Annotated in this window: 80 protein-coding genes, 1 other RNA gene, 2 pseudogenes, 1 riboswitch and 1 other annotated feature (1 of these 85 only partly in view); of the genes and pseudogenes, 6 read left to right on the top strand and 77 right to left on the bottom strand. The window is 40.2% G+C overall.

Annotated elements, in window-relative coordinates:
- Positions 1–96: 96 nt before the first annotated feature.
- The 6 genes from ptsP (DW125_RS11910) to ptsP (DW125_RS11885) form a co-directional block, all read right to left on the bottom strand.
- Positions 97–1719: a phosphoenolpyruvate--protein phosphotransferase gene (gene ptsP / locus DW125_RS11910; RefSeq protein WP_117538273.1), complete on the bottom strand. Its 1623-nt coding sequence runs from the start codon at positions 1717–1719 to the stop codon at positions 97–99.
- A gap of 16 nt (positions 1720–1735) precedes the next feature.
- Positions 1736–1993, bottom strand: coding sequence for an HPr family phosphocarrier protein (locus DW125_RS11905; RefSeq protein ID WP_021861265.1), 258 nt, complete (start codon positions 1991–1993; stop codon positions 1736–1738).
- Positions 1994–2069: 76 nt separating this feature from the next.
- The gene (locus tag DW125_RS11900) at positions 2070–4007 is read right to left on the bottom strand and encodes a PTS fructose transporter subunit IIABC (RefSeq protein WP_117538272.1); all 1938 of its coding nucleotides are present in this window, start codon (positions 4005–4007) and stop codon (positions 2070–2072) included.
- 11 nt (positions 4008–4018) lie between these two features.
- A complete protein-coding gene (pfkB, locus tag DW125_RS11895; RefSeq protein WP_021861263.1) occupies positions 4019–4939 on the bottom strand; it encodes a 1-phosphofructokinase in 921 nt (306 codons plus the stop codon).
- Positions 4936–5685 (bottom strand): DeoR/GlpR family DNA-binding transcription regulator, encoded by a 750-nt coding sequence (locus DW125_RS11890; RefSeq protein ID WP_021861262.1) that lies wholly within the window; start codon positions 5683–5685, stop codon positions 4936–4938. The genes pfkB and DW125_RS11890 overlap by 4 nt, the downstream gene beginning before the upstream one ends.
- A 209-nt stretch (positions 5686–5894) precedes the next feature.
- Positions 5895–7520 (bottom strand): phosphoenolpyruvate--protein phosphotransferase, encoded by a 1626-nt coding sequence (gene ptsP / locus DW125_RS11885; protein WP_117538271.1) that lies wholly within the window; start codon positions 7518–7520, stop codon positions 5895–5897.
- A 253-nt stretch (positions 7521–7773) separates the two neighbouring features.
- Here ptsP (DW125_RS11885) and DW125_RS11880 point away from each other — a divergent pair, with 253 nt between their 5' ends.
- Positions 7774–7971: a cold-shock protein gene (locus DW125_RS11880; RefSeq protein ID WP_021861260.1), complete on the top strand. Its 198-nt coding sequence runs from the start codon at positions 7774–7776 to the stop codon at positions 7969–7971.
- Positions 7972–8162: 191 nt separating this feature from the next.
- Here the strand turns inward: DW125_RS11880 and DW125_RS11875 are convergent, their stop codons facing one another.
- The 18 genes and pseudogenes from DW125_RS11875 to DW125_RS11790 all read right to left on the bottom strand — a co-directional run bounded on the left by DW125_RS11875 (position 8163) and on the right by DW125_RS11790 (position 27488).
- Positions 8163–8903: an SseB family protein gene (locus tag DW125_RS11875; RefSeq protein ID WP_021861259.1), complete on the bottom strand. Its 741-nt coding sequence runs from the start codon at positions 8901–8903 to the stop codon at positions 8163–8165.
- A gap of 32 nt (positions 8904–8935) precedes the next feature.
- Positions 8936–9751: a YitT family protein gene (locus DW125_RS11870; protein WP_442873168.1), complete on the bottom strand. Its 816-nt coding sequence runs from the start codon at positions 9749–9751 to the stop codon at positions 8936–8938.
- 126 nt (positions 9752–9877) lie between these two features.
- Positions 9878–10555: a hypothetical protein gene (locus DW125_RS11865; protein ID WP_021861257.1), complete on the bottom strand. Its 678-nt coding sequence runs from the start codon at positions 10553–10555 to the stop codon at positions 9878–9880.
- Between the two features lie 8 nt (positions 10556–10563).
- Positions 10564–11331, bottom strand: coding sequence for a hypothetical protein (locus DW125_RS11860; RefSeq protein ID WP_117538270.1), 768 nt, complete (start codon positions 11329–11331; stop codon positions 10564–10566).
- 27 nt (positions 11332–11358) lie between these two features.
- Positions 11359–12384: a tRNA preQ1(34) S-adenosylmethionine ribosyltransferase-isomerase QueA gene (queA, locus tag DW125_RS11855; protein ID WP_117538269.1), complete on the bottom strand. Its 1026-nt coding sequence runs from the start codon at positions 12382–12384 to the stop codon at positions 11359–11361.
- Entirely contained in the window at positions 12359–12874 is a 516-nt protein-coding gene (locus DW125_RS11850) for an RDD family protein (protein WP_021861254.1), read from the bottom strand. Before DW125_RS11850 ends, queA begins: the two co-directional genes overlap by 26 nt.
- Complete coding sequence (gene sppA, locus DW125_RS11845; protein WP_021861253.1) at positions 12855–13841, bottom strand: signal peptide peptidase SppA; 987 nt, start codon at positions 13839–13841, stop codon at positions 12855–12857. The genes DW125_RS11850 and sppA overlap by 20 nt, the downstream gene beginning before the upstream one ends.
- Positions 13842–13877: 36 nt before the next feature.
- Positions 13878–16298, bottom strand: coding sequence for a phenylalanine--tRNA ligase subunit beta (pheT, locus tag DW125_RS11840; RefSeq protein WP_117538268.1), 2421 nt, complete (start codon positions 16296–16298; stop codon positions 13878–13880).
- Positions 16299–16331: 33 nt separating this feature from the next.
- Positions 16332–17351, bottom strand: a complete 1020-nt coding sequence (pheS, locus tag DW125_RS11835; RefSeq protein ID WP_021861251.1) for a phenylalanine--tRNA ligase subunit alpha — start codon at positions 17349–17351, stop codon at positions 16332–16334.
- 110 nt (positions 17352–17461) lie between these two features.
- Positions 17462–17703, bottom strand: a binding site (T-box leader).
- Positions 17704–17764: 61 nt separating this feature from the next.
- The gene (locus DW125_RS11830; protein WP_021861250.1) at positions 17765–18592 is read right to left on the bottom strand and encodes a YihY/virulence factor BrkB family protein; all 828 of its coding nucleotides are present in this window, start codon (positions 18590–18592) and stop codon (positions 17765–17767) included.
- Positions 18593–18705: 113 nt separating this feature from the next.
- Positions 18706–20061 carry a SpoIID/LytB domain-containing protein gene (locus DW125_RS11825; protein WP_242992985.1) on the bottom strand — a complete coding sequence of 452 codons (1356 nt, stop codon included), beginning with the start codon at positions 20059–20061 and terminating at the stop codon, positions 18706–18708.
- A 155-nt stretch (positions 20062–20216) separates the two neighbouring features.
- Positions 20217–20400: non-coding RNA, 6S RNA (gene ssrS, locus DW125_RS11820), on the bottom strand.
- Between the two features lie 47 nt (positions 20401–20447).
- Entirely contained in the window at positions 20448–22052 is a 1605-nt protein-coding gene (gene pckA, locus DW125_RS11815) for a phosphoenolpyruvate carboxykinase (ATP) (RefSeq protein ID WP_021861248.1), read from the bottom strand.
- Between the two features lie 217 nt (positions 22053–22269).
- A complete protein-coding gene (locus DW125_RS11810) occupies positions 22270–22611 on the bottom strand; it encodes a hypothetical protein (protein WP_021861247.1) in 342 nt (113 codons plus the stop codon).
- A 42-nt stretch (positions 22612–22653) separates the two neighbouring features.
- Positions 22654–24141 (bottom strand): annotated as a pseudogene (gene thrC, locus DW125_RS11805) (threonine synthase).
- Positions 24142–24172: 31 nt separating this feature from the next.
- Positions 24173–24664: a 3-isopropylmalate dehydratase small subunit gene (locus DW125_RS11800; protein WP_117538267.1), complete on the bottom strand. Its 492-nt coding sequence runs from the start codon at positions 24662–24664 to the stop codon at positions 24173–24175.
- On the bottom strand, positions 24664–25938 hold the full coding sequence (gene leuC / locus DW125_RS11795) for a 3-isopropylmalate dehydratase large subunit (protein ID WP_117538266.1): 1275 nt from the start codon (positions 25936–25938) through the stop codon (positions 24664–24666). Before leuC ends, DW125_RS11800 begins: the two co-directional genes overlap by 1 nt.
- A 20-nt stretch (positions 25939–25958) precedes the next feature.
- Positions 25959–27488 (bottom strand): isopeptide-forming domain-containing fimbrial protein, encoded by a 1530-nt coding sequence (locus tag DW125_RS11790; RefSeq protein ID WP_117538265.1) that lies wholly within the window; start codon positions 27486–27488, stop codon positions 25959–25961.
- Positions 27489–27792: 304 nt separating this feature from the next.
- Between DW125_RS11790 and DW125_RS11785 the strand changes: the two genes are divergently transcribed.
- Positions 27793–28017 (top strand): FeoA family protein, encoded by a 225-nt coding sequence (locus tag DW125_RS11785; RefSeq protein WP_021861242.1) that lies wholly within the window; start codon positions 27793–27795, stop codon positions 28015–28017.
- 1 nt (position 28018) lies between these two features.
- Positions 28019–30109 carry a ferrous iron transport protein B gene (feoB, locus tag DW125_RS11780; RefSeq protein WP_117538264.1) on the top strand — a complete coding sequence of 697 codons (2091 nt, stop codon included), beginning with the start codon at positions 28019–28021 and terminating at the stop codon, positions 30107–30109.
- Positions 30110–30241: 132 nt separating this feature from the next.
- Here feoB and DW125_RS11775 read toward each other — a convergent pair whose 3' ends face one another.
- From DW125_RS11775 to DW125_RS11715, 13 genes are all read right to left on the bottom strand, one after another.
- On the bottom strand, positions 30242–31069 hold the full coding sequence (locus DW125_RS11775; protein WP_117538263.1) for a PHP domain-containing protein: 828 nt from the start codon (positions 31067–31069) through the stop codon (positions 30242–30244).
- 87 nt (positions 31070–31156) lie between these two features.
- Positions 31157–31351 carry a hypothetical protein gene (locus DW125_RS11770; RefSeq protein WP_117538262.1) on the bottom strand — a complete coding sequence of 65 codons (195 nt, stop codon included), beginning with the start codon at positions 31349–31351 and terminating at the stop codon, positions 31157–31159.
- Positions 31352–31417: 66 nt separating this feature from the next.
- A complete protein-coding gene (locus DW125_RS11765; RefSeq protein ID WP_117538261.1) occupies positions 31418–32155 on the bottom strand; it encodes a TMEM198/TM7SF3 family protein in 738 nt (245 codons plus the stop codon).
- Between the two features lie 50 nt (positions 32156–32205).
- On the bottom strand, positions 32206–32724 hold the full coding sequence (locus DW125_RS11760; RefSeq protein ID WP_021861237.1) for a DUF6465 family protein: 519 nt from the start codon (positions 32722–32724) through the stop codon (positions 32206–32208).
- A 106-nt stretch (positions 32725–32830) separates the two neighbouring features.
- Positions 32831–33691, bottom strand: a complete 861-nt coding sequence (locus DW125_RS11755; RefSeq protein WP_117538260.1) for a YitT family protein — start codon at positions 33689–33691, stop codon at positions 32831–32833.
- Positions 33692–33732: 41 nt separating this feature from the next.
- A complete protein-coding gene (locus DW125_RS11750) occupies positions 33733–34242 on the bottom strand; it encodes a transcription repressor NadR (protein WP_117538259.1) in 510 nt (169 codons plus the stop codon).
- A 69-nt stretch (positions 34243–34311) separates the two neighbouring features.
- Positions 34312–36624: an ABC transporter permease gene (locus tag DW125_RS11745; RefSeq protein WP_117538258.1), complete on the bottom strand. Its 2313-nt coding sequence runs from the start codon at positions 36622–36624 to the stop codon at positions 34312–34314.
- Positions 36625–36637: 13 nt separating this feature from the next.
- Positions 36638–37336 (bottom strand): ABC transporter ATP-binding protein, encoded by a 699-nt coding sequence (locus DW125_RS11740; RefSeq protein ID WP_117538257.1) that lies wholly within the window; start codon positions 37334–37336, stop codon positions 36638–36640.
- Positions 37337–37532: 196 nt separating this feature from the next.
- A complete protein-coding gene (locus DW125_RS11735) occupies positions 37533–38855 on the bottom strand; it encodes a sodium-dependent transporter (RefSeq protein WP_117538256.1) in 1323 nt (440 codons plus the stop codon).
- A gap of 22 nt (positions 38856–38877) precedes the next feature.
- On the bottom strand, positions 38878–39099 hold the full coding sequence (locus DW125_RS11730) for a tautomerase family protein (protein ID WP_021861231.1): 222 nt from the start codon (positions 39097–39099) through the stop codon (positions 38878–38880).
- A gap of 268 nt (positions 39100–39367) precedes the next feature.
- Positions 39368–40030, bottom strand: a complete 663-nt coding sequence (locus DW125_RS11725) for a hypothetical protein (RefSeq protein WP_147323703.1) — start codon at positions 40028–40030, stop codon at positions 39368–39370.
- 87 nt (positions 40031–40117) lie between these two features.
- A complete protein-coding gene (locus tag DW125_RS11720; RefSeq protein WP_117538254.1) occupies positions 40118–41215 on the bottom strand; it encodes a zinc ribbon domain-containing protein in 1098 nt (365 codons plus the stop codon).
- 1 nt (position 41216) lies between these two features.
- The gene (locus DW125_RS11715; RefSeq protein WP_117538253.1) at positions 41217–42056 is read right to left on the bottom strand and encodes a zinc ribbon domain-containing protein; all 840 of its coding nucleotides are present in this window, start codon (positions 42054–42056) and stop codon (positions 41217–41219) included.
- A gap of 200 nt (positions 42057–42256) precedes the next feature.
- Between DW125_RS11715 and DW125_RS11710 the strand changes: the two genes are divergently transcribed.
- Positions 42257–42460 (top strand): helix-turn-helix domain-containing protein, encoded by a 204-nt coding sequence (locus tag DW125_RS11710; protein WP_117538252.1) that lies wholly within the window; start codon positions 42257–42259, stop codon positions 42458–42460.
- A gap of 414 nt (positions 42461–42874) precedes the next feature.
- Here the strand turns inward: DW125_RS11710 and DW125_RS11705 are convergent, their stop codons facing one another.
- The 8 genes from DW125_RS11705 to tdh all read right to left on the bottom strand — a co-directional run bounded on the left by DW125_RS11705 (position 42875) and on the right by tdh (position 52300).
- Positions 42875–43846: a helix-turn-helix transcriptional regulator gene (locus DW125_RS11705; protein ID WP_117538251.1), complete on the bottom strand. Its 972-nt coding sequence runs from the start codon at positions 43844–43846 to the stop codon at positions 42875–42877.
- A gap of 434 nt (positions 43847–44280) precedes the next feature.
- Complete coding sequence (locus tag DW125_RS11700; protein ID WP_117538250.1) at positions 44281–44589, bottom strand: hypothetical protein; 309 nt, start codon at positions 44587–44589, stop codon at positions 44281–44283.
- Positions 44583–45089 carry a hypothetical protein gene (locus tag DW125_RS11695; protein WP_117538249.1) on the bottom strand — a complete coding sequence of 169 codons (507 nt, stop codon included), beginning with the start codon at positions 45087–45089 and terminating at the stop codon, positions 44583–44585. The genes DW125_RS11700 and DW125_RS11695 overlap by 7 nt, the downstream gene beginning before the upstream one ends.
- Positions 45052–45369, bottom strand: a complete 318-nt coding sequence (locus DW125_RS11690) for a hypothetical protein (protein ID WP_207658361.1) — start codon at positions 45367–45369, stop codon at positions 45052–45054. The genes DW125_RS11695 and DW125_RS11690 overlap by 38 nt, the downstream gene beginning before the upstream one ends.
- A gap of 366 nt (positions 45370–45735) precedes the next feature.
- Positions 45736–48366, bottom strand: coding sequence for a pyruvate, phosphate dikinase (gene ppdK, locus DW125_RS11685; RefSeq protein WP_117538247.1), 2631 nt, complete (start codon positions 48364–48366; stop codon positions 45736–45738).
- Between the two features lie 103 nt (positions 48367–48469).
- Positions 48470–49867 carry an aminopeptidase gene (locus DW125_RS11680; RefSeq protein WP_117538246.1) on the bottom strand — a complete coding sequence of 466 codons (1398 nt, stop codon included), beginning with the start codon at positions 49865–49867 and terminating at the stop codon, positions 48470–48472.
- 168 nt (positions 49868–50035) lie between these two features.
- Entirely contained in the window at positions 50036–51238 is a 1203-nt protein-coding gene (locus tag DW125_RS11675; protein WP_117538245.1) for a glycine C-acetyltransferase, read from the bottom strand.
- A gap of 21 nt (positions 51239–51259) precedes the next feature.
- Positions 51260–52300 carry an L-threonine 3-dehydrogenase gene (gene tdh / locus DW125_RS11670; protein WP_117538279.1) on the bottom strand — a complete coding sequence of 347 codons (1041 nt, stop codon included), beginning with the start codon at positions 52298–52300 and terminating at the stop codon, positions 51260–51262.
- Positions 52301–52667: 367 nt separating this feature from the next.
- Here tdh and sstT point away from each other — a divergent pair, with 367 nt between their 5' ends.
- A complete protein-coding gene (sstT, locus tag DW125_RS11665; protein ID WP_117538244.1) occupies positions 52668–53906 on the top strand; it encodes a serine/threonine transporter SstT in 1239 nt (412 codons plus the stop codon).
- Between the two features lie 159 nt (positions 53907–54065).
- Here sstT and DW125_RS11660 read toward each other — a convergent pair whose 3' ends face one another.
- The 4 genes from DW125_RS11660 to DW125_RS11645 all read right to left on the bottom strand — a co-directional run bounded on the left by DW125_RS11660 (position 54066) and on the right by DW125_RS11645 (position 57297).
- Complete coding sequence (locus DW125_RS11660; RefSeq protein ID WP_021859921.1) at positions 54066–55466, bottom strand: glycine--tRNA ligase; 1401 nt, start codon at positions 55464–55466, stop codon at positions 54066–54068.
- A 55-nt stretch (positions 55467–55521) separates the two neighbouring features.
- Positions 55522–55821: an FMN-binding protein gene (locus DW125_RS11655; protein WP_117538243.1), complete on the bottom strand. Its 300-nt coding sequence runs from the start codon at positions 55819–55821 to the stop codon at positions 55522–55524.
- 154 nt (positions 55822–55975) lie between these two features.
- Positions 55976–56188: a hypothetical protein gene (locus tag DW125_RS13945; protein WP_147323702.1), complete on the bottom strand. Its 213-nt coding sequence runs from the start codon at positions 56186–56188 to the stop codon at positions 55976–55978.
- Between the two features lie 20 nt (positions 56189–56208).
- Entirely contained in the window at positions 56209–57297 is a 1089-nt protein-coding gene (locus DW125_RS11645) for an FAD:protein FMN transferase (protein WP_242992984.1), read from the bottom strand.
- Between the two features lie 240 nt (positions 57298–57537).
- On the opposite strand from DW125_RS11645, the pseudogene DW125_RS14600 reads away from it, so the two are divergent.
- Positions 57538–57765, top strand: a pseudogene (locus DW125_RS14600) (penicillin-binding Tp47 domain C-containing protein); the annotation flags it as partial.
- Between the two features lie 68 nt (positions 57766–57833).
- On the opposite strand, the gene recO reads toward DW125_RS14600, so the two are convergent.
- From recO to priA, 28 genes are all read right to left on the bottom strand, one after another.
- On the bottom strand, positions 57834–58577 hold the full coding sequence (gene recO, locus DW125_RS11635; RefSeq protein WP_021859917.1) for a DNA repair protein RecO: 744 nt from the start codon (positions 58575–58577) through the stop codon (positions 57834–57836).
- A 177-nt stretch (positions 58578–58754) separates the two neighbouring features.
- The gene (era, locus tag DW125_RS11625) at positions 58755–59651 is read right to left on the bottom strand and encodes a GTPase Era (protein WP_117538240.1); all 897 of its coding nucleotides are present in this window, start codon (positions 59649–59651) and stop codon (positions 58755–58757) included.
- Positions 59644–62592, bottom strand: a complete 2949-nt coding sequence (locus tag DW125_RS11620; RefSeq protein WP_117538239.1) for an insulinase family protein — start codon at positions 62590–62592, stop codon at positions 59644–59646. Before DW125_RS11620 ends, era begins: the two co-directional genes overlap by 8 nt.
- A 133-nt stretch (positions 62593–62725) precedes the next feature.
- Positions 62726–64360: a Na+/H+ antiporter NhaC family protein gene (locus tag DW125_RS11615; protein ID WP_117538238.1), complete on the bottom strand. Its 1635-nt coding sequence runs from the start codon at positions 64358–64360 to the stop codon at positions 62726–62728.
- Positions 64361–64481: 121 nt separating this feature from the next.
- Positions 64482–64651, bottom strand: a riboswitch (Lysine riboswitch).
- 188 nt (positions 64652–64839) lie between these two features.
- Positions 64840–68376, bottom strand: a complete 3537-nt coding sequence (nifJ, locus tag DW125_RS11605; RefSeq protein ID WP_117538236.1) for a pyruvate:ferredoxin (flavodoxin) oxidoreductase — start codon at positions 68374–68376, stop codon at positions 64840–64842.
- Between the two features lie 82 nt (positions 68377–68458).
- A complete protein-coding gene (gene lgt / locus DW125_RS11600) occupies positions 68459–69367 on the bottom strand; it encodes a prolipoprotein diacylglyceryl transferase (protein WP_021859911.1) in 909 nt (302 codons plus the stop codon).
- Positions 69368–69411: 44 nt separating this feature from the next.
- Positions 69412–70512, bottom strand: a complete 1101-nt coding sequence (gene ychF / locus DW125_RS11595) for a redox-regulated ATPase YchF (protein ID WP_021859910.1) — start codon at positions 70510–70512, stop codon at positions 69412–69414.
- Between the two features lie 83 nt (positions 70513–70595).
- Positions 70596–71726: a tyrosine-type recombinase/integrase gene (locus DW125_RS11590; protein WP_117538235.1), complete on the bottom strand. Its 1131-nt coding sequence runs from the start codon at positions 71724–71726 to the stop codon at positions 70596–70598.
- A 104-nt stretch (positions 71727–71830) separates the two neighbouring features.
- The gene (locus DW125_RS11585) at positions 71831–72031 is read right to left on the bottom strand and encodes an excisionase (protein WP_117538234.1); all 201 of its coding nucleotides are present in this window, start codon (positions 72029–72031) and stop codon (positions 71831–71833) included.
- A 41-nt stretch (positions 72032–72072) separates the two neighbouring features.
- Entirely contained in the window at positions 72073–72888 is an 816-nt protein-coding gene (locus DW125_RS11580; RefSeq protein WP_117538233.1) for an ATP-binding protein, read from the bottom strand.
- On the bottom strand, positions 72888–73415 hold the full coding sequence (locus DW125_RS11575; protein ID WP_117538232.1) for a replication initiator protein A: 528 nt from the start codon (positions 73413–73415) through the stop codon (positions 72888–72890). The genes DW125_RS11580 and DW125_RS11575 overlap by 1 nt, the downstream gene beginning before the upstream one ends.
- Positions 73416–74167: 752 nt before the next feature.
- Entirely contained in the window at positions 74168–74632 is a 465-nt protein-coding gene (locus tag DW125_RS11565) for a hypothetical protein (protein WP_117538231.1), read from the bottom strand.
- Between the two features lie 13 nt (positions 74633–74645).
- Positions 74646–76664, bottom strand: coding sequence for a HaeIII family restriction endonuclease (locus tag DW125_RS11560; RefSeq protein ID WP_117538230.1), 2019 nt, complete (start codon positions 76662–76664; stop codon positions 74646–74648).
- Positions 76651–76836 carry a type II toxin -antitoxin system TacA 1-like antitoxin gene (locus tag DW125_RS11555; RefSeq protein ID WP_117538229.1) on the bottom strand — a complete coding sequence of 62 codons (186 nt, stop codon included), beginning with the start codon at positions 76834–76836 and terminating at the stop codon, positions 76651–76653. The genes DW125_RS11560 and DW125_RS11555 overlap by 14 nt, the downstream gene beginning before the upstream one ends.
- A 154-nt stretch (positions 76837–76990) precedes the next feature.
- Entirely contained in the window at positions 76991–79330 is a 2340-nt protein-coding gene (locus DW125_RS11550) for an AAA family ATPase (protein WP_117538228.1), read from the bottom strand.
- Entirely contained in the window at positions 79323–80063 is a 741-nt protein-coding gene (locus DW125_RS11545; protein ID WP_117538227.1) for an ABC-three component system middle component 1, read from the bottom strand. The genes DW125_RS11550 and DW125_RS11545 overlap by 8 nt, the downstream gene beginning before the upstream one ends.
- A complete protein-coding gene (locus tag DW125_RS11540; protein WP_117538226.1) occupies positions 80060–81634 on the bottom strand; it encodes an ABC-three component system protein in 1575 nt (524 codons plus the stop codon). The genes DW125_RS11545 and DW125_RS11540 overlap by 4 nt, the downstream gene beginning before the upstream one ends.
- Before the next feature lie 1840 nt (positions 81635–83474).
- The gene (locus DW125_RS11535; protein ID WP_021859623.1) at positions 83475–84137 is read right to left on the bottom strand and encodes a thiamine diphosphokinase; all 663 of its coding nucleotides are present in this window, start codon (positions 84135–84137) and stop codon (positions 83475–83477) included.
- Positions 84130–84792 carry a ribulose-phosphate 3-epimerase gene (gene rpe, locus DW125_RS11530; RefSeq protein WP_021859622.1) on the bottom strand — a complete coding sequence of 221 codons (663 nt, stop codon included), beginning with the start codon at positions 84790–84792 and terminating at the stop codon, positions 84130–84132. The genes DW125_RS11535 and rpe overlap by 8 nt, the downstream gene beginning before the upstream one ends.
- Positions 84793–84794: 2 nt before the next feature.
- Complete coding sequence (rsgA, locus tag DW125_RS11525) at positions 84795–85673, bottom strand: ribosome small subunit-dependent GTPase A (RefSeq protein WP_021859621.1); 879 nt, start codon at positions 85671–85673, stop codon at positions 84795–84797.
- 25 nt (positions 85674–85698) lie between these two features.
- Positions 85699–87822, bottom strand: coding sequence for a Stk1 family PASTA domain-containing Ser/Thr kinase (gene pknB / locus DW125_RS11520; protein ID WP_117538225.1), 2124 nt, complete (start codon positions 87820–87822; stop codon positions 85699–85701).
- The gene (locus DW125_RS11515; RefSeq protein WP_021859619.1) at positions 87816–88559 is read right to left on the bottom strand and encodes a Stp1/IreP family PP2C-type Ser/Thr phosphatase; all 744 of its coding nucleotides are present in this window, start codon (positions 88557–88559) and stop codon (positions 87816–87818) included. The genes pknB and DW125_RS11515 overlap by 7 nt, the downstream gene beginning before the upstream one ends.
- Positions 88560–89606, bottom strand: a complete 1047-nt coding sequence (gene rlmN / locus DW125_RS11510) for a 23S rRNA (adenine(2503)-C(2))-methyltransferase RlmN (protein WP_021859618.1) — start codon at positions 89604–89606, stop codon at positions 88560–88562.
- On the bottom strand, positions 89599–90909 hold the full coding sequence (gene rsmB / locus DW125_RS11505; RefSeq protein ID WP_117538224.1) for a 16S rRNA (cytosine(967)-C(5))-methyltransferase RsmB: 1311 nt from the start codon (positions 90907–90909) through the stop codon (positions 89599–89601). The genes rlmN and rsmB overlap by 8 nt, the downstream gene beginning before the upstream one ends.
- 33 nt (positions 90910–90942) lie before the next feature.
- The gene (locus tag DW125_RS11500; RefSeq protein WP_117538223.1) at positions 90943–91644 is read right to left on the bottom strand and encodes a zinc metallopeptidase; all 702 of its coding nucleotides are present in this window, start codon (positions 91642–91644) and stop codon (positions 90943–90945) included.
- A gap of 18 nt (positions 91645–91662) precedes the next feature.
- Positions 91663–92595 (bottom strand): methionyl-tRNA formyltransferase, encoded by a 933-nt coding sequence (gene fmt, locus DW125_RS11495; protein ID WP_117538222.1) that lies wholly within the window; start codon positions 92593–92595, stop codon positions 91663–91665.
- Positions 92595–93071 carry a peptide deformylase gene (gene def / locus DW125_RS11490; protein ID WP_021859614.1) on the bottom strand — a complete coding sequence of 159 codons (477 nt, stop codon included), beginning with the start codon at positions 93069–93071 and terminating at the stop codon, positions 92595–92597. Before def ends, fmt begins: the two co-directional genes overlap by 1 nt.
- Before the next feature lie 16 nt (positions 93072–93087).
- On the bottom strand, positions 93088–93677 hold the end of the coding sequence (gene priA, locus DW125_RS11485; RefSeq protein WP_117538221.1) for a replication restart helicase PriA. Its footprint extends 1639 nt past the window's final position; the window shows 590 of its 2229 coding nt (coding positions 1640–2229); the start codon falls outside the window, past its right edge; the stop codon is at positions 93088–93090.

Below are 93677 nucleotides of genomic sequence, written 5' to 3'. Positions count from 1 at the left end.
ATGCCTCGCAAACCCGCATAAATACTGAATGTGTGGAGTTTTGCTCATGGCTACTATATTATTTTTAGGAGGGGTTTATATTTTTTTATTTTGCTTCTAATCTGCTTCTCTTATTCGTTTGCGGAGCGGGAGAATCATTCCCGGTGCAACGGATAATTCATCAATTCCCATCTCAAGGAATGTCTCTGTCAGACTTAAGTCTGCTCCGAGTTCTCCGCAGATTCCAATCCATTTTCCTTCTGCATGTGCATTTTCTGCTGCCATACGGATCATAGATAATACTGCCGGATGATGGGAATCATAAAACGGTTCCAGCTTCTGATTCTGACGGTCGATCGCCAATGTATACTGTGTCAGGTCATTTGTTCCGACACTAAAGAAATCCACTTCTTTTGCAAGGTCACGACTTACCATGACTGCTGCCGGTGTCTCGATCATAACACCAAGTTCAACATTCTCGCGGAAATCAATTCCTTCTTCCTTAAGTTCCTGCTTTACTTCCTCAATAATCTTTTTGATCTGCTTTACTTCATCTACAGATATGATCATTGGGAACATGATTGCAATCTGACCGTAAGCCGATGCACGATACAGCGCACGGAGCTGTGTCTTAAAAATCTCCTGTCTTGTCAGGCAGATACGAATCGCACGATATCCAAGTGCCGGATTTTCTTCTTTATCCAGTCCGAAATAATCTACCTGCTTGTCGGCTCCTATATCAAGCGTACGGATAATGACACGTTTTCCTGCCATATTTTCCGCAACCTGTTTGTATACCTTAAACTGCTCTTCCTCAGTCGGGAAAGTTTCACTTTCCAGATATAAGAACTCACTTCGGAACAGCCCAATACCGCCTGCATCGTTTTTAAGAACAGCACCAACATCTGAAAGATTTCCGATATTGGCATATACCATTACTTTCTGACCGCTTTTCGTAATATTTTCTTTACCCTTAAGCTGCTCCAATAGTGCTTTCTGCTCCTGATCTTCTTTTTGTTTCTCGCGCATACGCGTAAATGTCTCTTTATCCGGATCGATGTAGATTACACCTTCCATTCCGTCTACGATTGCTTCTTTTCCGTCATATTCCTTTTTCAGGTCTTCTCCGATGCCAATCACTGCCGGAATGTTCATCGTTCTTGCCAAAATTGCAGTATGTGAATTTGCAGAACCGAACATTGTAATAAAAGAAAGAACTTTTTCTTTATCCAGCTGTACTGTCTCGCTTGGGACAAGATCATCTGCTGCAATGATCACCGGTTCATTCATTTCCATGGATGCACTGTTCTGGTCACTTAAAACCTGGATCAGACGTTCGGATACATCTTTTACATCCGCTGCACGTCCCTGCATATATGCATCATCCATCGCCGCAAACATTGCCGCAAAATTATCGGCTGTTGTCGCAACTGCATATTCTGCATTCACTTCCTGAGAAGTAATAATATTTACAATAGACTCTACATAGTCTAGATCTTCCAGCATCATCTGGTGAATTTCAAAAATCATGGCATTTGTCTCGCCAACGTCATCCAGGGCCTTGTCATGTAATTCCTGAAGCTGTGAGACTGCTTTTTCTTTTGCAGCCTCAAAACGCTTCACTTCCTGTTCGGTATCTTCTACACGGCTCCGCTTGATCTGGATTTCATTTCTTTTGTAAAATGCGATTTTTCCAATCGCAATTCCTCCAAATACACTTTTTCCTGATAAAGTAATCATAGCCTTCTACCTCTTCTTACAGGTTCTCTTTGAAAAACTGTTCCATTCCTTCGATTGCTTCTGCTTCGTCAGCACCTTCTGCTGTCATGAAGATTTCTTCTCCGTTTTTCACTCCAAGTCCCATAACACCGAAGATTCTCTTAGCGTCTGCGCTCTTTTCACCTTTGCCGATCATAATTGTTGATGCATAGGAGGCTGCCTTCTTTACTAAAAGTCCTGCCGGTCTTGCATGGATTCCTTCTGGATCTGTGATTACATACTTAAATTCTTTCATTTTTTTGTTCTCCTTTTCTCTTTATTATAATTTTTTGTTACTTACAACTAAAATACTTCTATATCAATTAATTAACTTATTTTGTCTGATCTGTCAATGGTTTCTTCAACAGTACAATTCCTGCCATCGTTATAATAGAGCCAATAACAAGTGCCAGTAAAAACATCGGTGCATGTTCCATAATACCAACTACGAAAATTCCTCCGTGAGGTGCTCGGGAACCGCATCCAAATGCCATAGATAATGCTCCTGCTACAGCAGAACCGACTACGCAAGGTGGGATGATACGAAGCGGATCGGATGCTGCAAATGGAATGGCACCTTCTGTAATAAAGGATAATCCCATGATGTAGTTTGTAATACTTGTCTGCTGTTCGCTCTTTGTAAATCTGCTCTTGAAAAATGTTGTTGCAAGTGCGATTCCGATTGGCGGAGTCATTCCTCCGATCATAACCGCTGCCATAATATCAAACTGTCCGCTTCCGATCGCCGCAGTACCAAATACATACGCTGCTTTGTTAAACGGCCCTCCGAAATCAATGGACATCATTCCTCCGAGAAGTGCTCCCAAAAGAACTTTGCTGGATTCTCCCATTCCTGCCAGTCCGTTGTAAAGCCATGTGTTAAATGCTCCAACCGGCGGATTTACGAGAAAGATCATGATTGCACCCATTGCCAGAATTCCAAAGAATGGATATAACAGAACCGGTTTGGTCCCTTCCAGTGCTTTTGGAAGTTTCTCCAGCAGTTTTTTAATCAGCAACATCAGATATCCTGCTACAAAACCTGCGATCAGTGCTCCGAAAAATCCGGATGAGATCCATTTCTCTTCCGGAAGGAAGATAGAGGTTCCTGCTTTTGCGAGCAGACCACCGACAATACCTGGCATTAGTGCCGGTCTGTCTCCGATCGCCATTGCGATATATCCCGCAAGTACCGGGAACATCATTCCAAAGGATGTATTTCCTACTGTATTCAGGAAATGTGCCAATGGAGTTCCGTTACCAAAGGTATCTGTTCCGGCGTTTCCGGCATCTACCAGGAAAGAAAGTGCGATCAGAATACCGCCGCCGATGACGAACGGAAGCATATGGGAGACACCATTCATCAAACTCTTGTAGATCTTACGTCCAAGGCTCTCACCTTCACTGCTCATGGAAGCTTCTTCGCCACCTTTGTTGTGATAAACCGGAACTCCGCCACTCATTGCCTTTGTGATAAGCTCTTCTGCTTTGCTGATTCCGTTTGCTACCTTCGTCATGATTACCGGTTTACCAGCGAATCTTGCCATTCTGACATCTTTATCTGCTGCAATGATGATACAGTCACATGCTGCGATTTCTTCTGCAGTCAACACGTTCTTATCTCCACCGGAACCATTTGTCTCAACTTTGATCGTATACCCCATCTCTTTTGCTTTATTCTCCAGACTCTCCGCTGCCATGTATGTGTGTGCGATTCCAGTCGGACATGCCGTAACTGCAAGGATCTGGTAGCCTGTTTTTTCTGCCGGTTTTTCTTCCCGCTTTTCTTCCTGTTCTGCTTCATCCGGAAATTTTGCTTTTTCTGCTGCATCAATATATCCAAGAAATTCCTCTACTGACTCTGCACTCTGCAGATTCGCGCGGAAGTCATCATCCATCAGAAGCATGGACAGACGACTCAGTACTTCCAGATGTACATTATCTTCTGTGTTCGGTGCCGCGATCAGGAAAATAAGATGTACCGGTTCTCCGTCCAGCGAATCATAATCCACACCATCTTTTACAACCATTGCTGCAAGTCCGGGCTTCGCTACTGCATCTGTCTTCGCATGCGGAATCGCAATTCCTTCACCGATACCGGTTGTTCCTTCTTCTTCTCTTAAGAAAACTCCTTCCTTATAACGCTCCACATCTGTGATGTTTCCTCCAGCTGCCATCAGAGAAACCATTTTCTCAATCGTCTCTTTCTTATCTGAGACAGTTCCGTTCAGATCAATACTTTCTTTTTTCAGCAAGTCTACGATCTTCATCTTTCTTCCTCCTATAATCCATAAGTTTCTGGTTTATCTTCCATCAATGCAACGATATCTTCTTTTGTCGCCAGCCAGTATTGAAAAGCTGTCGCACTTCCAGTCACAACACCAAGCCGGAATGCTTTTTCATATTCTCCGGTATTCAAATATCCGGTCAGAAATCCTGCCACCATAGAATCTCCTGCTCCCACTGAGTTCAGAACTTTTCCTTTTGGTGGTTTTGCTTTATATATAATGCCATCTTCTGTCAAGAGAATGGCGCCATCACCTGCCATGGATACGAGTACATTTTCCGCTCCCATCTCCTGCAGTTTCTTCGCATAAGTCACAATCTCGTCCCTGGTCTTTAATGTCACTCCGAACATTTCGCCAAGTTCATGATTGTTTGGCTTGATCAGGAACGGATGATACTTTAATACTTTCAGGAGAAGTTCCTTCGTCGCATCCACCACAAAATGAATTCCTCTTCCCTGTAAATGTTCCAGAATCCGTTCATAAATATCAGACGGAAGTGTATTCGGAATACTTCCTGCAAGTACGAGTATATCTTCTTTTTTTAATGCATCCAGCTGTTCAAATAATGCCTGCTGTGCTTCTTCTGTGATCACCGGCCCCTGTCCGTTGATCTCTGTCTCTTCGCCTGCATTAATCTTCACATTGATTCTTGTGGAACCTTCCGGGAGTCTTATAAATGCAGTATCACATCCAAATTCCTTCAGCATATTTTCTAATGCCTCTCCTGTAAAACCAGCGGTAAAGCCAAGCGCTTTACTGGAGTGTCCCAGATTCGACAGGATTACGGAAACATTATTTCCTTTGCCCCCCGGATAAACAGCCTCATGTGTTGTCCGGTTAATCTCACCCGGCACAAGCTTATCCACCTGGATTACATAATCCAGAGAGGGGTTAAAAGTAACTGTGTAAATCATGCCTCAACCTCCATAACATTTTTATATTTTTTATATTTTTCATCTGCTATTCCTATTGTGAGCAGCTTTGCATCTTCAAATGCAGAAAAAGTAACCGATGAGATCTGATTGATCTTCGTCGCGTCCGCAAGAACAAAACATTCACGGCACTGCTCCATTGCTTTTTCTTTTACCATTGCTTCAGCAATATCCGGTGTGGTATATCCTGCATCCGGATGTACACCGTTTGTTCCGAAGAAACCTTTCGTAAAATTATATTTACGAAGTCCGGAAATGGCATCGGCTCCGACGATTGCTTCTGTTATCGCTTTCAGCTCTCCACCGATCAGAATGACACGAAAGCCTTTCTGCAGCAGCTTTTGTGCATGGCCAATGGAATTCGTTACATAGACTGCATCTGCCTGTGTCAGATAATCAATCATTATATCCACGCTACTTCCGGCATCCAGATATACAAAATCATCTGCCTGAACAAGTGTCGCCGCATATTTGCCAATTTTCTGCTTTACTTCACGGTTCAGGTCTCTTCGTACAGACAACGCCGCATCCTTTGTTGTATATCCAGATTCTACTGCGGTTGCGCCACCATGTACTTTCACCAGCTCGCCCCGCTTATGAAGTGTTGTCAGATCTCTTCGTATTGTAGATTCCGAAGTGTCCAGAAGTTCTGTCAGTTCCTGGACTGTAACCGCATGTTCTTCATTTACAACACGAAGGATTTCGCTATATCTTTCTTCTGCAAGCATTCCCTTCATCCTTTCATTTTCAATCACTTTCATTCATCTTCATTCATCTTTATGCTTATACTACAACCATTTTCAGTCAAAGTCAATCATTTTCAGTCAAAAATAATCATCAAAAAAGGACTTTTATCTTCGTGCAAACTGCACAAAAAACAAAAATCCTTTTATAACATCTATATATTTTTAACTGCTACGCTCCTGGCAATCATAAACTACTGGATCTCGCGGATCTTCTTACGAAGCGCCAGTACCTGCCCCGGTGCTACTGATAATTCATCAATGCCAATCTGCAGGAAAAATTCTGTCAATGACAGATCTGCCGCCATATCTCCGCAGATACTGATTGGCTTTTCTTCCAGATGAACGTTATTAGCTACAATACGCAGCATCTTAAGTATCGCCGGATGGTGCGGATCAAAATATTTCTCCATCCGCTCATTCTCACGATCCATTCCGAGTGTGAATTGCAGCAGATCATTCGTTCCGATACTGAAGAAATCAACCTCTCTTGCAAGTTCTCCGCTAATCATGACTGCCGCCGGTGTCTCTATCATTACGCCGACCTGGATTTCTTTATTATAAGCGGTCTTCTCGGCACTCAGCTCTTTTTTCGCTCTCTCTAACAGAAGCTTTGCACTTCTTACTTCTTCCACAGTAGCGATCATTGGAAACATAATTGCAACATTACCATATACAGAAGCTCTTAAAATTGCACGGAGCTGCGTCTTAAACATATCTTCTTTCTCCAGCGATACTCTGATTCCACGGTAACCCATGGACGGATTCTTCTCCGGTCCGATTTCAAAGCATGCCGCCTGCTTCTCTCCGCCAAGATCTGCTGTACGGATCACAACTCGCTTGATCCCCATTGATTCTGCTGCCAGCTTATATGTCTGGAACTGCTGCTCTTCTGTTGGCAGCTTTCCACCATTCTCCATATACAGGAACTCACTTCTGAACAGCCCGATTCCACCGGCGTCACTTCGGATTACATTCTCAATATCCTCTCTGTTACCGATATTCGCACAGATATCAATTTTCTGACCGCTCTGTGTAATATTCTCTTTTCCTTTCAGCCGTTCCAGATTCCGCGTCTTCTCATGGTTAGCGTCCTGTCGCTTCTTCATCTGCGTGATCGTTGTATAATCCGGCTCGATGTAAACCTTTCCTTCAAATCCGTCAATGATGATCGTCTTTCCATCGTACTCTTTCTTCAGCGCATCACCCAGTCCGATGACTGCCGGGATTCCTTTTGTACGGGCAATCACTGCCGTATGGGAATTGATCGTTCCATAACGCGTCACAAAACCAAGTACCTTGGACTTCTCTAACTGCATTGCCTCACTTGGATAAAGCTCTGATGCAGCCAGAATAAATGGTTCATCTGAAAGCAGACGATCCTTCCAGCTTCTGGACAGGATCCGGATCAGGCGGATCGCCACATCGCGAATATCTGCATCATGCCCTTTCAGGTAATTCTTATCTTCTTCCGGTCCGTTCTTGATCAGTTCTTCAGCTGCATGGGAGACTGCAAATTCTGCATTCAGCTTCTCTTCCAGAATGATATTCGTAATCTTTCCGACAAATTCCTCGTCCTCTAAAATCTGCTGCTGCATTTCGAAAATAGCTGCATTCGCCTCTCCCACTTCTTTGATAGAAGAAGTATGCATCACTTTCAGTTCCATAAATGCCTTATCTTTGGCTTTTTGAAAACGGGCAACTTCTTTTTCAATATCTTTTACATAAATCCGTTTGATTTCTTTAATATCACGTTTATATAAAGAAAGCTTTCCGATTGCGATCCCTTCTGAAATTTTCTTCCCCGTTAATGTAATCATACTATTATATCCTCACTTCTTCGAAATATTTGCGTAAAATCTCCTAAATATACTTTACACGTTCCATACTCTTTCGTCAAGGAAAGGATACCGGCAAATGTCGAAACGCGCTGTTGCTTTTGTGTAAAATCGCCAAAAGCCCTTTCGTTTTTGTTGACTTCTTTATCAAAACATGTTAAAGTAACGGAGTGTAATCTTGGCTGACATCAGATTACACTGGATCTATTATTTTTCATTTTATGGAGGTATCATCATGAAAGGTACAGTAAAATGGTTTAACAACCAAAAAGGCTATGGTTTCATCTCTGATGAATCCGGCAAAGACGTTTTCGTACACTACTCAGGACTGAATATGGAAGGCTTCAAGTCTCTTGAAGAAGGACAGGAAGTTGAGTTTGATGTAACAGAAGGCGCCAAGGGACCTCAGGCAGTGAACGTAACGAAGCTCTAAGAGCCAGATTTAATCGAAATTTAGATGTACCTTTTAACTATATAAAGTAACTGGATTTTAGATATTTAAAAGTAATACACGAAAAATGAGATTAAGACAGCGAAGGCGGACAGTTTCTACTGTCCGCCTTTTTGTTGCCATAGCATCCGAAAGAATCTGCCAATGGCAGGTTCTGTAGGTTATATCATCATTTATTCTTCTTCACTTGCTGTAGATTTTGAAATATCAAGCAGCACATTTACTCCAAATGGATTGATCGCTACACCTTCCATCCCATCCGGGAGCTGCTTTGCTACCGTCTCTGCATCCATGATCAATGCTCTGTATTTCTGTTCCTTATCAAACTTTACAAATTCCATCAGATCTGTAAAGATTGGCTGATATACTTTTCCACTTGTTCTGCGAAGTGCCGGAATCTGATTGTCTTCCTGTACTGCAACCAGATATTTTCCTTCATAGAAATGCGCCATCATCTCTTCATTCAACGCATCCATCTCTTCTGTCATCTCTTCCGGATTTCGGCGAAGCTCCTGTACAAAATAAAGCGCTGTCAGGTGAAGTTCCGGATTCTCAATTCTCGGTTCATCCTCCGGAAGATCCTCTTCTGCTGTTCTTATAACCAGATCATTTAACTGTACCTGCACTTTCTCTTCACCGGTACAAACCAGAATACAGTTTACTCCCATCGGAAACAGACCTGTGAAAAATTCCAGTCTGTGTTCCTTCTTCACATTTACAAGTCTTACCGGAATTTTGGCATCCAACATTCTGTCTGCCTGTTTTTTTGCTTCTTCTTCACTGTCAAATAGGATCACTTCATCATCATAAGTCTCCGGATCACAGTAGACAAATGGCATATTCGTACAAGCCGAATATATGACATATATATCTTCTGCTTCTCTTAACATCTCCAGCACGTCCATCTTTTCCATTTTTTATTTCCTCTTCCTTTCTTCCGCCTCTTTTAAAACGATCTGACTTTCGGTCGATAGCGCATATCTGCCACTGTGTAAACCGTAACAAAAGCTTCCGGATCTTTGTGGATAATGTAATTCATTAGTTTCTGATACTCGTTTTTATCCACAATTGTAATGATTTCTCTGTATTTTTCCATATTATATGCACCGATTGCTTCATAGAATGTCGCACCACTGTGCAATTCATGCAGGATAAACTCCCGCACTTCCTGTTCATATTTTGTAATGATGCAAACACGACGTTTCACATTCTGTCCAAATATAAAATGATCCAGCACAATTCCGTTGAAGTATGTACCCAGTATACTCAAAACAACTGCTTTCTTATCATAAATCAGCGCTGAAGAAAGCGCTACACACATCCCGGAAATGGACATTGCCTTTCCCAGTTCAATATGCAGATACTTGTTCATCATCTTCGCTACGATATCCAATCCACCGGAAGATGCATTCATATTGAACAAAATGCCGAGTCCGATACTTACAACTAAAATATAACATAACACATCCAGTTCCGTACTTTCTGTCAGAGACTGAAAATCCGGAAAAATTTTCTCAAAGACTGCCAGATAAAGCGGCAGTAAAATACTGGTATATACTGTCTTCGCGCCAAATTCTTTCCCACAGGTCAGAAATCCGATCACCAGCAGAACTACATTCAGGATCATGGTAACACTCGATACCGGAAGCGACACATAATGTGCAAGAATGATTGCCAGCGCCGATACACTGCTGATTGATGTCTGGCTCGGAATCAGGAAAAAGTAAACAGCCGATGCAATGATCCCCACGGCAACCGACATAACTGCAACTTCTTTCACATTCTCAAACGTACAGCATATTTTCTTTTTTTCGTTCATACTCTTATCCCCACTTTTTTGAAAACTCCTCATCAAGCATACAAAAAAACAGAGAAGAAAGCAATCCTTTTACCGAAAATATTTTGTCAACCCATTGTCCTTAAAAAACACGACAACTTCTTTGTCATGAAGTCCGGTTCCTTTATCAACATAAATCTTATTTCCGTCTATGTTAATATTGATATCCAGATTCTGTCCAAAAGACTCTTCATAAATAACAGTTATTGACACCACATCCGAAGATTCTCCGTTCTTCCGGTAATTCTTCTCAAGCTTTCTCTGCTCGTTTTCAGAAACCGGTTTTAACTGTTTACATAAGCGGATGATCTCTTTCGTTTCATTTTCATCGTATTTTTCATTTAATTTTTCATCGGATGTTTTATAGAAAAAATGATCCAGCACCGCTCTGTCTTCCATGGCAGATGCCGTAAAATTACAATTTACAAAATATCCTGCAACAATCAAAGCCGTAAGGCATCCCCCTACAGCCAGCGCTGATACTGTTTTCTTAAAATCTGTTCTTTTAATAAGAAGCCGAATCGTTATCACCAGAGTCAGTACCAACACCGTGAAAGCAAGATTCATATAACTGACCGGCTGATTTGCCGAACTGACAAACGGATTCCCATATCTCAGCATAAAACGTCCAAAAGTATCCGATAACAGATAGGAACAACTATATACAACCAAAAATGTAAGCGTCAAAAAAGTAATCTGCTCTTTTTTATTCTCTCTTTCTCGTATCATACTTTCTCCTACAGTTTCCGGAATTCCGGAATATCACCGGATATCTTATACTGTTTTACATAGTTTGCAAATTTCTTATCTACATGATAAATTGTAATGTCATTTATCACAATATAACATTTTTGCGGATTTACATAAGCATCTGTAAATCTTGTCTTATTCCCCATAATAAGCCCGATTTCTATCTCATCCTCATAATTTCTTGTGATTCTCGGATCCTTTTTCAGACCTTTCTGTAAACTATCTTTCAAAGTTTGCGCTGATTTTCCCGAAAATTCCTCACTGATCATCTGGGAACTCTGAAATACAAATGTATTGATGCCTTTCAGCTCTCCACAATCACTGACTGCCTTTTTATTAATGCCATAAGTCAGACAGATCAGCATTGCGATCACAATAATATTTCCATAAAGAAAGTGTGTATATCTCTGCAACGTAAATATTTTCTTATCTCCTGTAAAATACGCAAAGGACCCCACCAGAAATAAACCAATCAGCATAGGTGTGATCCATCTTGCCATCCCTGTGGCAATCAGACTGTGTGGAAAAAAATCCGTATTCAGATTCGCCAGAGTCTCTTCTGCGTCTGCCGCATCTGTTCCAATCATAAACTGATAGATTGCTTCACTGATCTTGTATGGAAGCCCCAGTATTCCTTTTGTTATAAAAAATGTATCTTTCTCATAAAGGTGGCTGAATAATCCGATCAGAACTCCTGCTGTACAGAAAAGCGCTACTCGGTTCGATCCCTTTTTGCCACTTATTATCTGCTGCATCTTTTCTCCCTTCTTTATGTATCCATTTTACTGGATAAACATCGCATCTCCAAACGAAAAAAATCGATATCTCTCTTTCACTGCCTCTTCATATGCCGCAAGGACATGCTCTCTTCCGGCAAGTGCTGATACAAGCATTACCAGCGTAGACTCCGGCAAATGGAAATTCGTGATCAGGCAGTCTAAAACCTTGAACTTATATCCCGGATAGATAAAAATCTCTGTCCAGCCGCTACATGCTTTTAAATGCCCGTCTTCATCTGCCGCGGATTCGATCGTACGGCAACTTGTCGTTCCGACACAAATTACTCTTCCGCCGTTTTCTTTTGCATGATTGATCTTCTGTGCTGCTTCTTCTGTAATCTGGAAAAATTCCGAATGCATATGATGTTCTGTGATCTCATCTACCTTCACCGGTCGGAAAGTTCCAAGCCCGACATGCAATGTCACACTTGCGATATCCACGCCTTTCTTCTTAATCGCTTCCAGAAGCTCCGGTGTAAAATGCAGTCCTGCTGTCGGCGCTGCTGCCGAGCCGTTATGCTTCGCATAAACAGTCTGATAACGATTCTTATCCTCCAGTTGATGTGTGATGTAAGGAGGAAGCGGCATCTGGCCAAGCTGGTCAAGGATCTCTTCAAAAATCCCGTCATAAGTAAACCGGATCAGACGATTTCCCTCCTCTACAATATCTACAACTTCTCCGATCAAAAGTCCGTCACCGAAGCTGATCTTCGCTCCGACTTTTGCCTTTTTCCCCGGTTTTACAAGTGTCTCCCAGGTGTTGTCGCTTTTTCTTTTTAATAATAAAATCTCAATCTTTGCATTTGTTCCTACTTTGGAACCAATCAGTCTTGCCGGAATTACCTTCGTGTCATTGATAACCAGACAGTCTCCCTCATGCAGATAGTCAATAATCTCTTTAAATACATGATGGGAAACAGCCCCAGACTTCTTGTCAAGGACAAGCAGCCTGGAGCTGGAACGATCCTCAATCGGATCCTGTGCAATCAATTCTTCCGGCAGATCATAATAAAAATCCTGTGTTTTCATTTTCTATATGAATCTCCTTTATTTTCTTTGCATATACAACTCTCGTATCACTGAGTCTGTCATGCAGTCCACATTTCTGCTGATCCAATCCTGCCAGCAGATAGCCAAATCCTAACGATACGTGGCACAGAAATCGTCCTATGGTCTCTCTGTACACAATATCGAACAGACCTAATCTTTCTTCTTTTGCACTTACAACCTTAAGATGGAATACGCGCTTTCCAAAAGTTGTTCCGGTTTCGTAAGTACATATAATAAAATATAACACCTGACAAATATAAAGTGCAACATCTTTTAAGGAATATTGAAACAAAACATTCGTATTCAATATGTTAATCTCAAGAAGCCCTAATACAAATGAAGCAAGCGCCAATACCAGACGGACTCCGATAAGTCCAAAAAAGATAATCATATGATCCAGCACATATGCAGCAAACCTTACCCAGAATCCTGCGTATTCCAGATTTTCACTATTGCAATCCCTCTGCATAATACATCAGTCCTCCGCTTTTACATTCTTCGGCAGTCTCTTTCAATACCTGTGCCTCTGACTTTGGAACCAGACTTCCTGCTTTCGCAAATAGTTCATCCAGCAGGCTCGTCTTACGCTCCGGCTCATAGAATTCATCCGTCTTAAGTTTGTCACTCATTTCATCCTGCATCTCATCATAACTGCTGATTTTATCGATCAGACCATTATTTTTTGCCTGCGTTGCTGTGTAAGTTCTTCCATCAGCCAGCTTTTTCACCTGTTCTTTGGATATTTTTCTTCCGTCAGCTACTTTGGATACAAACGCTTCGTAACACTCATCTACCTGTGACTGGTATATCTTCACCTGCTCTTTTGTCAGTCTGCTGGAATCTTTATTTTTACCGCTCGTAATACTCACATAGCGGATGCCCAGTTTCTTGTATAAGCCTGTCAGGTCATAACCGGACATAATAACTCCGATGGAACCGGTCACTGTATTCTTATTTGCATAGATTTTATCTGATGATACAGAAGCCATATAACCTCCCGAAGCAGCATAATGTGCCATATAAGTCCAGATTGGCTGTTTGGTTATCTTCTTGTATTCCATCAGTTTGTCATACAATTCTTCCGATTCGTAGACTGCTCCACCCGGCGAATCTACATAAAGCAAAATTCCTTTATTATTTTCGTCATCCATAAGTTCATCCAGATACTCCATTGTCGTATCATGCTGATAACCACTGTTCTGTCCGCTCAGAATATCTGTCGTGTCTGATGCCTGTTCCTGAATCGTTCCCTGCACTTTCACAACTGCAATGTAATCGTCATCCGGTGGATCAAAATTACTGCCACCTGCAAGGATCTCTTCTGCTGCATCCCCTATAATACTTTCTGCCGCTGTATTTACAAATACACTGATCACTCCGATCACAGCGAACAGAAGACCTGCTATAAGCAGGCCTATGATCTGTTTCTTTTTCATTTTGGAAATTACCTTTCCTTTCTGTGAATGAACTGTTTATTTACGAAGTTCGATTCCAAGCGCTTCCAGTCCTGCCAAAATCTTGTTCATAGCACTTGTAATCTCTGCCTCTTCCAGTGTCTTATCCTTTGCACGGAATACGATAGAATATGCTACGGACTTAAAGCCTTTCTTAATCTGTTCTCCTTCGTAAATATCAAACAGTGCATAGCTCTCCAAATAAGCGCCACCCTTCTTCTCGATGACTTCTTCTACCTGTCCGACAAGAATCTCTTTCGGCATTACCATACTAATATCTCTGGTAACTGCCGGGAATTTGGCAATTCCCGTATATTTTCTGTCAAAGGTTGCCTTCTTCACAATCTCCGGCATATCAATAACAGCAATGTAAGCTCTTGTTCCGATTCCGTAATTGTCTGCAACATCCGGATGTACTTCTCCTAAATATCCGACAACTGTTCCATCATAAATGATATTTGCCTGACGTCCCGGATGCAGATATGTCTTTCCGGCATTCGGATCGTAAGTTTCTTTTTTATGAAGTCCTACTTTTTCAAAGAACTCTTCTACAACACCTTTCATACTGAAGAAATCTCCGTCTCCATACATTCCAAGTGTAAACTGCATACGCTCTTCCGGCAGTTCTGTAAGTGGCAGAGCCTTTGGCAGATATACATTACCAAGCTCATATAATCTTACATTTTTATTTCTTCTGTTGTAGTTTGTTGCAAGAGAAGTCAGCATACCATTTAAGGATGTTGTTCTCATTACGCTGTAATCTTCTCCCAGCGGATTCACAATGTCAACTGTTTGGCGAAGCGGTGAATCCTCCGGCAACAGTAATTTATCAAATACCTTCGGGCTTTCAAATGAATAAGTCATTCCCTGGCTGAATCCACAGAACTCCGCGATATCACGCGCAATCTCTTCCACTCTCAGCTTGAATGATAATTTACCTGTTGTTGCCTCTCCTCTCGGAAGTGTTGTCGGGATATTATCATATCCATAGAATCTTGCAACTTCTTCTGCAAGGTCAGCCATGCGGAACAGGTCATGACGGAAAGTCGGAGCGATCACTTCTCTCTTCTCTTTGTCATATTCCAGATCAATCTTCTTGAAGTATCCGAGCATATCTTCTTCTGCGATCTCTGTTCCAAGCAGATTGTTGATTGCTTCCGAATCAAATGGCACACGTACCGGCTCTTTCTTCTTTCCATATACATCTACCATACCGCCGACAACTTCTCCGGCTCCCATCTCTTCAATGAGCTGGCATGCACGGTCGATTGCAGCCTGTGCATTGTTCGGATCCAGACCTTTTTCGAATTTACCGGAAGCATCTGTACGAAGTCCGACTCTCTTGCTTGATTTACGGATGTTTGTTCCGTCAAAACATGCTGCTTCAAAAAGCATTGTCTTTACATTGTCTGTGATCATGGAGTTCTCACCACCCATGATTCCGGCAATACCGATAGATTTCTCGCCGTCGCAAATCATCAGAACGTCTTCATCCATCTGTCTTTCCTGTCCATCCAGTGTTGTAAATTTCTCATCTGCTTCTGCAGTACGGACAATAATCTCATGATTGGCAATCGTGTCCAGATCATAAGCATGCATTGGCTGTCCGTATTCTTCCATTACATAGTTTGTAATATCTACGAGGTTATTGATCGGACGGATTCCTACGGAAGCCAGTCTTCTCTGCATCCATTCCGGTGACGGTGCAATCTTGATATTCTTTACAATTCTTGCACAGTATCTCGGGCAGAGGTCTGTATTTTTTACAGTAACTTTGATGTAATCATTGACATCTTCGTCATTTCCTGTTGTTGTTACAACCGGCGGGCAAAATTCTTTGTGGAAAGTTGCTGCCGCCTCTCTTGCAATACCAACAACACTGTAGCAGTCTACACGGTTTGATGTGATCTCATATTCAAATACAACATCGTGCAGTCCCAGTACTTCAATGGCATCTGCTCCGACTTCTGTATCTTCCGGGAAAATATAGATTCCGTATTCCGGTGCATCCGGATACATGTCACGGTTTGATCCCAGCTCTTCGATCGAGCACATCATACCGTTACTCTCTACTCCACGTAATTTTCCTTTTTTGATCTTGATTCCACCGGCAACTCTCTGTCCCGGCTCATGTCCGCCTGCAACACGTCCGCCGTCCAGAACAACCGGTACTTTGTCACCTTCTTTTACATTCGGTGCACCCGTTACGATCTGAATGGATTCTGTTCCGATATTTACCTGACAGATAATCAGCTTGTCAGCATCCGGATGCTTCTCGATCTTATCAATCTGTCCGACTACGATCTTGTCCAGATCTGCATCCATCTTTTCAAATCCTTCTACTTTTGTTCCGGTCAGTGTCATTGCATCGGTATATTCCTGTGCTGTCACGTCAAGATCCGGAACATATGCTTTTATCCATGATAATGATGTATTCATCTTATTACTCCTTTCGCGTCCTTCATCTATCGTTTAAAACTGTTTTAAAAATCGGATATCATTTTCATATAACAGTCTCATGTCATCAATTTCGTATTTTAACAGTGCAATACGTTCCAGACCTACACCAAATGCAAATCCTGTATATTCATCCGGATCAATTCCACACATTTCCAGTACATGTGGATGTACCATACCACAGCCAAGAATCTCAATCCATCCGGATCCTTTACAGAAACGGCATCCTTTTCCGCCGCATTTGAAGCAGGTAACATCAACTTCTGCACTTGGCTCTGTAAATGGAAAATGATGCGGACGGAATTTCGTCTTTGTCTCTGGTCCGAATAACTCTTTTGCAAATACTTCCAGTGTACCTTTCAGGTCTGCGAAAGAAATGTTTTTGTCAATAACAAGTCCTTCGATCTGATGGAAAGAAGGAGAATGTGTTGCATCTACTTCGTCAGAACGGAATACACGTCCCGGTGCGATCATACGGATTGGGAGTTTTCCCTGTTCCATTACTCGTGCCTGTACCGGCGATGTCTGGGTACGAAGTACGATATCTTTATTAATATAGAACGTATCCTGCTCATCTTTTGCCGGATGATCTGCCGGAATATTCAGTTTTTCAAAGTTGTACAGATCGTATTCTACTTCCGGTCCTTCTACAACTTCATATCCCATACCAACGAAAATTCTCTCTACTTCTTCCAGTGCAATCGTGTTCGGATGTCTGTGTCCGACCATATTCTTCTTGGACGGCAGTGTTACATCGATTACTTCCTGTTTCATCTTCTCTTCACGGATCGCACGCTCCATTTTGCTCTTGCTTTCCTCTAATATCTTCTCAATTGCTTCTCTTGTCTCATTGACCATCTGACCAACCTTCGGTCTGTCTTCTTTGGCAACATCTTTCATACTCTTTAATACGGCTGTCAGCTCTCCCTTTTTACCAAGGAATTTTACGCGGACATCATTCAGTTTTTCAGGCATATCTGCCTGTTCGATTGCTTTTAATGCTTCTTCTCTGATGGCTTTAAGCTTCTCCTGCATCTCTTTTCTCCCTTTCTTCATCAATATATCTGTCCATATTCAGACACCTGCAGAACCTGCCGACGGCAACTTCATCCAGATGCTGTGGCAATAAAAAAAGAACTTCATCCCCTAGGGACGAGGTTCTACCCGTGGTACCACCCTGATTCCTGCAGCATATTACTTGCGGCAGGCACTTATCTTCTGCGTAACGTGCAGGTTACGTTTTCTCTTACTTACAGATTATCTCCGTTTCAAAGAAACAGCTTACGTGGGAAATTCAATCCTTATCTGAACCGAAGAAGACTTCCAGCCTGCGATCTTCTCTCTCTGTCGGAAAATAATTCTCTACTTACACGGTCATTGCTTTTTCCAAAAATAGATTGAGTTCTAATACTTCATTATTGTATCATACAGCCCGGAGATGTCAAGTTCTATTCTCCAAAAATCTCATCTGATACCATCACATTCACTACACCGCCAAGTAGAATCGTATACATACAGAAATACATCCAAAGCATGATCAACACGATTGTTGTCAGACTTCCGTACATATCCGAAAATCCCTGAAATACATCTACATACACAGAAAAAATCCAGGATATGATCATCCAGCCAATTGCTGCAAATACCGCACCCGGAATCTGTCTTTTTAATTTTGTCCTGCGGTTTGGCAGAAACTTATAGATCAAAAGGAAGAATATCATCAATGTGATAGGCGTAATGATCGTACGCGTTTTAATCAGCCAGTCAGCAATCTGTTTCATGATCGTTACATGATTTGTGATAAATATATTTATTGTATTACCAAACACAGACAACAGCAGCAGGAATATGATCACGATCAAGAACATCACTGTATAGATCGTTGCCCGCAGACGGAGATAAAAATAGTTACGTGTCTCATGGCATTTGTAAATGCAGTTCAGTCCGGAAGACATCGCAAGTACACCTTTTCCTGCTGACCAGAGCGCTACAACTACCGTGATCGGGATGATGCTCATTGACTGGTTGTAAACCTGATTCACGATCGATGTGATCAGTGTCTCCACAGATGACGGGAACACCTGGATCACTGCCGCCATAACATCTGCTTTCGTCACTGGTGTATAACGCACCAGTGTCAGAAGAAGCAGAATGATCGGAATCAGACACAGCATAAAAAAGTATGCCGACTGTGCAGCATACGCACCTACATGATCATGGGATATGTCTGTTGTTATCTGTATTATTTTTGAACTGATTTCTTTTATTTTCTTCATAGTTCTCTCCTGACATTCGCACCCCATTTTAACTGATTTCATGCGCTTTGTCTACGATTATCTGTCTTTTATCGTACCGGCAGACATTTTCTTAGATGTTTTTCTTCATATTATTAATTTTCTACCGTAATGTCAGAATAAAACAGTTTCAATATTTCTTTGTAAGTTTTCCCCTGTTTTGCCATTTCATTGGCTCCTGTCTGGCTCATTCCGATTCCATGTCCGAATCCGCCTCCCCGGATGTGGATCTGGCTCTTTTTTTTCGTAATTGTAATAAACGCACTTGGAAGCAATGTTCGAAACTTCACTTTACTTCCGTCCTGTTTCCGGATATCATAATCTCCCGCAAGCGCTGACCGGATTTTATTCTCTGTTTTTATAGTCAGATTTCCTTTGTCTCCCTTTACTTTAAGTTCCAGCGCTACTTTTCCCGGACCTCTTTTTGAAATATATATCTTGCGGATACTTCCGACATCTTTTCCGGTATTTTTACAAAGAATCGTTGACAATCTTGCTGCCGTTACGTCCACTGTCCACCGGTACCATGGAAGATTTTTCTCATAATCCCCATTTTTTCCACTGACTCTGACGGATTTCAGATAGCCGGTAGCTGCTGATGAAGTGCTTCCCCACGCTGCAGTTGTCGTCGTTCTTCCGGAAGATGTCGAATAATAGTATGTTGTTGCAATTTTCCCTTTATACTTTGCAGTTTCTCCGGCTGTCTGCCTGACCGCTTTCACAGCAGAATCCGCCTGCTTTGAATTGCCATATACCTGATAATCTGTACTGTCATTGACATGCGCCCGGTATTTCGGATAAGCATAGTTCTCCATCTGCCGGTAAGCATAGCTTCTCGCGCAGACAGCCTGCGCTTTTAATGCTTCCAGTTTATATGACACCGGCATCTCGCTCGGAACAACCGCACAGAGATAATCTTCTACCGTAAGTTCATTGATCAGTGCGATCTTCTTTCCGGCAGACTTAAGTTCCAGTGTCCCGCTGTAAGACGGCGTTCCATAACCTCTTCGTATGCTCTTAACCTGTACCGTACCTTTTCTTGCACGAATTTTTATTGTATGTTTTTTCAGTCGCCGATTTGAAGCTTTTATCGTCACAGTTTTTCCGGCAGGTACGGAAACTTTTTTCGCTCCTATTCTTAATATCAAGCCTTCTTTTCCCGAAACTTTCACTTCCGTATGAAACGCCCGGGTATATCCTGTTGTCATCAGGAGAACACGGATCTTTGGATTCTTTTTCGCTATTTTCGTATTATCCGTCTGTTTTTTTGACACATCTATTTCATATGTATTGTTGTATGTCTGTTTCTGCCTGTCACTTTCACGTACTTGTCTTCTCCTCGCTACTTCCGGCAGTTTTCCACTGAGTAACACAATAAAAAAAGCGGCAATGAGAATACAGCCACACAAACGAATACTCTTTTGATGTTTTCTATTTTTCTGACATTTCAACTGAATCCCTCCATATACATTCGTAACATTCGTAAAGCCACACGTTTCTTGTACTTTTCGCTGCATTAACAGCTCTTTTTTGTTCACATATGGATAAAAAGAAGATGCCGCATCGGATTATCGCTAATCGTTCTGCGGCATCTGCCTTATCTTCTGTATTCCCCAAAATGCCGGTTTCTGTATTTTGACTCCTAGCCATCCGCTAGGTGGGTGTCCGCATCTGCTTTTCTGCCTTCCCCTGCATAAATGAGGGCTTGACATATTACAGAGATAATAAGAGTCCCGTTTAAAGTATTGTAGGTTCAAAATAACAGAAGTTATCGAACATTTCAGGTTTCCAACTGAGATTATTATACTCCAATAATCTCTATTTTACAACTGTTTTCTTATAACTGTGGTCCGGCAGATACAAGTGCCTTACCATCTTCGTTACCTTCATATTTAGCAAAGTTCTTAACAAATCTTCCTGCGAGGTCTTTTGCCTTTGTCTCCCACTCTGTTGCATCGACATAAGTATCTCTTGGATCAAGGATTCCTGTATCAACGCCCGGGAGCTCTGTCGGAACTTCGAAGTTGAAGTATGGAATTGTCTTTGTCGGTGCATTCTTAATATCTCCGCTTAAGATTGCATCAATGATTCCACGAGTATCTTTGATAGAGATACGTTTTCCTGTTCCATTCCATCCTGTATTAACAAGATATGCTTTTGCTCCGTTAGCTTTCATCTTTTTAACTAATTCGTGAGCATATTTTGTCGGATGTAACTCCAGGAATGCCTGTCCGAAACAAGCTGAGAATGTCGGTGTAGGCTCTGTGATTCCACGCTCTGTTCCTGCAAGTTTTGCTGTAAATCCTGACAGGAAGTAATATTCTGTCTGCTCCGGAGTTAATACAGATACCGGAGGAAGTACTCCAAATGCATCTGCTGACAGGAAGATTACATTCTTAGCTGCCGGTGCTGCTGATATCGGACGTACGATCTTCTCAATGTGATCGATTGGATAAGATACACGCGTATTCTCTGTCACGCTCTTATCTGCGAAATCAATCTTACCATCTTTGTCCAGTGTAACATTTTCAAGAAGTGCGTTACGTTTGATTGCATTATAAATATCCGGCTCAGACTCTTTATCCAGGTTGATAACTTTTGCGTAACATCCACCTTCAAAGTTAAATACTCCATTATCATCCCATCCGTGCTCGTCATCACCGATCAGAAGTCTCTTCGGATCAGTAGAAAGCGTTGTCTTACCTGTTCCGGAAAGTCCGAAGAAGATTGCTGTATTCTCTCCGTTCATATCTGTATTTGCTGAGCAGTGCATAGATGCAATACCTTTTAATGGCAGATAGTAGTTCATCATAGAGAACATACCTTTCTTCATCTCTCCACCATACCATGTATTGATGATTACCTGCTCACGGCTTGTGATGTTGAATACTACTGCTGTCTCAGAATTCAGTCCTAATTCTTTATAGTTCTCAACTTTTGCTTTTGACGCATTGTAAACAACGAAGTCCGGCTCAAAATCCTTCAGTTCTTCTTCTGTTGGTTTGATAAACATATTTGTTACAAAGTGTGCCTGCCATGCAACTTCTACGATAAAGCGGATTGCCATACGTGTATCTTTGTTTGCACCGCAGAATGCATCTACAACATAAAGTTTCTTGTCGGAAAGTTCTTTCTGTGCAATCTCTTTTACAGCTTTCCATGTCTCTTCTGATGCCGGGTGGTTATCATTTTTATACTCATCAGAGGTCCACCATACCGTATCTTTGGAATTTTCATCCATTACGATATATTTATCTTTTGGCGAACGACCGGTATAGATACCTGTCATTACATTCACTGCTCCGAGTTCGCTCTCCTGTCCTTTTTCATAACCTTCAAGTTCAGGTTTTGTTTCTTCTTCAAATAACATCTCATAAGAAGGATTATAAACAATCTCTGTAGTTCCTGTAATTCCATACTTGCTTAAATCGATTTTTGCCATTTTACATTAACCTCTTTTCTTCATTATTTACATTGTCCTGTCTGTGCACGACAACATTTGCTCCTATTATCTCATTTACTCCAAAAAAAGTCAAGACTTTAACAATCTTTTTTCGAAAGTTTTAGACATTTTTTATGCATTTATCTTCCTTTTTTCGTTAAATCCTTGTCTATGGTATTTAAAAAATGCAAGATTGCATACGCAATCTTGCATTTCCTTATGCTTTAAAATATTTATTATTGATTTTTTTAATCATTACAGCGTAAATCACAAGCGCAACGATCGTAATGGTCATGAAAACATAAAATACCGTCTTCGCTTCTCCGATATAAGTGTTATACAGATCGGAAGCACCATATAAAGTTGCTGCAATACCAAGTATTAAAAGTGGCGGCAATGCCTCCTTACAGTATCCATCCAGATCTTTGCACTTTTTAATATTCACGTTTTTCGGAAGTAAGATCGTCCGGTTGATCTCATGTTTGAATCTCAGCATGTAACATCCATACAGGCAATACAATCCGAGTCCCAGACCTATTACTCCAAATACACCTTCCATTCTTCGTTATCCTCCGTATCTTCTGTATTTCTCTTCTTTTGACTAACGGTTCAGGATCTGTTTTACAGTCTCTTCCATCTGATCTACATCACATTCGATATTATGCAGGACATTTGCATCCAGAATGTCTTTGATTGCCTGCGGCATACCGACCTGTGAAAGCTCCTGCAATTTCGGAAGCAGTGCAAATTCATCTTCTTCTGCATATTTTGCATCAATTGCTGTCATAACGCTCTTCACGAATTTGTATGGGCTTGCTGTGGACGCGATCAGATATTTCTTGCCTGTCTTTTCTGACTGTTCATACCGGCTGCATACATAAGATGCAACTGCTGTATGTGTATCCATCACATAACCGGTCTTATCATAGACATCATGGATCTGCTCTGCCGTCTCGTCCTCTGTGGCATATCCTGCAGCAAAATCAGACAGTTTTGCTTTCATATCTTCCGAAACCGTATACGTTCCATCTTTTTTCAAAGCTTCCATCAGTTCTTTTGTCTTATCGCTGTCCTCGCCTGCAATTACATAGATCAGACGCTCCAGATTGCTGGAAATCAGGATATCCATAGATGGCGATGTTGTCAGCACAAATTCACGGTTCTTATCATAAGTTCCTGTCTGGAAGAAATCAAACAATACTTTATTTTCATTCGATGCACAGATCAGTTTACCAATCGGCACACCCATCTGTTTTGCATAGTAAGCTGCAAGAATATTTCCAAAATTACCTGTCGGAACGACAACTTGTAATTCTTCTCCGTTCGCAAGTTCTTCATTTTCCAAAAGTTTTGCATATGCATATACATAATAAACAACCTGCGGAACCAGGCGTCCGATATTAATAGAGTTGGCTGATGAAAACTGATATCCCTTGCCGTCAAGTTCTTCTGCAAGTTCTTTGTCTTCAAACATTGCTTTGACACCGCTCTGCGCATTGTCAAAATTGCCGTGGATCGCAACAACATCTACATTGCTTCCCTTCTGCGTTACCATCTGAAGTTCCTGTACTTTACTGACACCGTTCTTCGGATAGAACACGATGATCTGTGTTCCTTCCACATCTGCAAATCCTGCCATTGCAGCTTTTCCGGTATCTCCGGATGTCGCTGTCAGGATCACGATCTTATTCTCTACGTGATTCTTCTTCGCAGAAGTCGTAAGGAGATGTGGCAGAATGGAAAGTGCCATATCTTTAAATGCGATGGTTGCACCGTGGAATAACTCCAGATAGTAAGTATCCGATACCTTTACCAAAGATGCAATCTCTTCCGTATCAAACTTGCTGTCATATGCTTTCTCAATGCACCCTTTCAGTTCTCCCTCTGTAAAATCGGCCAGAAACAGCTTCATTACTTCATAAGCAATCTCCTGATAGCTCATACTTTTTAACTGCTCCATAGAAACATCCAGTTTTGGAATCTCTTAAGGTACAAATAAACCGCCATCCGGAGCAAGCCCTTTTAAAATTGCTTCAGATGCAGTTACCTTTAACTCGGAATTCCGGGTACTTTTGTAATGTAGACTCATATTTCCACCTTTCCTTTGGTCTTTCTTGCTATTATTTCTTCTTGCTGTTTGTATATTTTACAAGACCGCCTGCTGCAATCAGTTTCTGCATGAATTCCGGGAATGGCTGTCCCTGGAATTCTGTTCCTTTTGTACGGTTGTAAATCTTACCACTGTCGAAATCTACTTCCACTTCATCGCCTGCTTCGATTCCTCTTGCAGCTTCCGGACATTCGATGATCGGCAGTCCGATATTAATAGAATTACGGTAAAAAATTCTTGCAAATGTCTCTGCGATCACGCAGCTTACTCCTGCAGTCTTAAGACAGAGCGGTGCATGCTCTCTGGATGAGCCACATCCGAAGTTCTTATTTGCCACGATCAGATCTCCCGGTTTTACTTTATTCACAAAGTCCGGATCAATGTCTGCCATTGCATGACTTGCCAGCTCCTGCGCGTCAAATGAATTCAGGTATCTTGCCGGAATGATTACATCTGTGTCTACGTTGTCTCCATATTTAAATACATGTCCTAATGCCTTCATTATCTGTCACCCACTTTCTCCGGATTTGCAATACATCCTGCGATCGCACTTGCTGCTGCTACTTCCGGCGATGCAAGATAAATCAAGGAATCTACATGTCCCATTCTTCCTACAAAATTACGGTTTGTTGTAGATACACACTTTTCTCCTGCTGCCATAACGCCCATATGTCCGCCCATACACGGTCCACAGCTTGGTGTGTTCACGGCACAGCCCGCATCTACGAAAATATCAAGAAGTCCTTCTTTGATACACTGTTTGTAAATTTTCTGTGTTGCCGGAATTACCATTACACGCACATCTTCATGTACTTTATGTCCTTTTAAAATAGCTGCTGCCTTACGCATGTCTTCCATACGTCCATTTGTACAGGATCCGATTACAACCTGATCGATCTTGATCGGTTCCATTGCTTCAATCTCATCGATTGTCTTAGCATTACCCGGAAGGTGTGGGAATGCAACGGTCGGACGTACTTCGGAAAGATTGATCTCAATTACTTCGTCATACTCTGCATCCTCATCCGCTTCATAGACCTGATATGCTTTCTTCGTATGCTCATTAAGATAAGCTTTTGTCTGATCATCTACCGGGAAGATTCCGTTCTTTGCGCCTGCTTCAATCGCCATATTCGCCATTGTAAAACGGTCATCCATGGAAAGAGCTGCAATTCCTTCACCTGTGAATTCCATAGATTTGTAAAGTGCTCCGTCCACACCGATCTTACCAATGATATGAATAATAATATCTTTACCGCTCACATAAGGTCCCGGCTGTCCTTTCAGGACAAATTTTAATGCACTTGGCACTTTGAACCAGAGTTCTCCGGTTGCCATACCTGTTGCAATATCAGTTGTTCCGACACCGGTAGAAAATGCCCCCAGTGCTCCATATGTACAGGTATGTGAATCTGCACCGATAATACATTCACCTGCTGCTACAACACCTGCTTCCGGAAGAATCGCATGCTCTACACCGGATTTTCCCTGTTCAAAATACCAGGAAAGTCCTTGATCTTTTGCAAATTCGCGGATTGATTTTGAATTCTCTGCGGATTTAATATCTTTATTCGGCGTAAAATGATCCGGTACAAGTACTACTTTATCTTTGTCAAATACCTTCTCTGCCATCTGTCTGAAAATCGGCAGTGCCATTGGCCCGGTAATATCATTTGCCATAACTACGTCTAACTTTGCTTCTATCAACTGTCCTGCCACAACATGATCAAGACCTGCATGGGCAGCTAATATTTTCTGCGTCATTGTCATTCCCATCACGACAACCTCCTATTCTTCTACTTAGTCTTACGAGCTATTCTACCACAGGTAAATATTACAGTGCAAGAAAGAATACATAAGACCGTAAGAAGTATCAAATCTTGTTCGTCTCCGGTTTTTACAATCTCTTTCTTCTTCACTGACGGTTTTTCTGCCTTTTTCTCTACTTTCACAATCTCAGGTTTCTTCTTTTCTGCCGGTTTTTCCGGTTTCTCCGGTTTTTCTGGTTTCTCTGGTTTTTCCGATTCTTCCACAGTCACGATTTCCGTATCATCCACATCTTCCGCATTATCGGCACGGACGATTACTTCATTTTCAATCTCTTTTCCGAGCAGTTTCTCATCCAGAATTTCCACCTGATAAGTCACTGTGTATTTGTCACCGGAATGAATACTTTCCAGAAAATGTTTTGTTTCAATTGTATATGTGTTCTCTTTTACAGAAATAACCGCGTCAGATACAACGCTTTGATCTTTGTCATACAGAATAATAGAATCCGGAAGAAGTCTCACTCCTTCCGTTAGAATCCGGTCTGTGATCGTAACGCCTGAGGCAACCGCCTTCTCAATCTGCTGCGTCACATCAACCGTATATGTAATCCTGTCACCAACTTTATATTTTTTATCTTCCCGGTCAGCGCTCTTTTCCACTTTAAGTTCCGGCTTTTCAATCCATTGCACCGCAAGACTGGTTGGAATATTATCCGCACTTACCAGTTCCCCGACTCCCAGGTGCTGTCCGCCTGCTCCGGTATTAATCACCAGACTTCTCCAATTCTGTCTGTTTTTCCCATAAATGTTGCCTGTTTTCCACGTCTGGGCATTCCATTTTCCCACCGGACACTTCAAATAAAAACGATCGCCGCCGTAAACCGTCACATTTCCTGTCTTTTTTGTCCCTTTTGTTTCATTTACCAGTATTACATCCGCAGGCAGTTTCAGGACAATTGAATTATCTTCATCGCCCTTGCAGGTGATAGTTTTTGTCTTTTGCACTTTTTCATTTTTATCATAAACAGCCGTCAATGTCTTCTCTGAAAAAGCAATATCCGGATCCGGTATTTTCGGGAATGTCTTAATCTTCGCCGTACAGCTTTTCACTTTCTGCTTCATTGTGTCACTTAATCCCAGAAATGCATCACTTGAATCTTTGCATTCGTCATATACATAGGACAGAATACAATGCGACAGACTGTAAGCTTTTTTCTTCTCCTGCCAGTTTTCTCCAAATACAGGTTTCAAATACTTCTGATACCCCGGATTGCCATACGCATAATACAGTGTTTTACTTAAAAGCGTGTCATTCGTCAATTGTTTTGACATATAGGTTCCGTCATGCGGAGAACTTCGTTTTGGTTCCAGACAATATCCAAGGGTTCCGTCAATATAATAGTAAAACGTTGAATACCCTTCATAAAATACTTCTTCGCCTCTTCTCAGCGACACATCTTTCGCCTCACTTTTTACCGCCGGCACGCAACAGAAAACCAGACAAAGCACCGCCAGAAACCGCACAAAAGGACTCCATGGGAAATTTCTTTTTTTCATAAGCACTACTCCTTCTTCAATTGTAAAATTAAATTGCTAAAACCAGTTACTGTAACTGCCCTCCTTTCCTTTTATGATTTCTCGTTTTGTGAAATTCGGGAAGATCATTTCCCTGTCGGGGGATTCCCCGTACGAATATTGATTATAAAGAATCATCAGAACTTCTTAAGACGAGTGTATTAATCATATAGATGTTTTACACATTTGTCAATACTTTTTAGATTGATATATTCTCTTAAAAATGATATTATAAAAGAATTATTATAGATAATATTTATCATTAACATTAGAGAGGAATACATACATGACATTAAAACAGGGAAACAGTAATACTTCCTATCAGGTTGTTTCCATTCAACTGGAAGAAAAACTGGAACGCCGTCTGGAAGCCTTGGGACTTACGGAAGGCAGTACTATCACAATAATGAATAATCAGAAAAAAGGCTCACTCACTGTGAAATTCCGCGGAACACGTTTTGCTCTCGGAAAAAGAATTGCCAATCATATTGAAGTAAAGGAGCAAAACTGACATGGGACTTGCAGACACAAGAGAAAAAAATAACCAGACTAATAACAACAGCAAAATTATCAATGTCGGATTCATCGGGAATCCAAACTGCGGAAAGACAACGCTTTTTAATGCGTACACAGGTGCGAATTTAAAAGTTGCAAACTGGCCCGGCGTAACTGTTGAAAAGAAAGAAGGAAAAACCTTTTACAAAGGGCAGGAATTTCGTCTGATCGATCTTCCCGGCATTTACAGTCTCTCATCTTATACAATGGAAGAAACTGTATCCAGAGACTGTATTTTAAGTGATGAAGTAGATGTCATTGTAGACGTCATTGATGCTTCCAGTCTTGAACGCAATCTCTATTTAACATTGCAGCTTCTTGAACTTGGCAAGCCGGTTGTACTGGCGCTCAATATGATGGATATCGTTGAAGAACGCGGGCTGGAATTAGATCTTCACCGGCTTCCGGAAATGCTCGGCATACCAGTCATTCCGGTTTCTGCACGCAAACGCACCGGACTATCTATCTTAATGCATGCTGTAGCACATCATAATGATCCTGATGTTCAGGATCCGTTGATTCATCATCACACTGGGAAGTCTTCTAATCACCGACATGATCACCATTCTGAATATGCAATGGTTTACAACGATGAAATCGAAGACAAAATTGATCTCCTGATCAGCCGTCTTTCAAAAAAATATCCGGATATGACAAACAAACGCTGGCATGCGATCAAACTTCTCGAAAACGATCCTGATATCCGCAAACGTCATCCAATTGACTGCGCCGATATTATTGAGCGAAGCTACGAAAAAGATATGATCAATCAGAAATATGATTTTATTGAAGAAGTGATCGGTGAAGTCCTCGTTGGTAAATCAAAAAAAGAGGCAGCTACAGATAAGATAGATTCTTACCTGACGAATCGGTTTCTGGGACTTCCAATCTTCCTTGGCATTATGGCAATTGTATTTTTCCTGACATTTACAATTGGTGATTTTCTGAAAGGATATTTTGAAATTGCATTAGACTACCTGACATCCGGTGCATCTGCCCTTTTACAGGCACTACATGTACACCCGATGCTTTCATCGCTCATCACGGACGGAATCATTTCCGGTGTAGGCGGGATCTTAACTTTTTTGCCAAATATTTTTATTCTCTTCCTGGCACTGGCGTTTTTGGAGGACAGTGGCTATATGGCAAGAGTTGCTTTTGTAATGGATGATATTATGAGCCATCTCGGACTGTCCGGAAAAGCTTTTCTGCCATTACTTCTGGGATTTGGCTGTTCCGTTCCCGCTGTTATGGCATCCAGGGCTTTAGAGCATCCGAAAGACCGGTTCAAAACAATTTTGATCACACCATTTATGTCCTGCAGTGCAAGACTTCCGATTTACGTCCTGTTCTCATCCATGTTTTTTGGAGAACACGCAATGCTCGCCTGCTACTCTTTGTACATACTTGGAATTTTGATTGCGATCACAACCGCCTATATCCTTTCTCGTATAGACGGTTCAAAAGCCGATCATGCACTGTTGATCGAGCTTCCAGAATACAAGTCACCAAATGCACACACCATTGCAATTTATGTATGGGAAAAGATCAAAGACTACCTGACAAAAGCTGGAACCGTTATTTTCCTGGCATCTGTTCTGATGTGGATTATTTTAAATTTCGGTCCGACCGGATATGTAACAGATATCAGTCTGAGTTTCGGATCCTATATTGGGAAAGCAATCGTCCCGCTCTTTCGGCCTGTCGGTCTTGGATACTGGCAGATCATTGTCGCACTGATTGCCGGAATTGCCGCAAAAGAAGTGGTTGTGTCCAGTTGCAGTGTCCTTTTCGGGATACAGAATATTACAACCGCACATGGCATGACAACCATGTCTGCCACTTTGGGTACTCTTGGATTCGGTCCTGCAAACGCATACGCTCTTATGGTTTTTTGTTTGCTTTATGTACCATGCACTGCTACCATCGCAACGATTCATAGAGAATTGAACAGTTGGAAATCTACTATATCTATTCTTCTCTATCAATTAGTTACTGCATGGACATGCAGCTGCATTGCTTACCACGTCTGCTCTTTATTATTTTAATCTTGTCTGCGTAAGATTGAAATTTAAAATACTGCACTGACAGGCTTTCCATTAATAGTATTACAGTTGCAAAGGCACATATACGGATTCTTTAATCTTGTATATGTGCCTTTCTCTTTCTCTCAGAAATATCTAAGAATTATGCTCTTTTAAATATTGAATCTCGATTGGATCGATCGGATCCATTGGATTTTCAATCTTACCTTTTTTCCGTCTCTTTCTTCTCTTCAGCAATTCGCCGCCTTTGTTATAAAACCAGAATGAATATGCCAAAAGCTTGCTTGCTTTTCCAATCCTGTCTTTCGTTGTCTTATCGTACAGTTTCCCTCCTGCTTCTATCGGTACTTTCTTCCGTATCAGTGCAATCAACTCTGTCTCACAGGTGACACGCTCCGGAAGAATCGTATATCCCATGGAAACACAATTCAGCTTATGAGAATCACTTCCTCCGATCCCCGGTTTCTTATACTTCTGCGCCAGCTTCCTTGCACCTTCATTCGATGCTTCCGGTTCGCAGGCGTTAAATGCTTCAATAAAATCAAAACGCTTGATAATCTCCGGTGAACGATAATATCTCTTTGTATTCGTAAAGCTCATATATTTCTCGCCACACGGATGTGCCGGTCCTAAAATTCCGCCATGCCTATGCACAAAATCGATCAGCATAGCTACTGGCATTCCACGCATCTCAAGCAAACGCATCTTCACACCTTCCGGCATAATGCAGATGATATGTCCTGCATCACAGGTGTCATACTCGATGCCTTTGAGTACAACAAAATCTTCGTACGCCTTGCCTTTCATCTCGTTCTTCCAGTATCTGTATCCTTTATACGTATCATGGTCGGTGATCAACATTCCGTCAAATCCGTGTGCTTTCAGTTTTGTAATATATTCGTCCAGACTCACTCTGCTGTCAACAGAACCTTCCTTCACATGACAATGCATATCCAGCTTCATAAACAAGCCTCCTTTGCATGAACTTGATTTTATTATATCACATATCATGCAAAATACAACTGATCCGGACTTCTGCCTGTATTTCCCTCAAAACGCTTTTTTTGATTCTTTCGTTCCTGTCACACTACAGCAGAGAATAAGACCTGTACACCAGATCAGAAAATACAGACAATTCGGCAGCTCAACTGCTGTGAAACCAAATAAAAAAGCTGCCATCATCTGAACAAGCACGCCTGTTATCATCTTGCTGTTTTGTAAAAATCTCCTTATAATTCTTCTCATAAAAAAGCACCTCTCCTTCTATAATTCAATACTATAGCAGAAGAGGTGTCTCATAAAACGGACTACTTACTCATCATCTTCATCCGTATCATCATCAAAATCATCCAGTATCATTCTTGCTTTCTCAACTTCTGACTCCACGGAATCCTGTTCTTTTATTTTTTCTGAGAATTTCTTCTCTTTTTTGCCAAGTTTTCTTGACTGCATCATAAACTGTACAATCATGCCGATAATTGCAACAACAACACCGATCACCAGTCTTGCCGCTCCCGCAAACGGAAGATCCACAAGCATTACAACTGCTGTTCCAACACTCATTCCGCCGGCAAATGCTGTTACAACGATCATCAGTGGTTCCGTGAAAATCACCGCAAGTATTGCAAGTATCAGAGATACCACGACATAAATTCCGGCGATCAGTAAACTGTGTGGCATATTCGCCGTCACCGCAATCGCCATAGATACTATAAACACCGTGATAAATATACCCAGTTTATGTAGGAAAAACGCAAGCACAGCCATAACGACAGCACAGCCAAACAGAATAATCATCCCTGTCATCTGAGACGGATGCATAACCTGTACAACTCCGGCTCCGATTGCTGCACCAATGCCGAAGCCACAAAGCGCCGTAAATAATTTTACCAGTTTCAGTCCAAACAGTGCAAGCAGCACTCCAACAATGATCATTGCACCAATAATTCCCATATTCATCCGGCTGTTCGGTGCAAGATCGATAAATGCCTGTTTCATATCGGATGTTTTACTTAAAACGTTCTCTAATAATGTCTTTATTTCATCCATATTCGTCTCTCCTTTTGTCCCTTATCTTCTAATCCCCTGTCTTTCACAGTTTAATATTCTACTGCGCCGGTCTCCTCACTGTTGATTACATAATAAACAGCGCCTTCTTCCGGTTTGACATATAGTTCCAGTGTCTTAATCTCCCCGACTCTCTTTCCCTTTTTCGTCCACGCCTTCTTGACTCTGGCGATCATTTCTTTTTCTTCGACCTGCTTGCCATAATATTCCACAAATGTACGGACTTTCATATCCTTCTTAGATGGTCTCTTTGCAGCAGTCTTCTTCACTGCTTCTTTGGCTCCCTTCACTTCTTTGGCTGCTGTTTTTTTTACAGTCTCTTTGGCTGCTTTCGCCTCTTTTACAGCTGTTCTGGCTGCTGTTTTTGCTGTTGCCTTTATCTCTTTCGCAGTATCGCTGACTTTCTCTGCTACTTTTTCTTCTGCAGACTGTGTCTTCTTCTCCTCTGTAAGCTGCGCTTTTTCTGCCGCTTTTTTCTCCTCTGTAAGCTGCGCTTTTTCTATTGCCGCTTTCATTGCTTCTTTTTTCTTTATTACTCGTTTTCTAGCCATGATATTCCTCCTTACATCGCTACACCAATTTTTTGGTCGCAACTATTATACCATAGCCAGTCATAATTGCAAATTTTTCCTTCGACACATTTCTCATATCTCTGTCTTAATCTGTCGGTTTCTGGTAGAAACGTCCGGATAGCTGCTCTGTCTTCATTACATTGACAAAAGCATGCGGATCGGCTTCTTTGATTGCTTTCATAACCTTTTTAATCTCAGCGCTTGATATAACAGAATAAACGACCTTACGTTCACGGTGTTCATAAGATCCTTCACCTTCCATGATCGTAGCACCGTGATTGCACGTTCTTGCAATTGCTTCATAAACATCTCTTGCGTGATTCGTTACAACAAGCACTGTATTCTGCTGATATTTTTTATACAGCTCATGAAGCACCTGCGTTGACGCATACTGGAAAATAATCGAATACAGCGCTTTATCCCATCCGAACAGTACACCTGCTGCCGCAAGGATGATCACATTCAGTCCAAGAACCATATTCCAGGAATCGATTCCTTTCTTATCTGACAGATAAATTGCAATAAAGTCAGTTCCTCCACTGGTCGCATTGACCGCAAGACACAGGCTGATTGCCAGTCCATTGATCATTCCTCCAAAAATACTGATCAAAAGTGTGTCATACGTGATCGCATATCCCGGCAACATATCTGTCAGCACACTGGTCAATACGATCATCAGACAGGAATACAATGTAAACTTTTTACCGATAAAGCGAAATCCGATATAGATCGGCACTGCATTCAGCAGCACATTGACGAGTGTATATGGAATCGCAATATGGAAAAACAGTTTTGCACTTCGCTGAACAAGAAGTGTAAGTCCTGTCGCACCGCCCGGATACAGTCCTCCGGCACGCACAAACGTCTTAATGTTTAATGCCATCATCAACGCCGCAAAACATACAACTACAATTCGCTTCAAATCTTTTTTTGCTTCAAATTTCATTTTTCCCTCTTCCCCTTGAGGTACAACATCTGTCGATGTCTTTAGTCCTCAACTAAATATCCTTTCTCTCTTAACATATTTTCTATCATGTCCAGTGTCTCTTCACTATCTGCATGCACCTCATGGTAATGATAGTTTGATGTGATATTCTTAAGCGGACTGGATTTGCCACTCCTTATATCTTCCAAAAATTCCCACGCAAGTCTCCGAGACGTAATATGAAGCTTCGCCTCCATCCGTCCATATACTTTATGATTCACAATAACTGTCTCCACGCAGCCTCCCAGATCCACAATTGAATAGAGCTCATCTTCCATCTGTTCATCTGTATGCTGCACTTTAAAAATACGTTTTACACTCTTCGGACTGTTCAGAATATATCCTCTGTTCGTAGATATGATATCATATCCGGCTGCACGCATCAGGGCAATATCCTGAACGATCACCTGACGGCTTACATTGTAAAAGGACGCCAGTTCCTTCCCCGGAACCGGCATCCTGTTTTCCTGCATTGTGGCAATTATCTTATCTCTTCTTTCAGAACCGGTCATACTTTCGTGTTTTCCTCCCACTGCACTATGATGGTTCTATTATACTACAAATATTTTCTGATTCAAACCTTATTCTACATTTTTTAATGCTTCATCCATCGGAACCTTCTGAATCTTTCTGTATTCCAGCGCTGCAACTACTGCATAAGTTACTGCTCCGATTACGAACATTTCTACATAAATCATCGGATCTATCCACAGTGTGATCCAGCCGGAAATACTGGCTAGCATCATCTCCCGAAAGATTATTTTCATAAATGTTTCTTCTATCGGAAAACTGAACAAAAGGCAAAGTATTACAACGATCGATGTTGATAATATATATAACCTGCCAATCTCTCCATTTGTGTATCCAAGAATTTTCGCCATAGATATCGACTGTGCATTTTTCTCTATAATGATCTTGGACAGCAGATAAATGAGTACAAGGAAAATTGCAACTGCAAATCCGTTGACCAGTCCCATCATATTTCCCATCGACACATCCAATTGTCTGGATACTTTTGTAAGTGCACTCAAATCAATGACAGAACCGATATATTTTTCATCAATATCCGTAATCTTTGTTTTTGAAAAATAACCACTGTAATAATCGGTTCCCAGATCAAATGTTTTATTCAGCTTCTGCTGATCCATAAAAACACAGAGTGCACCGCTGTATTGGTAGATTCCTTTTACTTTAAAAGAATAAGTATGTTTTTCGTATTTCTCTTTTAACTTGATCATGTCACCTTTTTTAATCTGGAATTTATCCGCATAGGCGCTTGAAATATAAACGCCATCTTTCGTGTCAACTTTCACATAGTCACTGTCCGGATCCACACCATAAAGCATGATTTCTTCTGTTTTATATTTTCCCGGAAGTGTATCCAGACTGTAAGCACTGAATTCTTCCGCATCCGGATTGTCTGTCTTTGTTCCAGCCGAAAACTCCAGCATGGAAATCAGTCTGTCCAGTTCATTTCCACTTGCCGCTGACACCGGCGCTTCTAACAGATACTGATATTTTGCCAGAAGCCCGTTCTGGATCTCCTCCTGATAATGACTCAGTACTGACGGAAGCAGCAGTCCGAAAAACAGCAGAAGATTTGCAAATAATATACCTGTAAATAATACCAGATAATTACTCTTGTTCTGGAAAATAATTCGCAGCCTGAAGCGATGGAAAATGCTTGTTTTCGGGCTTAAATACATCGCCTTTTTTTTCTTTTTACCAGACAGATCTCTTCTTAAAAACTGTAACGGAGATAATTTTAATTTGTGATGCAATACCATATAATTAATCAGCAACATGATCAACACCGGCACAACCGTTGTCAGCAGAAATGCTTCTCCGTTCCATACAGTTACATAAGTCGGCAGACTGTAACTGCCGTAATACATCCCTGCACATACATTTTTCAGCACCGTATATCCAAGTATATTTCCAATCAGTGCGCCAGCCAGCGTCACGCATATCGGAAGAACCATATAATGATGTATCAGTTCTTTTCTTGTGTAGCCGGATGCCCTGAGCGTTCCGATGACAGCTGCTTCATTTCGTATCGTATTGCTGATCGTCACGCCAAATACAAATGCCATGATCACAATAACCATATAGAGAAGTACAATGATCATCGCACGGTCACTTCCCATGTCCTCTCCGGTGAAATTGATCGCCTGATTCTGATATCTTGGAACGAAGCTCTCCAGCGTAACTTCTTTGCCAATGTTTTCCATCAGGTCTTCCGCTACCTCTTTTTCCGATTTCTCATTCTCTGGTTCCTTGTTGTAAGTCCATGAATAGTTGTATTGACATGCCTTTTTATCCAATGTCTGAAATCCTTTATCCGTCACTATCGCAACACCGAATTTCACTGCATCAAACATCGTATCACTGTTATTCTGGAACAGGCAGCTATAATCAGAAAGTGCCACCAGCCCCGTAATCTTCCATATCTTGCCTTTACTCTTCATTGTATCGCCAACAGCGAGCTTATTGTTATCCGCATACATACGGTCGATTGCCATCTCGTCCGCCTTCTTTGGAAGACTTCCTTTCATAAGACAAACTTTGTTGACCTGTTTCCGATTTTTGAAGAAACGTATGGTGCTTTTGTTGGACATTGTCTGCTCGATATAATAATTTTCATAAAGCTTTATGTCATTTTTTTCTATTTCTTCTTTCTGTGCCGGGTAAATCTTTTCTTTGACACGGAAATTTCCATTTTCAATATTATATTTGGCGAATCCTTCATTATATGCTTTCAGCATACTTCCATCTGCTACAAGGAAGCCGGATACAAATCCGATCGTAGCTACCATCAGAAGGAATACAACCAGGTATTTTCCCAACTCTCCCTTTAATTCCCGCGGGAGTCTTTTACGCAAAGGACTCTTCATCTGTTCGTCCTCCTTACCATTCCAGTTCTGCTGCCGGAATTTTATTCTTATTTAATATATTGCTCCGGATACCACCATCTTTTAATTTTACAACACGGTCTGCCATATCCTTGATCGCATCATTGTGTGTTACCATGATAATAGTATTTCCGTATTTCAGATTCACCTTCTCAATCAGTTTCAATATCTCTTTTGACGTATGATAATCCAAAGCTCCGGTCGGCTCATCACAGAGCAGGATATCCGGATTTTTTACAATGGCACGACCGATCGCGGTACGCTGCTGCTGTCCGCCGGATAACTGATTCGGCAATTTTCTCTGGTGTTCTGTCAGTCCTAGTATATTTAAAAGATCATCCACCGGAAGCGGCTGATCGCTTAAGTACGCTCCTACTTCAATATTTTCCCGCACAGTCAGATTCGGGATCAGATTATACATCTGGAAAATGTATCCAAGGTGCTTTCTGCGGTACAGCGATAATCGTTTCTCCGACATATCTTCCAAACGTTCACCTTCAATTGTGAGGCTTCCGTCATCTGCTCCGTCGATTCCTCCGATAATATTAAGAAGTGTGGACTTTCCAGAACCGGACGGTCCTAAAAGCACACAGAATTCGCCTCTCTCAATCTCCAGATTCAATCCTTTTAATACTTCTACCCGGTTCTCCCCGGAACCAAAAGATTTTTTTATTCCCTCTATTTTTAAAAACATCTCATCCCTCCCTGGATTTTGATTTTGTTTCTCATTTTTATGTTAGTTCGCACTAACTTTTTTGTCAAGTATAAAGATTGTGTCTCGGCACAATCTTTCCCGGAAAGCTTTCTATGTCACAGGAACATTACGGAGTAATTTCCTTTGGCATAGGAAAAGGTCTGTGAAAATATATATTTTCACAGACCTTTTCTTCTTATCCGATACCTCCAAGTGCAATTCCAAGAATCAACACAATGAAACACACCGGTACATATACATATTTACAAATTGTATAGAAAGAAGCGCGATAGTCCTTCTCTCTTCCAAGGTTCACCTGGGCTTCTACATATTTCTTACCGCATACCCAGAAGAACATGATGCCTGCAAGTCCTGCTCCGAGCGGACAGATATATACGGATAAAACGTCCATCCACTGTGACACAATTCCCTGGATTACCAGCGAAACAATCACACCGACCACTGCGATCACACCGCATGCCGGAACACGTGACAAATGCAGTTTCTCCTGCACGGTAGCAATCGGTGCTTCGTAGAGATTGATCAGCGATGTCATACCTGCAAGCAATACTGCCACGAAGAAAATAATTGCGATCACCGGCCCGCCCGGCATGGTCTTAATCAGATTCGGCAGGAAAATAAATAAAAGTCCCGGTCCGCCCTGATTCAGCTGTGCACCTGTTGTTGCCATCGCCGGAATGATCACCAGCGCCGCAAGAATTGCCGCAATCGTATCAAAGAATGCTACTCTTCCCGCAGATGCCGGAATGTCTTCTTCATCTGACAGATACGATCCATAGATCAACGTTCCGTTTCCTGCTACAGACAGGGAAAAGAACGCCTGTCCCAATGCAAAGATCCATGTTGCCGGATCACTGAATGCTTTTGGATCGATCCGGAATATGTAATGATATCCGGCTGATGCCCCCGGCTGAAATGCTACATAAATCCCAAGTATCACAAACAATGCGAAGAATATTGGCATCATAACTTTGTTTGCTTTTTCAATTCCACTTCCGACGCCAAGCATCAGAATCAGCATACATGCAGCCAGTGCAATGATCTGCCATAAATTATTTCCAAATGCAGATGCCATCTGTCCAAACTTTGCACCAAATGCCTCGACATTTTCCGGCTCTAACGTTGCTCCGGTAAATGTTCCTACAGCGTATTTCAAAATCCAGCCCATAACAACCGTATATCCGATTGCCATAGCAAGAGATCCGATCACCGGGATCATTCCCAGTGCTTCTCCGATCTTCCTTCTTCCTCTTTTCTCACATGCGATTCCAAATGCATCGATCGGTCCGGACTTTGCAGCCCTTCCAAAACTCATCTCACCGATCACGCCGGTAGAACCGATCAAAATCACAAACAGAAAATACGGAATCAGGAAAGATCCTCCACCGTACAGCGACACTCTGGTCGGAAACATCCAGATATTGCCCATTCCTACGGCAGAGCCAATGCAGGCGCAGATAAATCCCCACCTACTGCTAAACGACTCTCTCTTATTCATACCTCATTCCCTAATCCGTGCATTACTCTGCACGGAACATCTTTCCGGCATAAATTTTGTCATCCGGTGTTGCTGCACCGACTTCTTCATTCCATTTCTTCGGATCTACATCCTCTACCGAAACTGACAGGTTCTCTGCCGGAATCTGAAGTTCCTCTGCTGCAGTCTTTAATAACTTCTCTGCAAGATTCTTCTTAATTTCATCATTTCTTCCCGGAAACATTTTAACATCGATATGTGGCATAATATTATCCTCCTTGTTTTTTTATTCTTATACCCGTTTTGCATGTAAGCAAACGATATCGTCTGCTTTCTATTGTGCCTAATTTTGCGGGGAATGTCAATCTGTTTAGATATTATTCTGCAATAGAATAAACAATTTCAACCTTATATTTTGTAATTGTCATTTTGCAAAACACCGCTGAATATCAGTCATTAACCTCATATTCAGCGGTATTCTTATTTCCATCTATTTTTTACTAACTCATCATATCTAAAAATCCATTGCTATATTACCAACATTTTTTTGAACGTGTATTAGACCAGGGTCCATATACTGAAATTCCATTTACCTTTTTATAAGCACGAACTTTGAATTTAACTTTCTCAATATCAGATCCTTCTACACTGGCGGATCTATGCGATGTTGATCTTTTAACATACATGTTCCACCATTCACCAGCTAAAGCCGATACCTTACACTGATACCCTTTTGCTCCAGATACTTTACTCCATGTCACTGAATATATCACACCATCCCCATATGGATATGGACCTTTTTCTTTTATCGCTGATAATTTAGGAGCTTTGATTACATTATAAACTTTGTACACACCGTTGTATTTCTTCTGTGACTTTTTGGAAAACTTCGCTTTGATCTTATTAATCTTCCCTGATTTATAATAAATCTTAACTGTTTCTTCGCCATTTTTATCTTCCCACCACATATGACCTTGAAACCGTGTTCCGTATAGTTTTGTCTTCATAATATGAGAGCTGTTGCTTTTCCGGAAAGCTGCTGTCATTGTCCATCCATCTTTTGAAATATTCACAGCAGCGGTATTGCTTCCTTTCTTTAACGCAGCAGACTCTGCATGAACATTTAGTCCACATATCCCAAATATTCCAATCGCCAAACATAAAGTTGCTAAACACTTTACAACTTTTAAATGCATCTTCTTTTTCACTTTTCCTTCCTCCCATTTCTTGTAATATTATTTTTTGTGATTGCATTACCACGTAATAATTATAGAATGCACTTTTTAACTTGCATTCAAATTATATTTTTGATCATTCAATGCATAACACAATTGTCTAACCAGATGTATTGTGTCATCTGCAAAGCCATTTATCGCATGGACCTCAAAATTATTCTTATCTGTCCATACCATTCGAATAGTTTCTCCTGCATCAAGCTTAAAATCGACCGTTTTTGAATTTATTACATTTCCATAATACTCAAAATCATCATAGTCCGGAATATGAATATCAATTTTAACTTCTTTTTCTAAAGTAGGAGTCACTCTGATAGTTGTATGATCATTTTCTGTGTCCAGATTAAGATATTCTGTACTGTATTTTAAAATAAATCCATCCTGCTGTTGCTTCTGCTTAGCTGCAGCTTCCTTTCTTTGTTTTTCCTTTGCTTTTTCTTCAAGTGCTTCCTTATTTTGCGAGGTCTCACATGAAGAATTTTGATTATCGTTTACTTCCTTTTCCAAATCATCTTTTTTATCATCCGATTTATTACTTGTCTCATCCTTTTCTTCCGTAGAATAATCCGGTTTGTATTTGTTTAGATAATTATATAATTTATTCCATTTTCCACCTTCAAAATAATAATTATCCTCTTTATCAATATAAACCAGCAAATCTAAACAATGTTCTTTTTGTGAGGCCTGAAATACTGCATGCGTATCTTCGCCATCAATTGAACTACACATAATATATTCATTTCCCTTATCATCCGATGCAAATCCATCGATAAATGAATCTTTATTTTTATTCTTAATGGCATCAAACACTATTACATCTTTATTCTTTCGCATTGTGTAGGTGCTATATTTGTTATCTGATTCGGTATCAAATGGCCATTCCGCAGTTTTTATAAACTTTGTCAGATTTTCTCTTTCTTCAGCTTTTGCCTTTTGGTTCTGTAAATAATTAATTCCCGCGACAGCCACAACTATCATAATCACTACTATGCAAAGTATGGTTATCTTTCCTTTTTTAGAGGCTCCATTCGCAGCTTTCTTTTTACCTTTCTCCTCATAATCCTCTAACTTCTGCCTGGCTCCGCATTCCGGACAATATTTTTCATTTTTCTCCAACTGCGCCCCACAATTACTACACCATTTCATACTATTCTTCACCTCTCTCTATTTTCGCTCCACATGAAGAACAGAATGCTGCATCACTCGATACTTTTCCCCCACAATTAGGGCATGTTGTTGATATCACATATTCTTTGATCGGCGCTCCACACTCTGAACAAAATTTTTCATTCGCTGATGCTTTTCTTCCACACTGTGAACATTGATATTTTTTCACTATTTTCTGTTCAACAACTATTTTTTCACCACAGTTAGGGCAAAACTTTTTGCCACGCTGAATTTTATTTCCACACTTTTTACACTCGACAAATGCAGAGGATTGTATAGATGCTCCTATTTCACGAGCAACATTAGAAATATTTTTAACATTTATATTCTTAAGATTATTATTCGTCTCATTAGAAGAAGCGGACATTACTCCCTTCTTTTTTAATATTGTGATGACAAGAATCAACACGTTACAAAGTAAGGCGATCCAAAATCCTATTAATTTAGGAATCTTTAAAGAATTATCAACTAAAGTCACTTCTACCTGTGCTGGTTTCAAGATAGAACATGTGATAAACATTGCAACTATTGACCAGATTGGCAATATCAGATAAAGATATTTCTCATATTCTTTAAGTGCCTTCACAAAAGGAATAGCTATTATGATAATCGGCATAATATAAAATAAAACTCCAAATACAGAATAAGATATCATACCAAAACCTGTAATACTCGTAGAATAATCAGCACCCACTCCAAAAGCACTTACCGATACATCAAATGAAATCCACGGCAGAAAGAAACTTATAATGTTTACAATTGCAATGATCGAACGTGGTTCTTTTGTAATTTTCTTAATATAATCCATTTTCTTTTTCATGATAGAAATAATCTATCATTTCCCTCCTTTTTTTAGTTTGCATTAAAATCGCATCATTTGCCACTTAATGAATCCCTCTTTTTCAATGCGACCTCTTTCTTTTCTCCTGCATATATCTCATGTATGCATTATATAACTTATACATAAGTTATTCAATAAGATTTTTTCTTATATAATTGTAAAATAGCAGGAGGAAAATCATGGTACGATTACGAGTTTTAGATATTTTAAAAGAACAAAATCATACAAAATACTGGCTTTATAAACAGATGAATTTAAGTTACCAAAATTTTAATCGCATGGTAACAAATCAAACCAACTCCATCCGTTTTGAAAACCTTGATGCATTAAGTCGTATTCTTAATTGCCCAATAGGCGATTTGTTTGAAAAAACGGATTCTTGATAATTGACTTTGGTTTTATCCACTTGTATCTTTTTTTCTTATCTTAACAAGATGCCCAGACAATTTATGTCTGATTAAAATTAAATTTTACTTTTCTTTTAAATTATCTGTTACTTCCACAATCGAGTAGGAGGGAAAATTAAATAAATTTTCCCGACCTCTCACACCACCGTACGTACGATTCCGTATACGGCGGTTCAATCAACTTAGCCTTATATGCGATTTCTGTTCGTCGGACCAGAGATTTGCTTACAGCTTCCTTCAGATTCTACCTCGCGATAGACACCCTTGCTGTTCGGCTATACACTTCCCACTATCTGGGCATGTTCGGGACTTGCACCCGTTAGAGCGCGCCCATGGCGCGCAAACACAAAAAAGAAGGCAACAAATCTTGCCTTCTCCTTTTCTCAGATACTATTTATACATTTCTTGCATTTTTTCAATTTCCAACTTCATCTCTTCTACAAATTTATCCGGCGCTAATACTTTCACCCAAGCCCCCTGACTTAACAAAAACATTTTTATTCCAGAACCAAATACTTCCGCTTCAATTATGGACTTATCAGCTTGCCTGTCTGTTACTTTTGCAGTAGGTATCCGATCAAGAATCGCCTGCACGGATGGTCCGGAAAATTCAAATCGAATTTTTCGTGTTGGACCAGGCCACATAAATTGACTTTTTCTTCTAAGCATTCCTTCATCTATATTCTGCTCTTTTAACAGGACGTATTTTTCACGGTGAACTATTATGTCTACAATTCGATCAACTCGAAAATATATTGGCATATTAGACACATCTGTTTCATACCGATATCCTATTAAATAAAAATAATATTCGCTAAACATAATGGAAACTGGTTTTATTTTTCTTTTAACCAAATCCCGGTTCATCTTGTAATATGTAATAGTAATCACATTTCTATTTTCTATACAATCAGTAACTTTCCAGAGATTATCTATAACACTGTGGCAGTCCGAACCAACTTCATCATATTGATATATTTCTTTGCAAATCAGTTGTTCCAGTTTTATTCTGTCTGCAGAAGTCGTATTCACCTTTAATTTTTGAATAATTCCAAGCAACTCCTCGCTGCTAAATGCTCTGCTTCCTATCAACACTTTTGTAATTGCAAGTAATTCCTTATTGGATAGAAAATGATCCATTTTCAATGAATAACAATGATTTGTACTTGAATATTCCAATTCTGCATATCCAAGAATATCTGCATGATCTGCAAGAAAAGCCTTTAGTGAATTAATATCTCTTGTAATGCTTCTAGTTGAAACATTATATTCAAAAGCCAACTGTTGAACAGACAGTGATTCGCCCTTCATTGCTCGAAAAAAAAGTTCCATCACTCGATCTAATTTAATTTCTTTCTCCACCTGACACACCTCAATTCTTTTGCAAACTATTCCGTTATTTCAGTATAATCATCATAACCAATCACTCCGACATATTATGACACATTATTATTTATTTGCAATATATTTCTCCAACTGATATCATGTATGATTTTTGTCTAACATCAAAGGGAACTATTCAAGTCGAGCAGCCGCGAGACTTGGTGCGTGATTCTGGTCAGCATAAGCTGACAAATTCATTACAGAATCACTGCGCATCCTCGCGGAGCGTTTATCTAAGTCGGAGATTGGACTCCCACTGAGACAAATTTGTTATTACTCACCACATGAAAGATGTGGGAGTCTTCTCGACTGAAATAAATCTTTCCTTTACAATTTTTCACCCAAAAGAATTATATCATATATATCACTTTGCGCCGATCAATAATTTCTTTGGTATATAACCATTTAAGAATTCAACTCTTCACAATTTCTTCTACCAGTATTTTCACCACTTGTATGTTTAATGGTTCGTCCTTTGTTTCATAAGTAAGAATCAACTGTTTTCCGGGTATAATCCCATCTTCTATATAGTCATTTACCTTTCTAACAAAGTCATTCGAATATATTTGGTCTCCCAACATTCCAATATGTTCCCAGTAATATATCTTTTCACTTTTCTTATTCAGAATCGTAAAATCCGGATGTACAATTCTGTTTGCTTTCTTTAGATACAACTCTGCTTCATAACGATAACTTAGATTATCTGCTTTCTTGTTCAGCATATTGGCAATAATGATTTCTGATTTTGAGCGAACAATTTCTCCTCTGTCTGTCTCAAATCGTAATCCATCAGTGAACTTGTCATATTTTTTCCACTGCTGCTTTTCCCATTGTTCTGCACGTAATTCTTCTGGCAGATAAATTGCATCAACAAAGGATTTTCTTTCAGGTGACAGTTGTCTGTAAATATCCGTCTTTTTTTAGGAAAGTAATGTTTTTCAAAGTTTTTCAACGCTTGTAATTCTTTTTCCACACAGGATAACATCTTATGATAGTATGACTTTTCCGCCAGCTTCTGTACCAATTGTTCATCGCCTGTAAAAGAATCCACTGTTTCATTATCCTTATTCATATATTTATGATAATATCTAGGTTTCCCTGCTGACGACCTGCTTATTCGAAGAGATCCTTCCGGTTCATTCTTGATTTTTTCTTCTAATTCTAACTTGACCTGCTGTAATTCTTTAATATTCTTCTGTACTTCTTCTTTTATATCTGTCATAGCGTATCCCTTTTCCCTTTCTTCTTATTGTGGGGATATCACCTCGTATCCCTTTTCTTCCTTTTCTCACCTTCGGGATACCACTGCGTATCCCTTTTCTTCCTTTTCTTACCTTCGGGATGCCACCTCGTATCCCTTTTCTTCTTTTTCTCACCTCTGGGATACCACTGCGTATCCCTTTTCTTCCTTTTCTCATCTTCGGGATGCCACTGCGTATCCCTTTTCTTCCTTTTCTTACCTCTGGGATACCACTGCGTATCCCTTTTCTTCTTTTTCTCACCTCCGGGATAACACTGCGTGTCTCAAGCCCCAACCAAGCTACAGCAAAATCCCATTGCACCATAACAAGCTACAGCAAGACCTCATCGCATCACAACAAGCCCCAACCAAGCTACAGCAAAACCCCATTGCATCACAGCAAGCCCCAACCAAGCCTTTTTCAATACGAATAGATATCAATAAATCTCAATTTTCTTATAAACAAATACAAAATTGGAAAAATGTGCCGGAACCGGCACTTACTGAATAATAAAATATAGAATATATGCCTGGCCAAAAAGGCCAGGCATATAAAGAATTATAAACATATCAATAGAACAAGTTCTATCTTTTCGTCATCTAATGCTTATCTAATGCTCAACTTTAATTACGCATTCTTCTGAGCGATAGCTGCCTGTGCTGCTGCAAGACGAGCGATCGGTACACGGAATGGTGAGCAAGATACATAGTCAAGACCAATCTTGTTGCAGAATTCAACTGAAGATGGATCTCCACCGTGCTCTCCACAGATACCAACGTGAAGGTTCGGATTAACCGGCTTACCTAATTCGATAGCCATGTTCATCAGTTTACCAACACCTGTCTGGTCAAGCTTAGCAAATGGATCGTTCTCGAAGATCTTAGCATCATAGTAAGCATCTAAGAACTTACCAGCGTCATCACGAGAGAATCCGTATGTCATCTGTGTTAAGTCGTTAGTACCGAAGCAGAAGAAGTCAGCTTCTTTAGCGATATCATCAGCTGTAAGAGCAGCTCTTGGGATCTCAATCATTGTACCAACTTCGTACTCAAGGTCGCTTCCTGCTGCTGCGATCTCAGCGTCTGCTGTCTCAACTACGAATTTCTTAACGTATTTCAGCTCTTTGATATCTCCAACAAGCGGGATCATGATCTCCGGTTTAACATTCCAATCCGGATGAGCTTTCTTAACATTGATTGCTGCACGGATAACAGCGCTTGTCTGCATCTTAGCAATCTCTGGATATGTAACTGCAAGACGGCATCCACGATGTCCCATCATTGGGTTGAACTCGTGAAGTCCATCGATGATAGCTTTGATCTGCTCAACAGTCTTGCCCTGAGCATCAGCTAATTTCTTAATGTCCTCTTCCTCTGTAGGAACGAACTCATGAAGCGGTGGATCAAGGAAACGGATAGTAACCGGGTTACCTTCCAGTGCCTCATATAATTTTTCGAAGTCTCCCTGCTGTTCCGGAAGGATCTTAGCAAGTGCTGCTTCTCTTTCTTCTACTGTCTCAGAACAGATCATCTCACGGAATGCATCGATTCTGTTGCCTTCGAAGAACATATGCTCTGTACGGCAAAGTCCGATACCTTCTGCACCAAGCTCACGAGCTTTCTTAGCATCAGCCGGTGTATCAGCATTAGTACGAACTTTCATAGTTCTGTACTTATCAGCCCATCCCATGATTCTTCCGAACTCACCTGCGATTGTAGCGTCTACAGTCGGGATGATTCCGTCATAAATGTTACCAGTAGAACCATCAAGAGAGATGCAATCTCCTTCATGATATTCTTTACCGGCAAGTGTAAATTTCTTGTTTGCTTCGTCCATTGTGATGTCTCCACAACCAGATACACAGCAAGTACCCATTCCACGAGCAACTACGGCTGCGTGAGATGTCATACCACCACGAACTGTCAGGATACCCTGAGCAGATTTCATACCTGTAATATCTTCCGGTGAAGTCTCAAGACGTACAAGAACAACTTTCTCTCCTCTTGCAGCCCATTCTACAGCATCATCAGCTGTGAATACGATCTTACCACAAGCAGCTCCCGGAGATGCTCCAAGTGCTTTAGCCATCGGTGTTGCAGCTTTCAGTGCAGCAGCATCGAACTGTGGGTGAAGCAGAGAGTCAAGGTTACGAGGATCGATCATTGCAACAGCCTCTTCCTCTGTTCTCATTCCTTCATCAACAAGATCACAAGCAATTTTCAGAGCAGCTTTCGCTGTTCTCTTACCATTACGTGTCTGCAGCATGTATAATTTACCGTGCTCTACAGTAAACTCCATGTCCTGCATATCTCTATAGTGTTTTTCCAGTGTCTCACATACCTGTTTGAACTGTACGAATGCCTCTGGGAATTTTTCTTCCATCTCAGAAATGTGCATTGGTGTACGAACTCCGGCAACAACGTCCTCGCCCTGAGCGTTTGTCAGGAACTCACCGAACAGACCGTTCTCTCCTGTAGCAGGGTCACGAGTAAATGCAACACCTGTTCCACAGTCATCTCCCATGTTACCAAATGCCATCATCTGTACGTTAACAGCTGTTCCCCATGAATACGGGATATCATTGTCACGACGGTATACGTTAGCTCTTGGGTTGTCCCATGAACGGAATACAGCTTTCACTGCTTCCATTAACTGTTCCTTCGGATCAGACGGGAAGTCTGCACCGATCTTCTCTTTGTATTCTGCTTTGAACTGGTTAGCAAGTTCTTTTAAATCTTCTGCTGTCAGTTCAACGTCCTGTTTAACACCTCTGTCAGCTTTCATCTTGTCGATCAGCTCTTCGAAGTATTTCTTACCAACTTCCATAACTACGTCAGAGAACATCTGAATGAATCTTCTGTAGCAGTCCCAAGCCCAACGTGGATTTCCAGAAGCTTTTGAAAGTGTCTCTACAACTTCTTCGTTCAATCCAAGGTTCAGGATTGTGTCCATCATACCAGGCATAGAAGCTCTTGCTCCGGAACGAACAGATACAAGTAACGGATTCTCTTTGTCTCCGAATTTCTTACCTGTGATTCCTTCCATCTTGTCGATTGCTTCCATAATCTGGCCCATGATCTCATCGTTGATCTGTCTGCCATCTTCGTAGTACTGTGTACAAGCTTCTGTTGTTACTGTGAAGCCCTGTGGTACCGGAAGACCTAAGTTTGTCATTTCAGCAAGGTTCGCACCTTTTCCACCAAGAAGGTTTCTCATGGTTGCGTTACCTTCTGTAAACATATAAACCCATTTTGCCATTTTGCCATGACCTCCTAAAACTAATTTTTTCTAAGTCGCACATCTATTTTACTGGTTTTGCTATTATTCGTCAAGTGTCAGCATTAACTTTCACGACACAAAACTACATTTTTATAAGAAAGCTTTTATATCCTCTGTATGCTTCGTACACATCTGCCTTGCTTGTCACTTCCCATGGCGCATGCATACTGAGTACCGCAACACCACTGTCGATAACCTGCATTCCGTAGTTTGCCATAATGTATGCAATTGTTCCGCCGCCACCTTCATCTACTTTTCCAAGTTCAGCAAACTGGTATGCAACTTCTCCCGCATCCATTACCTGACGGATCTTTGCAAGATATTCTGCATTGGCATCATTGGATCCACTCTTTCCTCTTGCACCGGTAAATTTATTAAATACAAGCCCTTTTGCGAAAAATGCCGAACTTCTTTTTTCAAAGGCTTCTGCATACATCGGATCATATGCCGCACTTACATCAGAAGATAACATGCAGGAATTCTGCAGCGCTCTTCTCACTTTCAGATCGGATTCGCTACTTTCCAGTGTAACCAGCTCAGCAATTACATTTTCAAAAAATCTGGAATGCATACCTGTTGCACCCACACTTCCGATTTCTTCTTTATCTACCAGGATACAGCATGCCGTACGCTCTGTCTCTTCTACATCCAGCATTGCAAATAATGAAGTAAATGCACACACACGGTCATCCTGCCCATAAGAAAGGATCATACTTCTGTCAATTCCACAGTCTCTTGCTTTCCCAGCCGGTACGATTTCCAGCTCTGCGGATACAAAATCCTCTTCTTCTACGTCATAATATTCTTTTAAAAGCTGAAGTACATTTTCTTTTACTGCTTCTTTTTCTTCTGTGTCCAGATCCGGGGTTTCTTCTACCGGACAGCTTCCGAACAGCAAATCCAGTTTTTCACCTTCTACAACAGCGCTCGCTTTTTTCTCCATCTGTTTTCCCGCCAGATGGATCAGAAGATCTGTCACTACAAATACGGGATCGTCTTCCTTTTCACCAAGGCTGATTTCTACAACTGTTCCATCTTTTTTTGCTACAACACCGTGTAATGCCAGCGGAAGGGTTACCCACTGATATTTCTTAATTCCGCCATAATAATGGGTATCCAGATAAGCCAGCTCTTCATTTTCATACAGCGGATTCTGTTTTACATCAATACGCGGTGAATCTATATGTGCACCGAGAATGTTCATTCCGTTTTCCAGCGGCTCTTTTCCAATCTGGAATGCTGCAATACTTTTTCCCATACATACTGCATAAATCTTATCACCGGTTTTCAGTTTATTATTTGCTGTCTTATATGTTTCCAGCGACTGATAGCCTTTTTCTTCAAGCATTTTTACTGCAAGTTTCACACATTCGCGCTCTGTTTTTCCGGCATTCAGACATGCTTTATATTTTTCATTGATCGTGTTTAATTCTTGTTTTTGGCTATCTGTATAAGATTTCCATGCATTTTTTCGTATCATAATTTTAAGCTCCTTCCACAAGTTGTTATTCTTCCTCTTCGAATTTCTGCACACCTTCACGGAGTGTATAATAGACAGGGAATCCTTCCCTGTCTATTATACACAAAAACCGGGCAGAGCAAACGTTAATTTTGCTCTGCCCGGTCTGATATATCGGATTATACCATATTATTTGTTCAATCCCATCTCTTCTCTTACTTCTTTGAAGCATTTTACGATGAAATCAATATCTTCTTTTGTATGGCTTGCGCATACCTGTGTACGGATTCTTGCTTTTCCCTTCGGAACAACCGGATAAGAGAATGCAACAACATAAACACCTTTTTCCATCATATGCTGTGCAAATTCTGCTGCAGTCTTCTCGTCGTATAACATAACCGGTACACATGGATGAGTTCCCGGAATAATATCAAAGCCATTATCTACAAGTTCTTTTCTGTAGTAAGCTGTAACTTCTTCCAGGTGATCTCTAAGCTCTGTACTCTCATCTAACATATCAAAAAGTTCAATACTTGCGCCTGCGATAGCCGGTGCAAGAGAGTTGGAGAACAGGTACGGACGGCTTCTCTGACGAAGCAGGTCAATGATCTCTTTACGTCCTGATGTATATCCGCCGGATGCTCCACCAAGTGCTTTTCCAAGAGTACCTGTGATAATATCTACACGTCCTTCCACTCCACAATGTTCAGCAGTTCCACGTCCTGTCTTTCCTACAAATCCTACAGCATGGCTGTCATCTACCATAACAAGTGCATTGTACTTGTCAGCCAGATCACATACACCTTTCAGGTTACAGATAATTCCGTCCATTGAGAATACACCGTCTGTTGCGATCAGTTTGATTCTTGCTCCGGCTTCATCTGCCTCTTTTAACTTAGATTCCAGATCTTCCATGTTATTATTCTTATAGCGGAAACGTTTTGCTTTGCAAAGACGTACACCGTCAATGATAGATGCATGGTTCAGCTCATCACTGATAACTGCATCGTCTGCTGTCAGGATTGTCTCAAATAATCCACCATTTGCATCGAAACATGAAGAATATAAAATTGTATCATCTGTTCCCAAAAAATCAGAAATCTTCTTCTCCAGCTTTTTATGGATATCCTGTGTACCACAGATGAAACGAACAGATGCAACTCCGTATCCTTTCTCATCATAAGTACGCTTTGCAGCTTCAATCAGTCTCGGATTGTCTCCAAGTCCCAGATAGTTGTTCGCACACATACACAGAAGTTCTCTTCCATCTTCCATCTTCACACGTGCACCCTGCGGAGAAACAAACGGAGCTTCTCCTTTAAACAGTCCTGCCTCTTTGATGCCTTCTACTTCTTTTGTATAAATATTTAAAATATCATCTTTACGTGCCATCTTTCTTCTCTACCTCTCTTCTTAGTCATTCACATGTGCCCAGTCAAGAACTACTTTACCAGACTGTCCTGAAATCATTGCCTCAAAACCTTTTTCATAGTCTTTGATATCGAAACGATGTGTGATAATTTCGGAAATGTCCAGACCTGCCTGTAACATCGTAGACATCTTATACCATGTATCCCATACTTTTCTTCCGTAGATTCCACGGATATTCAGTCCGTTGAAGATTACTGTCTCAAGGTCTACTGTTGCATCTGTTCTCTGTAATCCAAGCAGTGCTATGTTACCACCGTGCTTCATATTATGGATCATGTCATGAAGACCTGCCTGTGATCCGGACATCTCAAGTCCCACATCAAATCCTTCTGTCATGCCGATTTCTTTTAAAACATCGGATAATTTTTCTTCTTTTAAGTTTACTGTTCTGGTAGCACCCAGTTTCTTAGCCAGATCCAGACGATACTGGTTCATATCTGTTACAACAACATGTCTTGCACCTGCAAATTTGGCAATTGCTGCTGCCATGATACCAATTGGTCCTGCACCTGCAACCAGTACATCTTCACCAAGCATATCATAAGACAGCGCTGTATGTGTTGCATTACCAAACGGATCAAAAATTGCATACATCTCTTCCGGTATATTCGGATTGCACGGCCATACATTAGATGCAGGGATTACGAGATATTCTGCAAATGCTCCGTTTCTGTTCACGCCGACACCTTTGGCATCCTTGCAGTTCTCTTTGTGTCCTTCCAGACAGTTACGACATTTACCACATGTAATATGTCCTTCTCCGGATACCAGGTCACCGATCTTGAATCCTTTCACACCCGGTCCTACTTCTACAACTTCACCTACATATTCATGACCTGCAGTAAGTCCGACCGGAATTGTATGCTGTGCCCAGTCATTCCACTGATAAATATGTACGTCTGTTCCACAGATTGCTGTCTTGTGGATCTTAATCTTCACATCATTCGGTCCCACTTCCGGAATCGGAACTCTCTTCATCCATAATCCAACTTCTGGTTTTTCTTTTACAAGTGCCCACATCATTCCATCATTTTGTACGCTCACAGTATTAAACCTCCCGTTTTCTATTGTCCCCCCGACAATTTTTATTTTGCTGTCTCATTATAACACCTCTTCTCTCTATATACAACTTTTTTCTTGCTTTTTTTGTGCACATTGACATTTTTTTCACATTTTATGTGTATTTTTTTGTCTTTTTCAACAGTTTTTTCTGTGAAATCTATTTACAAACCATAGTCTATTCTTTATAATAAAACCCGTTACAGCAGGTTGAGCATGGAAAAGCACTACGGAAGAACCGCCTACTTCTCCATGCTCGATGTATCTATCGGGGAACATATTACAAAAGAAAGAGAGGATGCAGGTTTTTACCTGCAAAAGGAAGGGATCTATGAAAAACTTAATTCAGAAATGGAACAGCATAAGCCTTGTATTAAGAATCCTGTGCGGTCTGATCGTTGGTATCATTCTTGGGCTTTGCATTCCAAAAGTAACTGTTATTGCAATTCTTGGAGATTTATTTGTCGGAGCTTTAAAAGCGATTGCTCCGCTTCTTGTCTTCTTTCTTGTTATGAGCGCACTTGCTCACATGGGCGAGGGGCAGAAGACAAACATGGGCTTTATCGTAGCTCTTTATATGCTTGGTAACCTTTTCTCAGCACTTGTTGCAGTTATAGCCTGCCGTCTTTTCCCAGTTACTTTAACTCTTGGAAAAGCAGCCACAGAAGATGTTACTCCTCCGAGCGGAGTAGGCGAAGTATTAAAGAATCTTTTGCTCAATGTTGTGTCCAATCCGATTGCTTCTATCGTAAATGCGAATTATATCGGTATTCTTGCATGGGCATGTATCTTTGGTATCGCACTCAAAGCTGCATCTCCTGCAACAAAGAATCTGTTAGATGATTTTTCCAATGCTCTGTCAACCGCAGTAAAATGGGTAATCAGCTGTGCTCCGTTCGGAATCATGGGACTGATTTTCAATGTTATTTCCGAATCCGGACTCAAGGCATTATTATCTTACGGAAGACTGATTCTTGTACTTGTTGGAAGTATGGCATTTGTAGCACTGATTATGAATCCACTGATCGTATTCTTCTGCTCACGCAAGAATCCATATCCGCTTGTATTCAAATGTCTGGTAAGAAGCTTTATCACTGCATTCTTCACCAGAAGTTCTGCAGCCAATATTCCAGTTAACATGGAGCTTTGTGAAGAGATGGAACTGGATGAGAATACATACTCCGTATCCATTCCTCTTGGTGCAACAATCAACATGGCTGGAGCTGCTATTACAATCTCTGTTATGGCATTATCCGCAGCCAATACAGTTGGTGTATCTGTAGACTTTGGAACTGCACTGATCATGTGTGTTCTTGCCGCACTCAGCGCTGCCGGAGCTTCCGGAGTTGCCGGTGGTTCTCTGCTTCTGATTCCTATGGCATGCAGCCTGTTTGGTATCTCTTCTGATATTGCAATGCAGGTTGTTGGTGTCGGCTTCATTGTTGGTGTAATCCAGGATTCCTGTGAGACAGGTCTGAACTCCTCTACAGACGTTCTGTTTACAGCCGCTGCTGAGCTCCGTGACAGAAGACTTCATCCAGAACGTTATAGTAAAGAAGCAAACATCTAAAACAATTACTTAGGTTTGATTATCAGTCGGGAAGGACTTGCACAGGCAAGTGCCTTCCCTTTATCATTAACAGTGCCAGAAAGGCTGTGGCATCTTATCAGATGCCACAGCCTTTCTATTAACGATTTTCTATGAAACCACGCATTCTCTTATTAAATCTTACCACTCAAACTTCTCTGCGAAATAAGCTTCCAGATCTTCGATCTTAATTCTCTCCTGTTCCATCGTATCACGATCACGAACAGTAACTGCTCCGTCTTCCTCAGAATCAAAATCGTAAGTTACACAGAATGGTGTTCCAATCTCATCCTGACGGCGGTAGCGTTTACCGATATTTCCACGGTCATCATATTCGCAGTTATATTTCTTTCTTAAAATCTCATATACTTTCTCTGCACCTTCATTCAGTTTCTTGGACAACGGAAGGATACCAATCTTAATCGGTGCAAGTGCCGGATGGAAATGAAGTACTGTACGGACATCCGGCTTCTCTTCTGTTCCAATATTCTCCTCATCATAAGCACTGCAAAGGAATGCAAGTACCATACGGTCTGCTCCAAGTGACGGTTCGATAACATATGGAATATATTTGATTTTTTTCTCATCATCAAAATAAGTCATATCCTGTTTAGATACATTCTGATGCTGTGTCAGGTCGAAATCTGTACGGTCTGCGATACCCCATAACTCTCCCCATCCGAACGGGAACAGGAATTCAATATCTGTTGTCGCTTTACTGTAATGGCTCAGCTCTTCCGGATCGTGATCACGATAGCGGACTTCTTCTTCTTTTAAGCCAAGCTGCTCTAACCAGTCAAGACAGAACTTCTTCCAATATGCATGCCATTCAAGGTCTGTATCCGGCTCACAGAAGAATTCCATCTCCATCTGCTCAAACTCCCTTGTACGGAAAGTAAAGTTACCAGGTGTAATTTCATTACGGAATGACTTACCAATCTGGCAGATACCGAATGGAAGTTTCTTTCTGGATGTACGCTGTACATTCTTAAAGTTTACAAAAATTCCCTGTGCTGTCTCAGGTCTTAAATAAACAACATTTTTTGCATCTTCTGTTACGCCCTGGAATGTCTTAAACATCAGGTTGAACTCACGGATCTCTGTAAAATTATGCTTTCCACAGGTCGGGCATGGAATGTTATGGTCTGCAATGTAGCCTTCCATCTGCTCATGACTCCATCCGTCAATGCTGTCCGGAATATCCAGCCCGTTCTTATGTGCATAGTCCTCAATAATCTTATCTGCACGGAAACGCTCATGACACTCTTTACAATCCATAAGAGGATCACTGAATCCTCCAAGATGTCCACTTGCTACCCATGTCTGTGGGTTCATCAGAATTGCACAGTCCACACCAACATTGTATGGAGACTCCTGTACAAACTTCTGCCACCATGCTTTCTTTACATTGTTCTTAAGTTCTACTCCAAGATTACCATAGTCCCATGTATTCGCAAGCCCGCCGTAAATCTCTGATCCCGGATATACAAATCCTCTTGATTTTGCCAGTGCTACGATTTTGTCCATAGTTTTCTCTACCATATCCCTTGTCCTCGCCTTCTATAATATAGTAATTGTACCTTATTATACATTTTTACTATTTGCTTTTCAAGTATTTTCCCGGAAACGGTCGTTCTGCATTTCTTCTCGGACACCGTTCTGCACATTTTCCACATGCAAAACATTCGCCGGGCAGCAGAACATGCAGAAAACAGTTGCCGGTTTCTGTAACCTTTGCGACCTTTTTCGCCTTGCCTTTTCCCCCGAAAGATACAGGCGCCTGTTTCGTTGTCGATTTTGTTCCATACAACGCATTTTTCACTGCACCGATAATTCCTTTGGAACTGTAGGTTGCTCCTGATACTGCATCTACATCAGTACTCAGCTGCCGGATCATCAGATCTGTCAGCGTTTTGCACGATTGAAGAAAGAAGTCGTTTCTCTCGGCGAGCTGTCAATGTGTATCTTCACAATCTTTTTATTCTTGATCGTTACGGTCACCGTGATCTTTCCACCATATCCATTTGCAGAGCCTGTGTATTTTCCATCTTTTAGATCAAAACCTTTACCTTTTTCCCGGCTTTCACTGTCTGGGACTCTGTCGTTTGCTTCCTTGCTGCCAGAATCTTCTGTACCCAACTTTCTCCATCGGAATCTGTTCCTGCATCCGGTCTGTATTCGGTGACAGCCACTATAACAAAAATTCCAAGTAACATTACCTGAAGTACCGGTTTTATCATCTGTAATTTTTTCAGGATTTTCATACTCTACCCTATCCTTTTCTTTATTTGTGAATAACTTTGAATCCACTGTCACCGGAAAACACATCTGCAATTCCTTCCGTCACCCAGATTGTTCCGTCATCTTCCACCATAACAGTATCAAATGCCTGTGTATGTTTCTTCCAGTAAGTTGTTGCTTTCTTTCTGCCCATAATAAAGAGCGAGGTTGACAGTCCATCTGCAAGCGTTCCATCTTTTGAAACGATCGTAACCGAAGACAATCCATTTTCTGACGGATATCCGGTCTTTGGATCAATGATATGATGATATTTCTTTCCATTCTTTTCAAAATAACGTTCATAGCCACCCGATGTAATCGCCGCCTGATTTCGAAGAGACAATACTCCAATATAACTGGATTTGTCTTGTGAATCTTCCACGGCAATCTGCCATGCGGAACCATCCGGCTTGCTGTTCAGCGTCTGTACATTGCCGCCAAGGCTGATTACGGCATTTTTCACGCCATATTTTTTCATGATCTCCATAACGCGGCTGGAAGTATATCCTTTGGCAATTCCTCCAAGATCAATCTTCATTCCTTTTTGATCCAGTTTTACAGTACCTTTCTTCTCATCACAGATAATTTTATCTGCATCCATATTGGCAAGAAGTTTCTGAAGTTCTGTTTTGCCCGGTATCCGGTATTTTTCTGTCGTAAATCCCCATGCTTCCATCACCGGATACACAGTGATATCAAATGCGCCGTCTGTATCTTCATATAACTCTCTTGATCTTAAGATCAGTTTCATCGTATCTTCAGAAACTTTTCCCGAACCATTCTGATTGATCCTGGCAATCTCACTCGTCTTCTTCCCGGTAGATACCAGATTTTCAATCCGTTCAATCTCTTTCACAGAAGCATCCAGCGCTTTTCCGGCATTTTTGCCATATGCTTTGAGTGTCATATAAGTGTCCATCGCAAATACTTCTCTTGTCTGTTCTTTTAAAAGAGATGCCTGACTGCCTTTTGATTTGCCATTTGTACTACAGCCGGTCGCAAGTCCCGTCACCATGCATCCGATCACGAATACCGCCACTGCCCGTTTCACATATTTCTGCATACATCTGTATATATATTCCTGTTTTTTCATATTTATATAATCCTCTTTATTTTTATCATTCAACGGACTCCTTCTGTTATCCGCGGTCTTATCTGTTCAACTCTCTTATTGTATATTTTTTTTTCTCATCTGCCAAGGCCAAGTTGTATTTTGATAACATTTCTCATTTTCCCTGTATTTTATTGCGACTTTTTTCAATAGCTGTTATTCTTTTTGTTAGCGTAAGCTAACTACTATTTTTTCAAGAAAGATTTAAGTGCTTATGATAATCTGAAAGCCAATGTAACAGAGAACACAAACGGTCTGAAAACAGCTGCTTACAATGCTTCAACCGATTCTTTTACCTTTAGTGCACGCCAGACTGGAACAGATTCCGGAATCGCAGATACTGCACAGTTGACAGCATCTGATATTGAAATGACTGTAAAACCGGCAGATGGTGCTTACAGTGAATTCTTAAGAGTTGACTTTAACGGAAATGGTTATGGAGCTCTTGGTTCCAGAATAAATATTTCCCCTGTCGCCAAAATCGCCCGGATCCTTTTCAGATCCAGGCGATTTTCAATTTACATAATCAACGTCTCCAGAATCTCCAGTGACTTAAATGATTTTCCCAGATACTCTGCCATATACGCTGTCACAACATCTCCCAGCTCTTTCAGCACATCTTCCTTCACAAGAAACGTATAAAGCTTCTCCACAGGTGAGGCTATGATATACTGCATTGCATACAGCGTAGAAGCACTCAGTTTTCTTCCGTCCGTCACATGAGCGGCACACTGTCGGCATAAAAGACCACCACGGCGGATACTGAATACTTTCTCCTGTTCTCTGTCCCCGCAACCGATACATTCAAACACCTGCGGCCCTTCTCCATTAATACTGATGACCTTTAATTCATAAATATAACGGATCAGCTGATTCGGGATTCTGGTATTCACAAGTGCACGAAATGTCTGATATAAAAGCTTCAGTAACAAAGTCTCATCACTGGCTTCTCTCGCATAATAATTTGCTAAATCCATAAAATAAAAGCCATAATAAGCGCCCTCTACATCCGTGCGCAGTTCTTCAAAATAATTGGAAATGGACGCCGACACCAGCGTATACGATGTACGCCCTTCATATACAGTAAACTGTCCAAAAGAGAAAGGGCTTGTCACACCGACCAGTGCGCTGTTTGGTCTTCTCGCGCCTCTGGCAAATGCTGCGATCTTGCCCCTTTCTTTACTCAGAATTACTACACGTCTGTCATATTCTCCTATCGACGTCTGAGCAAGCACCATGCCTGTCACCGTAATCTGATTCATATTCTTTCTCACCTTTCCGGTTCTGTTCTTTCTCTGCACATGCACAGATTTGCATGCCCCGGTAATATAAATAATCGGTTATCTTCCCCGTCTTCCGGAAACGGTCCCAGTACATTTCTTCCATCTTCTCACCTCATCTGGTATTTACAGATTAGGTTCTCCAGAAGATACCCTTTCCTATTCTTCTTCCCGGTATCCAAAATTTTTCATCAGAAACTCACTGTCTCTCCAGTCCTTCTTTACTTTTACCCAAAGCTTGAGATTTACCTGGCAATCCAGCATTTTTTCAATCTCATAACGGGCAGTACTACCGATTTTTTTCAACATATTTCCTTGTTTTCCAATAATTATCCCCTTGTGCGAATCTCTCTCACAGATAATCGTTGCGTCAATGTGCATAACTTTTCCGCGTTTTTTCATCTGATCGATCGCAACTGCGATTCCATGTGGAATCTCTTCATTCAGACTGTGCAGTGCTTTCTCACGAATCAGTTCAGCTACGATCTGACGCTCCGGCTGGTCTGTAATCGTATCTTCATCATAGAACTGTGGTCCGTAAGGAAGATATTTCATCACTACTTTCAACAACTCTTCCGTGTTATCTCCGCTCCTTGCTGACACCGGCACGATGTCAGCGAAATCATACACATCTTTATATGCTGCAATTGCAGGAAAGATATCTTCTTTCTTTACACTGTCTGTTTTATTGATAACAAGTACAACCGGCGTCTTTACCTTCTTAAGCTGGCTGGCAATATGCTGCTCTCCTGCTCCGATAAATGTTGTCGGTTCTACAAGCCAGAGAACAACGTCTACTTCATTTAACGTCCGTTCTGCAACATTTACCATATATTCTCCAAGTTTATTTTTTGCTTTGTGGATTCCTGGTGTATCGACGAAAATAATCTGTCCATCTTCTCTTGTAAGTACAGTCTGAATCCGGTTTCTTGTCGTCTGCGGTTTCTTGGATGTGATCGCGATCTTCTGACCGATCAGATAATTCATTAATGTGGACTTTCCAACATTCGGACGTCCGATCAGAGTTACAAATCCTGATTTATATTTATTATTCATCTTCCTTTTCCCCTTCATTCTGGAAACTTGTCACTGTCTGGAACAGGTCTTTTGCTTCTTCAATCTTTTCTTCACTTCCGATAACACAGATCTGGTCTGCCGAAAGGATTGCTTCCAGTACCGGTGCCAGCCTGCGGATATCCTCCTGCGTTGCATCCAGTACTTCTTCTCTTGTTTTCCGAACCATGTCTTCGTTTACTTTATTCATATAAAGATTCATGGAACGTTCACCTTTTGCAGAAGGCGTCATCGGCTGATCCAGATTGCTCATCGTTCCGATAATGTATTTCGTCATATCACGGTCAGAAACTGTAAAATTCTTCACATAATCTACAACACCTTCATACACATCCAGTGTCCGCTTCAGATTCGGATCACGGTAAGAGACAAAATAACCTTCACCGATACGGTTAAAGTTGCTCATACAGCCATATGCACCACCTTTTACACGGATATTCTGCCACAGATATTCATAACTTAAGATTACTTTTAATATCTGTAATGCTCCTGTATATTCTTCTCCCCGTTCAATAAAATTACCGGTTTTTGCCACATACTGTACTTTGGAAGCAGTACGGAATCCTTCGTTCTTCTTCTCACAGTGAATAATGCACGGTGTCTCTTCCACCGGCTCTGTATACAATCTGTCTTTCAGAGACTGTACCATTTTTTCAAAGCTCTTCAAACCTTCGCCTGCGGCTGTGTAACTAAGCATCATACGATCTGCCCGGAACAGCTTCACTGACAGTTCTTTTAATTTTTTCGATAAATGTTCTTTCTCTTCTTCAAAATGTGTATCCAGCCAGTCTACCTTGCGGAAGAAATCTACGCCATTTGTCATATCTTTAAGTTTCGCTGACGGAGATGCATAAGACAATGCACGAAGTGCTGCCGTTGTATGCCCGGAAGACTGGAACTTCATCAGAAGTCTGGATTTTAACATGGCAAGGATTTCTTTCATACGCTTTGTATCATCCAGGCAGGACTCTGTCAGAATCTCACCCATCATATCAAATGCAAACGGGAGCTTGTCATATAGGGCTTTCGTTTTGATCTCAAATGTAGCTTTAAATTCCTTTTCCTTTACTTTTGTAACATCATTGTATAATTCCAATGATGTTGCAATACCACCAGTATGCATGTTAATCTCATTAAAAAGTTCTCCATATCCATGTTTCTTCGTATCGATCACGCCAAGCGCTGACTGTAAAATACCAACATACGGAAGGTCTTCCTCCTGCACATCCGACATATCAAAGAGAATATCTGCATATCCAATTCCGTTCGTTTCAATTTCATGGAAAATAACCGGCACATCCGCAAGCCTCATCTCTTCATTAATAATCGGCTGGATTTTTCTGGAAATATCTTCTCTTTTTAAAACCGGTATCTTCTCCAGATCTTCCGGCGAATCTTCTTCTGACTGGTAAGTTTCCAGTGCCTTCGTATTTACAACCAGCTGTTCCTGCTCCTCTTCACTTAAACTCTGCTTATATGATTCCAGTTTATCTTCTAATTCTTTCTCCAGTTTTGCTGTGCGTCCCTTCTCCGGTTTTACAACTACGACCGCACCATGCGTATTATCAAGGATGTATTTTTGGATCAGTTCTTCATAATACCTGGTCCCGATCTGTTCTTTCAGAAATTCAAATGTATCCAGTGCTTCAATATGCATAAACGGTTCATTGTCATCATACAGCCAGCTGTCCATCATCTGTAAGCCATACATAAGTCCTTTCGGATAATTTCCAAAATCCGCTTCACGATAACGAAATTCCTGATAATTAATCCCCGCCTCCAGCGCTTTCTTATCAATTCCGTTCTTAACAAGATCTGTAAACACATCTTCAATCTTCGCAACAAATGCTTCCTTCTGGTCTGCATTTGCATTTTTAGAAATTACAGAAAAGATCGGCTGATAAATACCATTGTCATAAGATCCCATAATATCTTTTCCGATTCCTGCGTCCGTCAATGCCTGTTTCAGCGGTGCACCCGGCGCTGATAACAATGCATAATCCAGAATCTCAAAAGCAAGATATAGCTTCGGATCAAGACTTGTTCCAATAACTTTATTATAAGACAGGAAGGTATTCTCTTCTTCCGACTCCTCACTGCCGATAGAGTACGTTAGCTCCTTTTCAGCCATCTCCGCAAACGGCTTCTGCAGGCGGATTGCTGAGTCGATCTCTTTCGCTTCAAATTTGCTCAGATACATCTCATCCAGCCAGTTCAGCTTCTCTGCCATATCCATATTTCCATACAGATAAATATAGCTGTTGGATGGATGATAATAAGTTCTGTGGAAATCAAGGAACTGTTCATAAGTCAGTTCCGGAATCACGTCCGGATCTCCACCGGATTCATTTGCATAGGATGTGTCCGGAAACAATGTATTCAGTACTACTCGATCCAGCACACCTTCCGGAGAGGAAAATGCACCTTTCATCTCATTGTATACGACACCATTATACGTCAGCGGCTCATCTTTTGAAGGCATCCGGTAGCTCCAGCCTTCCTGGCAGAATATCTCCTCATGCTTATAAATATTCGGATAAAGCACAGCATCCATATAAATATGCATCAGGTTCTGAAAGTCTTTGTCGTTGCAACTTGCGACTGGATATACGGTCTTGTCCGGATATGTCATCGCATTCAGAAATGTATTCAATGATCCTTTTACCAGTTCTACAAATGGATCTTTTGCCGGGAAATTCTTCGATCCGCACAATACAGAATGTTCCATAATATGTGGTACACCGGTGCTGTCCGACGGTGGTGTACGAAATCCGATCTGAAACACTTTGTTGTCATCATCATTCTCTATTAAAAGGACTCTCGCCCCACTTTTTTTATGTCTGAGTAAATATCCCACAGAATGGATTCCTTTTAATTCCTTTGTCTGCAGTAATTCATAAGCCTTCACATCATTTTTATTCATATAAGCTCTCTTCGACTCCTTTCATTGCACACTCTATCTGATTATTATACCATCTTTTTTCTTTCTATACAAAGAAATAACAAAAGTGAGGCGATATCACCTCACTTTTCTATATCCCTTATCTGGTTTTCGTTTAATATTTGCTCAGATCACCATAATCCGGCTCTCGTGTAACCTGGCGAATCACCAGCAGTGTGCCGATCATCAGCACGATAGAAACCGGCAGACAGATAAATGGATTTCTCACAAATCCGGCGATTACATAAGATACGCATGAAACAATCGCTGCTGTAATCGCATACGGAAGCTGTGTCGTTACATGATTGACATGATTACACTGGCCACCCGCCGACGCCATGATCGTCGTATCGGAAATCGGTGAGCAGTGGTCTCCGCATACAGCTCCAGCCATACATGCTGAAATAGAGATGATCATCATCTGCTCATTCGTTCCCGAAAATACAGCTACAACAATCGGAATCAGGATTCCGAAAGTTCCCCATGAAGTTCCGGTTGCAAATGCAAGGAAACATCCTACCAGGAAGATAATTGCAGGCAGTAGACTTACCAGTCCTCCGGCTGCTTTTTGCATTCCATTTGCAACAAATTCAGCTGCCCCAAGGCTGTCTGTCATTGCCTTTAAAGTCCATGCAAATGTCAGGATCAGGATAGCCGGAACCATCGCCTTAAATCCTTCCGGTACACAGGACATGGAATCGCTGAAAGATAATACTCTTCGCACTGCATAAAAGATAACTGTAATAATAAATGCGAAGAAACTTCCAAGCATCAGTCCAACCGATGCATCACTTCCCGAAAATGCTTTCACAAACCCGGTTCCACTGAAAAAACCACCGGTATAGATCATTCCGATAATACAACATACGATCAATACAAGAATCGGAAGAACAAGGTCGATTACGTTTCCCTTTCCTTCTTCCATCTCATTTTCTGCTGTTGCATATGGTCTGTCTTCTGTCGTATACAGATCGCCTTTTACTGCATTTTTCTCATGCAGTTTCATCGGGCCGTAATCAAACTTCAGGACTACGATTGCTACCATCATTACAACTGTCAGGATCGCATAGAAATTATAAGGAATTGCACGGATAAAGATTGAAAATCCGTCTTCTCCTTTTACAAATCCGGTTACTGCCGCTGCCCATGAAGAAATCGGTGCAATGATACAAACCGGCGCTGCAGTTGCATCGATCAGATAAGACAGCTTTGCTCTGGATACATTATGCTGATCCGTTACCGGTCTCATAACACTTCCGACTGTCAGACAGTTAAAATAATCATCAATGAAGATCAGTACTCCAAGTAAAATTGTTGTAAGCTGTGCACCTACTCTTGTTTTAATGTGTTTACTTGCCCAACGTCCAAACGCTGCTGATCCTCCGGCTTTGTTCATCATACATACCATAATTCCAAGTACAACTAAAAATACTAAAATACCAACGTTATAGCTGTCAGACAGCACTCCTACGATACCATCCTGGAATACATGGGTGATTGTCTTCTCAAACCGGAACCCTGACCAAAAAACACCTCCGATTAAAATACCAACAAACAGGGAACTGTACACTTCCTTTGTAATTAATGCAAGCACGATTGCCACCACCGGTGGAATTAACGAATATATCGACGCATACATATCCGGTACATATTTTGCTTTTCCATCTGAAGCAAATACTGTCAGTGAACTTCCTAAAACAGATAAAGTCAACAGCATGGTTGTCATCCAGACTTTTTTTCTTGCTCTCATCTTTTTTCCTCTCTTTTCTTCCTTTTATTTGCCAAAAAAATACCATGAACAACACATCTTTTCTGCGCGTTCATGGCATAATCGTCAATTCTCAAATATAAATTCTCTTCTTCGACTCTCATACTGTGATAGCGCTCCACATTCCTGTGACAGTACGCAACATCTTCTGTCTGCGTCCCAGAAATCAGATCCGGAATATCTGACTCCTTCGGCAAATCCCCCTTTCTGAAAGAACAGTCTTCCAAACTATCGTTCTTCCTTACTGATGAAATCCGCACCTCTATCAAGTTCTGTTATTCACATTCTCTATTTTTACATTTTTCTTCGCTGATGTCAACAACTATTATTTTTTTATCAGTGATCGTCAAAATCTGCCACGCAAGAATGGCAGATTTTCCTCGTCGCTATAACATGCAAAAATGTGGCAGCCATAAATGACTGCCACATTCTTATATGCTTTATGATTTTCTTGTCAAATCTTATTCTTCTCCGTACAGAGTGATCAGTTTCTTCAGATAATCATATCTTTCCATAGCCTCAGCCTCGTTCTTAGCGAACAGTCTTGCAGCCTTCTCCGGATTAGCTCTCTTCAGGGCATTGTAACGAACTTCTCCGTCAAGGAATGCCTGATAATCTTCTTCCTTAGGCTCTTTGCTGTCCAGAGTGAACTTATTGCCTTCTGCTGCAGGATTGAATCTGAAGTTGTTCCAGTATCCACATTCTACTGCCAACTGTTCCTCTGTCTGAGCTTTGCTCATACCTTTCTTGATACCATGGTTGATACATGGAGCGTATGCAATGATCAGTGATGGTCCCGGATAAGCCTCAGCCTCTGAAATTGCTTTAACAGTCTGGTTGAAGTCTCCACCCATAGCAATCTGTGCAACGTATACATATCCGTAGCTCATTGCCATGCTTGCAAGGTCTTTCTTCTTAGTTTCTTTTCCGCCTGCTGCGAACTGAGCTGTAGCACCAGTCTTAGTAGCTTTAGAAGACTGTCCACCTGTATTAGAGTAAACTTCTGTATCGAATACCATGACGTTGATGTCTTCACCACTTGCTAACACGTGGTCAACTCCACCGAATCCGATATCGTAAGCCCATCCGTCACCACCGAAGATCCACTGGGATTTCTTAGCAAGGAAGTCTTTGTTTTTAACAATATCTTTGCATGTATCACAGTCACATCCGTCTAATGCTGCAACTAATTTGTCTGTAGCATCTCCGTTTGTAACTCCGCAGTTAAATGTATCCAGGTATTCCTGGCAAGCAGCTTTTGCTGCCTCTGAAGCCTTGTCGCTTGCAGCTACAGCTTCTACTTCTTCTTTCAGTCTCTTTCTGATTGCTTTCTGAGCAAGCAACATACCATATCCAAACTCTGCGTTGTCTTCGAACAGTGAGTTAGACCAAGCCGGTCCCTGTCCTTTCTCGTTGATTGTATATGGTGTAGACGGTGAAGAGTTACCCCAGATAGAAGAACATCCTGTTGCGTTAGCGATGTACATTCTGTCACCGAATAACTGAGTGATCAATTTTGCATAAGGAGTTTCTCCACATCCTGCACAAGCTCCTGAGAACTCAAGCAGTGGCTGTTTGAACTGGCTTCCCTTAACAGTGTTAGCTTTGAATTTAGCTACAACTTCTGGTTTTACTTCGATCTCACGTCCGAAGTCAAATACATCCTGTTCTTTAGCATTCTCTTCCATGTTTGCCATAACAAGAGCTTTCTCACCCTTCTTACCTGGGCAAACGTTTACACAAGATCCACATCCTGTACAGTCATAAGCTGATACAGTCATTGTGAATTTCATTCCAGGCATACCAATCATATCAATTGCTTTTGTTCCTTCCGGAGCCTTTGCAAGTTCATCCTCTGTAAGAGCTACCGGACGGATAACTGCATGCGGACAAACGTATGCACAACGGTTACACTGGATACAGTTCTCTGACTGCCATACCGGGATATCTACTGCGATACCACGTTTCTCATATGCTGCACTACCTGACGGTGTAGAACCATCTGCATAATCTGTAAATGTAGATACCGGCAGGTTATTACCCTCCTGTGCATTTACTTTAGACTGAACATTCTTAACAAATGCTACAACGTCATCTTTTCCACCTTTAACTTCCGGTGTGAATAATCCTTCGTCTTCACAAGATTTCCAAGATTCCGGAACTTCAATCTCAACAACCTGTTTTGCACCGGCATCGATTGCATCGTAATTCATCTGTACAATCTTGTCACCTTTTCTTCCGTACGTAGCTTTTGCTGCTTTCTTCATCAGATCGATTGCTTCTTCTTCCGGAATGATAGATGCCAGTTTGAAGAATGCTGACTGAAGGACTGTATTGATACGTCCGCCAAGTCCGATCTCTTTACCAATCTTGATACCATCAATTGTGTAGAATTTGATATTATGGTCAGCAATGAATGCTTTTACCTGTCCCGGTAAATGTTTCTCAAGACCTTCCATATCCCATGAACAGTTCAGAAGGAATGTTCCTCCGTCAACTAATTCCTGAACCATATTGTATTTATTAACATAAGATGGGTTGTGACATGCTACAAAGTTTGCCTTGTGGATCAGGTAAGTAGATTTGATTGGCTTCTTACCGAAACGCAAGTGAGACATTGTAACACCGCCAGACTTTTTAGAGTCATAATCGAAGTAAGCCTGTGCATACATATCTGTATTGTCACCGATAATCTTAATAGAGTTCTTGTTAGCTCCTACGGTACCGTCAGCTCCAAGTCCCCAGAACTTACAGTTGATTGTTCCTTCCGGTGTTGTAACCAGTGGTGCACCAACTTCAAGAGAAAGATTTGTAACATCATCGTTGATACCGATTGTAAATCTGTCTTTGTCTGCGTTCTCAAATACTGCAACGATCTGTGCAGGTGTTGTATCTTTAGATCCTAATCCGTAACGTCCTCCGTTAACCGGAATTGCATCGAATTTAGATCCTTTTAATGCAGAAACAACATCGAGGTATAATGGCTCTCCCTGTGCTCCTGGCTCTTTTGTTCTGTCAAGTACATTGATGTATTTAACAGTATCCGGAATTGCATCGATGAGTGCCTGTGCGCAGAATGGTCTGTACAGACGTACTTTAACAACTCCGACTTTCTCGCCTGCTGCTGTTAAGTAATCGATTGTCTCTTCAATTGTATCACATACAGAACCCATAGCGATGATAACTTTCTCAGCATCAGCAGCTCCGTAGTAGTTAAACAGTTTGTAATCTGTTCCGATCTTAGCATTAACTTTATCCATGTACTCCTGAACGATTGCCGGCATAGCATCATAATATGGGTTACATGCTTCTCTTGCCTGGAAGAAAATATCCGGGTTCTGAGCAGAACCTCTCTGGCATGGATGATTTGGATTCAGTGCATGATTTCTGAACTCATCGATTGCATCCACATCTACCAGATCTTTCAGATCTTCGTAATCCCATGTCTCAATTTTCTGGATCTCGTGAGAAGTACGGAATCCATCAAAGAAGTTGATGAATGGAAGTTTTCCTTTTAATGCTGCACAGTGTGCAACTGGTGTTAAGTCCATTACTTCCTGTACACTGGATTCGCAAAGCATTGCAGCACCAGTCTGACGACAGGCGTAAACATCTGAGTGATCTCCGAAAATGTTCAGTGCATGACTAGCAAGTGCACGAGCAGATACGTTAAATACACCCGGAAGCTGTTCTCCAGCTACTTTATATAAGTTAGGAATCATCAACAATAATCCCTGAGATGCTGTAAATGTTGTTGTTAAAGCTCCAGCGGAAAGAGATCCGTGTACAGCTCCTGCAGCACCTGCCTCTGACTGCATCTCTGTTACCTGAACAGTCTGTCCAAATATGTTCTTTCTTCCTTCTGTTGCCCATTCATCTACATGTTCTGGCATAACAGATGATGGTGTGATAGGGTAAATTGCAGCAACTTCTGTATATGCATATGATGCATGAGCTGCAGCCTGGTTACCATCCATGGTCTTCATTTTTCTTGCCATTTTTGTTGTTCCTCCTTAAATTTTGTACATATCACTGTATTTTGACGTGTATATTTATTATAGTCCGATTATATTTAAAAGTCTAGTAATTCTCTCTGTTATTTTGTTCCTTTTCCTGTACAACCTGTTCATTTTCCATTCTTTTTTGCCGGATATGCCAGAATATAATCAGTGATGCCGAAACAATTACAAGCGCTCCTGCAAGTACCTGCGATACCGGAATCGATGTGCCCGGAAACAGTAACTGATCTGTTCTGAGTCCCTCGATCCATACGCGTCCCAGCCCATATCCGAACAGATAGACTAAGAATACCTCTCCATTAAACTTTTTGTGTCTGCGGTATAACAGCATGATGAACAGCACCATCAGACACCAGAGTGATTCATACAGAAATGTCGGGTGCACCTGAATGTATGACGTTCCATTTTTGTACTGCATATGTCTGCGCATTAAATCAGTAATATCCGACGGGCGTACTGCATCCGTCGGAAGTTTCATTGCGAATAAGCCATTCGTATATTCTCCGAATGCTTCCCGGTTGAAGAAATTACCCCAGCGTCCGATCATCTGTCCTGCCACCAGTCCCAGGCTGGCAGTATCGAACAGCACCGCCGCCGATAATTTCTTAACTTTTGCAAATACAACAACTGTAATCACAGCTGCAATCACACCACCGTAAATCGCCAGACCGCCTTCCCGGATATTCAGGATGCTTTTCAGATCATTTTTGTACATATTCCAGGAAAATACCACATAATATGCGCGCGCACCAATAATCGCAAATACGACTGCATAAAGTGTCAGATCAAAATAGGTCTCCGAATTCTGTTTCGTCCGTTTCGCTTCGGCTGCTGCGATCAGGATTCCTGCCAGAATCCCCAGACCAATAATTATTCCATAAAAAGCAATATCAAAACCGCCTATAGAAATGTGATTGCCCACATTTTTCAAGTGGATACCAAGATTGGGAAAATCAATGGTTTTATGCATGTTCTGTTTTCTTCCCTTCTTAACTTTTCCTTTTATTATTTCTCTTAAACATTAAATCTGAACAGCATGATGTCTCCATCCTGGACAACGTAATCTTTTCCTTCCAGGCGGATCAGTCCTTTTTCTTTTGCTGCTGTATGGCTTCCGCATTCCATCAGATCATCGTAAGATACAACCTCTGCACGGATAAATCCTCGTTCAAAGTCTGTGTGGATTTTACCTGCTGCCTGCGGTGCTTTTGTTCCTTTTGTAATCGTCCATGCACGGACTTCCGGCTCGCCGGCTGTCAGATAGCTGATCAGTCCGAGCAGTTTGTAGCTGGCTTTGATCAGTTTTTCCAGTCCGGATTCTGTTAATCCGAGATCTTCTAAGAACATCTTCTTCTCATCATCATCCAGCTCTGCAATCTCCTGTTCAATCTGTGCACATACAACAAATACTTCACTTTGCTCTTTTGCTGCGTATTCTCTTACTTCCTGCACGCCCTTGTTATTTGCTCCGTCATCTGCCAGATCATCTTCTGCAACATTTGCTGCATAAATAACCGGTTTGTATGTCAGAAGATTGTAGCTCTTTAACCACTCTTCCTCTTCTTCATCTTCTGCTCCGTCAAATGTCTTCGCAAGACGGTTATCTTCCAGATGTGCTTTGATCTTCTCTAACAGCGCAAGTTCTTTTGCTGCTGTCTTGTCATTTCTTGCAACTTTTGTAGTCTTTGCAATTCTACGCTCCAGGATCTCCAGATCAGAAAAAATCAGTTCCAAATTGATCGTCTCGATATCCCGCAGTGGATCTACACTTCCGTCTACATGTACAATATTGCTATCCTCAAAACATCTGACAACATGTACGATTGCATCTACTTCACGGATATTTGCAAGGAACTGGTTGCCAAGTCCCTCTCCTTTGGATGCTCCCTTAACAAGACCCGCAATATCAACAAATTCGATTGCCGCCGGAATGATCTTCTTTGTATGATACATCTCTCCCAGAACGTTCAGTCTCTCATCCGGCACGGTAACGACGCCGACGTTCGGATCAATCGTGCAGAACGGATAGTTTGCGGACTCTGCTCCTGCTTTTGTTAATGAGTTAAATAATGTACTTTTTCCTACATTTGGAAGTCCTACGATTCCTAATTTCATCTTTCTATATTCCTCCTATAAATCCTTTAATTTCAAGGGATTTCGGCACACTTATTTTTGTAAGTGGGCCATTTAGTGGGCCATTACATTGCCATAAGTGCTTCTGCTACCAAGTCCATTTCTTTTTTCTTTTCTTCCTCGGTAGTATGAACATATAAGTTCATCGTAATTCCAATATTCGAATGGCCCAGTAACATCTGAAGTGTTTTCGGTTTCATTCCTGCTTCAATACATCTGGTAGCAAAAGTATGTCTCAAGATATGCATCGAAAATCTTGGAATTTTTGCTTTATCACAGATTTTAAACAGCGCTGTATCATATGTACTGTTCTTAACTGGTGTCCCTTTTCGACACAGAAACACAAACTCTTCCCATTCTGTTGAAATTTCTGAAATCCTCTTATTCTTTTCTTTTTGTTTTTTTAGTATAGTAACCGCTTCTTCTGTTAAAGGTATTGTACGGTAACCTGATTTACTCTTTGGTTCTCCGATACGCCACTCCTTTGCACTGTAACGATATTCCATACTTCTGCGAATCTGAATTGTTTTAGATTTAAAATCGACATCTTCCCATTTCAATCCTACCAATTCGCCTGTTCGCAATCCGGTTTGTAGTATAAAACGATACTGATTTTCATAGCTTTGATCTTCTGCATATTGTAAAAATGTCTTTTGTATGTCTCTTGTTAAAGCAACCTTCTTCTCAGATGGCTTTCCCATATCACTTTTCACAGATTTTTTACAGGGATTGCTACACAAGACTTCATTTTCTTTTGCATACTCAAACATGTTGTATACTGCAATTCTTGCCTGATAAATTGTAGATGTACGATACTCCTGATCTGCCATATCATAAAATATTTTCTGACAGTGAAGTGGTTTCACGTCTGATAGTGGCATCTCCCCAATTACCGGTTTAATATTTTTAATATATCTCTCCGTATAATTGCGAACAGTATTGGAACGGACTGTTTTCTTTTTTATCCCAATCCAATAATCAAACCATTGATCGACCAGCATATCTGATGGCATTGAAATATCACTGTGTTCATCCACATAAGTTGCATCAGCAATCCACGCTCTGCATTCTTGCAGCTTTTTGAATCGTTTATGTTTTCTCTTTCCAAACCGATCTACAAATCTGGCTGAGTATAATCCCGTACTTTCCTGGGATATTCCCTTGCCAAGTTCTTTGCCTTTTAAATCTTTTCCCATATTTCAGCTCCTCTCATAAGAAGCCCTAATACAGTACCTTGTATTATACCATAGCATCTTATTTTTGTGAATATTCATTTTCATCTCCTGTCATTCATTTATATTTATATTTCCACACTTTCCGAAATGAATTTTTCAAATTCTTTTCTCTTTACAAGTTTTTTCGTACCTACGTAAAGCACAAACGGACATCTCGGTTCTTTCAAAAGACTACTTATTCTGTTTTGTCCGATATTACTGTATTCTGCTGCCTCTTCAATTGTAAGAGCCACTTTTTCACATATCGCAACATGTTGTTTGCTCATAAAATCCTTCCCTTATTATTTAACGCGCATAGCATACACTTCTATCCGCAATACACACGATCATTCTTTGTATTCAACAACGTTTTCGCTTTCTCCATTTTCATACTTGCAATCGCTTCTCGTTTACTTGTACCTCCAACATACATTGGTGTACACATTTCTAAAATACGATCATAGATACGCCTTTTATCCAACATGGTCTCGCTTTTTATTTCTTTCAGCGGAAGATTGGTTGTGATGATCAAAGGTCGTCCCGAACGGATCCTGCGGTCTATGACGCTAAAAATAATTCCTAACGCATATTCTGAATTTCGTTCCACACCAAGATCATCAATAATCAAAAGCTGATATGAAGCCAATGCATTGATATATTCCGTTTTGTCTGCCAGCGGAAATATATCATCGATAATGGTATTGAAGTTGGTCATCTTTACCGTTACCTCCTGCTTTAGAAGTTCATTGGCAATGCACCCGGCAATAAAACTTTTCCCAGTACCAACCGGTCCCCAGAACAAACAGCCTATATGATTTCTTTTCATTTCCTCCCAGTTATCAACATAATTTTTTGCCTTATGCATTACCGCATCTGACATATCTGCATTTTCAAATGTCCACTCCTCCATTCTGCTCTCGTCAAAACAGATGCTCGTATTTCTGCTGACTAATTCCCGGTGCTCTTTGTCTTTAAAATATTTTTGTTCTTCTTCATATGCTTTTCTGTCACAGGCACATTGCCTGGAATGTTTCTTCATCCCCATAAAGCCACCCTCTGGGAAAAATGCTTCTTTCGCTTCCCCACAGACTTTGCAGTATTGCAAACCATCACTGCCTACACATACGGTATCTTCTTCTCTCATCACAAACTCTCTCCTTCCCCATAGCAATAATTTACTTCATGATATTTATTACTTTTAAATTTCTCAGTTACTTTACTAGGTGCCACATTTCCGGCTTCTGCACAGCCATTTTTACAACTAGATGATGGTTGTTTTTCCGACTCTGTTGCAGCCATCTTTTCAACCGCCTTATTGTCAACCAGCTGTAAACCTATCTCATCAGATGGAATTTTTACATATAAATGATTGGGTTTTGAAAATCCACCGGATCTGCGAACCAATAGTCCCACATCATCTAATTCCTTCAACGCTGTTTTTACAGAAGATTTGCATTTATCGATTTGAACAGACAATTCTTCTATTGGAAATATCAGATAAACATTTCCATACTTATCTATCCAGCTATTCTTTCTCGATATCCGTGCCCGGTCATACAAAATCATATAAAGAAATTTTGCAGTTTGAGAAATTCGCAGCTTTAGCAAAAACTTCGGAAACTGGAAGTACTGAAGCATCTGCTCTGACTCCTTCATGTATTCATATTTCATTCTTTTCTCGCCTCATTTCTGTTTCTAATTGTTATAAAAATCATTTTTATGCCGGCTAAAAAATGTTCTTACACATATACAAAAGATGAAGGGCATAAATACAGCCTCTTAATGAAAAATTTTTATTTTTTCTGCAAGAAATACCCTTTCATTAATACGAAACGCTGAGAGGCATTTTTACAGCCCCCTGAGGAAATTTTTTTATTTTTTTCGGTTAATTGAATACTTAAAAACAAAAAACACTCACCTATTCACAGGTGAATGCCTTATCAAATTTTCATTATTTTGTTGTCTGTGACGCTTACTCAGATATGCTTGCGTATCTGCTAAAATGTAATTGCCAGCAATTATATTTTCACGTGGGTATGGGGACGTAATCTCCATCAAGTCTACTACTCGTAAGTAATACAAAATTGTCAAAATGACAATACTGTAATACACGGGTGGATCTTGCTCTGGTTGTAACGTATTAAATTATACAATAATAGGCCCAAATGGGCACTTTCACCATTCGAGCCTATATATTATATGTCTTTTGGATAATAGTTTAAAAAGTAGCTGTCTAGACGGTATGTTTTTATCGTAGAATTGATTTTATTCAAATACTACTGACTCATCAAATTAGATAAATCATCATTTTGAACAAACGATCGCATATCGTAGAAATCATCAAGATAACTAATTCATACTCTGCGCGAATTCGTTTCAGATAAGAATCTAATTACACCGCCCATCCTCAGTCCTTCCATCTTCTAATGTACACAAACTTCATTTGATTTTATAACAGAATAATCATGGACTGTGCATCCATCAAGCTTTTCTATCTTATTCTCAATATAATCTAGCAACTCTGTCCCATCCAAATATATATACATCTGTGGAGCAACAAATCCCGAAACATCACGTCTTAAAGCACCAAGTGAAATTTCTGTAGTTTCTTGAAATTCATTGATTTCCATAGCGTATCGATATAATTCTTGATACTTCTCAATACGAACAACAGCCGCTTTATCATTTTTAAACTCTTCTCTCCAGTCAGATAACAAATGTCGCTTACCTAGATATACTATGCCTTTAATTGCCTTAATTGGTGCACTCACATACATATATGCCATAATTGGTTCATCTGGAAAGTTTCTTCTATGTTCAAATTTTTTCTTTCCTGATTTTATTTTCTCATATACTTCCGGTTTAAAACTTAAAAGCATTTTTCTCACTTATGACACCACCTTAATTCCATCTACATTCGATATTAAGAACTTCCATCGGCATACTAACAAATTGAACATCAAACTTAAGGCTTGGTTCGACCTTTGTGCTTGCATTGTGAATTCTAAAGCTGAGTTGCCAACCATTATCAAAATACATTTCTACTGTATTATCACTGCCAGGTTTAAACTCAAGTGCCACAAGTCTTGTAGGCAACTTTACAATGGGTACTGTGATTGCAGATACTTTATTCTTCGCTGGCTTATTCAATGTATCATGCATATTAAATGTATGAATCATCGTAAGTCTCTTACTATCTTTGCTCACGACTTTATAATAATCTTCAATACCAATTAAATACTCAATCATTTTTCTCGGCATCGTCTGATCTTTTTCATTTGCTCGATTTATTTCATCAATAAATGCTTGTAATAATGGAATGTATACTTTCTGACTCTTGTCTGCAATTTCAGACCATTTTGTACCATAATTTTTTTCCTGTCTCAACAAATCAAATACAGGCTCAACTGCCTCCCAATATTCGTCAGAACAAGGCATTCCAAACCATTCATTCCCAAAATCTAACTTATGACTTAATCTACTATGCTTAACTGCATCATGATTGTGCTTAATACTTAAACCAATTTCCCATTCAATATTTTTTCTCTTTATAACAATATCTCTAACATCACCTTTTACACCTTGACCATCTTTTTGAAATTCAAGAGTAAGCTCGTCACTATCAACTTCTGCCATTCTCGGCTCAAGTTCTAATACCATATCAATAGCAGCCCCAGCAGATGTCATAAATATTTCCTGCATATCTTCATCCATTAAAGACCATGCTTTTTCATTTGCTAACAAACTGGAATTCTCAACAATTCTTGTTTTTCTTAACTCAGCTATTGCTTTATATAAAGTTTGCATCCAAGCATATTCATATGCTCTACCTTGATCATTACTCTTTGTGCTCACTTTCTTCTCATTAACCTCCTTTGCATCAATAACCTCTCTGTCGATTTCAACAGAAGAGCCTTTTCCTTCAAGATACAATTTAATTGCTATCGCAATCTCATACGCTAAATTCACAGGAACCGCATTACCGATCATCTTATATGCGGTATTGGTATCGTTATATATAAATTTAAAATCATCTGGAAAGCCCTGCACTCTCGCAACTTCGCGAATTGTCATTCTTCTATAAAGATGCTCTTTGCCTTCCACAAATCTACAGTCATTAGTTCCAACTTTTACCATTTTAGGAGCTTGTGGATGTAATTGACATTGACGTCCAGATGCTTGAACTGTATATGCCTGTTCATCCCAACTCTTCACACGATTACGGCTCATAAAAATAGGCGAATATGCACCTGTAAAATATTCATTATTATTTATTGCTTCTGGATTGTGTCGGTTCTTCTCCCCGGAAGGAATTGCCGTATCTTGTAAATCCCAAATTATATCACGCAAGGTAATTTTCTTAGAATCATCCTTTGTTGAACCTTTAGGAAAACCAAATTCTATATTTAAATCTTTTCTGAATCCTATATAAAATACTCTTTTTCTCTCTTCTGCAACACCATAATCTTTAGCATTAACTAATGTAAAAGAAACATCATACCCTGCTTCATCAAATAATTCCAAAATGTTCTGAACAGCAATTGAATGTCTATTTGCAAGCATTCCGCTTACATTTTCTGCCAAAAAAAACTTTGGCTGAAACTCTTTTAATATTCTTATATAATCAAAAAACAACTGTCCTCTTGCATCCTTAATTCCCTTAAGAGAACCTGCTTCTGACCATGACTGGCATGGAGGTCCACCTATAATACCATCCACTTCTCCATCTATATATTGCGCTATATCCTCCTTCGTAACTTGTCTTATATCACCCTCAATTAAATGTGTATTAGTATGATTAACCTTATAAGTTTCCCATATTGTTTTATCAAATTCATTCGCTACAGGTATATTAAATCCAGCTCTTTCGAAACCTAAATCAAGTCCTCCGCATCCACTAAACAGACTAATTATATTCATCGAATCTTATCCCTTCACACTTATTTTTTTTTATTATTTTTGCTGCTTCGATAAGCGCCGTTCTTCGCACAAATTCACTATATGAAGCATATGCCTCTAATCTAGCAGCCTGCTTGAATTTATCCAACTCTTCTTCACTAACTCGTATGCTTATTGATATTGATTTTTTCACTCTTGAACACCTCCCAATACTGTATAAAATAAAGCATTCGTGCGCAAATGTCAATACATTGTTGCACGAACGCTTGTTCTGTGTATAACATTCAAAATATTGCTCAGTTAATACTAATCTTTTTCTTTCTATCATGTGATCTTATTTGCTAGTGTCACAATGTACTTATTTCCTTTAAATTACATCTTTGCACTGGCAAATTATATTTCTTATACTTATATCCAATGTACCCAGCAAAACCATTTTCATGTGTAGAAATTAAGAGTTGAATATTGGGAAATTCTGTTCTGATTAATTCCACAAATGAAACTATATTCAAATCATCCATGCACTGAACCGGATCATCAATTAGCATAATATTCAATCCAGCATTTACAAATATCTTATGTAACGCTAATGAAAACGCAAGCAAAATAGCAGATAATTGTCCTGAACTCATAGTATATAAAATATCATGTTCCTCGTTAGGAGTTGTAAATCTGATAGAATTTAATTCTTCTTTACCATTCTTATCTCGAATTAATATACCCTGTCCGCCTTGATATGATTGCAAAATTCTTGCACTATAAATATAAAAAGGTATTTCAATCTGCGAAATAATATTGCCTTGATATTTATCAATACTAGCTTTCCAATCTTTCATGTATTGATTAAGTTTTTTACTAATTTCACCTTCAATACATTCTTTTTTCCGCTTTAAGTTCTCTATCTTTTTGTTTTTATCTTTTTCTCGTATAATAAATTTATATTTTAAAAACTCAGCTTTCTGTAATATATCCCTTTCCTTCAATTCTGCAACCTCTTCCATTGACAAAAAATATTCTTTTAAAAGGCTGTCAAATTGATACTCACTCTTTTTTTGATAATATTCTTCTGGCAATACACATATCTTATTTTTTATAGCATTCTGAATCTGCTGAATAGCCTCTTTCATATTATTTACAGAAAATTCATCCGTTAAAAAGATCTCAAACATATTGTCTTTTAAAAATTTATCTATATATTTGTATTTCTCTACAATATCACTTTCATCAAATTCTATAAAAGCACTAAGCAACACATTACTCTCTAAATTTGAAATTAAAACTTCAGCATCTCCCCACACATTTTGCAGAAAAGCTTCGCTCATAGTATCTACTATCTCCTTCATTTGCTTTCCTGCCGTTCCAAGAAGGGAATTTACATCATTGGTTGTTTTTTCAATATTATTTAATAACTGCTCTTTTTCTCGCCAATCATAACCACAATATGGACACTTTCCATCCTCAAATATATTTCCCTCTTCTGAGGTTCTCATTAACTGCTCACGATTTCTAATCAATTCATTTATAGATTGCTGTGTTTGTTGAACATTCTTTTCAATTTCCCGATACTCTAAAACTTTTTGAACTAATTTATCGCAATCATCTACTTTATCAACATATTTTCCTATTTTCTGATATTCAATATTTATGTAATCTAAGTCCTTTATTTTTTTACTTTCCTTCTTTAAAAACAAAAGTTTCTTCTTGTTTTCAATATACTTTTCAATATCATCTTGTATATATCGCATAATAATATACGCTTTTAATTGAGTTTCCAACATAGCATTATTTAACAATGCATTGTACTTACTATTTTCCAAATCCTTTCGTAATTGTTCTTGATTTAATACAATTTCTCTAACACCATCTAAAATATGTAAAGTATACTCTAAGGATTTGGGGGAAGAAATCATCGGCTCCTCAACATCCCATATAACATCCTTTTTAAACAACTTTCTATATTCCACTTGTGCTCCTGATTCATTTTCAAAATCAGCGTATAGACTCTCCTGCAATTCTGCTATCTGTTTTTCTAAATATTTAACTAAATCACTTATTTTTCTTTTAGCCGATTTTATACTCTCAAATTTTTGCTTTTCATCATTAATCTGGAACAATGAATTTATGCTTCCCATTCTACCAACTTCATTATTCTTAAAATAATCAAGCCTATCTTCCTGTTGAATATAATATAACAATGTATATAAGGTCTGCGAAGTTTCTCCGAAAAGTTCTGTTTGTCTCTTTTCCAATTCTTCTAATGGTACTAAATTTTCATCTGAATATTCTACATCATCAAAATTATAAACAAGATAAGTTTTTGTTATTTCTTTCAATTTTTTTGGGTTATTATCAATAGAACTATTACACTCCTTATGTCCCTCTATTTTCTTTACTAAAACAAATCTTTTATCATTTTTGCAAAACTCAGCTTTAATAATTACATCTTTTTTATAATCTTTTGCAAAAAACACCTTCTGATATTTACATTTCCCATCTAACACTTCACAAGTTGTTACTCGTTTTATATCACCCGTGATCAAAAATTCTATTGCATCAAATAGGCTTGTTTTTCCATATCCATTTGGTCCATCAAATATATTCAATCCATTTTTTAAATCCAGCGTAAAATTTTCAAACAACTTGTAATTATCTAAAAAAATTTTGTTGATAACTATTGTACTATTCATTCTTTTCCTCCAAACTAACGAAACCCCAATCTCCTAATACCTTATCCACTAACTGCTCCATGTTCTCTTGCGGATTATTCAAAGTTTCAATAATGTTATCTAACCGATTTAATTCATCATCATTACATTTTTTAATATCTAACATATACTCTGATACACTCTTTATCTCCCCATTAGTTTCAAAATTTATCGGAATAATAGGAATTTTAATAAATAATTCCGAAACCAATTTATATATTTTTTCATTATCTCCATTCTTTTTAAACTTGTTAAAATTTTCAGTATCATGAATATATGTTTGAATTAATTCGCTGATTGCCTGGTTATGTTGCTTGCATAATTTTTTTAACTCGACTGACTGTGCCTCACTATATACAAATACATATTTCTTAAAATAGAAAGGATCATCCTCTATCTTTACCTTTAATTCATCCAATTTATTTGATTTAATATCTCTTTTAACACAGTAGATTAGCGATGTATTTTTATCCATATCCGGAACATATATATCATTTTCTCTAAAATAATTAGCAATTTCAATTACTAAATCTTTATAGTTGTCCTGTGCAACCAATTGAGATTCTAAAATTTGTAACACAATAAATATCTGACTTTCAACTTCTCTATGTTTAAATATATTCAGATTATACTCTTTTTCCTCAAACATAACTTCTGTTTGAACTACGTTTTCATATGCGCAATCAAACATTATTTCTTTAATAACATGAATCATTTTTCTATTCCTCCATCAATATCTACAATTGCATCTTCTAAAGATTCCATCTTAATATTTTTACAATGATATATGTGTTCCTCTTCAATTTTAAATTCCTGCAAAAAATCTCCTGCTCCATCATAAATTGAATCTGTTTCTAAGTCTTTACTTATCAGACAATTAACATCCATTAATATCTCATATAAATCCGGATTAGTCACAATTTTTCCACATGCACGCATTAAAGCTTTTTTACTTCCATCATTATTTCCTACTGTTGTCAACAAATGCAATTTCTTGTTTTTCCCAATATATGAAATATAATCTCTGTCTTTTTCAAATGTAGAATTTATATTACGCAATCCCTTAAAAAACGGATTTTTGTATCTATCAATAATACAGTATTCAGCCCAATTCATTTCGTCTATTTTCTTTAAAATATTTGGATTAATTGTATGTATTAAATCTCTAATTTTATCCTCATTCATTCTTGAAATATGTTCATAAAATGCATTCACTTCACACTGCTTACAACACATTTCTTTTTCTTCTTCAGAGTCCCATTCATCCAAACAGTATTCATGATATTCCCTGCACATCATTAGCAATTTATTTTTTATATTGTATAAATAGTATTCTTCACATCTTTTTATTGAATCATCACTATCAAGCACTTCTCTAATCCGATTAAATCCTATACTCCGCTCTGTGGTTCTATTATATTGAATATGTCTTTGCGTAATATGCTTGTCTATCAATCCCTGCAAACATAAAAAGATCATTTCACAAAAATTTTGATCCGTACATTTCCAGCCTTCAGCCCCAGTATTTTTCCAGTAGTTATTGATTTCTCCCTTAATTAAATCATTAATTTCAGCTAATTCACAATATACATTGCCATTAGAGTAGGAATACATTTCAATTTTTTTAATATCTTCATCTTGTATATTCTTTTGGATTGTTACCATTTGCGCTTGCAAATCCAATAATATCTTGTCCAAAATCTCGTCAACATTATTTACAGTAATTTTCTTATAAGCAAAATATTTTTCGTTGTACTCTTTAATCAATTTATTGACTTCTGATTTTCCGCCTGATTTATATATTTTTTCTACTTCATCCTTTTTTATCGGACTGTTTTTATAAGAAATAATTCTATTTTGCAATGCCTTTATCTGGCTACAATTCAATACCAATTCCTTAACTTTATCATTCCATTCATTTTCATTATAGTTTATTGACTTACACACATGCAAATACGCATATTCAATAGTTTTGTAATTAACAATCTTGTAGTATAGTTTTACCAAGGCATCTTCATAATCAGTAATGTTGTGCTTGTCTTTGGCTTTCACCTGATGAATAGTCTTGTATCGAACACTATCTTCATCTTTATACAATATTGAAAAATCTTCCAACCATTCTAATTCTATACTATATTTCTCTATTTCCTCCATTTTTCCGATAGAAATCAATTCATTTATTTTCTTTAACACCACAAACAAAGCTATTTTACCTTGATAATTATAGCCACTCCAACTATTTGTTGCATCCCAATTTTCTTTTTCCAATTTAGTATTAATACACATTCTACCCCTTCTTTCATTGCAAAATACTATATATTCAATTATACAAAATCAATATACATAAATAAATTCTAATTTTATCAATTATTTTCAATATTTATTTTTCTGAAACAAAGAAAGGCAGTCTCATCTGACTCCCTTTCTTTTCCTATATACTTTCTTCTTTAATTTTATCCTATCTCAGTATGTTCTTCAACCATCGTATCGTCTGTGCTAGCTCACCTTAATGTTAAGCAGCCCTTTTATATGAACCGTTCATGTTATCTTTAGAAAACAATTTTTTTTTACAATTTAACGCTTACGATTAAACGCAGAAAATAATCTATTGAAAAAGCAACTTCAAAATCTTCCTCTCCATAGACATACAAAACTATTTTACCTAGCAAATTCTATTTGATTACAATCGCTATGTCTACAACACCTTGTTGTATTGCATTTTTCCTATCTATCTTTATTAGTATTTACGACGCATACATAAAATAGAATATGGATTCTTAGCCACATCCTTCCATGAATTTTTGAAAAGATTTTTCTGCGAATTGTAAGCCTCGATATCCAGTTATGATATCTAAGGAAATGAGAATTTAGCCTGCTCTATCTGCATTCCAACTTTTAACACTACTCTTACATCAAATACTTTTCTATTTTTGCTTTTATTATGCATTAATCTATAAAAATCAATTATAATTAATAATTTTTATATATTTCTATCATGCAAAAAATCCTTCCATATTAGCTTCATCCACTTCTTTATTTTCTCTATTATTCCGATCCGATCTTCCAAAGGTGTAAATAAGGTGAAAATTCTACGTTTTCACCCAAGAAACCCAATAAAATCAGGTTTTCATCACGTCCTTTAAACACTGCCGTGACAAGCAAAAGCAAATTATAATACAGCAACGTTCTGTTTTTTGTTCCCTTCTTCCAATTCTATACTAGAAATACAATATCAGCACACGCTTTGAACAGAAAAAGGCTCATGATCATGAGCGAAAATGAAAGCAAAATTTATTAGATGATACAACATACTATGCCTTTCAAATTCCAGTTGCATAATCATATTGCATTCTAAACGTCATCTATTTTTCTTTGTAATACTTGTCAAAAAAAGAAGCGCCTAGATGAGCGCTTCTCCTTACCATATTAGGACTTCGATCAAAAGTCAGTGGGCCACAAAGTGGGCCATTTTTCAAAAACTTACATGAATTTATATAGAGTTTTATCCAAGTCGGAAATCCGCTAAATGCTCTAGCTATCAGCATTTAAAGGCATCTAACAACTTATAAGGATATTTATGAAATCGGTCTCGCAATAACGATTCCCAGTTTCATAATTTTATATTCTCCTTTTTTATCCTTTGGTTTCAGGATTTTTATTAATCTTTTTCTGCTATCTCATGTTCTTTCAAAATAAAAAGAAACCCTGATATAGCAATTTATAGATTATCACACCAGGGTTTCAAATTCAATGTAAATCCGCTATTTTCCCAGTAATTGTTAATGAAATCACGCATAAAATTTTATTTCCTTTCTCCCTTTAGCAGCCTTTTTCTTACTGCGAATATCTCTGGGCATACTCTTTATTTGTTCCATAACCTTTCTGGCTTCATCGTCCAACTGGGTAGCAGACATTTTCGATATCTCTTTTTGCAATTTTAGCATTTAAGGGATATCATGCTTTGTATCCTGGTATCCCTTCTCTGACACTTTTCTATATTTAGGATACGATTGTATATCCCTTTTCCACAATTTATTATTTAAGGGATATCATACTCTGCGTTCTGATATCCCTACTCGGTAATTCCTGCCATAATAGATACAGCACCCAAGATTTACTTAACATCTTAATCTTGTCCTTTATCCTTGGTCTCCATCAAGATCACGATTCCGTTCATAAAGCTGATCTTCACTTCATCTTCGAGCCACTGGTTGCTCACACACAGACTGTCATATGGACTCAGTGTATGATCGGTGAGCGGATACTTAGCGCCCTCGATATTGAAATGATATACTTCCGCGCCAAGTGGAAATACTGAAAAGAACGGACCATACGCCTCATCTTTTTTAATCACAGTATCTCCGTCGATCAGCCGGATACGATTCTGCGGATCTAGGATCTGCGCCTCCACACCTGCCTGAAATGGAATTGCAAGCGACTGTATATTTGCCCAGAGATGATCGATCCTGCCGCCAGTTGCACCAAGAATAATCATCTCTTTGCACCCCAGTGTCATTGCGAGACGAATTGCGATTTCTGTATCTGAAGCATCCTTCACCGGATTAAATTCACGGATTGGAACATCTGTCTCGTCACGGTAATATGTGGCAATCGTCTGATCCACACTGTCAAAATCCCCTACGATATAGCTCGGCATGATCTGATGATGGTATAAAAATTCCATTCCCCGATCCACACCGATCACACATCCTGCTTCCTCCCTCAAAACAGAAAGTGTAAACTCCTCGTTCAGCTCTCCCCCGCTGACGATAACGATTTTCTTATTCATAATCCTTTAAAATCTCCATAAATTTCTTTGTATTTTCACCCGGATCTCCGCCAAATACAGCTGAACCCGCTACGATAATATTTGCTCCGGCATCCAGCACTTCACGGACATTTGTAAGATAAATACCGCCATCTACCTGAATATCCACCTGAAGTCCCTGTTCATTGATCATGGCACGGATCTTGCGGATCTTATCCAGCGATTCCGGAATGAACTTCTGACCTCCGAATCCCGGATGCACGCTCATTACCAGTAACATATCCACTTTCGGAAGAAGATGTTCGATTGCTTCTGCCGGTGTTTCCGGGCAGATGGATAAGCCGACTTTCATGTTGCAGTCACGAATCTTCTGAATCGTTGCTTCCACATCCTCACATGCTTCCAGATGAATCGTTACGATATCTGCTCCTGATTTTTCAAATTCTTCGATATAGCGGATTGGTTCTTTCACCATCAAATGCGCATCCATCACCTGTCCTGTCACATCATGAATGGATTTTAAAACCGGCATTCCAAAAGAGATACTTGGCACAAACATTCCATCCATTACATCAAAATGAATATATTTTGCCCCATTGTCTTCTGTCAGTTTCATCTGTTCCCCCAGGTTCTTAAAATCTGCCGCCAAAATGGACGGTGCTAAAATGTACTCCATGTCTAATACCTCCTCTTATTCTTCAGTTCCTCATACATTTCTTTATAATCTTCATAACGGACTTCGTGGATCTTCCCGGATTCTACCGCTTCTTTTATTGCACAGCCCGGTTCGTGTATATGATCGCATCCATTATATTTGCATCCACCTTCATAAGGTTCAAATTCCGGAAAATAATATTTCAGTTCTTCTTTTTCAAAATCATTCACATACAGAGAACTAAATCCGGGGGTATCCATAATATAGGATTCCTCATCTATCGGGAACAACTCAGAATGTCTTGTTGTATGTTTTCCACGTTCGATCTTTCGGCTGATGCCTCCGGTCTCCATATTCGCTTCCGGCTGTAAAATATTAATGATCGAAGATTTACCGACTCCTGATGGTCCGGCAATCACTGTTGTCTTTCCCTGTAGTAGTTTACGGATCTCTTCGATATTCTTCTCCTCTTTTGCACTTGCAAAAACACACGGATAACCGCAGTCACGATAAATGCTTTCAATCTCGGCAATCTGTTCTTCGCAGGCAATATCTTCTTTGTTAAAGCACAGAACAACCGGTACACCTTTGCTTTCCATCATTACGAGAAAACGGTCCAGCAGATTATAGTGCGGACTCGGTTTACACACTGCAAATACGACCAGTGCCTGGTCGATATTGGCAACTGCCGGACGTATCAGTTCATTCTGACGTGGCAGGATCCGAATGATATTTCCTAGTTTTTCTTCTTTATCCAGAACTTCCAGTTCAACATTATCACCAACCAGCGGTTTAATCTTGTCTTTTCTGAAAATTCCTTTCGCTTTACATTCATAAACACCGGATTCTACTACGTGAACGTAGTAGAATCCGGCAATTCCTTTTACAATCTTTCCATTCATATTTTCTGCAATCTGTCCTTATCTGCTAGTTATCGCCCTGTTTTCCGTCATTGTTTCCACTGTTGCTTTCCGGTTTTGGTCCAAGGCTTAAGACATAGCGGATGGTTGATCCTTTGGATACTTTTCCGTAAGAAGGAGTCATGGAAATAATCGTTCCTTCTTCATAATTACTACTGTACTCGCTCCGCTGTTTGCTTGCATTCAGTCCATTCTCAGAAGCCCAGCTTAACAGTTCTTCTTCATCACTGCCACTGAAATTCTGGACAGTGATCTTATCCTCCGGTTTCTTTCCTTTGCTGACAACAATATTTACTGTTGATCCGGCATTTACTTTGTTACCGCTGTACGGAGACTGAGACACAACATAGCCTTTTTCCGTCTCATCACTGTACTGGTAAGTAACCGTCCCAACTTTCAGTCCTGCTGACTTGATCGCAGACTGTGCTTCTGAATCCGTCTTGCCTACAAGACTTGGCACAGAAATCTTCTCAGAGCCTTTGCTGACTTTCATTACCACTTCCTGATCTGCGGTTACACTTGTTCCTGCTGCCGGATCCGTTCCGATAACTTCGCCTTCATCATACTGGCTGCTATATACAAACTGGGAAGATCCAACTGTAAGGCCTTTTTCTTCCAGTGTGCGCTGCGCTTCGGATTCATCCATACCGGATACATTCGGTATCTGGATCGTATCTTCTATCTTCTTTGAAGATACAACAATATTAATTCTTGTATTCTTCGCTACTTTTGTTCCGGCTTCTGTCTTCTGCTCGCAGACTTTACCTTTTTCATATTTATCAGATTCTTCATATGTGACATGACATCCAAGTCCTTTTTTGTTCAGCGCTGCTTTTGCATCTTCTTCTGTCATTCCAACAACATTCGGAACTTTTACTTTGCTGTCTGTCTCTTCTGCTGTAACTCCGGAATTAAATCCTTTGAAGATACCGGTAGCTTTGCCGATTGCAAAGACAACAACGAACAGAATAATGATCACGACAACAACCATAAGAATCTTCATAAGCTTACGCATACCTGGATTTACATCTTCGCCGCCTTTTTTCTTGCGGGACTTTTTCCGGTCATATACATCATCGTCATAATCATCGTCTCCGTAACCTTTGCTGCCATAGCCTTTGTCGTCATAATCATCATCGTAGTCTTCATCATCATAATCATCGCCATAGCCTTTGTTGTCATCGTAATTGTCATCGTAATCCTCGTCGTCATAATCATCATCATAACCACTACGGATATCGTCCAGTTCTTCATCCGTGATGATCACGGTATCGGCATTGCCAAGCGGCGGGATCACTACGAAATCTCCATCCGGATCTACCAGTGAACGTTTCAGATCCTGAATCAGCTGTGTTGTATTCGGATAACGGCGTTCTCCGTTTTTCTGTGTACATTTTAAAATAATCTGTTCCAGACTGTACGGAATATCCGGAACCAGTTCTGACGGCGGTGTGATTTCCTGCTGCAGGTGTTTCATTGCAACAGATACGGTCGAATCTCCGTCAAACGGTACCTGACCGGTTGCCATCTCATACAGCGTAATACCAATCGAATAAATATCACTCTTCGCATCACTGAATCCGCCTCTTGCCTGCTCCGGTGATGTATAATGTACTGAGCCCATTGCGTTCGTACTGATCGTATTCGATGTAGTAGCTTTTGCAATTCCGAAATCTGTTACTTTAACTTTGCCGTCTCTGGAAATAATTACATTCTGCGGTTTGATATCGCGGTGAATGATATTTGCCGCATGTGCTGCACCGATACCGGTGCACATCTGTATTGCGATGCTGATAATCTCTTTGTGAGATAATCTGCCCTTTCTTTCAATATACTCTTTCAGCGTGATTCCTTCGACCAGTTCCATAACCATATAATACAGTCCCCGGTCCTCGCCTACATCATAGACATTTACAACGTTCGGGTTCAGAAGTCCCGCTGCGGACTGCGCTTCTGTCCGGAATTTACGGACGAAATTCTCATCTTCCCGATATTCTTTCTTCAATACTTTGATCGCAACATAGCGATTCAGCATCGTATCTTTTCCCTTATATACATCCGCCATTCCACCGGCGCCAATCTTGCTCAGCACCTCATAACGGTTACCCAGAAATATTCCGTCTTTTACCATACGCTCACCTCATCTGCAAGTGGCTCTGCCATAACCACCCCTATATTATCTCTCCCGCCATTACTGTTCGCTTTCTCTATCAGCATATGAACTGCCTCAACAATATCTCTGGCTCCCTTAACGATGTCAAACATGTCCTCATCTTCTACCATGTTGCTGAGTCCGTCTGTACACATCAGAATGATGTCTCCCTTTCTCAGACGATATTCATAAATATCTGCTTCTACATCTTCTTTCACACCGATCGCCCTTGTGATAATATTCTTATCCGGGTGATTCTTGGCTTCTTCTGCTTTGATTCCTCCAAGTCTTACCATCTCTTCTACAAGAGAGTGGTCTTTGGAAATCTGTTTGATCTTATCATTGATCAGATAAAGACGACTGTCTCCTACATTTGAAAAATATAATGTATTACCGATAACAGTAGCAACAACCAGTGTTGTACCCATTCCTTCCAATTTCACATCCGACTGCGCTGCTTTAATAAGCTCATGATTGGCAGTTATTACTATCTCCTTAAGGATCTCTTCCGGCTTCTTAAGCACTGTCTTCTCCAGTTCTTCATGGAGTACTTTTACTGTATATTTAGACGCAAAATCACCGGCTTTATGGCCTCCCATTCCATCTGCGACTACCAGAAGATTCGGGAACGGTCCCACCGGTTTATCTGTTACATATACAAAGTCCTGATTGACTTCTCTTTTTCTACCCACATCGGTCATTGCATATATTTTCATCTAGTTCTCCTTTTTCGCGGTTTTATAACGTCGTCTTAACTGTCCGCAGGCTCCGTCAATATCTGAGCCTCTTTCTCTTCTAATAGTAACATTTATTCCGTTTTTTTCAAGTTTATTTTTGAAATCACGGGCATTTTTGCCATCCGGTTTCTTAAAATCACGTTCCCGGATTGGATTAACCGGAATCAAATTCAGATGACAGTTCCGGTTTTTTAACATCGCTGCCAGCTCCTTCACATCCTCGTCCTGATCGTTGACATCCTTTACAAGACTGTATTCAAATGTAACTCTTCGTCCTGTTTTTTCAAAATAAACGTCACAGGCTTTCAGCACGTCCGTCAGTTCATATTTATTCGCAACCGGCATCAGTTTCTTACGCTTCTCCTGATTAGAACCATGCAGAGAAAGTGCAAGTGTGATCTGCAGTCCTTCTTCGGCAAGCCGCAACATATTCGGGATGATTCCGCAGGTTGATGCCGTAATATTTCTCTGACTGATATGAAGCCCGTGTTCATCACTGATCATATGTACAAACCGTACAAAATTATCATAGTTATCTAACGGTTCGCCACTTCCCATGACTACGATATTCGATACCCGCTCCCCGGTGATCTTCTGTATCGCATAAATCTGTCGTAACATCTCTGATGCTGTAAGATTCCGTTCCAGTCCATCTATTGTCGATGCACAGAAACGACAGCCCATACGGCAGCCTGCCTGCGATGAAATACAGACTGAATTGCCATAGTTGTATTTCATCAGAACACTTTCGATCATATTTCCGTCATCCAGTTCAAACAGAAATTTCTCTGTCGGATCCATTTTGGAAATTTGTCTTTTTACAACCGAAACCTGACGGATCTCATATTCTTCATCCAACTTTTCTCTGAGATTCTTTGGAAGATTGGTCATCTCTTCAAAAGAATCCACCAGTTTTTCGTGCAGCCAGGAATAAATCTGTTTCCCGCGGAAAGACTTTGTACCGATCCGGTTCATTTCCTCTGTTAATTCTTCATAATTATAAGATGCTATATCTTTTTTACTCATGGTTCTCCCTCTGGAACATAGCTATATAAAAGCCGTCTCCAATGTCAATTCCCGGAAGTATCTGCTTCTCTTTTTGCAAATGAAATTCCGGATGTTCTTTTTGAAACCAGGCTGTATTATCTTCATTTTCAGCTTTATGAATGGTACACGTACTGTAAAGAAGCTTTCCACCCGGTTTCACATATTCACATACTACTTTTAAAATCTCTCTTTGTAATTTAACCAGCTCTTCCTGCATCATTGGTGTCATCTTATAACGAAGATCCGGTTTACGGCCAAGAATACCAAGTCCGGAGCAAGGAAGATCCGCAATTACAATATCCGCATTTCCCACGGATTCCGGATCCTTTACCGTCGCATCCTGCACTCTGGCGCAAATGTTCGTAAGACCGCTCCGCTCTATATTTTCCTGCAACAGTTCTACTTTGTATTCCGTCAGATCTCTTGCTTCCACCATGCCCGTTCCATCCAGTTTTTCTGCAAGATGAATGGATTTGCCACCGGGCGCGGCACACACGTCGATGATCACGTCTCCGGCTTTTGGATCTGCCCATTCTGCTACCTGCATGGAGCTTATATCCTGCACATAGAATTCGCCATTCCGGAAAGTCTGTAATTTCTCCAGGTAATCATATCCGGAAATATAAAACACATCCTTCATCTGTGTTTCCGGTTCTACGATAACGCCTTCTGTCTCCAGACGCTTCACAAACTCTGTTGTGTCACCAGCTTTCGGGCTCTTGCGGATAGTTGTCTTTTTATTTTCCAGAAATGCCTTTCCCATCGTCTCTACTGTATCTGCATCGTATACTGCAAGCCACTGTTTTACAAGCCACTCCGGCAGCGAATATACAATCGACAGATAAGCTACCATATCTGTCTTATCCGGTAGCTGTATGTCTTCCCTGTTCCGGCTTATCGTCCTTAAGACGCCATTGACGAAACCTTTCAGATTCACAAATCCTCTTTTCGCTGCAACTTTCACTGCTTCATTGCATACTGCACGATCCGGTACACTATCCATATATCGCATCTGGTAAACACTACTTCGTAGGATCGTACGGATCACCGGTTTCATTTTATTTACTTTTACTTTGGAAAACCGGTTCAGTATTGCATCAATCTCAACCATATGCTCCAGTGTTCCGTTGACGACTCTTGTAATAAAAGCCCTTTCTTTTTTATCCAGATACTGGTACTGATCCAGTACATTTTTTAAGGCAATGTGACTGTACTGCCCGTCTCTTGTGATCATAAGCAGTGTCTCAAGTATGAGTTCACGGCTGCTTACTGATGATGCCATACCTGTCCTCCTACATATCTTGTCCTATACCGATCAGTCTCTTCTAGAATTGGAGATCATGATCAGTCTTAATAACTGTAAAATTGCGGAAGCTGCTCCTGCGACATAAGTCAGGGCTGCTGCCGTCAATACTTTTCTTGTTTCTCTTACTTCATCCGGATATAACATTCCGGTATTGCCAAGAATCTTAAGTGCTCTTCTTGACGCATTAAACTCTACCGGCAGTGTTACAATCTGAAACAATACTGCCATTGAAAATGCAATCACACCAAGATTCAGAAACAGCTGGGATGTCTGGCTGTTCATGATCAGTCCGATGATGATAAGCGGCCAGGCGATCGAACTTCCAAAATTAGCAACCGGTACAAGCGCACTACGGATAGACAGCGGTGCATATCCTCTTGCATGCTGGATCGCATGACCACATTCATGAGCTGCAACTCCGATTGCTGCAACCGATGTCTGCTGGTAAGTTGCATCGGATAAACGAAGTACTTTTGATCTCGGATCATAATGATCCGTCAGATTACCTGCGACATATTCCACTCTTACATCATAAATACCTTCTCTGTGAAGAAGCGCTTCTGCCGCTTCTTTTCCTGTCATTCCCGAGTGACTACGCACGCGGGAATATTTTGAAAAAGTCGAATTCATCTTTGCCGAAGCAAGAAGACAAATAACAACTCCGATCATTACAAGGATATATGTTGGATCATAAAACATTGGATAATACATAGTAATTCCTCCTTAAAATTAAAGAACCGTTCCTGTTTCCATCTGATATCCCCTCAGAAATGCTGCCGCATCCATTCTCTTTTTCCCCGGGATCTGCAGTGCAGTGATTTTCAGAAGTCCGTCTCCTGTCTGTACAAAGAATCCGTCTTTTGCGACTTCTACTACTGTACCGGCAGCCTTACCTGTCTGCCCTTCTGCTACTTCTGCTTCCCAGATCTTCATTCCTTTATCATTCTCATTCCATCTCGTATACGCACTCGGCCATGGATTCAGTCCACGGATCAGTCTCTCAATTTCTTTTGCAGACATCTTCCAGTCAATCTTCCCCATGTGCTTATCGAGCATTTTCGCATAAGCGGTCGGGCTATCACCCTGTTTTTCAGGCGTTACCGTTCCGGCTTTTAATGCATCTAATGTCTCTACGCATAACCGTGCTCCGGCTTCTGCCAGTTTATCATGCAGGCTTCCGCCCGTCTCTTTCTCATCCAGCGGAATCTCTACTTTCAATAACATATCTCCGGTATCCAGCCCTTCATTCATCTGCATGGTCGTTACACCGGATACTTTCTCTCCATTGATCACTGCCCACTGGATTGGTGCAGCACCGCGATAACTCGGAAGCAGCGAAGCGTGCACATTCACGCATCCGTACGGTGTCATTTCCAGTATCTCTTTTGGTAAAATCTGACCAAATGCAATAACCACCATAATATCTGCATTGTATTTTCTTAATTCTTCTATACATTCCGGCTCGCGGATTCTCTTCGGCTGATAGACCGGAATATTGTGGGCAACTGCCACTTCTTTCACCGGTGTATACTGCATCTTGCCGCCGCGTCCCTTTGGTTTATCCGGCTGCGTTACGACAAGTGCCACTTCGTGTCCCGCTTCAATGAGTGCCTCTAATGTTCCTACGGAAAAATCCGGAGTCCCCATAAAAATGACTTTCATTAAACTTCCTCCTCATATGGCTCCACATCGTGAAGTCCGCCTTCCACAAGGTCAACATACATCTTACCATCCAGATGATCGATCTCATGGCAGAAAGCTCTGGCAAGAAGTTCTTCTCCTTCCAGTACGATCTCTTCCATGTCTTCGTTCAGTGCTTTTACTTTGACATAATTCGGTCTTGTCACAAGTCCTGCTTTTCCCGGAACACTTAAGCATCCTTCTTCTCCGGTCTGCTCACCGGAAGTCTCCAGAATCTCCGGATTAATAAGGACGATCGGTCCTTCACCGATATCAATTGTTACGATTCTCTTTAAAATACCGACCTGCGGTGCTGCAAGACCAACTCCCATCGCCTCATACATCGTATCTAACATATCGTTGATCAGAATCTTTGTACGAAGTGTCATCTTCGTTACTTCTTTACATGGTTTTGTCAGGACCTCATCGCCTAACTCACGGATTTTTCTAATTGCCATCTCTCTTCTCTCCTGTTTACATTGTACTCATTGGGTTAAAATCAAATTGAATCCGAAGGCTTCGAAAGCCTGAATTCATCTCTATATACTGTTCCATAAGATCTTTTGCTTCGATCAGGAATTTGTATTCTTCACTTTTAATATAGATAAGCTGTCGGTATCTGTCATTTACTTTTTCAATAAACGGAGCAGTCGGTCCGATAATCGCCAGTTTCTTCTGCCGGTTGAGCCGCTCTGTAAATTCTTTTAAATATCCTGCCGCTTTCTTCAGATGCTCTTCTTCACTTCCACTCATCCAGACTGCAAGAAGCTGATGCACCGGTGGATACCCCATCAGACTCCTGTAGTTGATCTCTTCTTCATAAAAGCCATCATAATCCTGAGCTGCCGCTCTCTGGATACTGTAATGCTCCGGGCTATACGTCTGTATGACAACTTCGCCCCCGGCGGATCCCCTGCCTGCTCTGCCGGCTGCCTGCGTCAACAGCTGGAACGTACGTTCTGCCGACTGATAGTCATTTGAATACAGTGACAGATCCGCTGCCAGCACACCTACCAGCGTCACCTCCGGGAAATCATGTCCTTTGACGATCATCTGTGTACCGA

This window comes from Dorea sp. AM10-31 (assembly GCF_003435815.1).
Lineage (GTDB): Bacteria > Bacillota > Clostridia > Lachnospirales > Lachnospiraceae > Dorea_D > Dorea_D hominis.
This window is presented reverse-complemented; position numbering and strand designations above follow the sequence as displayed.

Coding starts and splice junctions, on each gene's coding strand:
- DW125_RS11535 (WP_021859623.1), bottom strand. CDS start 84,137: ATGAATAAGAAAATCGTTATCGTCAGCGGGGGAGAGCTGAACGAGGAG.
- pknB (WP_117538225.1), bottom strand. CDS start 87,822: ATGGTAAAAGACGGAATATTTCTGGGTAACCGTTATGAGGTGCTGAGC.
- DW125_RS11900 (WP_117538272.1), bottom strand. CDS start 4,007: ATGAAGATCGTAGACTTGCTGAAAAAAGAAAGTATTGATCTGAACGGA.
- DW125_RS11790 (WP_117538265.1), bottom strand. CDS start 27,488: ATGAAAAAAAGAAATTTCCCATGGAGTCCTTTTGTGCGGTTTCTGGCG.
- DW125_RS11765 (WP_117538261.1), bottom strand. CDS start 32,155: ATGGATGAAATAAAGACATTATTAGAGAACGTTTTAAGTAAAACATCC.
- DW125_RS11615 (WP_117538238.1), bottom strand. CDS start 64,360: ATGAGAGCAAGAAAAAAAGTCTGGATGACAACCATGCTGTTGACTTTA.
- DW125_RS11890 (WP_021861262.1), bottom strand. CDS start 5,685: ATGCTTGCAGAAGAAAGATATAGCGAAATCCTTCGTGTTGTAAATGAA.
- pheT (WP_117538268.1), bottom strand. CDS start 16,298: ATGAATACATCATTATCATGGATAAAAGCATATGTTCCGGATCTTGAC.
- DW125_RS11500 (WP_117538223.1), bottom strand. CDS start 91,644: ATGTATTATCCAATGTTTTATGATCCAACATATATCCTTGTAATGATC.
- DW125_RS11715 (WP_117538253.1), bottom strand. CDS start 42,056: ATGAAAAAGAAAATGGATTATATTAAGAAAATTACAAAAGAACCACGT.
- DW125_RS11865 (WP_021861257.1), bottom strand. CDS start 10,555: ATGATACGAGAAAGAGAGAATAAAAAAGAGCAGATTACTTTTTTGACG.
- DW125_RS11540 (WP_117538226.1), bottom strand. CDS start 81,634: ATGTGTATTAATACTAAATTGGAAAAAGAAAATTGGGATGCAACAAAT.
- rlmN (WP_021859618.1), bottom strand. CDS start 89,606: ATGAGTAAAAAAGATATAGCATCTTATAATTATGAAGAATTAACAGAG.
- DW125_RS11775 (WP_117538263.1), bottom strand. CDS start 31,069: ATGAAGCTGGATATGCATTGTCATGTGAAGGAAGGTTCTGTTGACAGC.
- DW125_RS11710 (WP_117538252.1), top strand. CDS start 42,257: ATGGTACGATTACGAGTTTTAGATATTTTAAAAGAACAAAATCATACA.
- leuC (WP_117538266.1), bottom strand. CDS start 25,938: ATGGGAATGACAATGACGCAGAAAATATTAGCTGCCCATGCAGGTCTT.
- DW125_RS11730 (WP_021861231.1), bottom strand. CDS start 39,099: ATGCCACATATCGATGTTAAAATGTTTCCGGGAAGAAATGATGAAATT.
- pheS (WP_021861251.1), bottom strand. CDS start 17,351: ATGCAGGAGAAGCTTAAAGCCATCAGAGAAGAAGCATTAAAAGCAATC.
- DW125_RS11750 (WP_117538259.1), bottom strand. CDS start 34,242: ATGACCGGTTCTGAAAGAAGAGATAAGATAATTGCCACAATGCAGGAA.
- DW125_RS11850 (WP_021861254.1), bottom strand. CDS start 12,874: ATGCAGAGGGATTGCAATAGTGAAAATCTGGAATACGCAGGATTCTGG.
- DW125_RS11875 (WP_021861259.1), bottom strand. CDS start 8,903: ATGGAAAAGATGGACGTGCTGGAGATGTTAAGAGAAGCAGAAGATATA.
- DW125_RS11550 (WP_117538228.1), bottom strand. CDS start 79,330: ATGAATAGTACAATAGTTATCAACAAAATTTTTTTAGATAATTACAAG.
- DW125_RS11575 (WP_117538232.1), bottom strand. CDS start 73,415: ATGAAATATGAATACATGAAGGAGTCAGAGCAGATGCTTCAGTACTTC.
- DW125_RS11770 (WP_117538262.1), bottom strand. CDS start 31,351: ATGAGAAGAATTATAAGGAGATTTTTACAAAACAGCAAGATGATAACA.
- DW125_RS11700 (WP_117538250.1), bottom strand. CDS start 44,589: ATGCTGAACAAGAAAGCAGATAATCTAAGTTATCGTTATGAAGCAGAG.
- DW125_RS11585 (WP_117538234.1), bottom strand. CDS start 72,031: ATGAGCAAACAACATGTTGCGATATGTGAAAAAGTGGCTCTTACAATT.
- ptsP (WP_117538273.1), bottom strand. CDS start 1,719: ATGATTACTTTATCAGGAAAAAGTGTATTTGGAGGAATTGCGATTGGA.
- DW125_RS11560 (WP_117538230.1), bottom strand. CDS start 76,664: ATGAATATAATTAGTCTGTTTAGTGGATGCGGAGGACTTGATTTAGGT.
- DW125_RS11695 (WP_117538249.1), bottom strand. CDS start 45,089: ATGACAGATATAAAAGAAGAAGTACAGAAGAATATTAAAGAATTACAG.
- DW125_RS11880 (WP_021861260.1), top strand. CDS start 7,774: ATGAAAGGTACAGTAAAATGGTTTAACAACCAAAAAGGCTATGGTTTC.
- DW125_RS11655 (WP_117538243.1), bottom strand. CDS start 55,821: ATGATCCGGCAGCTGAGTACTGATGTAGATGCAGTATCAGGAGCAACC.
- pckA (WP_021861248.1), bottom strand. CDS start 22,052: ATGGCAAAAATCGATTTAAGCAAGTATGGAATTACAGGAACTACAGAG.
- DW125_RS11870 (WP_442873168.1), bottom strand. CDS start 9,751: ATGTCGGTTGCCGTGGGGATCATTGCATCGGCTGTTTACTTTTTCCTG.
- lgt (WP_021859911.1), bottom strand. CDS start 69,367: ATGCATAAAACCATTGATTTTCCCAATCTTGGTATCCACTTGAAAAAT.
- ychF (WP_021859910.1), bottom strand. CDS start 70,512: ATGAAATTAGGAATCGTAGGACTTCCAAATGTAGGAAAAAGTACATTA.
- DW125_RS11785 (WP_021861242.1), top strand. CDS start 27,793: ATGACATTAAAACAGGGAAACAGTAATACTTCCTATCAGGTTGTTTCC.
- recO (WP_021859917.1), bottom strand. CDS start 58,577: ATGAATCAGATTACGGTGACAGGCATGGTGCTTGCTCAGACGTCGATA.
- fmt (WP_117538222.1), bottom strand. CDS start 92,595: ATGAAAGTCATTTTTATGGGGACTCCGGATTTTTCCGTAGGAACATTA.
- rpe (WP_021859622.1), bottom strand. CDS start 84,792: ATGGAGTACATTTTAGCACCGTCCATTTTGGCGGCAGATTTTAAGAAC.
- DW125_RS11680 (WP_117538246.1), bottom strand. CDS start 49,867: ATGATACGAAAAAATGCATGGAAATCTTATACAGATAGCCAAAAACAA.
- nifJ (WP_117538236.1), bottom strand. CDS start 68,376: ATGGCAAGAAAAATGAAGACCATGGATGGTAACCAGGCTGCAGCTCAT.
- feoB (WP_117538264.1), top strand. CDS start 28,019: ATGGGACTTGCAGACACAAGAGAAAAAAATAACCAGACTAATAACAAC.
- DW125_RS11725 (WP_147323703.1), bottom strand. CDS start 40,030: ATGCATTTAAAAGTTGTAAAGTGTTTAGCAACTTTATGTTTGGCGATT.
- ptsP (WP_117538271.1), bottom strand. CDS start 7,520: ATGATTACATTAACGGGGAAGAAAATTTCAGAAGGGATCGCAATCGGA.
- ppdK (WP_117538247.1), bottom strand. CDS start 48,366: ATGGCAAAATGGGTTTATATGTTTACAGAAGGTAACGCAACCATGAGA.
- DW125_RS11675 (WP_117538245.1), bottom strand. CDS start 51,238: ATGGCACGTAAAGATGATATTTTAAATATTTATACAAAAGAAGTAGAA.
- DW125_RS11760 (WP_021861237.1), bottom strand. CDS start 32,724: ATGGCTAGAAAACGAGTAATAAAGAAAAAAGAAGCAATGAAAGCGGCA.
- DW125_RS11580 (WP_117538233.1), bottom strand. CDS start 72,888: ATGAGAGAAGAAGATACCGTATGTGTAGGCAGTGATGGTTTGCAATAC.
- DW125_RS11620 (WP_117538239.1), bottom strand. CDS start 62,592: ATGAATAAAAATGATGTGAAGGCTTATGAATTACTGCAGACAAAGGAA.
- DW125_RS13945 (WP_147323702.1), bottom strand. CDS start 56,188: ATGAAAATCCTGAAAAAATTACAGATGATAAAACCGGTACTTCAGGTA.
- DW125_RS11755 (WP_117538260.1), bottom strand. CDS start 33,691: ATGAAATTTGAAGCAAAAAAAGATTTGAAGCGAATTGTAGTTGTATGT.
- DW125_RS11660 (WP_021859921.1), bottom strand. CDS start 55,466: ATGGTAGAGAAAACTATGGACAAAATCGTAGCACTGGCAAAATCAAGA.
- DW125_RS11905 (WP_021861265.1), bottom strand. CDS start 1,993: ATGAAAGAATTTAAGTATGTAATCACAGATCCAGAAGGAATCCATGCA.
- DW125_RS11830 (WP_021861250.1), bottom strand. CDS start 18,592: ATGAAGAAAATAAAAGAAATCAGTTCAAAAATAATACAGATAACAACA.
- rsmB (WP_117538224.1), bottom strand. CDS start 90,909: ATGGCATCATCAGTAAGCAGCCGTGAACTCATACTTGAGACACTGCTT.
- DW125_RS11515 (WP_021859619.1), bottom strand. CDS start 88,559: ATGAAAATATATGCAATGACCGATGTGGGTAGAAAAAGAGAAGTCAAT.
- DW125_RS11735 (WP_117538256.1), bottom strand. CDS start 38,855: ATGAATAAGAGAGAGTCGTTTAGCAGTAGGTGGGGATTTATCTGCGCC.
- DW125_RS11740 (WP_117538257.1), bottom strand. CDS start 37,336: ATGTTTTTAAAAATAGAGGGAATAAAAAAATCTTTTGGTTCCGGGGAG.
- rsgA (WP_021859621.1), bottom strand. CDS start 85,673: ATGAATGGAAAGATTGTAAAAGGAATTGCCGGATTCTACTACGTTCAC.
- sppA (WP_021861253.1), bottom strand. CDS start 13,841: ATGAAAAAGAAACAGATCATAGGCCTGCTTATAGCAGGTCTTCTGTTC.
- DW125_RS11720 (WP_117538254.1), bottom strand. CDS start 41,215: ATGAAATGGTGTAGTAATTGTGGGGCGCAGTTGGAGAAAAATGAAAAA.
- DW125_RS11590 (WP_117538235.1), bottom strand. CDS start 71,726: ATGGGAAAAGATTTAAAAGGCAAAGAACTTGGCAAGGGAATATCCCAG.
- DW125_RS11645 (WP_242992984.1), bottom strand. CDS start 57,297: ATGAAAAAACAGGAATATATATACAGATGTATGCAGAAATATGTGAAA.
- DW125_RS11545 (WP_117538227.1), bottom strand. CDS start 80,063: ATGATTCATGTTATTAAAGAAATAATGTTTGATTGCGCATATGAAAAC.
- pfkB (WP_021861263.1), bottom strand. CDS start 4,939: ATGATTTACACAGTTACTTTTAACCCCTCTCTGGATTATGTAATCCAG.
- DW125_RS11745 (WP_117538258.1), bottom strand. CDS start 36,624: ATGAAGAGTCCTTTGCGTAAAAGACTCCCGCGGGAATTAAAGGGAGAG.
- queA (WP_117538269.1), bottom strand. CDS start 12,384: ATGAAAACACAGGATTTTTATTATGATCTGCCGGAAGAATTGATTGCA.
- DW125_RS11860 (WP_117538270.1), bottom strand. CDS start 11,331: ATGCAGCAGATAATAAGTGGCAAAAAGGGATCGAACCGAGTAGCGCTT.
- sstT (WP_117538244.1), top strand. CDS start 52,668: ATGAAAAACTTAATTCAGAAATGGAACAGCATAAGCCTTGTATTAAGA.
- DW125_RS11810 (WP_021861247.1), bottom strand. CDS start 22,611: ATGGAAGGTGTATTTGGAGTAATAGGTCTGGGACTCGGATTGTATTGC.
- def (WP_021859614.1), bottom strand. CDS start 93,071: ATGGCAATTAGAAAAATCCGTGAGTTAGGCGATGAGGTCCTGACAAAA.
- tdh (WP_117538279.1), bottom strand. CDS start 52,300: ATGATGTGGGCACTTGTAAAAGAAAAACCAGAAGTTGGATTATGGATG.
- DW125_RS11800 (WP_117538267.1), bottom strand. CDS start 24,664: ATGAAGGCATTAGGACATGTATTTAAATATGGAGACAACGTAGACACA.
- era (WP_117538240.1), bottom strand. CDS start 59,651: ATGAATAATAAATATAAATCAGGATTTGTAACTCTGATCGGACGTCCG.